The following is a 113,574-nucleotide window of genomic DNA, read 5'->3' as shown; positions in this document are numbered from 1 at the left end:
AGCACTTCATAAGGGTCCAGCAGTTCGATTTCGCCCCGGTTCAACTGGTCGTACATCTCTGTTCCCGGCTCTACCATCAATGTCAAAAAGCCTACATATTCCGGCTTGATGGCGGAGATTACTCTGGCACTGCCCAAAGCGTGCTCCCGCCAGAGCTTTTTGCCGCCCAGACCGGAGATCACCGTCATGGACAGGATCATGCCCGCTTCTCTGACCTTGATACCCGCCTGAATCATTTCTTCCGCCGTAACGCCCTTCTTTACGTCCCGCAGCACCTCGTCGGCGCCGCTTTCCAGACCCATATAGACCATATCCAGCCCCGCGTCCTTTAAACGTTTCAGATCCTCCGGCGTTTTCATCAAAATATCCTTGGGCGCGCCATAAACGGAGATCCGCTCCACTTCCGGGAAATACTCGTGGCACTTATCCAGAATATACAGCAGATCCTCTGTTTTTACGATGAGGGCGTCGCCGTCCGCCAGGAAGATCCGGCGTACTTTGATATGGCTGTAATATCTTCTGGCCATCTCCAGATCCTCGGCTACCTCTTCCAGAGGACGGATACGGAATTTCTTATCTTTATACATATTGCAGAATGTGCAGGTATTTCTGGCACATCCAATGGTCAGCTGTATAATCAGACTGCCGGCCTCACTGGGCGGTCTGTAAACGGTTCCTTCATATCTCATGCTCAAATCTCTCCCATTCTTTTTTGTTCATATTCTCTTTATTATACAGGGAAAGGACTATTTTTATCAATACCCATTTCTTTTCATTTGACAGGACGGGGTTTTTTGACTATAATAGGGCTTGAACTTTTTAGTTAATACGGTTTTCGTTCTGTGGGATCGGGCAGACTCAGGTGCTCTGACATATGGAAGAACAGCATCTGCGGCTGTTTTTTTATGTGCAAATTGCTTCTGCGTTTCCCCTTCCGGCAGATCCGCCGGAAATGTGAAAGCCGCTTCGGCGGCACCCACCCATTCCTTTCGCATCTTTCGGCGCGGCATCGGAAGCCTTATTAAAAGTTATTCGGCCGTCTTCGGATGACCGGAAGAGAGGAGCTTCGGCTCCTCTTTTTTTGATGCTTCAAAAAAACGGGCCTGCGGCCCTTCCTTTTTTTCGGAAGAACGCAGGCCCTTTTTATATCCATAATGCTTTTTTAATCACGGAACGCTTCAACATAGCCATCATCATCAAAGACCAGTTTGATTTCTTTGCCGTTCCAGTCTTCATCCAGATCTTCCAGTGTCACACCGGAAATATCACAGGTAGGCTTACGAAGCACATTGAATGTAAATGTATTGCCGTCCGCTGTCTGGATACGGACTGTGTGATCGCTGTCATCATATTCCTTCAGAATGCCTTCCGCCCCCTGAATTGTTACTTCGACTTCTTCCACACGGCTCTTTTCTGTCAGCTTCGCCTTGATATAAACATCAACATCCTTATCTTCGATCATTTCTTTCAGGCGATACAGCTGATCGCTGTCAAAGCTGGAGCTGGTAATGATTACACTGCTCATCCAGTCGTATACCGTATCATCACCCTTCAGCTTCAATCCATTATCCGCACTAACGGCAACGCCTGAAATGCGCTTTCCAGCACCCTGCACTGTGCTTTCATCGACTGTGATCTTAGATACATAACCACTGTTGTTAAATTCCAGTTCTACCGTAGAACCCACATATCCGGTGCTTGCAATATCTTCATAGGTATAATCATCACTTCCGGTTTTCGGTCTGGCTACCACATGGAGTTTCAGCTGTGCCCCGTCACTGGTTTCAATGGTAATATACCGCTCATCCATGGATTTATCCGGTTCATATTCCACAATTGTGCCTTTCGCATAGGTCAAATACGCCTCTTTGACCTCTGTTACCTTTTTATCGGCATCCGCCTTGATCTCTGCATACAGCGTCACATCAGGGCTGTTTGCCATTTTTTCAAATACGGTCAGGGAAGATGTGATGGCGCTGGTAATATTCAGTTCATTTTCTACACTGCCGTCCGAATTCTCGACATTATAACGGGAGAGCATCGTATATTCCGTAGAAGATGTCTTAAACTTCAATACACCATTGATCAAGGAAGCAACTGTGCCTTTTCTTTCCGTTGTATCCATGTCACTATCTGTCCAAGCGGAACTCTTATCAGAAATATAAATCTCATTGATCTTTCCGCCGCTGTTGAAATAGATCCGGCAATATACGGTTTCATCCTTCTTTTTCTCAGCATCATAGCACTTATCTTCATAATAGTCCTGTGCTGAAGCAAATTTCACATCATTCCAATCCTTGTTGTCGCTATCCCATGTATAGAAAGTAATATTTTCCAAAGGATTGGAAGAACCAAAGGTGTATTCCGTTGTCTTTCCGCCGCTGGTCACCGTCATTCTTTTCTCGCTGAGTCCCTCCAGCCGATAAGTCGTTCCTGTCTGTTTCAGATTTTCATTAAAAGTATCCTCAGACAAAACCACTTTTGTCACTTTTTCGTCCAGATCCGCAGTGATCTTCACATAAATCGTTCCTGTTTCAGCAAACTCCTTCAGCTCCTTAATGGTGGATTTTTCTTCACCCAAATAGAACTGACAGTTATTCGCAAAATTAAAGGTTCTGCTTGCACCGCCTTCACTCTGGAAGGATACATAAGAATCCCCTATTGTGGTTACTTCTCCATAGGCAGTATATGTATCAGAAATCGTCAAATAAATCTCATCTACCGTCGTTTCCTCAACATTTCCCACCTTCTCATGCTTCACAGTTTTGGTACTGATCATCAGACCTGCGTACAAATATTTGTCACTGTTATTTTCCACCGCACTGGTGAACTCAGAACGGCTGACCTTTTTGCCATCTAAATAATAAATGCAGCTGCCGCCTACCGTATAATCCTGACGCTCGCCTGTATTCTCATTCTCCAGACGCAGAAGGCTGTTCTCCAAACGCATGATATATCCCGTAATATCATATTTAGTCTGACTGTTTGCTTCCTCATCCAGAAGATAAATGGCATCCAGAGAGGTTTCTGTATAGACGATGCTGACTCTGTCGCCTTTCGAGAAACGGCTCAGGGAAATTTCCGCGCTGCCGTCTTTATTGTAAACCTTGGTGCGGTCGTTCATGGCGATAAACTTCCGCTCCTCGCCATTGTCCATCTGAATGGTCAATTCGTAATAATCCCCGCTGTTATTGACCAGTTTGGTGATTTCCCCCTGATTTCCTGTGTTATTTCCATCCAGCAGTTCATAGGTCTTGTTCATCACCACCGCCATTTCCCCACGGGTGATGGGCGCGTCGGGGTTAAAGTTTTTATTGTCGTCTCCGCTGAAAATACCCAGTCTGCTCAGCAAATCAATATAGGATGCCCCTGTATCGGAAATCTTCCACTGATCGTTGTAAATAACTGTCGGTGTTTTCAGAAGGTCATATTTCGTTTCCAGCGCTCTGCCAAAGAAGATGGCCACATCTTCTCTGGTTGCCGCGCGGGCAACTCCATCATCATAAAATTTTGTTAAATCAGAAAGATACAGCACATTGGTGCTCAGCCCATAGATGACGCTGGCCTGCGCCCACGTTGGGATTCCCATAGAGGAAAATGTGGAATAATATCCCGCCATGGCGGAAGTATCCATGGTCTGCAAGGAGTTTGTTTTGCTCAGCACGTTATAAAGCATCACCATACATTCTGTATAAGTGACATTATTCTTCGCGCGGAAGGTGCCATCCTCATATCCGCTGATTAAATTTCTGTCTGCCGCCGCCGTAATGCTGCTGGACGCCCAGGGCAGCTCATTGATATCCTTGAACGTGGCCGCCATGGCTGTCGCAGGCATGGTGCCCGCCGCCAGAATCACCGCCAGCGCAAGGGAAAGTTTCCGTTTCATATTGCCGTACCCCCTTCATCGGTCTTGTTTGCATACTCTTATGTGTTTCAGTTTACCATATCTTCACTGTTTTTGCCATAGTTTCCGTATTTAAGATTTCTTTCAATTTTTGGAAGACAGCGGTCTATCCCCGCATCCGCTTTCGCTGTTCCGCCTCAATGAGAGAAACGATGGTATCCGTCACCGTAACGGAAACATTGTCAATTCCCGTACCATAGCAAAGGGTCATATTTTCTGTCTCCTTCATGATCTGCTGGGCCTGGGACTGGGTCACGCCGTCCAGCCGCAAGCCGATGATAGCCGTATGCCCCTCCACCACCACGGCGCTGCCGGTGATACCGTAAATCTGTCCCAGAAATGACCTGATCTCCTCCGCCCGTTCCGCCGGGGATTTTCCGCCGATTTTTTCTTCGTCCTCCGCCGGCAGGGCCTTTTGCAGATGGTTCTGCACCGGCGCCGCGCCGCAGCCAGAGAAAAAACACAACGCCAGACAAATCGTCAATGCCAGTTTTTTCATTTTTGTCCGCCTCCTTTTTTCCTTTAGTATGGCGCGCAAAAAAAAGATTATGGCATGAAAAAAAGGGGATTTTTTTGAAGAAAATCAGGAATTTCCTTCCGTTTCGTCCTGTTCTTTTGCGTCGTCTGTGTTATGATAAAAAGAAAAAAAGGAGGCATGGCCATGGAACAACATCATCGCCGCGTACCTATGGAAGAAATCCGGGAAACCCCTGCCAAAGGATATTATCTCCCAAAGAACCAGCTGCGTTCCTATGCCCTTTGGGCGGCGCTGGGCGGACTGTTTTTATATTTTGCGGGATTTTTCCGGGGAAAAGGGCGGCATTAAGGCTTTTCTTGCCGCCGTCCCTTGCCATTTTGTCCGCTTTTCGCTATAATGTTACACAGTGACCAGAAAACATCAGGAAAGGAAGTACTTCAATGAAATTAGGTATCGTAGGGCTGCCTAACGTAGGCAAAAGCACCCTGTTTAATTCTATGACACTGGGGAAGGCGGAAGCGGCCAACTATCCCTTCTGCACCATCGACCCCAACGTGGGCATTGTTACCGTTCCCGACGAACGGCTGACCAAACTGACAGAAATGTATGATTCCGCCAAGACCACACCGGCGGTTATCGAATTTGTGGATATTGCCGGACTGGTAAAAGGCGCCAGCAAGGGCGAAGGTCTGGGCAACAAATTCCTCTCCCACATCCGGGAAGTAGACGCCATTGTCCATGTCGTACGCTGTTTTGAGGACACCAATGTGGTCCATGTAGACGGCTCCATCGACCCCATCCGGGATATTGAAACCATCAATCTGGAACTGGTATTCTCCGATCTGGAGATTCTGGAAAGAAGAATCGCCAAAACAGGCAAAATGGCAAAGGCGGACAAATCTCTCCAGAAGGAAATGGACGTTTTGCAGAAGCTGAAAGACGCTTTGGAGCAGGGCATCTCCGCCAGAGCCGTGGAATTTGACACACCGGAGGAAAAAGCCTTCGTCAACAGCCTGACACTGCTGACAGCGAAACCGGTCCTTTACGCCGCAAACGTAGCCGAGGAGGATCTGGCCGACGACGGCGCCAGCAACGAATATGTGGGCCGTGTACGGGAATTCGCCGAAAAAGAACACAGCGAAGTATTCGTATTATGCGCCAAAATTGAGGAAGAGATCTCCGATCTGGACGAAGCCGATAAAAAAGAATTTCTGGCGGATCTGGGTGTGGACGGCAGCGGTCTGGACCGTCTCATCGCCGCCAGCTACAAGCTGCTGGGCCTCATCAGCTATCTGACGGCAGGCCCTCAGGAGAGCCGCGCGTGGACCATCACCAAGGGCACCAAAGCACCCCAGGCGGCCGGCAAGATTCACAGCGACTTTGAGCGCGGCTTTATCCGTGCCGAGGTAGTCTCCTATGACGATCTCATGCGTCTTGGCTCCTACAACGCCGCCAAAGAACAGGGATTGGTACGCTCCGAGGGCAAGGAGTATGTCGTAAAAGACGGCGACGTAATCCTGTTCCGTTTTAATGTATAAAAAACAAATTCCCCGCCTTATGAAAAAGGCGGGGTTTTTTGAGGTGATGTTATGATGTATCAGCGTATTCGGGATTTAAGAGAGGACAGAGACCTGTCCCAGCAGGATATGGCGGTCTTTCTCCATATCGCACAAACCACCTATTCCGATTATGAGCGGGGAAAAATCAATATCCCCATTCCTGTCCTCCGACAGCTTGCTCTGTTCTTTGATACCAGCGTAGATTATCTTCCGGAACTGACAGATACCACAAAACCATATCCAAGAAAAAAAGCATGAAATTTCTGATTTACCAGTAAATTTCATGCTTTTTGTTTTCAGAATACGATTTATGCCTTCTGTTTGCACAAACGCTGTACTTCCTCAAATTCGTCGGTAATCTCCTTGGAGGGCGCCGGTGTAATAAGGCTCACAACGGCATTTACCACCAGAGCGGTCACGAAAGCGGGCAGCAGTTCATAAATGCCCCAAACACCGCCCATGGGCGCGATGAGATATTTCCAGATGAATACCATAGCGCCGCCGGCGATCATGCCAGCCAACGCGCCATATTTATTGGAGCGTTTCCAGAAGAGAGCGAATACTACCACGGGGCCAAAGGAGGCACCAAAGCCTGCCCATGCGAAGGATACGATGCCAAATACGGAGCTGTTGGGGTCTCTTGCCAGGAAAACGGCAATGGCGGAAATCACAATAACGGTAATTCTCGCGATGGTCATAGCTGTTTTCTCGGAAATCTCTACTTTAAAGAAGCCTCTCAGCAGGTTCTGGGATACGCTGGAGGAAGCCGCCAGCAGCTGGGAATCCGCCGTGGACATGGTAGCCGCCAGAATCCCCGCCAGAATGATACCAGCTACAAACGCCGCCAGAACGCCCTCCTGACTCAATACATCAGCGATTTTTACAATGATGGTCTCGGATGTACTGCCTTCCAGGAAGGGAATGGCGCCAGCCTTTGTCATAGCATAGCCCACAATACCGATGCAGACGGCAATGGCCATGGAAATGACAACCCAGATGGAAGCCACACGGCGGGACAGTTTCAGTTTTTCCTTATCTTCAATGGCCATAAAGCGCAGCAGAATATGGGGCATACCGCAGTAGCCCAGACCCCAGGCCATAACGGACACAATGGTCAACAGGCTGTAAGGCTCCGCCTCTCCTGTTACCACGCTGTAAGTTTCTGTCATATTCAAATATCCGGGCAGGGACTGCACGTCTGTCACGATAGTATCCCAGCCGCCGGCCACCTTTACACCAAAGAGCAGAATGATAATCAAAGCTACGGTCATAAAAATACTCTGGATCAGGTCGGTGGCGCTGGCCGCCAGGAAACCGCCCGTTGCCGTATATGCCACAATAACGACAGCGCTGATAATCATAGCCGCTACGTAGTTTACGCCGAAAAGGCTGCTGAAGAGCTTGCCGCAGGCCGCGAAACCGGAAGCCGTATACGGGATAAAGAACACGATAATAACCACAGCCGCGATACACATCAAAATATTTTTGTCATCCCGATATCTTCTGGAAAAGAAATCCGGTACTGTAATGGAGTTATCCGCAACATGGGAGTAGATACGGATTCTCTTGGCGATAATCAGCCAGTTAAAATACGTACCAATGGCAAGACCAATGGCCGTCCAGGCCGCGTCAGCCACACCGGTAAGGTACGCTACGCCGGGCAGACCCATCAGTAGCCAGCTGCTCATGTCAGAGGCTTCGGCGCTCATGGCCGTAACAAAGGGGCCCAGCTTTCTGCCGCCCAGATAGAAGTCGTCTACGTTGTTGTTTTTCTTGGAGCAGTAAAGGCCAACGCCGATCATCGCGATGAGGTAAACGGCAATGGCAATCATGATACATACTTTTGCAGATAGCATTTTCTCAGATCCTTTCTTTTCTTCCGGAAAAAAGCATCTTTTCGGGCAGTCTCCCTACCGTCCGAAAAAACGCTTTTTTCCTCAAATCTCTGTTATGCAGTATACCACATCTCAAATTAGACTGAAATACAGAATAAAGTATAGAATGAATTCTATACTTTATTTGCGTTATATCTCATATTTTATTGTAAAATAGCTGTTTTTGTCTATACGATTTTTTGTATTATTTCCCCGTCAGAAAATAAAATCAAATTTTTCCCGTAAAAAAACCGACCTGTTTCCAGATCGGTACCGTTTTTATTTTCGGAATCCCCCCAAAAACCGGGGCATCATTTCCGCCGCATAGCGGCTGAGGGAATACTCTCCGCTGCAAAGACACCAGTCGTAGATCAGCGCCCGTTCACAAAGGGCATAGGTCTTAACAAACTCATTGACGGAAATCTCCTCGCTCAGTTCGCCCTTTCGCTGGCCCTCGGCGATGATCTGGCGCAGCAGCTTATAATAAACCCGGTTATGGTCCATCAGGTGGCGCTCCCCCGTAGTAATCAGCTGGGAGGAATACAGTCTTGCCAGCAGGTCCACGGAAATGCTGTTGTCGATCATGCCGAACATCTCCCGGTTCAGGAACATGAGCTTATCAAAGCTGTGCATATCCTCCTGCAAAGCCGGTACCAGCTCCGTATATTTCTCGTCAAACAATTCGCTGAGGGACCCCAGCAGAGCGTCCTTGCCGTTGAAATAATGGTAAAAAGAGCCTTTGGAAGTCCCGGACTCCTCTACGATCTCTTCCACCGTCGTATCGTCATAGCCCTGCTCGTAAAAGAGTTTCCATGCCGCCGATATAATTCTGCTTTTGGTATTGCGGGTATTTTTCTTTGCCATGGTACCCTCCTATACTTTCTTCCATTTCAGGCTCACCAGATCATGCTCCCGGATGGCCTTTACCAGACGGTTCCCAAAATCCTCCGCCAGAATATCGGAGGAATCCAGCAGCTCCAGCCCCAGCTCCTGGGCACGTTTATATGTACCGCTGCCTTCCACCTTTTCCTTGCTGAAGGTCACCACAACACCCTTGGAAAACCAGCCGCCTACACGTTTTTTTGCAATAAGCAGTTCGTTGAGTGCCGCCGTATCCGCGTCTCGCAGCTTGCAGGAAATGAATACCGGCATGGAATGATCCATTAAAATCACGTCGATCTCGTTGCCCGCTACCACAACGCCGTCATAGGCGTTCCAGTCAATCATGGTGCCCAGCTTTACATCATCAAAGACACCGGCCTGTCTGGCGGCAATATACACATACAGCTCCAGCCAAACACCATAGCCAGTACAGTACTGCCTGTCCTCCACAGAGCAGTAGGAAAAGCGCACCCGCTCCCCATCCATAACCAGATTCTTCAAAAATCCCAGCCGCTGGAATTCCTTTAAAATCTCCCGGTTAGGGGACACCTTTTTCCCGTTTTTCATAAAAATCTGTTCCTTGCTCTCCATGAACACCTCATGGGGCAAATACCGGGCCGCCACCGTCTGCAAATAGCTGCATGTGGGTTTCCACTCCGACAGATGGCGGAACAGATACCGGGCCATGGCATTGATGGCCTCGTATTTTTCCGGCGCCGGCGGCCGATGGGACTCGCCGATAAAGCAGGCGCCTCTGGCGTGAATAAAATCCTCCAGAGAAAGGGTCACCGTCTCCGCCACTATCTCATCTGTGGAAAGATCCGTGATCTCGTTGCGCACCAGATCCGTATGCACCAGCCGGACTCCTTTCTCACAACCCGCTTTGAATCCGGCAATAATCATCAGCTCACTGCCGCCGGTCAGCTCCAGAAAGCACTCCCCGCCGCAGCGGTCTATGACCTGGCAGGTCTTCTGATAGATCTTCTGCACAGAATGGATATCCACGGCGTATTTTTCCACCTGAATCTTTGGCAGATGCTCCCTGAAACAGGTTTCCAGCGCACGAAAGGCCGTCATATCCGTCATGCCGCTGTCATAAAGATACACCACCCGGTCCGGACGCAGGGTCAAAGGCGCCACAATATTTTTCAAAACGTCCTTGTCATAATATTCAATCAGTGTGCGCAAGGGTATCCCCCCTTATCCTTCCTCCACAATGGTTTCTTCCTCAAACTTCACCGTTTCCTGAGGCTCTTCCTTTTTGCCTCTGCCAAAGACAGCGCCGAAATTCAGCTTATTGACCACGCCGGGCGCCATGTCGATGAGCTTGCTGACCGCATCCTGATTCTTGATATTGATTAACTGCACATTGCCGTCCTGGATAGCCAGCACTGCGGAGGGTGTGATGCGTGCGCCCATACCGCCGGCGCTGCCGCCTTTTTCCTTGCCCCCCAGACCAACGCCAACGCCTACCTCAATAAGAGGCAGCAACGTCAGATCGCCAATGACGATGGCTTCCCCCACAACGGTCTTTGTGGAGACCAGCTCGTCCACCTTGCCAAATAATACATCTAATGAAACATCAAATTCCTTCGCCATTCTTTTTTCTTCCTTTCCACAGTGTCATAAGCACACGGCGCACCGGTTTGGCCAGCACAAAGGCCGCGCCCGCGTAAACCAGATACCCCGCCACGATCTTTCCGCCGATGCGCACCGTTACATCCTCCGCCGTCCGTTTGGCGAAGTCCCCACGCACCTGTAAATTTTCTCCGAATTTTCCTTTCCATATGCCCAGGGCCGCCAGCAGATACCCCGTCCAGACAGGGTCTCCCGTGCCAAAGGTGCCCACCAGGAAAAAATCCCGGGGCAGTATCCCCTTCGCCATCCGCTTCAGCAGCTTGGCAAAGGCCTTGGCGATGCCCTTCTTATCCTCTATTTTCAGAAACAGCTTCCAGTCAAAGCCTTCCTCCGCCTCTTCCGGCTCTTTGCCTGTAAAAAAGGCTTCGTCCTCCAAAAAGTCCTCCTCCGGAAGAGGTTCCGGCGGCGGCACTTCTCGGATCTGTGACATCTTCACCCGCCGAATGCCCTCATATTTCCGCTCCGGCACCGCCTTTTTTTCGGCGCTTTTTTCCTGCGGCGTTTCCTCCGCCATAGGTTTGGGCACAGGCTCCGGCGTCTCTGTCCGGGGCGGCTCCGCCGCTTCTGTTTTCACAGGGTCCTCCTCCGGCTGTTTCTCCGGTGTCTGTTTTTCTCTGGTATATAGGATTTCCGGCTCTTTGGCCGATGTTTTCTTTCTTTTCTTTTTCTTCTTTTTCTCCGTCAGGGACCGCCCCGCCACCAGGATACGGAACCTGGGGTCCTTGCCTTCCTTCCATTTGCCTTCCGCCTTCAAAAGGCCGAACAGCCAGCTGACCTTGCCGTAACCGGAAAAGCAGCCCTTCTTCTCTCCCTCCAGCTCATAGCGCACCGGACAAAGGAGCACCACCAGCAGGATCAGCAGCAACAGCAGCAGGATGGCCAGCAGCAGGAACCCGATGATTTTTAAAATCAGCAATAAAACCGTCAGCATTCTTCTCCTCCATCCGTCTTTTGCGCCGGGAAAATCCAGCTCTGGGGGGCGGTCATATCCCTGCCCTCCGCCGCGGCCTGCTCCGCCATATAGCAAAGCAGCTCCACAGCCTCCTTCCGGCCCATGGCAACACCGGCGATGACGCCGTTTTTCTCCTGATATTTCGCTGTGAACAGTTCCCGGGAGGAGAGGATCTCCAGCCGGTTTCGGTGAGGGAAGAACACGATGCAGTACAGTCTGGGCACAGGGATGCGTCTGCGCAGGCTATATACCACCGTTCCCAGATCCTCCACTGAGGCCCCCACATATAACTCCTCTGTAAACTCCATGACCGTCACCGCCTTTCTTCCCACTATTGCCTTTCATTATACCAGATAACGGTTCAAATGGAAATATGTAAAAGGCGGCACAGCCGCCTCTCCGCCCTCACCATAAGGCCTGATCCAGCAGGTTCAGTTTCTGGGGCGGGAAATCATCCAATAGTTCCCGGTACTGCTCCTGGCTCAGGCCACAGGTGGTGGTATACAAAGAGATCTTTTCGTCCAGCCCCGCCTGGGCAAAGCGTTTTTTCAGCTTCTGAAACTCCTGATATTCCATAACAAAGACCTCCTTAGTTCATGTTTTTGGCTGTGGTCCCGTCCATGGCGTCACGAACCGCGTCACTGACCGGGTTGTCCTTTACCATATCCTTCATATCCTGGGTCATGTTTTCCATATCCTGCCCCAGCTCGGATTTGTCCTCCTCGACGGTATCTCTGCCGGCGTTGATGCCGTAGCCGTCCCAGTAAATATTGCTGCCGTACACATCTCCGTCTCCGGCGGCGCCGCCCAGATGGTTGGCCGTGGAGTCGCAGCCTGTCAGCATTCCCGCCGTCAAAACAAAGGCCAGTAAGGCTTTTTCATACTTCACAAAGGCCAGTAAGGCTTTTTCATACTTCATATCCATTCCTCCTTTATGCGCTTGCAGACTTCTGCCCTTCTATTGTTCACCGCCTATGACAGAAAAATCCTCGCTTTTTGTTGGAACATAGCCTAAAATTTGGCAGTTCTGCGGATAGTATCTCTTTGGGAAAGCTGTTAAAATGATGGAATATTCATATATTTACCATTATTTGAAAAAATATGCGTCCTTTTGAGACGCCATTGATACAAAGGAGGGAAACAGATTCCTATGTTTACCAAAAGAAAAAGCGGCGTACTGCTGCATCCCACGTCTCTGCCCTCGCCTTACGGCATCGGCGATCTGGGCGACAACGCGTTTTTATTTGTGGACCAGCTGAAAAAAGGCGGTCAGAGTCTGTGGCAGATTCTGCCTCTGTGCCCCATCGGCTACGGCAACTCCCCTTACCAGAGCATTTCCGCCTTTGCGGGAAATATACTGCTCATCAGCCCCGACGAGCTGGTAAAGGCAGGGCTTCTGACAGAGGAGGACCTGGCGCCTGTGCCGGACTTCGGCGGTCCCGACACAGACTATGACGCCGTAAAGGCTTACAAACTGCCTTTGCTGCGCAAGGCTTACCAGAACTTCCAGAACGACCCCGAGGAAAGCACGCTGGCGGATTTTGAAGCCTTCTGCCAGAAAAACCAGTACTGGCTGGAGGACTACGCGCTGTTTCTGGCCTTAAAGGCATACTTTACCGCCCGCAGAAATCAGGGCAAGGAAGCGGAGGAATTCCGCCTCTTCCAGCAGGAGACCGTAGACTTCCTGACAGCGGAGGAGCAGACGGCTTATTTTGAATCGGCCGCATGGTGTACCTGGCCCAAGGCCATCCGCCGCCATAACGCCCAGACCGTGAAAAAATGGACCCGACTGCTGGCGGCACGAATCCGGGAAGAAGAATTCTATCAGTATCTGTTCTCCGCCCAGTGGCAGGCGGTGAAAGAATACGCCAACGAAAACGATATTCAGATCATCGGCGACGCGCCCATTTTCGTGGCCTATGACAGCGCCGATGTCTGGGCCAACCAGAAGCTGTTCCAGCTGGATTCCAAGGGCTTCCCTACGGTGGTATCCGGCGTGCCCCCCGATTATTTCTGTGTGGAAGGCCAGCTTTGGGGCAACCCTCTCTATGACTGGAAGGCCCATAAGAAAACAGACTACCAGTGGTGGACCGACCGCATCAGAAAATCCCTGGAGGATGTGGATATCCTGCGCATCGACCATTTCCGGGCCTTCGAAAGCTACTGGGAGGTAGCCTTCGGCGCGCCCAACGCCATTCAGGGCGTCTGGAAGAAAGGCCCCGGCATGGACTTCTTCCGGACACTGGAAAAAGAACTAGGGAAACTTCCTCTTATTGCGGAGGATCTGGGCATCATTACCGACGAAGTCCGGGCTCTGCGCAAAGAAGCCGGTTTCCCCGGCATGCGTGTGCTGCAGTTTGCTTTCGGCAACGACCGCAACAACGCTTATCTGCCCCACAGCTGTGATTTCAACAGCATCATGTACACCGGCACCCACGACAACAACACCTCCCGGGGCTGGTACGCCGAAGCCACGGAAGAAGAAAAGGACCACTACCGCCGCTATCTGAACGTAGACGGCAGCAACGTGGCCTGGGATCTGATCCGTCTGGCTTTCGCCTCTCCCGCCGTATTCGCCATTGTGCCTTTGCAGGATGTGTTGAATCTGGACGGGAACAGCCGCATGAATACCCCCGGCATCGCCGGCGGCAACTGGGGCTTCCGTTTTGACTGGAGCCAGTGGGACGAGGGCTTTACCCAGGGATTATATTACCTGGCGACCCTCTTCGGCAGATGCGCCGGCATCTGAGAATGCCGCATAAGACAGGGCAAAACGGCGCAGAATAAACAGAAGAAACACCGCAAAGGGTATTTTCCGCAGGCACTCCTACGGAAATACCCTTTGCTTTTTCCGTATTTTATGCTAAAGTAGAATCGGAAACTTATGGGGCATTGGCCCTTTTGGGATATGTTAAAGGAGGAACAGCAATTATGTGCGGTATCTGCGGTTTTACGGGGCATCTGATGACTTCCGAGGAAATTCTGGAAAACATGATGAATAAAATCATCCATCGCGGCCCCGACAGCGGCGGCAAATATATGGATGACGGCGTTTCCATGGGCTTTCGCCGTCTGAGCATCATCGACCTGGAGGGCGGTCATCAGCCCATTTACAACGAAACAAAGGATATGGTCATCACCTTCAACGGCGAGATCTACAACCATCAGGAGATCCGGGCGGACCTCATCGCCAAGGGCCATGTCATGAGCAGCAACGCGGACACGGAGGTCCTGCTCCACGGCTATGAGGAATACGGCGAGGACCTTCTGCCCAAGCTGCGGGGGATGTTTGCCTTTGTCATCTGGGACAGCAAAAAGGAAACGCTCTTCGGCGCCAGAGACTTTTTCGGCATCAAACCCTTCTATTACTCCATCCAGAACGGGCAGCTGGTCTATGGCTCTGAAATCAAAAGTATTCTGGAATACCCCGGCTTCCATCGAGAAGTCAATAAGGAGGCATTGGAGAATTATCTCACCTTCCAGTACAGCGTACTGCCGGAGACCTTCTTCAAAGGTGTATTCAAACTGCCCCCGGCCCACTGCTTCACCTTCTGCCACGGCAAAATGAACATCAAGCGGTATTGGGAGCCTGTATTCGAGCCGGACCACAGCAAGAGCCTGGAACAGTTTGTGGATGAAATCGACAACGCCATGCAGGACTCTATCCAGAAGCATAAAATCAGCGACGTAGAAGTCGGCTCCTTCCTTTCCAGCGGCGTGGACAGCTCCTATGTGGCGGCCTGCTTCCATGGGGACAAGACCTTCACCGTAGGCTTTGACTACGAAAAATACAACGAAATCGACTATGCCAAAGCATTGTCCGAAAAAATCGAAATCGACAACTACAATAAACTCATTTCCAAGGACGAATACTGGGACATCATCGGCAAGGTACAGTACCAGATGGACGAGCCTCTGGCGGACCCTTCCGCCATCGCCCTGTATTTTGTCAGCCAGACAGCGGCAAAGCATGTCAAGGTATCCCTTTCCGGGGAAGGCGCCGACGAATTTTTCGGCGGCTACAACATTTACCGGGAGCCCCATGACCTGCTGCCCCTGACCAGACTGCCCCGCCCCGTCCGCAAGGCCATGGGCGCTGTGGCAAAGAAAATGCCCAAAGTAAAGGGCCGCAACTATATCATTCGAGGCAGTAAGGACTTACAGGAGCGCTTCATCGGCAACGCCTTCATGTTCCCCGAGGAGGAACGGGAAAAGATCCTGAAATCCCCCACAGGGAAATACCATCATACAGTGCTGACCCGTCCCTACTATGACAAAGTAAAACACCTGGACGACGTCACAAAAATGCAGTATATCGACATGCATTTCTGGCTCATCGGCGACATTCTGCTGAAAGCGGACAAAATGAGCATGGCCCACTCTCTGGAGGTACGCGTACCCTTCCTGGACAGAGTGGTATTCGATGTGGCAAGGAAAGTACCCACAGAATACAAGGTCACCAAGGAAAATACCAAATTCGCCATGCGGCAGGCGGCCCACCGTTATCTGCCCGATATGGTGGCGGAGAAAAAGAAACTGGGCTTCCCCGTTCCCATCCGTATCTGGCTGAAAGAGGACGCCTACTATGAAAAAGTAAAGGCGGCCTTTGAAAGCCCCGCCGCAAGAGAATTTTTCAAACCTGAGGAAATCGTCAGATATCTGGACGAGCACAGAGCGGGCAAAGCGGACAACAGCCGCAAGATCTGGACCATCTATATGTTCCTGGTATGGCACCAGCAGTATTTTGAACAGACCGCGTAACATAAAAAAACAGGACAGTCCTTCGTCTCATCGAAACTGTCCTGTTTCTTTTTTTGCCAGTTGATCCATAAAATCCAGCACCGTCCGGCGTTCCCACGGGGACAGGAGCCGCCAGCGGAAGTCTTCCGCCGTTTCTTCCCAGTGCCTGCCTACCAGAGCGTCTAAAGACACCTGAAAAAAATCCGCGATGCGTGCCAAATCCCCAATAGAAGGCTCATTCCTGCCGGATTCATAGTTGGCGATGGCCGTATAGCCGTAGCCCAGAGCCTTCGCTAGTTCCGCCTGGGTCACACGACGGGAAAGACGAAGGGCACGCAGGTTTTTAGCAAAATCTGTCGGCATCCGTATTCCTCCTTTTATTATAACATCTCATGATATTTATTATTCAATCATAATATAAATTATTCGATCTTGCAATACAACCACTCAAATATGTCAATTATACTAAAAACACGAAAGGAAGGATCGACATATGCGCGGTGATTATGCAGATTATTACAAGCAGATCGGCCTGAAGGTATCCTATTACCGGAAGCTGAAGGGCTACACACAGGAGGGACTGGCGGAACTTCTTGATGTGGATACCAGTTTTATCGGGCAGATCGAGGCGCCCAATATCTACAAGCCCATTTCTCTCTACACCTTGTTCCGTATTGCGGAGGCTCTGGAAATCCCGCCTTACAAATTTCTGTTTTTTGACTGAAAAAACAGGTCCCGGAAAACAAAGAAAAGCTGAACTCTTTTTTCCAAAAGAATTCAGCTTTTTTATTTCGTCTGTGAAAGACCAGCCTCCTATTTTCCCCGTGTTTTTACAGCCCCGGCACATTCAGTCTGGCATCGGAAACATATATCCCTTCCACATCGGGATGCTCCAGAATCTTCGCAAGCTCCGATGGCGTACCATAGTAGAGAAATCCGTAGGTCATTACGCCGTTTTCCCCCACATATTCCTGCACCATCTGGCAAATGGCGCCATGGCTGCCCGACTGATTCAGTCTTGCGTAAAAATCCCCATGGTCAACGCTGTATTGCAGCAGGGCAAGAAAATGGTTCTCCCATGCCTCCGCCAGCGGCACCTCCTCATGCATAGACAATTCATAAAAAGGATAGGCCTCATCCACCTGATCGAATACATAGCCGCTGCCTCCGGCGTCAAATCCCATCAAGGGCAACATCTGCCGCTCTTCCGGAGACGTCCGTACACCGACCCAGCCAATATCATAGCCCTCCGGATCATATTCCCGCTGAAACGCCTCCAGCTCTTCCATGGTCCAGTCTTTCCCCAGAGAAACATAGGCTTCCATCCGCACGTATTCCGGCAAATCCGCCAAAGCCGCTTTTGCCTCCTGGGGGGTACGGATAACGCTGTGTTCCCCCTCCACATCTACAAAAGGCATGGTCCCTCTGGAAAAAACATTCATACTGCTGTACCGGTACGCATTTCGATTCAGTTCGATGCTCCCTCTGGTGACCGTGCCGCTCAGCCAGGTATATCCTCCCGTAGACCAGTCCCGCTGCTGTATCTGCAAATCGTACTTCCCCCATCCCTGCTCCGTCGGCAGAACGGATTCTATCTGTACCTCCGGCATGGTCAATTCTGTCAAAACCGCCAGATGGCAGTCGATGTCATAAGCAAACTCCTGCATACTCCGTTCCGTGGGGTCATACCAGATCCATTTGCTGATGACCGGCTGGAAGGCAAAGACCAGCCCCATAATAACGCAGGCCAGCACTGCTGCCGCCGCAACAATCCTCCGATTCCGCCGTTTTATGGAACGGTCGATTTTCTTCCATTCCTCCGGCGGCGTCTGTTCCTCCGTCAAGGGCGTGAAATCCTCCTCCAGAAAATAGCCCGTCAAAGCTTCATATTTTTCCAGTTCCTTCTCCACATAGTCCCGTTCCTCCGGCGTAACGTCCCCCGCCTTATATTTTTCCAGCAATTCCTGAAATCTCATTCTCTTTCACCTCCCAGTTTTTGTTTCAGCCGGCGTCTGGCCCGAAACAGCGCCGTTTTTACCGCCGTTTCCGAGCAGCCCCGCAGGGATGCCATCTGCCGGATGGGCAGACCGCCGAAATAGTGCCAGATCAAAAGCTCCCGGTCCTTTGGCGGCAGCGCGTTCATGGCGGCATACAGCCGGATATTTTCCTCCTTTTGGAGAATCCCCGCCAGAGCGTCCTCCGCCACAGGAATCTCCGCAATCTCCGCGCCGTCCTGCCGCTTCTGTTTTTTCAGCTGATCCAGCCAGAGATTTCTGCATACCCGCATGAGCCACCACAAAAACCCCTCATTTTCCTTTTCCAGCGTCAGACAGGCTTTCAAAAACCCTTCATTTACAATATCCTCCGCCCATTCCTTTTTTCTGCACAAAGAGAGGACATACAGATACGCCGCCTGATAATATCTTTCGTACAGTTCCTTTAACACGTCATGTTCCATAGCCCCCTCCTTTCCTGCCCTTTCACTGAGAAAACGATTTCCTACGAAAAAGGTTACATGGTTTTTTCCTGCCGGAAAAGGTTTTTTTCGTATTTTTTCCCGAACAAAATTGGCCGGGGAACGATTTCCTTTTTTGTCCATTTGTGGTATACTCTTCTGAGACTTGAAAGGAGGAATTTCCCATGAAATTTGAATACTACATCCCTTCCCGCGTGCTGTTCGGCAGCGGTCAGCTGGACCGGCTCCACAAACAGGCCCTGCCCGGCAAAAAGGCCCTGATCGTTATTTCCTGCGGTACTTCCGTTCGCAAATACGGCTATCTGGCACGGCTGGAAGAACAGCTGGACATGGCAGGCGTAGGCCATGTGGTCTTTGACAAAATCCAGCCCAATCCCACAGAACATCATGTCATGGAAGGGGCGGCACTGGCAAAGGCAGAAGGCTGTGACTTCGTGATCGGTCTGGGCGGTGGCTCCATCATTGACTCCGCCAAGGCTATTGCTGTGATGGCTGTCAATGACGGCGAATTCTGGCAGTATGTTTCCGGCGGTACCGGCGGCGGCAAAGCCGTTCCCGTACATCCCCTGCCCATCGTTGCCATCACCACCACAGCGGGCACCGGTACAGAGGCGGACCCCTGGGCTGTTATCACCAACAAAAACGGCGAAAAGATCGGCTTCGGCTATGACGGTACCTTCCCCGTGCTCTCCATCGTTGACCCCGATCTGATGATGAGCGTTCCCGAAAAGCTGACAGCTTATCAGGGCTTTGACGCTCTCTTCCACAGCACAGAAGGCTATATCAACCGTTATACCAACCCCATCAATGACCTGTACGCTTTAAAGGCCATTGAGCTGATCGGCAAGAGCCTGGTAAAGGCAGTCAATGACGGCAGCGACAAGGAGGCAAGAGAAGACGTGGCACTGGCCAATACCCTTTCCGGCATGAGCGAAAGCATTGGCGGCTGCACCTCCGAACATGCTATGGAGCATCCTCTCAGCGGCGTAAATCCCAAACTGGAGCATGGCGCAGGTCTGATTATGCTCTGTGAGGAATACTACACCTACTGGGCAGAACGCGGCGTTGTGGACGACCGCATGATTGCCATGGCAAAGGCACTGGGCAAAACAGACGCCACCAAACCCATGGATTTCGTAGACGCGCTCCATGAACTGAAGGTAGCCTGCCATGTGGACGATCTGAAAATGTCCGATTACGGCATCAAGGAAGAAGATCTGGAAATGTACACCAAAATGGCTTATGACACCATGGGCGGCCTGTTCCAGGTAGACCCTGCCGATATGCCTTTTGAGGACTGTCTGGCAATCTATAAAAAAGCCTATAAATAATCCTTTTCCCACAAAACATCCGGCATCCCGGAAGGCGGAAAACATGAAATTTTCTTCCCTGGGAGCGCTGTATTTTTCAGGAAAAATCCCAACAAGGAAAAATCGCTGGAACCCCTGCAAAGCGCAGGGAATTCCAGCGATTTTTTATTTTCTGAATCAAATGGTTCCGAAAGGAAATCCTCGGATTTGATTGTCCTTTATACAGCGGCTACCTTCGCGTCGATATCGGCTTCCACAGCGGCGATCTTCGCCTGAGCGTCTGCCAGAGAGGTGCCTTTTACGCCGATATAGAATTTCAGCTTGGGTTCTGTGCCGGAAGGACGTACACAGATCCAGGAACCATCCTCCAGTGTGTAATATACTACATCGGAAACAGGCAGAGGGCTGCCGGTCTCTTCCCCTGTTTTCAGGTTTTTGAAGGCCTGTGTCTTATAGTCTTTCGCCCAAACCACATCAACACCGCCAAAGGATGCCGGTGTTTCCGCACGGAAAGCGGCCATGATCTTCTGGATTTTTTCCACGCCGTCCAGACCCTTCATGGTCAGGGATTTTACGCCTTCCCGGAAATAGCCGTATTTTTCATAAAGGGCCATGAGGCCATCATAGAGGGTCATACCCTGTTTCTTGTAATATGCCGCCATTTCACAGATCAGCAGTGTTGCCACAACGGCGTCTTTGTCTCTGGCATAGGTACCGGCCAGACAGCCGTAGCTTTCCTCAAAGCCGAATACGTAGCTATGGCTTCCTGTTTCCTCAAAGCCTTTGATCTTTTCGCCGATGAATTTAAAGCCCGTCAGCACATCCATCAGTTCCACGCCATAGGCTTCACACATGGGACGGATCATTTCCGTACTTACGATGGTCTTGATGACAGCGCCGTTGGCGGGCAGTGTGCCCTTCGCCTTCTTCTGGGAAAGGATGTACTCTGTCAGCAGCGCGCCAGTCATGTTGCCGGTCAGCACCACATATTCGCCTTTGTCGTTGCGGACCATAGCGCCTACACGGTCACAGTCGGGGTCTGTGCCTACGATAATATCCGCGCCTTTTTCCTCCGCCAGCTTCTGGGCCAGAACGAATACCTTGGGGTCTTCGGGGTTGGGATAGCCAACGGTCGTAAAATCGGAATCAGGCAGTTCCTGTTCTTTGACCACATATACCTGATGGAATCCGGCTTTTTCCAGCGCTCTGCGCACCGGCAGGTTGCCGGAGCCATGGATGGGGGTATACACAATCTTCAGATCGTCCGCCATTTCCTGGATGATCTCGGGAGACTGACGCTGTGCCAGCACATTGGCATCGTAAGCGTCATCCACCGCCTGAGAAGTATACTGGAACAGGCCCTTTGCCTGCGCTTCGTCCATGGCCATTTCCTTGATTTCGCCGAAGCTTGCCACAGCGTTTACTTCCGCGATGATGTCCTTATCTCTGGGAGCTACCACCTGCGCGCCGTCTGCCCAGTAAACCTTATAGCCGTTGTATTCCGGCGGGTTATGGCTGGCGGTAATCACGATACCGGCGGTGCAGCCCAGTTCCCGTACCGCAAAACTCAGCATAGGAGTAGGGCGCAGGGAAGGATATACATAAGCCTTGATGCCGTTGCCTGCCAGTACCAGACCAGCGATCTGGGCGAATTCCGGAGACATATGACGGGAGTCATAGGCAATGGCAACGCCTTTGTCCTGTGTGCCTTCTTTCAGGATGTAATTCGCCAGGCCCTGGGTCGCCCGGCCTACGGTATAGCGGTTCAGACGGTTACTGCCGGCCCCAATAATCCCACGCAGACCGCCCGTGCCAAATTCCAGTTCCTTGTAAAAGCGTTCCTTGATTTCCTTGTCGTCTGCGGCAATGCTGCGCAGATCCTCTTTTGTTGCTTCGTCAATAGCGGGATCAGCCAGCCACTGATGATATCTTTCCATATAATCCAATTTCCATTCCTCCCTTTGTATAGTTTATCTGCGCCGGCAAAAAGACCCCAGCAGTCTCTTTGCCGGTGATTCTCTTTCTGTTTTGTCGCTACATGGTGGCGTTCAGATGGAGCACCGGCGTCTCTACGGACACATTATGCTCATAATCGGGATAGCCTTCCTTGCGCAGGACGATCATATGCTCGCCGTAAGTCAGGGTCGTCTGCAAAGGCGCAATGCCAATCTCCTGCCCATCCACATATACCACCGTACCCTCTACATCCGAGGCAATAACCACGGTACCGTACTGGACCTCACGCTCCAGATTCGCCGTCACGCTGACGGTATCCTTGTCCAAAACCACTTTCTGGTTCCAGTCCTGATATCCGTTTTTCAAAATCACCACATCATACTCGCCCAAAGGCAGCACCGCCGGAACAGAGCTGTCGGTCTGCGCGCCGTTGATATAGAGCTTGTAGTCCGTCACATTTGCGTTGATAACCAGTACGCCTACTTTTTCCTGGGCCTTGGAAAGGTCATAGACATATTCCTCTCCCGCTTCCACAAAAACCGTATCCTTTCTGGTCTCAATATTGTCGCCTTCCACCGTAATGGTATGACTGCCCTCACTGACTGCGATGCGTTCCACCTCATCCAGCGGCTGCTCGTCCTCCTCATCCAGCCGGAAGGTGCCGTTTTTCACGGCAGTCTTATTGTCTACCTTAATGTATCCATGATATTCCAGCACGTTCACGCTCCAGACCGTGTCCTGGATACCGGAAAGCTCCAGCACATCGCAGGGCTCCAGATCCTCAGGAGAGATGGACTCCCCGTCGTAAAGGAACATGGTGCGTTCGTCATAGTCATATTTTTCCTTTTCTCCTGTCAGGCGGTGTTTTTCTGTATCCGCTTCCAGCCCCGTGACCTCTTCCCGGAAGATGCCGCCGCCATAGGTGGCCTGGATCACCACTTCACCGGTCTGGTCCAGCTGCATGACAAGCAGATCGCCTTCCGCCACTTCATCTGCGGAGATCTCCGCCTCCATGCGGTCCGTTAGGATAGTTTCCGCCGTCATGGTCACCGTTTTCTGCTCGCCTGCGGTAATATCATAGACCAGCAGTTCGCCGTCCGCCAGAACGGACTCCACCAGCATCGGCCATTCCCCCTCCGCCGTCACCGGCGCATCGGAACGGAACCCGCCGAAAAAAATCACCTTTACCAGCAAAAAAACAATGAGCATCAGCAGCACACCGCCGCCGGTCAAAAGGCCGATGGTTTTTTTATTCCAAAAATCATCAGGGCCGCCGCCGGCGTTTTCCGGCTGCCGGGGCCGCTGTCTGGTATCCTCTAAGGTCTCCTCCCGCCGCTGCGGCTGACGCCGGGGCATATCATCAAACTTTTCCGATTCAAAGGCATTTAAAAAATCATCTTTATCCCCCAGCTCGTCCTCCATGGAGGGCAGCTCGTTTTCCAGATCTTTCAGCTTTTCATTGATATGATCTAACCGTATGGTGGTATCAAATTCATCCCGTTTATTTTCAAAATGATAGTCCTTCATTTCCAATTCCTCCTTTGGGAATATTTCAGACTTTCTCATTTTTATTTTATACGTTTCTTCCCCAAGTTGCAAGAAAATTTCGCTTTCGGGCCCCTCTGCCGAAAACAGAGCCGGCAGACCGCAAAGGACCCGCCGACTCTGAAAAAACCACGGTTTTATAAAATCTCATCCAGCATTTTCCGCAGGGCCAGACAGCCCTCCTCCTCCCGCAGGACTTCCGCCGCCTTTTCCTCCATAGCCGGCGAAACGCAGACCTGCCGTTTATTATAGGTTTCGTTCATGAGCCGCATAAAACGGTCAGGGAATACCGCCATAGCCGTCAGCAGCATCTTCTCCCCAACGGAAAGCGGTCGTTCCTGCTGATAGGCGTCCAGAATCCCCGCCAAATCCGCCGCCGTTCCTGTGGATTTTCGCATAAACCGGCGCAGATAGGCCGCCAGATCCAGCAGAGGCACATCGGCGCTGCATCCCTCAAAACCGCCTACAAAGATCCTGCCGTCCTCCCGCCGCCGCAGATGATCCCCCTTAAAGCTGTTATGGCAGAAATAGCCGCCGGCTCTGGCCTCCGCCGCCAAAGCGGCATAGTCCGCCTTTCGCAGCAGTTCCTCTCCCTGGGCCGCCTGCTCCATAAAACGGGCATACTGGCGCAGAACCACCAGATCCATGGCGGTATAAGCGGACTTTTTATCTATCCTGCGCTTGATCTTTGCCAGCTCCGCCCGGCGTTTGCGAAAATGCTCCGGCAGCCGGTTTTCCTCCCAGAGGCCGTAGGGACTATGGCACCCTTTGGACAGACGGTGCATCCGTCCCAGCACCGCCGCGCCCCGTCTGAAGGTCTCTGGCTCCTCTTCCTCCAGATTCTGGGAAGGCATTGGCTCCTCCAGCAAATATACAGTTCCCTCCCGGACAAAAAAGGGCTGTCCGTCCACAGCGGTATAAAACAGGCAGAGTTCCGAAAAGCCGTTTCGATACAGATTCTTTTTCACATCATGGGCAAACAGGATCTCCCGCTGGGACACTCTCGCCTTTTTCAGCTCCCGCAGTCCCATGTCCGTTTTGCAGACCAGCCCCGTGCGGGTACGGCTGCCCCCGTAATATTTCAGTCCGTAGCCTTCCCACAGTATTTTTCCATAGATATCCTCCATACTTCCTCCCCCGTTCCTGTACCAGCGAAAAAATTCTCTGTACCAGTCTATGGCGGAAAAGGGGAAAATATGAAAACAACCGGTTCAGGGAAACCATCGCCTGGCAATACCGAAAACAGACGCCCTATGCAGCCACGCAAAAAGGCAGGTCCATACCAGCACCCTGTATGCTATGCCAGCCGCACTTTCCGAGCGGTGCAACTGGCGCCCTATAAAAAAGGACATTCTGTCCAAATACATTTGTCCTCCAAAATGCATCTCTGTAAGCCCTGCCAGCCGCACTTTCCGTGCGGCTGGGGCTGACGCCCTATGCAGCCATACAAAAAGGCAGGTCCATACAAGTATGGACCTGCCTTTTCCTCTGTCTGCGCATGGCTTACAGAGATGCAAAAAAACAACGCCCCCCGACCTGATGCCGAAAAGCGCTGCCTTTTATGATGCGCCCTCAGGGACTCGAACCCTGGACCCACTGATTAAGAGTCAGTTGCTCTACCAACTGAGCTAAGGGCGCGCATCTTTTTTTCTGCAAGAAATATATTACCACGGGACCTAATGCTTGTCAACACTTTTTTCCAAAACTTTTTGCAAAAAAAATTTTACCCTTTTCCGGGTCTATGATATACTTTCTTTATATCAAAACAAGCTGAGGTGTGACATGGAAAACAACATCGTTCTGCCGGAGGATGTCATTTATCTTCTGGACACATTAAATAAAAACGGATACGAAGCCTACATCGTGGGGGGCTGTGTACGGGACTCCATTCTGGGACGACAGCCCCAGGACTGGGACATCACCACCTCCGCTCTGCCGGAGGAAACGAAATCCCTCTTCCCCCACACCTTTGACACAGGCATCCAGCACGGCACCATTACGGTGGTACGGAACAAAGTCAATTACGAAATCACCACCTACCGTTTAGACGGGGAATACCACGACGGACGCCATCCGGACGCCGTCCAATTTACACCGGATCTGAAGGAGGACCTGCTGCGGCGGGACTTTACCATGAACGCCATCGCCTACCATCCCAAAGAAGGCTTTCAGGACCCTTTTTCCGGCCGGGAAGACATTGCCCGGGAACTGATCCGCGGGGTAGGCGTCCCCGCCAAGCGGTTTCAGGAGGACGCTCTGCGGATGCTGCGGTGTGTCCGTTTCGCGGCCCAGCTGGGCTTTGCCGTAGAGGAAGAAACCCGGACGGCTATGGCGGAAAACGCCGCTTTGATCGAAAAAATCAGCGCCGAACGCATCCACGAGGAGTTAGACAAGCTCTGGCGCTCACCTTACCCGGAAAAGCTGCCTCTTCTGCTGGAGAGCGGTCTGCTGCCCCATATCGACCATCTTTGGGCAGAGCAGATGGGGCGTCTGGGCGAGGGTCTGATTCCCCAGCTCAAGGCAGCGCCCAATACTTCCGCCTGCCGCTGGACGCTGGTGCTGCAAAATTACAGGGAGGCAGAAGCAAAAGCCTTCTGCAAAAAGCTGAAATTCGATAACAGTACCATGAAGGAAATCGTTCTTTATCTGCGCCATTTCCACGAAGAAACGCCCCAAACGGCCTACGGCGTGCGGAAGCTGGCGGGCACACTGGGAGAGGACATCACAAGGCGCCTCTTCCGTATGCAGGCCATTCTTCATGATAAAACAGCCGCCCAAAAGGCAGAAAACCTTCTGGATCAGGTACTGGCGGCGGGGGATTGTCTGAATCTGAAAGGGCTGGCGGTCAATGGGGAAGAGCTGATGGCGGCGGGCATCCCCAAAGGAAAACACCTGGGGGCTGTTTTAAACGCCCTGCTGGAGGATGTCCTCCGGGAGCCTGCCCACAACGAAAAAAACTATCTGTTACAGGAAGCACAAAAGAGAAAGGATGAGGTTTAATGGAAAAAACATTTACATTATCTAACGGCGTTACCATTCCCAGCGTGGGATACGGCACCTATAAAGTTATCGACGCCAGCGCGGCGGACATTGTGCGCACCGCTCTGGAATGTGGCTACCGCCATCTGGATACGGCCCGTATCTACGGCAACGAAAAGGAAGTGGGCGAAGGCATGCAGATGTCCTCCGTTCCCAGAAACGAAATCTTCCTGACCAGCAAGGTATGGAAGACCCATCTGTCCTATGACGACGCTCTGCGCAGCGTAGAGGAATCCTTAAAAGACCTCCAGACAGACTATCTGGATCTGTGTCTGCTCCACTGGCCCATGCCCGAAGGCGACCATGCCCACTGGCAGCAGCGGGATCTGGCGGCATGGCAGGCGCTGGAACGGCTCTATGAGGAAAAGGTGGTCCATGCCATCGGCGTCAGCAACTTCCTGCCCCACCATCTGATGCCCCTGCTGGCAAAGGCCAACATCAAGCCTATGGTAGACCAGCTGGAGATCCATCCCGGCTACTGCCAGCCCTATGCTATGTCCTTCTGCCAGAAGGAAGGCATTCAGGTAGAGGCATGGAGCCCGCTGGGCCGCACCCGTGTACTGGAAGAGCCGCTTCTGCTGGAACTGGCGGAAAAATACGGCAAATCCCCGGCGCAGATCTGTCTGCGCTTCGCTCTGGACAACGGCGTACTGCCTCTGCCCAAATCCGCTTCCCTGGAACGGATGAAGGCCAATCTGGATGTTTTCGACTTCCGGCTTTCCCCGGAGGATATTTCCCGGATCTTTACTATGGCACAGACCGGCTGGAGCAACCAGCACCCCGATACCTTCTGAGAAATCAAAACAGGGAGGCGGGAATCCAAAGGATTCCTGTCTCCCTGTTCTTTTTTGTCATTCCGCCTCGGAGGGGGGAGTGTTCGTTTTTTTCCTTGCTTCATAGCCCCGATGGCACAGAATAAAGACCATAAACAACAGCATCGTAAAATCCGACTCCACAAAAATAAGGTAAAACCCGTCAACGCCATTTCGGATCAGCAGCGCCGCTACCAGTACCAGCAAATTGACCGCCGCCATCTTCCAGTCACAGATCTGCGTAAAGAGATACAGCACCAGAAAATACAATGCCATCAGCCCAAAGGCCGCATATGCCCACTTAATGTCAAAGGTTTTTCCTCGCATTTGATTGCAGTACTCCGTCATGTTGGAAAACATCAGCGCATACACCATACAAATGATATCCATTACTTTTTTTCGATGGGTGTAAATCGTCAACATACAAATCCGCCCCTTTCCTCTGAAAAAGTCCCTTATTTCCGTTCATAAAGATCAAAAGAGAATTTCACACCCTTTTCTTCCTGCATTTCCCCTTTTTGTGTCAATGTCCATTCCGGTTTTTCATCCAGATTGGGAAAATAAGTATCCGCGGGAAATTTATCGTAAATTTTGGTGATATACGCCTTTTTGCACTGTGGCAGAAGCTGCTCATAAATACTGCCGCCGCCGATGACAAAAATATCCTCGTCCGCGTAATCCGCCAGCGCCTTCGGCAGTTCCTCCAGGCTGTGGCAAAGGGTCACGCCCTCCGCCTCATAGGCCCGGTTGGCCGTCAGCACAATATGGGTACGTTTGGGCAGGGGCTTTTTGCCGGGAAAGGACTCCAGCGTCTTTCTGCCCAGCACCAGCACACGGCCTGTGGTCACAGACCGGAAATATTTCATATCGGCGGAAATGCGGCAAAGCAAATCTCCGTCTTTGCCAATGCCCCAGTTTTCATCTACCGCAACAATCAGGTTCATGGGCCTTCCTCCTTAAATGGCAATAGACACTCTGCCCACAGGCTTGCCATGCTGATAGTCTTCCACAATGAAATCGTCTACGTTAAAGTCATAGAAATCCTTGATTTCCGGATTCAGACGCACCTTCGGCGCCGGGAAGGTCTCCCGTTCGATGAGCTCTTTGATGATAGGCACATGGCGGTCGTAAATATGCATATCGCTGATGACATGGACCAGTTCTCCGGGCTCCAGACCGCTGACCTGAGCGAACATCATCAGCAGGGCGGAATATTGCACCACGTTCCAGTTGTTGGCCGCCAGGGTATCCTGAGAGCGCTGGTTCAAAATGGCGTTGAGCTTATTGCCCGTTACGTTGAAGGTCATGCTGTAAGCGCAGGGTTCCAGCCCCATTTCCGTCAGATCGGCGAAATTATAAATATTGGTCATGATCCGGCGGGAAGCGGGAGCGTTTTTCAGCTGCCACAGCACATTATCCACCTGATCCATTTCCCCATGCTTGAATTTGTATTTCACGCCCAGCTGGTAGCCGTAGGCCTTGCCAATGGAGCCGGTCTCGTCGGCCCAGGAATCCCAGATTTTACTGTTCAGATCGTGGATGTTATTGGATTTTTTCTGCCAGATCCACAAAATCTCGTCAATGGCCGCCTTCCAGTTGGTGGCCCGCAGGGTCAGCAAAGGGAACTCTTTGCTTAAATCGTAGCGGTTCACCACGCCAAAGGTCTTGATGGTATAGGCGGGGGTACCGTCCTCCCAATGGGGACGTACCTTCTCATGTTCCGTGGAAAACCCATGTTCTAAAATCTCTTTGCAATTCTGAATAAAAATATCGTCTGCTCTGCTCAAGCGCTCTCCTCCTTTTTTGTCATATCTTTTTCCAATTATACTAAAAAAAAAGCGGCTGGTATAGTCTCAATCCAATCGCTTTTTTGAAATTCCGTTCTTTTACAGATACAAAGACAGGGCGCAGTACACCAGCAGCAGGGCCATAACCGCGTTGAGGATCTTCCGGTACCGATCGAAAAAGTTCCGGAACACAGAGCCGAACAGCGCCCAGCAGTTGCAGGAAATGGCCACCACCACCCAGTTGAAGGCCAGCACCGCCGCCAGTACCCCCGCGGACTGGTAATAAGGAAAGACGAAATTGGAAATGACCGTCAATCCGTACAAAAGGCCTTTGGGATTGACAAACTGGAGCACAATGGCCGTGGAAAAGGCCGTAGTATCCAGATCAATCTTCCGCTTTTTTTCCTCCTTTGGCTTGTCCCGGTAAACGGCCCAGGCCAGCCAGAGGATGTAGATGGAACCGAACACCGTCATGATCTGCTCGATTCTGGGGATATAATGGTACAAAAACATATTGCACAAAATACTGCACAAAAGGATCAGCAAAAAGCCAGTGGCTACGCCGAAGCAGAATTTTACGCTTTTGCGGTAGCCGTATTTGGCCGCGTTGGACATGCTCATGATATTATTGGGCCCCGGCGTGATGCAGGAAACCACCACATAGGAAATAAACGCGGAAAGACTGAACATTTTCTCCCCCTCCTTATTTTGCGGACAAAAAAACCGGCGTCTTTTTGACGCCGGTTTCCTCTTTTTTTCACCAGATAAGCTGTCAGCGGATCACTCGCCCTCTTCCTCCTGGATCGGCTTGATGGGCAGCCCGTTGGAGAGATGATGCAGGTCATTCTCCTCGCTGTACATTTCATTGATCTTATAAAGCAGCGTCATCAAACTGTCTGTCAGATGTACGTTTTCCACCAAAACATCCTTGGGAACCTGCAGATCTACATGGCTGAAATTCCACATCCCTTTTACGCCCCATTTTGCCAGATCATTGGCAACTTTCACAGCCTGAGAACGGGGAAGGGTCAAAATGGCTACGTCTACGTGATTGTTTTTTACGTAATCCTTCATTTTATCCACATCATATACCTCCACGCCGCGGATGGTCATACCCACCAGACGGGGATTGATGTCAAATACGGCTTTAATGACAAAACCGCGCTTTTCAAAGTTGGTGTAGTTTACCAGCGCCTGTCCAATGTTGCCGCCGCCAATGACGATCATATTGTACATTCTGTCCAGCCCAAGTATTTTCTTGATTTCATTGTAAAGATATTCTACATTATAGCCGTATCCCTGCTGGCCAAAACCGCCGAAATTGTTCAGATCCTGCCGAATCTGAGAGGCTGTAATATTCATCTTTGCACTCAGTTCCTTGGAAGAAATTCTGGTGATGTCGCTTTCCAGCAAATCGCCCAAATACCGATAATATCTGGGTAATCTGTTTATTACCGCCGGTGAAATCTTTTTTTCACTATCCATATTATCCAAATCCTCTCCTGCTCAAGTTAAATCAAGTATATCATGCCTGTTATTTTATTGTCAACAATAACTCTTTCTTTCAGGGATATTTTCTGTTATCATAAAAAAAGACAAAGGCGTATAAACGGAGGGTTTTAAAATGATACTGTCATTGAAACAGATCCAGAAATCCTATGGCATAGATACCATTCTGGAAAACATCTCATTTCATATCGAAGAACGGGAAAAAGCCGCAATCGTAGGGGTTAACGGCGCAGGTAAGACAACGCTGTTCCGCATCCTTACCGGGGAGACTTCCGCTGACGGGGGACAGGTCTATCTGAAAAAAGAGACCTCTGTGGGCTATATGGCCCAAAACCAACAAATAGAAGGAAATCGTACAATTTATGAAGAAATGCTATCGGTCTTTGAGGATATTTTAACGGCCGAGAGTCAGCTTCGTGAAATGGAAAACGAAATGGGCCGTCTCAGCGGGCAGGCGTTGTCTGACAAGATGGAGGAATATGCCGCTCTCCAGCATTTTTTTGAGCAAAATGACGGTTATGGCTATAAAAGTCATATGAAGGGCGTCCTGAAAGGTCTGGGCTTTTCCGAAGAGGAATTCGACAAGCCCCTCTCCCAGCTGTCCGGCGGCCAGAAAACCAGAGTCTATCTGGGCCGGCTTCTGTTGTCCCGTCCGGACCTGCTGCTGCTGGACGAGCCCACCAACCATCTGGATATCGCCTCCATACAGTGGCTGGAGGACTTTTTAAAGACCTATGCCGGTTCTGTCCTCATCATTTCCCATGACCGATACTTTCTGGACAGGATCGTCACCAAAGTCATTGAGATCGAAAACAGAAAATCCACCGTATACAACGGCAATTATACCAATTATATGTCCCAGAAGGCCGTCAACCGGGAAGTCCAGCAGAAGGCCTATGATATGCAGCAGCGGGAGATCCGCCGTCAGGAGGAAGTCATCCGCACTTTGAAGGCCTTCAACCGGGAAAAATCCATCAAGCGGGCGGAAAGCCGGGAAAAGGCGCTGGAAAAAATGGAACGAATCGACCGCCCAGACGCCCTGCCCGACCAGATGCGCCTGACTCTGACGCCTCAGATTACCAGCGGCAGCAACGTCCTTCACGCCGAAGCCCTGTCCAAATCCTACGGCGGGCAGACCATCTTTCGCCATGTGAATTTTGACGTAAAACGAGGGGAAAAGGTGGCCATTATCGGCCCCAACGGCGTAGGCAAATCCACATTATTCAAAATGGTGCTGGGGGAAGTCTCCAATGATACGGGTATGATCCGTTTCGGCACCAACGTCCATGTGGGCTATTACGATCAGGAGCAGCAGAAGCTGGACGAAAGAAAAACCATTTTCGACGAAATTTCCGACACCTACCCCAACCTGACGGCGGGGCAGATCAGAAATGTACTGGCCGCCTTCGTGTTTACCGGCGATGATGTATTTAAGCCCATTTCCGCCCTCAGCGGCGGCGAAAAAGGCCGTGTTTCCCTGGCAAAGATCATGCTCTCCAAGGCAAATCTGCTGATGCTGGACGAGCCCACCAACCATCTGGATATGTTCTCCAAGGAAATTCTGGAGGACGCCCTGAACCGCTACGAGGGCACGGTGGTCTATATTTCCCACGACCGTTATTTCATCAATAAAACGGCGGAAAAAATACTGGAGCTGTCTCCTGACGGCGTCACCCAGTACGCCGGGAATTATGACTATTATCTGGAGAAAAAGGCGGAACAGGAACGCAAGGCCTTGGAGCAGGCCAAGGACAATCCGGTTCCCACAGCGCCCCAGACCATCAGCGATACCAAAAGCGACTGGCTGAAGCAGAAGGAACAGCAGGCGGCAGAACGAAAGCTGGCGGCAAAGATCGCCCGGGTAGAAAAAGCCATTGAGGAGGCGGAGGCCGCCATGGCCAAAGCTGATGAGGATATGGCCGCCGTAGGCACAGACTACGCCAAGGCACAGGAGATCTATGAGGAAAAACAGAAGATCGAAGCACAGCTGGAAACTCTTTATGAGGAATGGGAATCTTTGCAGTAACCAGAAAAATTTCCACAGAAAAACAAAAATCGCCGGAATCCTTGTCCATCACAATGGATTCCAGCGATTTTGCTTTTTGAAAAACCGTTTTCTTATACGGACAGCCACAGCGGCTCCTCCGGGAAAAAATATTCTTTCTTCAGGGGAGACCATCTTTGCCATATCCTTTTTTATTTGCTTGCCAGATATTCGTTGATGTCCTTCATCAGCTTGTCGATATCCATGCCGTGTACCATGCTTGCTTCCTCCAGTGTTTCACCGGCAGCGGAAGGGCAGCCTACACAATGCATACCGTTCTGCATCAGGATCATGCCTGCGCCTCTGTCCATCATCAGCAGTTCGCCGATGGTCATGTCTTTTGTTGCCTGCATCTGAATTTCCTCCTTTTATTTGAAAGTTACCTTCCTATTCTTTTCTTCCCCATTATATCCTAAAGCAGTCATAAAAAAAAGAGGAAAGACAAAATATTCTTTTAAGAAAATTTGTCCCGTTCCTCTTTCAGCAGCGCATAGGCCCTTTCCAGACGGCTCCGCTCTGTTTCCCCCTCTTCTTCCAGAATCTCCCGCAGTTCCGCCAGCAGCCCCGCGCATTTGGCCCGCCGCAGCAGCTCCGGGTCCCAGGAAAACTCCCTTCCGCCGCCTTCCCGCAGCAAACAGTTCAGTATCTCCACCAGCCGATCCATGCTCCTCGCCTCCCATTTTTATATTAGGTCAAATACACCCTATTGTCAATAGGTCAATTTGCCATAATAATAAGGGTGATAACATGAACAGACTGCGGGAACTGAGAATCGAAAAAGGCTATACGCAAATCAAGATGCAGATGCTGACCGGCATCGACCAAAGCGATTATTCCAAGCTGGAACGGGGCAAGCGGTACTATACCTTTGAACAGCTGAAAAAAATTGCCCTGGTGCTGGATACCAGCATGGACTATCTGGCGGGACTGACCGATGAAAAGAAACCCTATCCCCGCCGAAATCCCTGACATCCCACAGAACGAGCAAAAAGGGAGGTTGATTTTATGGAAAACACATTACAGCAAAAATTGAAAGCGGGCCAAAAGCCCATCGGCACCTTCTTTGAACTGGGCAACCCTATGGCCGCCGAGGCCCTGGGCAAGACCGGCCTGGATTTTATCATCATTGACAACGAACACGGCCCTTTTGAGGCGGAGACCACCATGGAGGTCATCCGGGCGGCAGAGCTGGGCGGCGTATGCCCTCTGGCCAGAGTCCGGGAAACCAGCCGTCCCGCCGTTTTGAAGCTGCTGGATGTGGGCGCCAAGGGGCTCATCGTTCCCGATGTCCATACCGTAGAACAGGTAAAAGAGCTGGTAGAATACGCCAAGTATGCCCCCATCGGCAAACGCGGCTTCTGCCCTTCCCGCAAGGATGGATGGGGCTATGACTATCCAGGCACAGAAAGTGTGGCCTTCCAGATGGGTTACCACAACGACCATACCCTGCTGATTCCCCAGTGTGAGACGGTGGGATGTCTGGAAAACATTGAGACCATCACTGCCATAGAAGGGGTAGACGGCATTTTTGTGGGCCCCTTTGACCTTTCCATCTCCATGGGCATTCCGGGACAGTTCGACCACCCGGATTTCCTGGCGGCACTGACACGCATTATCACAGCCTGCCATAACAACGGCAAATTCTGCATTTATTTCACCGTCAATCCCAAGGCCATTGCCGACGGCTTCGCCAAAGGCTTCGACGCCATGGCCTACGGTCTGGATGTGGCTGTCATGATACAGGCCTATCGGGATATTCTGGAGGCAGTAAAAAAATAAAACTGTTTTAATCAAATTCAAATTGCCGGAATCCTCTTTGTTTTATAAGGATTCCGGCAATCTTTGCTTTCTGATCGGTCTCCCGGAACAGAATCGCCCGCTTTTTTTCTTACAAAATTCTGTCTTTTCCGACCTCCGCATTGACAGACCGCGTTGTCCTGCTATACTGGAAAAAAGTATTTTTCTATGGAGGTGCATGTTTATGTGGTTATTTTTCGGAGCGGCCAGTATTCTCTTTACTCTGCTTCATGCCTATACGGTCTTTGACAGAAAAAAAGGAGGCCGCCTTATGGCTTTCGCCGCTTTTGGCTGTACCATCCTGACGTTATTTTCGGAATATCGGCTCATCAGCCAATGGGTGGCCGCAGAGGACTGGACAGCGCTGATGGATGTTGTGCCCTACACATCTACTCATGTAACGACCTATACCGTCCTTCTGCTTCTGGCCAATGGCCTGATCCTTCTGTTCGGCAGCAAAAAAGCCGCGCAGGCATAACAATGCCACCAATGCCATCCCGGCAGGCGGAGTCCTCCGCCTGCCGGGATAGTTTTTATGCGGGAACAAAAAGAGGCGGTCCGTTTTCTCAACGAACCGCCTCTTTTCTTATCTTCTGGGGCTGTCCTCTACCAGAGGAATATCCACCACGATCTTTCTGCAATAGGGGCAGAGGAATCCATCCATTTTGGCATCGCCCATAAAGCTCTTTGCCACCAGATAATCCTCCCCTTTTTTGCCGTCCCGCATTTCCTGGAACTGCACATATCTTCCGGCCTTTAAATAGCCTTCCATCATTTCCTCACCGCAAAAGGGACATTTCATACTGCCTCGCTCCTTTCCCTTACTCCATGGTGATGAGTGTATCCACCGGCGCGTTCGGGTCCACAGGCTCCTCTTCCACCGCTTCTTCTGTTTCCGGCTGTGCCGCCGCCGCGTCCAGATAGGGCTGCAAGTTAGATTCCGTTACATTTTCCAACTGCTCTACCACACCGTCGGCAAAGGTAAATACCAGGTATTCCGCTTCCTCGCCCTTGGCGAACAGCCCCTGGGGCACACCGACATAATAGATCCAGACAGTTTCTCCCGCCGTATCCGCCTTGCCCAGGGTTGCCTGTACCTCGTCCTTGGTCATGCCTGTCACCGTATTTTTATTGACAAAATCATCCAGGATCAGCTGACGGCTATCCCCGGTATAATTCACCCATTTGTCCGTGGAGAAGGCCTCCTTTTCGTTCTTCGCCAATCCGCCGACAAAGATTACGATGATGGCCGCGATCAATATTCCCATGATCGCCTTATCTCTTGTTTTCATAGAACGACCTCCTTTTGTCCATCTCAGGAAATGAGTTTCACACCTTTATAATACCGCAGCACTACCTTGCCCAGAATCTGGTCCTCCGGAACGAATTTATTGGTCCAGAACCGGGAATCCAAAGAGCGGTTGCGGTTATCGCCCATCATAAAATAACTGTCCTCCGGCACCGTATAGGGCCCAAAGTTTCCCTCCGTCACTTCTTTGATGTAGGGTTCCTCCAGCGCTTCGCCGTTGACCAGCACTTCGCCTCCCCGTACTTCCACCGTGTCTCCCGGAAGACCGATGATCCGCTTTACATACAGCGTCTCGCCGGTAGGATCATCAGGATAGCGGAATACCACCACGTCGCCCCGTTCCGGCTCGCCGAACCAGTAGCTGGTCCGCAGCGCCAGAATCCGGTCCCCGGTCATAATGGTATTTTCCATAGAGCCTGTGGGCACAGTGGCGTTCACAATCAGAAAGGAATCCACCAGCGCCGCCAGGATCACCGCGAACACAATGGTCTTGATCCAGCTCCAAATTTCTTTTTTTATGGTCTGACTCAATTCTACTCCAGCTCCTCGGGGTTATTTCCCATTATTTTCTTTTTCCGTCTCCTTATTTCAGGAAACCATTGATGATCTGCGCTTCCGCTTCTTTTTCCGTCAGGCCCAGGGTCATCAGCTTCACCAGCTGGTCGCCGGCGATCTTGCCGATGGCCGCCTCATGGATCAGAGTAGCGTCTACGTTATTTGCCACGATTTCAGGCTCCGCCGCCACAACGCCGTCGTCCATGATGATGGCGTCACATTCGGAATGACCGTAACATTCTGTATTGCCGATGATCTTGGAACGGAACAGCTGACGGGAACGATCTCTGGCTACGGAACGGGAAATCAGCTTCGCGGAGCTGCCGGTACCGTTCAGCTCTACGTCAAAAGATGTCTCCGCATACTGATCGCCGTGAGTCATGATCTTTTCCTTAATCACTACCGTAGCGCCTTCCGCCAGTTTGGCGCTGGAAACACGGTTTGTGGAGTCTACACCCTTGAGCTGTACCGTATCCATTTCCACATAGCTGTTTTCCTCCGCCTCGATATGGGTCTGGGGATTGATGACACGCTTGCCGTTGCCATCGCCTTCTCCTACGTGCTTTTCGATATATTTGATTTTGGCGTTCTTGCCTACAAAAAATCTGTGAATACCTTCGTGAAGAGATTCCTCGCTGCCGCAGTTATGGATGCCGCAGCCGGCCACAATGGTTACGTCGGCGCCTTCACCGATATGGAAATCATTATATACCACATCATGGACCCCAGCCTCTGTAATGAGGGCGGGAATATGAACGCTTTCGTCCTTTGTACCGGGCTTGATATAAATATCAATGCCGGAGTTATTTTCCTTAGGTACGATCTGGATATTTTCCGTTGAGTTTCTGCCTTCGCTGTGGCCGTTGCTCCGGATATTAAACGCGCCGTCCAGAGGCAGTTCCGTCAGATCCGCCACCTGAGAAAGCAGTTTCTTTAACACATCATCAAACATTATGCTTTACCTCCCTGAAAATATCTGCATCCGGTATCCACACCAAACAGACCGGGCAGGACTTCTTCCTTGGTGCCGATCTGGGCGATTTCCCCGCCGGAGATGACCACTACCTGGTCGGCAATATTCAAAATACGCTCCTGATGGGAAATAATCAGGATAGACGCCTGAATTTCCTCGTGCATTTTCTCAAACACGTCGATCAGATTTTTAAAGCTCCACAGGTCGATGCCCGCTTCCGGTTCATCGAACAGTGTCAGCTTTGTTTTTCTGGCCATGACTGTGGCAATCTCAATCCGCTTCAGCTCACCGCCCGAAAGGCTGGCGTTGACCTCACGGTTGATATAGTCCTTGGCGCAAAGGCCCACTTCCGCCAGGTATTCGCAGGCAGCCGCCGTAGACAGATCCTTGCCGCTGGCAAGCGTAATCAGGTCCTTTACGGTTACGCCTTTAAAGCGCACCGGCTGCTGGAAGGCGAAGCTGATGCCGGCATTGGCGCGTTCTGTGATGCCCCAGTCGGTAATATCCACACCATCCAGCAGAATCTGTCCGCTGTCCGGCTTGATGATCCCGGCGATGACCTTAGCCAGTGTAGACTTGCCGCCGCCGTTGGGACCTGTGATAACAACGAATTTGGCATCGTCGATCACCAGATTGATATTTTTCAAAATTTCCTTATCCTCTGCGGCAAAAGAAATATTCCTTAATTCCAACATATTCCTATCCTCCTGTGATTATCAGGTTTTTCCCTTTTCCTCCGCGGAAAATCTCCCGCAAAGCTAACTTAAATTATACCAATTCCTGTCATAAAGTGTCAACTGATTTCCCCATAAACCGACAAAAACGATTCCCTTTGCGGGGATTGTTCCCCATTCCTGTTTCCTGAGCAAAACTTTCCTCCTTCTGTTTCCTTTTTCGCCGTTCTGTATTACAATAAAGACAGCATTTTTTCTAATAAGGAGGATACCCCCATGCTTGGTTTTCATTCTGACGGCATCCGTCTTTTTGGCGCGTCCGACACTTTAAAGGCACAATTAAAAAAAAGAAAGCTCCCTTTGACAGGCGAGATTACCGGAAATACGCTGGTGTTTTCCATCAATGACGACGCCATTGTGCAGAAACGTCCCTACAACATCTCCTTTGCCGCTGACAGCACCCCCTGGTTCGTCTGCGCGCTGGGAGACCATGCGGCCCTTTCTCCGCTGACGCTGCGGTTCGAAACAGAGGCGGCTCTGGTGGAATTCATCACCGCCGTATATTACGCCTCTCAGGAATTCCTTCATCTGGACATCGAACTGTCTGTCCTGAAACAGACCCTTTGCCGCGGCATTGTCCGGGCTTACGAAAAAGAGCGGTTCCACAAAATCCCCAAGGATTGCCCTGTCATCTGCTTCTATTTCGGAAACGGCGGCTTTCTGGAAACAGACAGCCTGTTTTCCCAGCTGACCACCACAGAAGGTATTTCCATCGAACAGCTGACCCTGGCAGGCTCCTTCGCCTCCCGCCGCAGCTTTTTATGGGCTTTTGCCGCCGAAAACATGGACTGATGTCTTTACTTTTATCCCGGCCCATGCTACAATGAAGCCGCAGGGAAAGCCCCTGCGGCAAATACAGAGTAGGATCTTGTGCGTTAAGTGTCCTGTGAACGGGGAGTTGTCACGGGAACGAAAAGAACACTCTTGCGATACAACATCCGCATCCCGCTGTTTCATAATGAAGAATTGAGCACTCTTTGTTATCGCAGCCTACCCCGCCCAGCCGGGGGTATTTGCTATGGCGTAATTTTTTTGGATAACAAGGAGGTTTTTTATGTCCGCAAACAGAAAAATAACAACCAAAGACCTGGCGGTCATGGCCATGCTGGTGGCGCTGAATATCATCCTGTCCCGGTTCCTGTCCATCTCCGCCTGGAACATCAAAATCGGCTTTGCCTTTTTGCCGGTGGTATTCGCGGCCCTCTATCTGGGTACCTGGCAGGCGGCTCTGGTGGGCGCTCTGGGCGACTTCATCGGCGCCAACCTGTTCCCCATCGGTGCGTATTTCCCCGGCTTTACGCTGACGGCGGCCCTGATAGGCATGACCTACGGTCTGTGCCTGCACAAAAAGCAGAACCTGCCCCGGATTCTGGCGGCTGTCCTCATCACGGAGATCTGCGGCTCTTTGCTGCTGAACACCCTCTGGATCAGCGTACTCTACGGTTCTCCCTTCCTGCCGCTGATGGCGACCCGTGCCTTCCAGTGCCTGCTGATGGGCATTGTGGAAGTGGTCATCATCCGTATTCTGGCGGGCCTGGTGCCCCGGATGGTCCACACCGTATAATAAACACAAAAGCGTTCCCTGCCGCCGCTCAACGGCATGGGAGCGCTTTTTTTGATTTATTCCTGTTCCATATGTTTCTGTTCCAGCTCCAGTAAGGCCTGCTTGATCTCCAGACCGCCGGCATAGCCCGTCAGTTTTCCGTTGGCGCCCACTACCCGGTGGCAGGGCACCAGTATGGCGATGGGGTTGTCATGGTTGGCCCGGCCCACAGCCCGGCCGCCCCTTGGGGACCCGGCCGCCGCGGCAATCTGGCCGTAGGCAGCTGTTTTGCCGTAAGGGATCTCCAGCAGGGCCTGCCAGACCTTTTTCTGAAACGCCGTGCCTTTCATTTCCAGCGGCACATCAAAGGTCTTCCGTTTCCCCTCCAGATATTCGCCGATCTCCACCGCCGTCAGCTTTACCAGCGGCGTCTCTACCATTTCAAAATCCGCCGGCAGCCCGCCCATATCCCGGCCAAAGGTCACCCGGACAATGGCGCCGTTTTCTTCTCCAATACCGATCTCACCGATCTTCGTCTGATAAAACCAAATTTTCTCCATCACTCAATCAGCCTTTCTCAATTCCTTCAGCCAAGCGATTTCCTTTGCATAGCCCTCCAGCTCGTTGGGAGTCTCCAGCAGAAAAGGTACCTCCCGCAAAGCCGGGTGGTTGATAACCTTCTCCAGCGCGGCGATGCCGATTTCTCCCTCGTCCAGACAGGCATGGCGGTCCTTATGGGAGCCCAGAGGATTTTTGCTGTCATTCAGATGAACCGCCCGCAGCCGTTCCAGACCGATAACCCGGTCAAATTCCTCTAGGACCCCGTCCAGATTTCCCACAATGTCATATCCGCCGTCAAAAACGTGGCAGGTATCCAGGCAAACGCCCATTTTTTCCTGTAATTCCACCCGGTCTATGATCTGGCGCAGTTCCTGAAAGCTGCGGCCCACCTCGGTGCCCTTGCCCGCCATGGTTTCCAGCAGTACCGGTGTTTTGACCTCCGGCGTCAGCACCCGGTTCAGCAGAGCGGCGATCTTTTCGATGCCCACATCCGCCCCCTGCTTCACATGGCTGCCGGGATGGAAATTATACAACGCCTCCGGCAGATAGGCCAGCCGTTCCAGATCCTCCCGCATGACCTTTTCCGCGAACCGGATCAGGTTTTCATCGGCGGCGCAGGCGTTCAGCGTATAGGGCGCGTGGGCCAGAATGGGGCCGATGCCGTTTTCCCGGGCAAAGGCCAGATAGGCCTCCACATCCGCCACATCCAAAGCCTTGGCGTTTCCGCCCCGGGGGTTGCGGGTAAAAAACTGAAAGCTGTTGGCCCCGATCTTTACCGCTGTTTTCCCCATGGCCAGATAGCCCTTTGACGCCGACAGATGACATCCAACAAAAAACATCCGTGTTTCCTCCCTATCAAACATAATATACCAGATTGGTAAATTCTGTGGTTTCTTCTCTTTTGTTCCGGTAGGTGTGGGGACAGGAGCAGTCAAAGTGGATATAATCCCCCTTCTGGAGCACATATTCCTCCCCCTGATACTCCAGCACCATCTCCCCCGCCGTCACCAGCAGGTATTCATGGGTATTGGCGCCATGGCCCTCAGAGGTGAATTCCTTTCCTCCCGCCAGAACGCTGTTGAAAAACTCAAAGCTGCGCTTTTCCCCTTCCGTCCTGCCGCTGTAATGATAAACCAGATAGCCGTCCTTATTGTCAATGAGGGCGCTTTCCTCCTGCCGCACCACCAGCGGCGCGTCCGTCTGTCGGTCGATGAGACGGGTATAGGATACCTGCAGGCCCGTAGCGATCTTCCACAGGGTATTGATGGTGGGGTTGGACTCTCCCCGCTCGATCTGGGAGAGCATTACCTTGCTGACGCCGGACAGCTCCGCCAGCCGCCCCAGACTCAGGTTCCGCTCCGTCCGCAGACGTTTTAAATTTTCCGCAATGATCTCATTCAGGTTCATGGCCGTCCTCCCCTCTGTATTCCCTTTATTTTACCCCAAAGTCCCTGCCAAACGCAACCGCAAACCGCCCCTGCCCGGAAAAAAATACCCTCTTTGCGCCCATCCCCAAAAAACATTTTTCCGCCATAAAAAAACCAGATGAAAAACTCCATTTTCCCCTTGATTTTCAAGGGTTTCGGCAGTATAATAAGTTACCGTTGAAAGGAAAATACTGACAGGGAAGAAAGGAACATTTTCATGGCTGAAAAAATCGCTGCGTTTTTCAAAAAAGAAACCATTTTGTGCGTATCCGGCATACTGGCGCTGGTATCTGTCTTTTTGATCCATCCGGACAAGGAATATCTGTCCTATATCAATACACAGGTGCTGGTGCTTTTATTCTGTCTGATGGCCGTCATGGGCGGATTTCAAAAACTGGGCGTTTTCCGCAAAGTGGCCTTCGTTCTGCTGCACCACGCCGGCAGTGTTCGTCAGCTGGCGCTGATTCTGGTGCTGCTGTGCTTCTTTTCTGCCATGCTGGTCACCAATGACGTGGCACTTATCACCTTTGTTCCCTTTACCATTATGCTGCTGCAAATGGCGGGGCTGGAAAAAAGCATGGTTCCCATCATCGTGCTGCAAACCATTGCCGCCAATCTGGGCAGCATGCTGACCCCCATCGGCAATCCTCAGAACCTGTATCTGTATACCATTTCCGGCATGAGTCTGGGCAGTTTTCTTTTGACCATGCTGCCTTTGACTGTCATTTCTCTGGTACTGCTGTTAGGCTGCTGTCTGGGGCAGAAAAACACCAGCCTCACCAGCCAGCTGCCGGAGGAAAACACCGGTGTTTTCGGCAAAAAGGAGAAAATCGCCTTTTTCGTATTCCTGGCGCTGTTTCTGGTCTGCCTGATGAATGTGTTCCATCTGGTTTCCTATGAGATTCCTCTGGTGCTGACACTGTTCTATTTCTGGTTCTTCCAGAGAGACGTACTGGTCAAGGTAGATTTCAGCCTGCTGCTGACTTTTATTTTCTTCTTTATCTTTATCGGCAATATCGGCCGTATGCCTGCCATGCAGGACGGCATCCGCTCCATGCTGGGCGGCAGAGAGCTGTTCGTTTCCTTCTTCAGTTCTCAGCTCATCAGCAACGTACCGGCGGCAGTACTGCTGTCCGGCTTCACAGACCACTGGGCAACCCTGCTTATGGGCGTCAATATCGGCGGTCTGGGCACACTCATCGCCTCCATGGCCAGCCTGATCTCCTACAAATATTTTGTACAGGCGGAGGCCAGCGCCAAAGGGGCCTATCTGAAATACTTCACCGGCATGAACGTGGCTTTTGCCGTCGTTTTGCTGGCTGTGGCTTTCTTCAGTATCTGAAATCGAAACACTCTTCTCTTTTTTGGGGAAGGGTGTTTTTTTGCATTGACATTATCGATATTCGATCATATACTGAAAGTAAGATTATCGATATTCGATTATAAGGCGGTGAGACCATGGCAAGAGAAAAATTTCAGACCCTGACGGAGCAGATGTTTTATATCCTTCTCTGTCTTCAGGAAGAATGCTATGGCATGGATATTATGGAAAAGGTGCGCCTGATGACAAAGGAACGGGTCACCGTAGGCCCCGGCACACTTTACAACCTGCTGGAGAGCTTTCAGCAGGCCGGCATGATCCGGGAAACAAAGGTAGAAGGCAGAAAACGCTCCTACCTCATCACCTCCACCGGGCTGGAAACGCTGGAAAGGGAATATCAGCGGCTGCTGACACAAATAGAGGACTATACCCGCTGGAAAGGAGGCCATTGACATGAAGAAAAAAGTCCGACTGGAAAATTTCGTTTTTTATGACACGGAAGGCATTACGGCCCATCTGGAAAAAATGGCGCGGGAAGGCTGGGCCCTGGAGGATGTTACCCGCTCCTTCTGGACCTACGCCCAGATCCCGCCGGAACAGCGGACCTATGCCGTTGCTTTTTATCCCGGCAATCTCACCTACGGACCAGAGGCCATCGACAAAAACGAGGAATACCTCGCCTACTGCCGGGAGGCCGGCTGGGAATATGTGACCCACTGGCAGAAAATGATGATTTTCTATACCACGGCAAAAAATCCTGTCCCTTTGGAAACAGACGAAAGCCTGCGGCTGGACACCACCTGGGAGACCATGAAACGTTCCTCTCTGGCAGCGGATCTGGGGCTGTCCGCAATCTTTCTGGCGAATATCTGCCTGTACATCTCCTTCCTGCTACACCATCCGCTGACGTATCTGGCCGATGGTATTTCCTTTGCCCAGAATCTTCTGTTCGCTCTGCTGCTGCCCTCCTCTCTGGGGGCCAGTCTGGCCTATGTGCTGTGGCAGAACCGTTCCCGGGCGGCGGTAAAGGCCGGCGGACGATGTCTTCCTGTGGGAAAAGGCACCCGGCACTTCCAGCAATTCTTTTTCCCCATCCAGCTGGCCGCCGTTTTCTGGTGGGGCTTCGGCAGGTTCTTTCCTTCCCAGAAAATGATACCGGGCCTTCTCCTGCTGGCGGCGGTGCTGTATCTGGTCTGGAAGCTCCTGCAAAGGCTCCATCTTCCAGCAAAAGCCTGTGTCCTTGTTGTGGTCTTTCTTTTTCTGGCAGTGCCCCGTTTCGGCGCTATGGTTTCCTTAAGTCTGGATGCGGGGCAGGAATCCACCACCGTTTCTGACGCTCCGCTGACAGCGGCGGACCTGGCGGGCGTTCCAGCGGAGGAAACTCCTTCTGTTTTCTGTCGGAAGAGCGTTTCGCCTTTCGCCAAAAAGCTGGAATATGACCAGAAAGCGGCGGACGATCTCCCGGGGCTTTCCTACGAGATCATGGAGGTATCCCTCACGAGCATGCTCCCCCGCTGTCTGGCGGCCTATGAGGAACAGGCGGAAACCTACCGCCAGACTTACAAAGAAATTTCTCTGTCCGGTGCCGACGGCGCATGGCAGTTATATCAGGGCAACCAGCCTATGCCTCAGTATCTTTTTTATCAAAACAGCCGCATCGTACTGCTGCGGCTTGATGATGGGATTTCGCCGGAAGCATTGGAAACAGCGGCAAGACTGCTGCTTTCAGCATCCTCTCTTTAAACGCCAGCCAAACCCGTCCCAAAGGAGGTCTTTGTTATGAAACGAAAACGACGATTGGAACTCTTTCCTTTCTACGATACAGAAACCATTGCCGCTCATCTGAGCCGTATGGCGGAACACGGCTGGGCATTATCCGAAATCAACCAGTATTTTTGGACCTATACCCAGATCCCGCCGGAACAGCGGACCTATGGCATCGCCTTTTTCCCCGGCGCCTCCCAATTCGACCCCAAACCTACGGCACAGCAGGCGGAATATCTGGAATACTGCGAAGAAGCCCGCTGGCATTATGTGGCCCAGTGGCACCAGATGCAGATTTTTTATACCACGGCGGAACACCCTACGCCGCTGGAAACAGACGAGGCCCTAAAGCTGGAGGTCATCCACCGGTCCATGAAAAAATCTTTTCTGCCGGGTACCTGGGCACTTCTGGCGCTGTTTGCCGCACAGTTGTTCTTTCAGCGGAATACCTGGGAAAGCCCCCTGGAATTTTTGGCCAACGGAACCACCCAGATGGGGATGCTTACCAGCCTGATGATCTGTCTTTTGTGCGTCTGCCAGCTGTTCTCCTACTATCGCTGGCACAGGAAATCCCGGGCGGCCACCGAGGCGGGCGGCCCCTGCCAAAGAGCAGGAATCGCCCTCTCCCGCATCAGTCTTTTGACACTAGTTTGTGTCTGCTGGTTTCTCCTCTGCCAGTTTTATTTCATGGCGGGGCAAAGCCTTCTGGGCATTTCCATTTTTGTCTTTCTGCTGTTTCTGGGGATGTTCTGGCTTTTGTTCCAGCTTCAAAAGGTGCTGAAAAAAAGAGGCGTCTGCCGGGAAACCCATCTTTTGCTGACCATCCTGGTTTCCATCCTGCTGACTGTGGGGATCACCGCCGCTATTTTCGCCGCAGTCGCGTCAGACCTTTTCGCCCCCAAAAAAGAAGCGGAAATCTATACCCGCACCCTGTCCGACGGGGAGGAATATTCCATAGAGCTGGAGCAGGATACCCTGCCATTGACGGCGACAGATCTGGCGGAGATTCCAAACGACGCTCCTTATTCCAGTTCCTGCCGGAGAAGCTCCTCCTTCCTGGCTTCTGCCACGGAATGCAGTCAGCTTTGTTTTGACCCGGCGCTGGATGTGCCCGAACTGGAATATGAGATCTACGATCTGCGTATTTCCGCTCTGGCAGACTGGGCCCTGCCCGCCCAGATGGAATATATCCTAGAGCGGCGCAATCGCTACCATACGCCGGCATCCACCTATGCGCCCGTCTCCTTTGCCGACGGAATTCAGGCATGGCAGCTCTATGACGGAGACGAGCCACAGCCCAGCTTTATCTGGGCAAAAGACAGCCGCATTATCCGTATCCATATCAGCGGCACGGAAGTGACCGCCGAACAATGGGAACAGGCGGCGGACATTCTCTTTGATTCCTGAAAAAAAACAGCCGGCATCCTTTCTGACATAAGGGTTCCGGCTGTCTTTGTTTTCTTCCGCGGGTTCCGCTTTTTTAATTTTTTATTTCAGGAAATCCTCCCGGATGGGGGTGAACACATCCAGACCCACCAGCGGCACATCCTCCGTATTGATGACCATATGCTCCACATTAGAAGGGAAGAAGGCCATGCCGCCCTCCTCCAGATGCATCTTTTCCTCGCCTGTCACCACGTCGCAGGCACCGGAAAGCACCAGCAGCATCTGTTCCTGGGGATGGCTGTGCATGGGCAGTACCGCACGGGGATGGATCTCGTTACGCGCCAGCATAATATCCTTTCCATAGAAGAGTTTTCGCTCCATATCCGGCAGCTGGATCTGGGGCAGGTCATTCCAATGGGCAAACAATTTCATGGCAATTCCTCCTTTTTCTTTTAAATCAGTTTTTCAAACGCGATCTTCTCACTATTATCAAAACATACCGTACCGCAGTAAGTAAAGCCAAATTTTTTCAACACCTGCTGCATCATTTTGTTGTCGGCGTCTGTATCCACCTTCATGCTGCGGATCTGCCGTTCTTCGCAAAGGCTCTTTGCAAAGCCGAAAAAGGCCCCCGCAGCCCCCTTGCCTTTGCAGTCATTGCTGATGGCCATACGATGGATCACCACATAAGGCTGCAAACTCAGCCATTCTCCCTGCAGATCCGCGTAACAGGGCTCCCCATCAAAGGAAATGCAGGCATAGCCGTCTACGCCCCGTTCTGTTTCCATGACATAGCCGGTGCCTTCCGCCAGATCGCCCTGAACCGCCTCCCCATTGGGGTATCCGTTCTGCCACTGATCCACCCCTTGGGCACGCAAAAAGGCCTTTGCCTCGTCAATCAGTTCCATGATCCTCTGAAAATCCCCTGTTGTCGCTTTCCGAAAGTGATACTTGTCCATTGGTTCCACGTCCTTTCTTCTTTTTCGTGTATCTACACGCTTTTGGGTAAATGAAACTTATTCCTGCTGCAGCTGCTGCAAAAGATACAGCCCCTCCAGCAATTCCTTCGCTTTTTCCTGGCCCAGATAGTCCTGTATCCGCTTCTGCATCTCTTCCCAGAGAAGATCTGTTTCCTCCAGTTTTTCCATGCCCTTTTGGGTCACCGAATATTTATGGTTCCGTCGGCCCGCCCCGGCTCTGTCCTCAATCCAGCCCTGCGCCAGCAGCGCTTTCAGATTTCTCGTCACCGTAGACCGCTCCAGATTCACATAGTCCGCCAGTTCTACTGTACTGGCCTCTCCCAGACGGGACAGATGGATCAGCAGGGAAAACTGCTTTGTGGTAATGCCTGCCGGTTTCAATCCCTCGTCATAAAAAGACGTGATGGCGTTGGCCGCCCGGCACATGGTAATGCAGTAGCATTTGCTTTTATTGATCTGACGGTATTTCATAGCACCCCTCTTTTCGTGTATATACACAATAGCATAGTCCCGTTTCTTTGTCAATGAGAAAAAAAATCGCCGGAATCCTTAACAAAGGATTCTGGCGATTTTTGTTTTCTGATGAAGGTGACATTCATCGTCTTAATGTTTTTATTTTATTTTGGGTTTGTATACCTTGCTCAAAATTACGATTACCAGCACCATGGAAACGATGGCGATGGGCAGGTTGATGATCCAGTTCTGGATCACTGCCGCCAGAAGATAGTTGACTGCCGCCACGATGGCTACCATGATAGCATAGGGCAGCTGGGTGGAGACATGGTTAATATGATCGCACTGAGCGCCGGTAGAAGCCATGATGGTAGTATCGGAAATAGGAGAGCAGTGGTCCCCGGCTACGGCGCCGGCCAGTGTTGCCGCTACGGTAATTACCATCAGTTCGCTGGAAGGGTCCAGAATGGGTACAACGATGGGCAGCAGGATACCAAAGGTGCCCCAGGAAGTACCGGTGGAGAATGCCAGGAAAATGGCGATAGCAAATACAATGACAGGCAGCAGCAGATGGACCATGCCTTTGCTGCTTTCCAGCAGGCCCGCTACGAATACGTCCGCTCCCAAAAGACCGGTGATGCCGCTCAGTGTCCACGCAAAAGTCAGGATCAGGATCGCGGGTACCATGGCACGGAAGCCTTCCGGCAGACATTCCATAAATTCACTGAATTTCAGCACACGGCGGGGGATATACAGCACAAAGGTCAGCAGCAGCGCCGCTACGGAACCCAATGCCAGAGCGATAGAAGCATCACAGCCGGCAAAAGCGTCTACAAAGGAAACCCCATCAAAGAAACCGCCAGTATAGATCATGCCGATGATACAGCAAACAATCAGAATGATAACAGGCAATACCAGGTCAATGACACCGCCTTTTCCGGTCACAGCCACATCCGCCGCATTCTCAAAGGGTCTGGCATCGGTGGTGTACAGGTCATTGTTTACCTGGGCGTTATGCTCATGCAAATACATAGGGCCAAAGTCAAAATTCAGCAGTGTCAGCGTAATCATGGCCACAATAGTCAGTAGTGCGTAGAAATTATAGGGGATGGCCCGGATAAACAGCTCCAGACCGTTATAGCCTTCTACGACACCGGATACGGCAGCGGCCCAGGAAGAAATGGGCGCGATAATGCAGACAGGCGCCGCTGTGGCGTCAATGATATAAGCTAACTTTGCTCTGGAAACATTATGCGTATCCGTAACGGGACGCATTACGCTGCCTACGGTCAGGCAGTTGAAATAGTCGTCTACAAATACCACAACACCCAAAAGGAATGTGGAAAGCAGAGCACCTTTTCTTGTTTTGATTACGGAAGAAGCCCATCTTCCGTATGCGGCGGAACCGCCGGCCTTGTTCATCAAAGCCACCAGTACGCCCAGCACAACTAGGAAAATCAAAATCCCGCCGTTGTAACTGTCTGCCACATTAGACAATAAACCGCCTTCTGTCTGATTTGTAACCATAACCAGAAAGGCTTCTTTTACATTAAAGTTGGTGTAGAACAGTGCCCCAGTGACAATCCCTACAAACAGGGAGGAAAAAACCTCCTTTGTAATCAGCGCCAGAATAATGGCAACCAGCGGGGGTACCAGAGACCAGATGGTTGCGTACATGTTGCTCACATGTTCCACCGCTTCCTCCTCAGCGCCAAGGGCTGTGAAGGTAAACAGCAGCAGGACCGCGGAGAATACCATCAGGAACTTCACCCAGTTTGTTTTCTTTTGAAACATACCCTTTGCTCCTCTCTGAAACTATTACATGATGACGACATGGTCCTTCCGGCGAAATTCCCCTTTTCCTGACACCGGCGGAACCAGATTGACAAAAACAGCCGCTTTCACGCAAAAAAAAGATTCTGTGTCAAACGCCCACAGAATCCTGCTTTTTTTCACAAAAACCACGGCAAAAAAGCCGTTTTCAAGATTTTGATAGCGCTCCACAAACGTGACAGTACGCCGCATCTTCTCCGGCGTCCCAGTCCCCCGGCCATCGGGCCTGCCAAAGGACTTCGGCGGCAGCACCTTTCGCCCCTCTGCCGCCCGGCATTTCTTCCAAGGGGGTACTGATTGCTTCCGCGCCTCTATCTGTTTTGTCTGTCCGAAAAATGTCGGACATGATTACTTTCATTCATACCATATCACTTGTCTAAAGTCAAGTCTTTCCGCCAAAATACACCGGAAATCCGGCCTTTTCTCCCGTTTTTTTACAGTTTTTTCCTCTTTTTTGTCCCATGTCTGTTTCCTTTCGAAAACATTTCTGCCAATGAAAATTCATTCTTTTTTCTTTTCATTTCGCAAAAAAACTGGTATGATAATAACAGCAACAAAATAAGAATGGAACTTAAGAAAGGTGGAGATTCCAATGGCAACTGCTCATATTGCGGCCGAAAAAGGCGCATTCGCAAAAACCGTACTGATGCCCGGCGATCCGCTGCGCTCAAAATTCATCGCGGAGACTTTCCTGGAAAACCCTGTGCTGGTCAATAACGTACGCGGCGTTCAGGGGTACACAGGAACGTATCAGGGCGTACCTGTTTCCGTTATGGCAAGCGGCATGGGCATCCCTTCTATCGGTATATACAGCTACGAACTTTACAGCTTCTTTGGCGTGGAAAACATCATCCGTATCGGCTCTGCCGGCGCCATCAATGAAAATCTGAAAATGCGTGACATTGTGGCAGGCATGTCCTCCCACACCAATTCCAACTTTGCCGCACAGTACAACCTGCCCGGCACATTCGCACCTACCGCAGATTACACACTGCTTTCCACAGCCGTAGAAGCGGCAAAGGATCTGGGTCTGGATCTGAAAGTAGGCTCTCTGCTTTCCGCAGACACATTCTATGATGACGATGCGGATGCTTTGCGCAAATGGCAGAAAATGGGCGCAATGGCAGCTGAAATGGAATCCGCGGGTCTGTATATGACCGCTGCTCGTCTGGGCAAACGTGCGCTGGCACTGGTAACCATTTCCGACATGCCCTTCACTGGCGAAGAAACCACACCGGAAGAACGTCAGATGAGCTTCACACAGATGATGGAAATCGCACTGGCAACCGCTGTGCGCATGGACAAGCTGTAAAAAGCAACAGCAAAGCCGTCGGGGCTTCCGGCGGCTTTTTTAACGCAAAAAAGACACCTCTTCCCGGAAAGAAGAAGTGTCTTTTTTCTCTGGTCACAGCAGGATCTGTTCTCCGGCCCGCAGCTGACGCAGCGCTGTCATCGCCAGCCCTTGAGAACCGTCCTTTTTCACATAATAGGAAAAGGTTTCTCTCTGTACCCAACAGAAGAACAGATACCCCAGAACCGCACCCATGGTATTCATCAGCAGATCATCCACATCGGTAGTCCTGCCGCAGAACATTTGCAAAATCTCAATCAGCGCGGATACACCGAATCCCAGCAGCATCACTTTTCTCTCCTGCCGCCAGGAGGCCCACAGCAGCGGCGCCAGAAATCCCAGGGGCAGGAATAAAATGATGTTGAGTACATACTGCTCCGGGCAGAGGAACAGATCCGCCAGAAGGATGCCGTTCCAGTAGGGCGCGAACACAGGCGCCTGAAACAGCAGCGCCGCCACTCCCGTCGCCGCCGCCAGCCCTATCAGGTAAAAGCAGAATACCCACACACCGACCCGATACAGCAAAGGAGAAAACTGATGATCTCCCCGGCACTGCCACAGCCACAGCCAGGGCACCGCCGCTAAAAACAATATGACACTGGATAACATGACAGAACCGAACCATCCGATCATCGCTTCTCCTCCTTTCTCTTCTCTAAAAACTATGTTCCCTTTTATTTCCTGCTTCCGACCCACATCAGGACCTTTTTGCAGTCCGGACAGTGCCACGCCGCCTGTTCCTCCATCCGCAGGGGAACGGTCACCGTATGGCGGAAAAAGCCCTGGATGCCTGTTTTGGCCTTCTCCCGTTCAGAAGTAAAGATATTCCACGTTTCCACACTGGGGACCAGGGCCTCCACTGTGCCCCGCTCCATTTCCTTTCCGCAGTCCATACACCGCACATCCGTCACCTTCTCCTGTTTTGATCTTATGGACCATTTTACAGGATAAATTTTAATAATTTATGTAGAAAAACCTGCAAATTTCCGACGAAAGGTATAAAAAGTCCTTAAATCACGGCAATTTTTCTGCATTTTCCCCTGTTTCCCGTATTGACAAGACCGCGCTGTTCTTGGTAAAATAACTTGTCGGTGATTGAAAATCGCTTCACCCACCAAGATACATCAAAGGTTTCCTTCAATCCCGTCACTGGGATTTCTGCAGGCAAAATTTGATGTTTTTTTATTGCCAAAAATCAGGTGATCCTGTTTTTTACTATTTTACAGTTATTATTGAGGAGGTTTTTTCATTATGGCAGGTACAATTTCCAGAGGTATCAAAGCACCCATCATCCGGGAAGGCGATGATATCGTGAAAATCGTTGTGGATTCCGTTCTTAGCGCGGCAAAAGAGGATGGCTTCCAGCTGAAGGAAAAAGACGTTGTCTGTGTTACAGAGGCTGTTGTTGCCAGAGCAGACGGTAACTACGCTTCCACAGAGGATATCGCCGCAGACGTAAAAGCAAAACTGGGCGGTGAAACCATCGGTGTTGTATTCCCTATCCTCAGCAGAAACCGTTTCGCCATCTGCCTGCGCGGTATCGCAAAGGGCGCGAAAAAGGTTGTTCTGATGCTGAGCTACCCTTCCGATGAGGTAGGCAACCATCTGTTTGATATGGACGTACTGGATGACAGCGGCGTAAACCCTTACACAGATGTGCTGTCTCTGGAAGAATACCGCAAAGCCTTTGGTTATATCAAACATCCTTTCACCGGCGTGGACTATGTGGACTACTACGCTTCCCTGATTAAAGAAGAAGGCGCGGAGGCGGAAATCGTATTCGCAAACCATCCCGAAGCTATCGTAAAATTCACAAAGAACGTTCTGTGCTGCGACATCCACTCCAGAGAACGCTCCAAACGCCGCATCCTGGCAGCAGGCGGTGAAAAGGTATTTACACTGAGCGAAATCCTGACAGAATCCGTAAACGGCAGCGGCTTCAACCCCGAATACGGTCTGCTGGGCTCCAATAAAGCAACAGAAACTACGGTAAAGCTGTTCCCTAAAAACGCCCAGGAAGTAGCAGAAAACATCCAGAAAGAAATTCTGGCACAGACTGGCGTGCGTGTAGAAGCCATGATCTACGGCGACGGTGCTTTCAAAGATCCCGTCGGCAAGATCTGGGAGCTGGCTGACCCCGTTGTCGGCGCAGGCTACACAGACGGCCTGATCGGTCTGCCCAACGAAGTAAAACTGAAATATCTGGCAGACAACGACTTTGCTGATCTGTCCGGCGAAGCTCTGGCAGACGCCATCCGTCAGCGCATCAGAGAAAAAGACAAAGATCTGAAAGGCAGCATGGTATCCGAAGGTACCACACCCCGCCGTCTGACAGACCTGATCGGTTCCCTCTGCGACCTGACCAGCGGCAGCGGCGACAAGGGCACACCTATCGTTCTGGTACAGAACTACTTCAACAACTACGCAAACTAAGCGACGGAGTACATACAAAAAGCCTGATTTCGCGAAAAATCAGGCTTTTTTCTTCCTCAAGAAAGGAGTTTTACCATGTCCTATCCTTCCGTTACCCTGAAAAAAGGCGAAGGCCGCGCCCTGAAGGCAGGCGGTCTGTGGGTATTCGACAACGAAATCGCCGCTGTTTCCCCCGAGGTCCAGAACGGCCAGATGATCTCCCTTCTGGATTTTGACGGCTACCCCATGGGCATCGGCTTTTATAACAATCATTCCAAAATCACCGTCCGCATGATGAGCCGTCACGCCGACGCCGTTGTAGACGAGGCGTTCCTCCGACGCCGGGTGCAGGCGGCCTGGGATTACCGGAAAAAAACCGTGGATACCGCTTCCTGCCGCGTCATTTTCGGCGAGGCGGATTTCCTGCCGGGATTGGTGGTAGATAAATTTTCCGATATTCTGGTAGTACAGTCCCTGGCTCTGGGCATCGACCAAATGAAGGAGACCATCCTTCGTCTGCTGACAGAGGTACTGGCGGCTGACGGCATCACCATCCGCGGCATCTACGAGCGCAGCGATGCCAAGGTACGCCTCCAGGAAGGCATGGAGCGGACCAAGGGCTTTCTCTCCGCCCCCTTCGATACCAAAGTGGAGATTGTGGAAAACGGCGTCCGTTACATCGTCGATGTCCAGGACGGACAGAAAACCGGCTTTTTCCTGGACCAGAAATACAACCGTCTGGCCATCCAGAAGCTGTGCAAAGGCGCAAAGGTGCTGGACTGCTTTACCCACACCGGCTCTTTTGCCCTGAACGCGGGTATCGCCGGGGCCAAAAGCGTTGTGGGGGTAGACGCCTCCCAGCTGGCAGTGGATCAGGCCACGGAAAATGCCAGACTCAATGGGTTGGAAAACACCGTCCGCTTCCAGTGCTGCGATGTATTTTCCCTGCTGCCGGAACTGGAACAGGCAGGCGAGAAATTCGACGTCATCATTTTGGACCCGCCCGCCTTTACCAAATCCCGCAGTTCCATGAAAAACGCCGTCAAAGGCTATCGGGAAATCAATCTGCGGGCCATGAAGCTGTTAAAGGACGGTGGCTATCTGGCTACCTGCTCCTGTTCCCACTTCATGAATTATGAACTCTTTACCCAGACCATTGGTCAGGCCGCCAAAAACGTCCATAAGCGTCTGCGGCAGGTGGAATACCGCACCCAGTCCCCGGATCATCCCATCCTCTGGGCGGCAGATGAGTCTTATTATCTGAAATTCTATATTTTTCAGGTCTGCGACCAGTATTAAGAAAACGTGCCATTTCCGGCATCCTAAAAAAATAACGCTGGAATCCTTTGGGCCACAAAGGATTCCAGCGTTTCTTATTTCCTTATTTTAAAGAGCTGCCTTACGCTTCTTCGTCTTTCTTTTCCTCAGCAGGAACGTCTTCCTTCTTTTCGCCTTCGTCTTCCAGATCTTCCAGATCCACATCGCCAAAGGCTGCCTTCAGAAAGTCCTCACACTCGTCAATCTGCTCCATCTGCAGCTGTACAGAGCTCATAACCGCTTCCACGTTTTTGGCGTACTTCTCCATTTCCGGATCCGTTTCTTCCGCTGCGGGGGTTTCCGCCTGCTCCGCCAGTTCCGCTTCCGCCGCGTCCATCTGGTCCAGATCCTCATCGTCCCAGTCTTCTTCCTCATCGCGGTATTTTTTCGCCCGAAGCTTTTCCTTATAGTTGCGGGCGTCCTCTTTCAGCTCCTGGGCCTTTTCCGTCATGCGGAAAGCGACACTTCTTACGGTAGGCTGCATCTCGTCGGCTTTATCCGCCACCTTTGTGGCTACCTCCCGTACCCGGGGCTGCAGCTGTTCCGCTTTTTCGCCTACGGTCTTGGCCACACTGCCCAGCATAGCGCCCGCCTTTTCCAATGCGCCGCCTACAGCCTTGCCGATACCGTCCTTATCCATGCCCATGCCGTTTTGCAGCACGATCAGCAGGCGTTCCGCCTCGTCTACGGTAATCAGACCCTTTTCCAGCATATTCAGGATTGCCATACGTTCTTCTTTCATATCGTTTCCCTCCTTGCGGTGATTCTGTTCTGTATTCCAATAGTCCGCAGGACGTTCCTGCGTTCTGCCGAATGCGTATAAAATCGCGTCTCGAATCCGTTTTGACGCGTTCCCGTCGCCAAAGGGATTCTTCGCCTGCGCCATGGCCTCATAGACCTCTTTGTCCGTCAGCAGCTCCTTCGCCATGGCATAGACCGTTTCTTCCTCTGTACCCGCCAGCTTCAAGGTACCGGCCTCTACGCCCTCCGGACGTTCCGTCACATTGCGCAGCACCAGCACCGGCTTGCCCATGGAAGGCACTTCCTCCTGGAGTCCGCCGCTGTCCGTCATGACAAAGAAGGAACGGCACATCAAATTATGCATATCCTTCAAATCCAGAGGGTCCGTCAGATGGATACGGTCATGACTGCCCAAAATTTCTCTGGCTACTTCCTGTACCGCGGGATTTTTGTGTACCGCATAAACCACTTCCACATCCGGGAATTCCTCCACGATCCGTTTTACGGCATGGCAGATATTGCGCAGAGGTTCCCCCAGATTTTCCCGGCGGTGGGCCGTCATGGCGATGACCCGTTTTCCTTTGAAATCAATGGAATTGAGTACCTCCTCATGGAAGGTATAGTCTTCCTCGATGGTATGGGCCAGGGCGTCAATGACAGTATTCCCCGTAATGAAAATTCCATCCTCCGCCACATTTTCCTTCAGAAGATGTTCTTTGGCCAGTCTGGTGGGCGCGAAATGGAGATCTGTCAGCGCCCCCGTCAGACGGCGGTTCATTTCCTCGGGGAAGGGCTGGTATTTGTCATAGGTACGCAGGCCCGCTTCCACATGGCCCACCTTTACCTGATTGTAATACGCGGCCAATGCCCCGGCGAAGGTGGTGGAGGTGTCCCCATGCACCAGCACGATATCCGGTTTTTCCTCCGCCATGACTTCCTCCAGTCCTGTCAGGGCACGGGTAGTGATACCTGCCAGACTTTGGCGGCTCTGCATGATATCCAGATCGTATTTGGGATGGAGGTCAAAGATCTCCAGCACCTGATCCAGCATTTCTCTGTGCTGCGCCGTCACACAGACCACGCTTTCGATTTCCTCCGATGCTTCCAGCACCTTTACCAGCGGCGCCATTTTGATGGCCTCGGGACGGGTGCCGAATACACTCATGACTTTTATTTTCTCCATCTGGGTCCTTTTCTCCTTTTTTCTATACTCCAATAATTATTTGATTTCGTTAGTCAGTTTCCCGATGCCCTCAATCTCGCAGGTCACCACGTCGCCCGCCTTCAGGAATTTAGGCGGTTCAAAGCCCATGCCTACCCCGGCAGGAGTTCCCATAGCGATGATGGTGCCGGTCTGTAAGGTCATGCCCTGAGAAAGCTGGCTGATGACTTTGGCTACGCCGTTAATCATCAGGGAAGTATTGCTGTCCTGGCGCAGTTCTCCGTTGACATAGGAACGGATGGCCAGCGCGGGAGGATTTTCAAACTCGTTTTTGGTCACAATCCAGGGGCCAATGGGTGTGAAATCGTCCAGACTCTTGCCGAAATACCACTGCTTATGCAGTGTCTGTAAATTTCTGGCGCTGATGTCGTTCAAAATCGTATAACCGAAAACATAATCAAAGGCGTCTTCCTCGGAAACATTTTTGGCGTCCTTGCCGATGATAACCGCCAGCTCCGCCTCATAATCCAGACTGTCCACAATATCGAAATGGCCGTCTACCGGTTCCCCGTCCCCCACAGCCCGGTTAACTCTCTTGGAGAAATAAATGGGCTGAGGACGTTCGCCGCCAAAGGCTTCCTTATGGAATCTGGCGGATTCCTCCGCGTGTGCGAAATAGTTGATGCCCAGGCAAATCACGTCCTGTCTGGGATATAAAATAGGAGAGACCATCTTCACACTCTCCAGCGGAATGCCGTCCATCAATTCTGTATTCTTTTCCAGTTTTTCCTGTTTTTCCGGTGTCATGGCTTCCAAAAAGCCCGCCATATCCTGTGCCTCACAGCCCAGATAATTCACAGGCACCACTTCCGTGCCGTTGGCTTTCAGAATCCCGACATTGGTGCTTCCGCCCTGGATATATGTTAATACCTTCATCTTTTGTTTCCTCCTTTTTCAGCCGCCCCACAGCGGCCCCTGTTGATTCTATCCTTAATATGATACCATAAATCCCGCCTTTCGCAAAGGGAAATTGATGTCCGCGGCGTGTATACATTTTTTCCGTTCCCCCTTCATGCACCTATGCACCCGATAATGCATATTTATTCGACCTTTCCTTGAATAATCCCCAAAAACGACGGATTCTTTTGCAATCTTTTAATATATATACACAAAAATGCGGATTTTTCCCGTTTGCTATTGCTTTTTTATGGAAGCCTATGTATAATAGTCTCATAATTATTCAGAAGACAAACGATTCCATCGTATAACAAAAGGAGGACAAACATCATGAAAGAAAAAATCGTACTGGCTTATTCCGGCGGTCTGGATACATCCGTTATCATCCCCTGGCTGAAAGAACATTATGACGCGGAAGTTATCGCTGTCTGCGGCGACGTTGGTCAAGGCAAGGAAACAGAAGGTCTGGAAGAAAAGGCCCTGAAAACAGGCGCAAGCAAGCTCTACATCGCTGATCTGACAGAAGAATTCATCACAGATGCTATTTACCCCTGCATCAAGGCAAACGCCGTATACGAAGGCAAATACCTGCTGGGCACATCCATGGCTCGTCCCATCATCGCAAAGAAGCTGGTAGAAATCGCTAAAAAAGAAGGCGCTACCGCTATCTGCCACGGCGCGACAGGCAAAGGCAACGACCAGGTACGTTTTGAGCTGACCATCAAAGCGCTGGCTCCCGATCTGAAGATCATCGCTCCCTGGCGTCTGGATACATGGGGCATGGAAAGCCGTGAAGACGAACTGGCTTATCTGGAAGCACACGGCATCCCCTTTGAAGCGGGCCATGACAACTCCTACAGCCGTGACCGCAACATCTGGCACCTGAGCCACGAAGGTCTGGAACTGGAAGACCCCGCAAACGAACCTAACTACAAACATCTCTTACAGCTGGGCGTATCCCCCGAGGACGCTCCCGACGTACCCGAATACATCACACTGGACTTTGAAGCAGGCGTACCCGTTGCTGTCAACGGCGAAAAACTGGGTCCTGTGGAAATGCTGAAAAAGCTGAACGAAATCGGCGGCAAAAATGGTATCGGTATCGCGGACATCTGCGAAAACCGTGTCGTAGGCATGAAATCCCGCGGCGTATACGAAACACCCGGCGGTACCATCCTGTACTACGCACACCGTGAACTGGAATACCTGTGCACAGACAAAAAGACACAGGCTTTCAACGAAGTGGCAAGCAACAAATTCACAGAACTGGTATACAGCGGCGAATGGTATACCCCTCTGCGTGAGGCTCTGAGCGCTTACTTCGACAAAGTAAACGAAACCGTAACAGGTACTGTAAAACTGAAACTGTACAAAGGCAACATCATCCCTGCCGGCAGCACATCCCCTTACAGCCTGTACAACGAATCCATGGCAAGCTTCACCACAGGCGAACTGTACAACCATAAGGACGCAGACGGCTTCATCAATCTGTTCGGCCTGCCTCTGAAGGTTCGCGCTATGATGATGGAAAACCAGAAAAACAAATAATCACAACGAAATCACAACATTGAAATAACGGAAAAAATGGATAAAACCTCTGGATTCTCCACATTTTATCCATTTTTTCTTATGTACAGAAACTTCGTTCTTTCACCCACAGCACAGAAAGGAAGATACCTATGCAGAAACTTTGGGGCGGACGCTTCACCAAATCCACAGACAGCTTTACAGACCATTTCCATTCCTCCATCGGCTTTGACAGCCGCATGTACCACGAGGACATCACCGGCAGCATGGCCCACGCCGCTATGCTGGGCAAACAGGGAATCATTCCCCAGGCCGACGCCGACCTCATCGTAAAAACACTGGGCGAAATCCTTGCGGACATCGAGGCGGGCAAGGTGACCTTTGACGAAAAGGCGGAGGATATCCATATGAACATGGAAACCATCCTCATCAGCCGCATCGGCGACGTAGGCAAAAAACTCCACACGGGCCGCAGCCGCAACGACCAGGTGGCGCTGGATACCCGGATGTATACCAAAAAAGAAATCACCGAAATCAAGGCGCTGGTAAAAGAACTGATGGAAGAGCTGAACGCGCTGGCGGAACAGCATACCCAAACCATCATGCCCGGCTATACCCATCTCCAGCGGGCGCAGCCGGTAACACTGGCCCACCATCTGCTGGCCTACATGGAAATGTTCAAGCGGGACTACGACCGCCTTTGCGATACTTACCGCCGCACCAATGTACTGCCTTTGGGCAGCGGCGCTCTGGCTACCACCACCTATCCTCTGGACCGTTATTTTGTGGCGGAACAGCTGGGCTTTGACGCCGTTTCCGCCAACAGCATGGACGGCGTTTCCGACCGGGATTTCTGTGTAGAGCTGATTTCCGATCTTTCCATGCTGATGATGCACCTGAGCCGCTTCTGCGAGGAAATCATCCTCTGGAGCAGCCATGAGTTCCGCTTTATCGAGCTGGATGACGCTTACTCTACCGGCTCCAGCATCATGCCCCAGAAAAAGAATCCCGATATGGCAGAGCTGATCCGCGGCAAGACCGGCCGTGTTTACGGTCATCTCATGGGGATGCTCACCACCATGAAAGGTCTGCCGCTGGCCTATAACAAAGATATGCAGGAGGATAAGGAAGGTCTTTTTGACGCCATCGACACCGTAAAAATGTGCCTGCCCGTCTTTACCAAAATGATCGCCACCATGACCGTACGGAAAGAAAATATGCTCCAGGCCACCAAAGGCGGCTTCACCAACGCCACCGACGCGGCGGACTGGCTGGTAAAACAGGGCGTGCCCTTCCGTGATGCCCACAGCACCATCGGCCATCTGGTACTGTACTGCATCGAGCACAACACCAATCTGGACGATCTTTCTCTGGAAGAATACCAGGCCATTTCTCCCGTATTCAACGAAAGCGTATACGACGCCATCAGCGTGAAGCAGTGCGTAGAGGCGAGAAATGTCATCGGCGGCCCTTCCAAAGCCATGACCACAAGGGCCATTGAAGACAACAAGGCATATCTGGCAAAGCTGAACTAAAGGACTTTATGAAACAGCGTGGAAAAAGCAGGCTCCCCTTAAGAAAACATAGAGTTTCCTTTTCTTTGATTTCTTAAGGCAACTGCGACAGCTGTCTTCAGAAGAAAACAGGTCTGATAAAACCCTGAAAAAAAGAAAGCTGAAATCCTGATGGGATACATCGGATTCCAGCTTTTTACTTTTTCAGATGTGATCTGTTCTGTTTTTTAAGGGGAAATTGCGTTCCCGTTCTTATTTTTAGCGGAACAAATCCGCTACTTCTTTCGGTGTTTTTACGATATAATCCGCACCGTGGTCCTCAAATTCCTCCCGGTCGCCGTAACCGAACTCCACGGCGATGGCAGGCAGTCCCAAAGCGTGGGCACCGTCAATATCGAACATTCTGTCTCCCACCATAATGGCATCGCCTTCTTTGGCTTCCATTCTTTTAAGCACATAGTCCATGACCATGGTTTTATTGGTACGGGAAGACTCCGGGCTGTCGCCGCCGATAACCTCGAAATATTTCGCCAGACCGAAATGCTCCAGAATCCGCACTGCCGTAGACTCATGCTTGGAGGTAGCTACCCCCAGACGCTTGCCCATGGCCACCAGTTCCTTCAGCATTTCCTCAATGCCGGGGAATACCTTGTTCTCGAAAAGGCCCACGGTAAAATACCGTTCCCGGAAATAGAGGATGGCCTGCTCCACCTCCTCGGGATTCATATGGAACACATCCCGGAAGGTATCCCGCAGGGGAGGCCCTACCATGAACCGAAGCTCTTCCTCACTCCAAACACGCATGCCCATTTTTTCCTGCATATGCTGGGCGGAACGCAGAACGCCCTCCGCCGAATCTGTCAATGTACCGTCTAAATCAAAGAGTATGATGGTCTGTTTCAATCTTTCCATGCTTTTTTCTCCATTCTATTTTGATCTCGTCCCATTTTACACCAAAACGGAATGGACTGCAATTCTTTTGCGAAAACTTCGTTCCAGCCTCCTCTCATCCAGAAACAGACGCCTTCAAAAACACTCCCCACCAGCACCCACAAAGGGGCGTAATCCAGCCGGATCAGGCCGTATACCGACAAAGGATGGCCGCCGTAGTCCCAGGGGCAGACGCCCGTCAGGGCCCGCAGAAGGCTTCCCGCCGTAAATTCCAGAGCGAAAATCCCCAGAGGATACAGCAGGCACCGCAGCCAGAAGGGACGCCCGGCCAGAGCCAGAAATACCGGCTCCAGCCAAAGGGTCATGCCGTAGATGGGGAACATCCATAAATATGTTTTTGCCGTCAGTGCCGGGTCCCCCGCCAGAAAGGAACAGAACCCCGTCCAGATCACTTCTAAAATCCAGCCGGTCAGGCCATATACAATAAATTTTTTACCCATGGCATTAGGCTGTGCAAAGGAAGAAATATTATGCGTCCTCCCGCAGCAAAACGGAAGCAAGAATATCCGCCAGCGGTTCCATGGCGTTGAAGGCTTCTTCTTTTGTATTGGTCTGCGCGCCTACTTCAATCAAGGTAGAGCGGGGCAGCATATGTAAACTAAAACGATAGGCATTCAAATAAATTTTTCGGTTGAAACCACTGTATTTCATCATGGACTGGACCTGCATCTGTAAACTGAAGGCCAGATTTTCCTTTAAATAATCATTGGACAACCCCGGTGTGGGCTGGGCTTCCCCGTTTTGGTTCAGCCGGCACAGGCCGTTGAAAAACATAACCTGGGCGCAGGTCTTGCCATTAACCTCCGTCACCAGCCGGGTGCCCTCCGCTACGCCGTCCCGGTGCATATCAATGCAGACCTGTATGGAAGGGTTTTCCGCCAGAATCTGCCGGATGGGCGGCTCCATGCGCTCATAAGCCCCAGTAATCTGGCCCTTGCCGTCTACCACGTCATACCGCCCTGTATCATGGAGGACACGGATACCGTATTCCTGTTCCAGAATCTCCTTCAGCCGCTCTCCCACGCCCCAGATGCCTTCCTCTATGCCTTTGGACATATCGCTGTCGGCAAAACCTTCAGAGGAATGGGTATGGAAGATCAGCACCTGCGGGCCGTCTGTATCCCGGTCAATGGAAAAATCCATGGACAGCGCCTCTTCCACGTCAATATCCGACGGAAACAGGGTCGTTCTGGAATCCACAATATAGAAATTCTTTTTCAGATAGTCAAAATCCCGCATCTTTTCCAGCAGATCCGAAGGCACCTCCATGGGCGTTCCGTCGGAAAAATCCTCCGGCGTTTCCTCGAAATGGACATCCTCAATGCCGAAGAGTTCCTGTTCCGCCGCAGCTGACACAGAAATGGGCGTATCCGCCGCCGGTACTTGTCCCGGCAGGCTTTCCCGCAGGGCAAAGTCCGCCCCGCCCATCTGCCACAGCGCCGGCAGGGCCAGCACAAACACACACAGTCCCAATATGCTGCGGCGAAAATTCTGCCTGTCCTTTTCTCCCTTGCCCATGGCGTCCGCCTCCTTTCGCTCTCCATCATTTCTATGCGAAAAACAGCAGACATAGAACCGAAAGAAACCGCCGCCAAAGAACAGAAAGCCGTCCGATACCGGAAAAACAGAAAAGCTGAAATCTTTGTTATAAAGATTTCAGCTTTCTTTGTTCTCTCGGAAAGACGTCTCAAAAAACGCCTGTCTTTGGGAATTGTTTAAATTTCCTTTCGGTTGACAATACTCAGATATTCCCCCATGCAGCAGCCCATGACCACCACATTGCAGGTATAATACTGCCAGCCTTCCGGGGTATATTCCACTACTGCGCCGGAAAGAAAGCCATTGACTTTCTTCTTGCTTTCCTCGGCGTTTGATTTGGGAAAGAGGGATACAAACTCTTCCAGTGTACCGGAAAAAGCCACTTCCGGCGGAAGCTGCGCGCCGCCTGTCATCAGCCAGCTTTCCACCTGACGGGGCGAGAGCAGATGTCCCGCCGTACCGCCCTTTTGAAGCCATTCTTCCCGGGCCTGTTCACTGCCGGAAAGACAGACCAGAATCTCCCGACCCGACTCCCGCAGTTCTTTCATCTTTTCCGAAAACATTTCCATCCCTCCGGTATAGTTTATTTTACTTTGTTGCTTTTACTTTGATCCAAAGTTCTGCCAGCTTCTGTTTCAGCACCTGGTTGTCTACGAATACTTCGTCCTTTTCATAGCCGGAACGAGGCAGGTACGCTTCGTTGTCCGCGAACAGGCCGCCTTCGCCGCTGAGTTCATCCAGAACTTCCTGGTTGGAGGAAGCATAGCCTACATACTCGGAGTTGCCCATAGAAGCTTCATAGGTCAACACATAGTTGATAAATTCATGGGCCAGCAGAGGATTTTCCGCATTGGCAGGAATTACCATAGCGTCGCTCCACAGGTTTGTGCCTTCCGCGGGCATCCAGAAACTCATATCAGGATTTTCTGCCAGAATGGTTGTAGCATCGCCGCTGTAAACAACAGCAATGTCTTTCGTGCCGTTGATCATACCATCAATCACTTCATCTGTTACATAAACAGGGTCCATGGTGTTGTTCATTTCCAGCAGCCACTGATATGCTTCTTCAATCTGCGCTTCGTCATCTGTATTCATGGAATAGCCCAACGCTTTAAACGCCATCATAAAGGAATCGCGTTCGGAATCATACACATAAATTTTGCCTTTATAGTCTGTGTTGCGCAGGATGTTATAGCCCTCAGCTTCCACAACGGCAGGATCTACATTATTATGGTTGTAAACAATGCCTACACTGCCCCAGAAATAAGGCACGGAATAGGTGTTTTCTGGATCATAAGGCAGATTCTGTACGCCTTCGGCCAGGTTGGACAGATTGGGAATCAGGGAATGATCCAGTTCCTGGAGCATGCCTTCCGCCATCAGTCTTTCGATCATGTAATCGGAGGGAACCAGCACATCATAAGAATCGCCAGCCTGTAATTTGGTGTACATCATTTCGTTGGAATCGAAATATTCCACAATTACCTTTACGCCAAATTGCTCCTCAAAATCGGAGATCAGGTTCTCACCCATGTATTCGCCCCAGTTGTAGAGCTTCAATGTATCGGAACCGTATTTTTCCACAGCGCTTTCAGAGGACGCGCCGTCACTTGTGCCGCCGCCGCAGCCAGCCAGAAGCAGTACGCTCGCAAGAGCCATCGCAATTACTTTTTTCATACCTTTTTTCTCCTTTTTTCTTTCATAATGGGTACTACGTTGACTACAAGCAGTGCTACCGTAATCAGAAGGATCACCAACGTTGACAGGGAGTTGATGGACGGATTGACACGCTTGCTCATGGTATAAACCAAAATGGAAATATTGTTCACACCATTGCCTGTGACGAAATAGGAAATGATAAAATCGTCAAAGCTCATGGTGAAAGCAATCAACGCGCCGGAAACAATCCCCGGCATAATCTGCGGCACGATGACTTTCGTCAGGGCCTGCAGAGGCGTGGCTCCCAGATCCAGTGCCGCGTCCGCCAGATTCGGGTCCAGAGACCGCAGTTTCGGCGAAACCGACAGGATCACATAAGGGATACAGAACATGATATGGGCCAGCAGCAGGGTCATGAAGCCCTTTGTGATGCCGATGGCGCTGAAGAACATCAACAGCCCGATGGCTGTTACAATCTCCGGGTTCATAATGGGCAGGTTATTGACCTGTTCCACTACGTTTTTCAAGGCCTTTCGGGAACGGGACAGGCCGATGGCCGCCAGTGTGCCCGCAATGGTGGAAATTACCGTAGCCAGCGCGGCGATGATAATGGTATAGACCACCGCCTCCATCATGGTGCGGTCGGAAAACATCTTTTCATACCACCGCAGGGAAAACCCGCTGAATTTCGTCAGGGAGCGGGAGTCGTTAAAGGAAAACACGATGATATACAATATGGGCAGATAGAAAAACAATGCGGTGATGCCCAAAATCACCTTGGAACCGATACGGTGTCCTTTCTTTTCCATGGCTTACTCCCTCCTTCCTTCCGCCGCCGGGTCGGTGTCTACTTTTCTGGTCAGATACATGGAGATCATAATGATAACCGCCATAATCAAAGAGATGGCACTGCCAAAGTTCCAGTCGCCGCTGGTCAGGAACTGTGTCTCGATGACATTCCCGATGAGGACATACTGTCCGCCGCCCAGCAGCTTGGGAATAAAGAAGCTGGATACCGCAGGCAGGAACACCAGCGTGATGCCGCTGAGGACACCGGGCAGACTCAGAGGCAGGGTCACCCGCAGGAAGCTCTGCACTTTGTTTGCCCCCAGATCGCTGGCCGCCTCCAGATAGCTTTTATCCATTTTTGCCAGAGAGGTATGGATCTGCAAAATCATAAAGGGAATGAAGTTATAGACCATGCCCAGCACCACGGCGAAGGTGGTATACATCATTTTGAATGGGCCGATGCCCAACAGGCCAAACAGGCTGTTCAGCAGACCGTCGTCCTGCAAAATCCCTACCCAGGCATAGGTACGCACCAGCATATTGATCCAGGTGGGCAGGGTAATCATTAAAATCCAGAACATTTTGCTTTTTTCCGGGCCGGAAGCGATGACATAGGCAATGGGATAGCCCAGAAGCACACAGATCACTGTCGTCACAATGGCAATCACCAGGGAACGCTTCAATACGTCCAGAAATACAGCGTCGCTGAAAAACCGGGCGAAATTTTCCAATGAAAAGCGGAAGGTGGTTACATCGTTTCCTTCCTTGGTAAAGGCATAGAGCAGGATCATCAGCATAGGTACCACAACCATCACTGCCAGCCATACCACATAGGGATAGATCATACTGCGAAACTGCCGCATGGCAATCCTCCTCCTTCCTTACTGCTCCTTGCTCATAATATGGATATCCTCCGGCTCAAAGACCAGACCGACTTCCTCGCCCACCTCATGCTTATCGGTAGTATCCACTTTATACTCATAGCCTTTTGTGGCGAATGTCACATCATACACACCGGGCGTAATATGCTCCGGATCGAAGTCATACTTCACGTCCGTGATCTCCACAGGTTCGCCTTCCAGGCTCCAGGCGGAGGCGTTGGCCCATGTTTTCAGGTCTGTCTCCAAGGCGATGGATTCCTGGATCTCGTCGGCTTTCTTGTAGAAGTTCACAGCAAAGATTTCTTCCTCGTTCTCCTCGCTGGTAACGCGGTTCTCGTCCTTTACGATCATATTTACCGTAACGGAAGTGCCTGCCGCCGTGGAGAAGGTTACGGGATAGGTGCCGTTTTCCTTTTTGATGTTATACTGCACCTCTTTAATGGAAATCAGCTCGTCCTCGTCGGGATTCCATGCCTGGGCATCGGCACGGGCGATGATGGTAGCCTCGTCCAGCTCTTCCACGTCCTCCACATCCAGATAGAAGTCGTTGGCGGACATTTTTTCGTTGGCCGCCGCGTTGAATACGGGCTGGTCATCGGAAACCTGCATTTTTACGGTAATCTCCGTACCGACTTTTGTCTCTACCATAGTCTCGTAATGGACGCCCTTGAAAAGGACGGATTTTACCACGCCTTTCAGCTTACCCTGCTCTCTGGGCACAATATCCAGGTCCTCGGGGCGGATGACAACGTCTACCACTTCGTTTTTCTCAAAGCCGAAATCCACGCAGTCAAACTTGCGGCCCTCAAACATGACCTTGTAATCCTCCAGCATAACGCCTTCGATGATATTGCTTTCGCCGATAAAGTTGGCAACAAACTCATTGACGGGCTCATTGTAAATATCTGTGGGGGTGCCGATCTGCTGGATCTCGCCGTCTCTCATAACGACGATTTTATCGGACATGGTCAGAGCCTCTTCCTGGTCGTGGGTCACATAAATAAAGGTAATGCCTACCTCCTGCTGGATCTTTTTCAGTTCATGCTGCATTTCCTGACGCAGTTTCAGATCCAGCGCTCCCAGCGGCTCGTCCAGAAGCAATACGCTGGGCTCGTTGACCAGTGCTCTGGCAATAGCTACACGCTGCTGCTGACCGCCGGACATCTCCGTCACGCTTCTGTCGGCGTATTCCTCCAGATTTACCAGCTTCAGCATACGCTTTACCTTCTGCTCGATAATATCCTTGGGCTCTTTTTTGATCTTCAGACCAAAGGCAATATTGTTATATACATTCATATGGGGGAAGAGGGCGTATTTCTGGAACACCGTATTGATCTCCCGTTTATAGGGCGGCACCTTGCTGATTTCCTCCCCGTCAAAGAGGACCCGCCCCTCGTTCTGGGTCAAAAACCCGCCCAGTATTCTTAATAATGTGGTCTTGCCGCAGCCGCTGGGGCCCAGCAGTGTCACAAACTCATTTTCGTAAATATCCAGACTGACACCCTTCAATACCAGCTTGCCGTCAAACTCCTTGACAATATTCTTAAACTGGATCAGCTTTTTCATAACGGCGCGCTCCTCCTTCTGAAACAAAAATTCTCCGTTTTTTCCTGGGTTTCTCAGAACAGCGGCGGCGTGGAGATCCACAGGACCTTCGCCGTCGTCTTTTTCTCATTTTTTAAATAATGCCCGTTTTTGCCGGACAGATAAAAGGTTTCTCCCTTATGGACCACATAGGACGCCTCGCCGCAGACCAGCGTCACACAGCCCTCGGCCACATAGCCGAATTCCTCGCCGCTGTGGGGCCCCATCTCAAAGGAGGATACTCCCTGGGGCAGCTCCAGCAGAATGGGCTCCATTTCGTTTTTCTGGGTATTGGGCACAATCCAGTGGATGGTATAGGCTTCCCGCTCATCCACAAAGAAATCTTTTTTGCCAAAAACAATCTTTTCTTCCTTTTCCTCCCGGAAAAATTCCGAAAGACTGCTGCCCAAAGCCTCCACAATATCATCCAGCGTAGCGATGGAGGGAGAGGTCAGATTCCGCTCCAGCTGGGACAAGAACCCCTTGGTCAGCTCGCTGCGGCTGGCCAGCTCCTCCAGCGTCAGGCCCTTCTGTATCCGAAGCTGTTTGATCTTATGGCCGATATCCATAAACAACACCTCGCTGTGTAGCAATACTAAACTTTTCTATTACTTTTATCAAACCTCAATCATTATATCGTATTTTCTCCGAAAAGCAATAGAAAATAAACAAAAAATTCGATTTATTAAACTTTTTTACATTCTGCGGCAAAAACAGACAGATTTTACCAAAAAAATTGTATCCTTCGCCGGAAAATAGGAAATTCCTGCGTTGTGCGGTTTTTTCCTCTTTTTCCCTTTTCTGTTCCGATCCATACAGTTTAGTAATAAAAAACTTTGCGGCACGCTATGCTAAACCTATTCCTACTGTTTTTATCGTCTTTTGCTTCATCCCGCTTCCGGACCCGATTTTTCAAAAAAAATCATGAAATTTCATGGCAAAATTCCCATGACTTTTTCCACATCCCCAAAAAGCCCGCCCCTTCTTCCGTCAGATGTTCTTGTTTTTGATTTCAAAACAAAAATTTTCCGTAGGAATCTCACAAAAAACAGGGAGATTTAATTGTATTTAATGGGATACATTCCACCACCGGCGGACGATTGACAAACTGCGTCCCTTTGTGGTTTTATGATAAGAAAACGCTACAAAAGAAAACGAAAAAATACAAAAGGAGGACGAACATTATGGTGCGTTACGCGAAAAGAATGGAACAGTTGACAAATTCAGATATCGGTGATCTGCTGAAGCTGATTGCCAGACCTGACATTATTTCCTTTGCCGGCGGCCTGCCCGCTCCCGATCTGTTCCCCGTAGAACAGCTGAAAGCGGCTTGTAACGCGGTCATGGATGAATGCGGCAAGGTTGCCTGCCAGTATTCTTCCACAGAGGGCTTCCCCGCTCTGCGTGAAAAGATCGCCGCTCGTATGAAGGCAAAAAACAATATCGAAACGGATGCGGACCATATTCTGGTGACCAGCGGTTCTCAGCAGGGTCTGGATTTCTCCGCACGTGTATTTGTAGATAAAGGCGATGTTGTACTGATGGAAAGCCCTTCCTATCTGGGCGCTATCAACGCCTTCAAGGCATGTGAGCCCACCTTCATGGAAGTACCCACAGACGATGGCGGCATGATTATGGAAGAGCTGGAAAAAATTCTGGCTACCACAGAAAACGTAAAAATGATCTACGTTATCCCCGATTTCCAGAATCCTACCGGCAGAACATGGTCCCTGGAAAGACGTCATAAATTCATGGAGATCATCAATAAATATGAGATCCCCGTTATCGAGGACAACCCCTACGGCGAGCTGCGTTTTGAAAACGAAAACATGCCCGCGCTGAAATCTCTGGATACCAAAGGTCTGGTTATCTTCCTGGGCACCTTCTCCAAGATTCTGGTTCCCGGTTACAGACTGGGCTGGGTATGCGCTTCCGAAGAGATCCTGTCCATGTTCAACTTCATCAAACAGGGTGCTGACCTGCAGACCCCTACCATCACACAGCTGGAAGCAAACAAATACATGGAAATGTTTGACCTGGACGCTCACGTTGACACCATCCGTGAACTGTACAAGCACAGAAGAGATGTCATGATGGAAGCTATGGAAACTTACCTGCCCAAGGAAGCGAAATTCACTCATCCCGATGGCGGTCTGTTCACATGGGTTGAACTGCCTGATTATATCGACACCAGAAAAATGGCGCTGCAGTGCCTGGAAAAGAAAGTCGCTTATGTACCCGGCGGCTCCTTCTTCCCCAACGGCGGCAAAGAAAACTGCTTCCGCATGAACTACTCCTGCATGCCGGACGATAAGATCGTAGAAGGCGTAAAGGCCATCGCGGAAGTTATCAAAGCAAACCTGAAATAAATCACGATACTCGAAGGTAGACTGCCGCGTCTACTCCGGTGGTTTGCTTTTTGCAGTATAAGAAACAGTCGGATTCCTTTTCCCCTTTGGGGTCCGGCTGTTTTTTTTTTGCGCTTTTTTGCCCCATTTTTTTCCGTTCTTTCCCCCATTGTTGTCTATTTCTTAACAGTTGAAACCGCAAAATATCCCGTTCCCGCCCAAAGCCGGCTTTCTTTTTTTGCGGAATTGTACGAAAATAAGTACAATCTGTCCAAAAACACTTCTCTATTTCCCGGTTTTTCTCTGCAAAACTATCTATGTATCAAGTTTTTCTATCGAACTTTTAAGCAAAATTCGATAGCTTTCTTTTTAATTTGCCCATTGACTTTGTATAATTTTTGTGTTTTAATTAAGAAAAGGGGTTGTTTTTCATCCATTTGTCTGATAACTCGACTCCCCCGGAGGGTAATCAGACAAATCCAAGTTAAACATTTATTAAACTATCTATTACATAAGGAGGAATTTCCATGGTACAGTACGCGAACAGAATGAAACTCTTAAAAGGTTCCGAAATCAGAGAATTGCTGGCACTGACATCCAAACCCGACATCATCTCCTTTGCAGGCGGTATGCCCGCGCCCGAACTGTTCCCTTGTGAAGGCGTTAAACAGGCTTGTATCAAAGTTATGGACGAAGTTGGTCAGGTTGCTCTGCAGTATACATCCACAGAAGGTCTGCCTTCTCTGCGCGAAAAAATCGTTGCCAGAATGAAAGCGAAAAACAACATCGATACAGATATCGATCATGTGCTGATTACCAGCGGCTCTCAGCAGGGCCTGGATTTCTCCGCACGTATTTTCCTGAATCCCGGCGATGTTGTTCTGCTGGAAAGCCCTTCCTATCTGGGTGCTGTAAACGCCTTCAAAGCTTGCGAACCTACCTTCATTGAGGTTCCCACAGACGACGACGGTATGATTACAGAAGAGCTGGAAAAAATCCTGGCTACCACAGAAAACGTAAAGATGATCTATGTAATCCCCGACTTCCAGAACCCTACCGGCAAAACATGGTCTCTGGAAAGACGTCATAAATTCATGGATATCATCAACAAATATGAAATCCCCGTTATCGAGGATAACCCTTATGGCGAACTGCGTTTCGAAGGCGAAAACATGCCTTCCCTGAAATCCCTGGATACCAAAGAACTGGTTGTATTCCTGGGCACATGCTCCAAGATCCTGGCGCCTGGTCTGCGTATCGGCTGGATCTGCGCATCCAAAGAAAACCTGGTAAAATACAACTTTATCAAACAGGGTGCTGACCTGCAGTCCTCCACCATCGACCAGCTCATCGCTGACAGATTCCTGGATATGTATGATCTGGACGAACATGTAGAAAAGATCAAAGACGTATACCGCAAGAGACGCGACGTTATGCTGAAGACCATGGAAGAAACCTTCCCGAAGGAAGTTAAATTCACACATCCCGAAGGTGGTCTGTTCACATGGTGCGTCCTGCCCGACTACATGGACGCAAAAGTTCTGGCTACACAGTGCCTGGAAAAGAAAGTTGCTTATGTACCCGGCGGCTCCTTCTTCCCTAACGGCGGCAAAGAAAACCACTTCCGTCTGAACTATTCCTGCATGCCGGAAGACAAGATCAAAGAAGGTATCACAAGAATCGCGGAAGTTCTGAAAGCAAACCTGAAATAAGACCAAGGGAAACAGAGTTTCTGAATAAAACAAAAAACGGCAGGCATCCTCTTAGAGGATGCCTGCTTTTTTCATGCATATTGGATGTTGTCCTGTATTCTCATCTCGTCTGTGAAAAAAACGTGTTTCTCTTCTCGTCTTGTCTACTCTTTTTTCTCTTCTCATCTGTTCCGGCCCATTCAGACGGCGCTAATGCCGCTGACCGCTTCAGGGATCTCAAAGCTGACTACGCCCATAAAACCGGGCGCTACCTGATACTCCCCAAAGACGATGACCAGATTCCCCTTTTCATTAAAATAAAAATTCTCCTCGCCAGTCAGGGACTGGAAGGCGTCCGGCGTGTCTCCGATAAAATATATCCTGCCGTTGTCTTCCGCCATCTGCGCCTCCATCTGCTCCAGAATATTCCGGCTCACCGCCTCCAGCCTCTTGCCGTCCTTCAGCATAGAAGCCAGAGAAACCGCCTCTCCCGTATTCAAATCTACTGTAAAGATCTTGATATATTCCGCCCCGCTGGCTCTCGTCTCCACTGTGTTAATCTGTATACTGATATAGTTCTCGCTTTCTCCTACCACCTGATAGGTGGATTCCAGAGAATACATGCCCTGATCCGCCGCCAGCTCCGCCTCGTACTGGCGGATCAGACTGCCGGCATACGCCATGATCTCCTCATTGACCGCGGCATTTTTCCCCAGCTGCGGAATCTCGATCTCCGCCCGTGTATTCTCCCGCTCATCGGCATATGTGCGAAAGGTCACGACTCGGGCGATGCTGCCAATCACCGGAATTCCTTCCATGGCATTGGCTGCCGCGGCGCTGAGATTGACCACGGCTCCAAAGATCAGTACCGCGCCGGCTGCCGCGATCCCCGTTCGTTTGCAGTATACTTTATATCCTCTTCTCTTCTTCTCTGCTCTCGCCTGCCGTATGCCCTCCAGCACACGCGCTCTCGTCTCTTCAGGCACCGGAATTCCTTCGAATTCCTCTTTCCATATACGCACGACCTCATTTCCGCTTCTGTTGCTTCCTGCTTCGCGCATATCGTCATCTCCCATTCTTTTCTCCCATTCCCGTCCGCATCTTGCGCAGAGCGCGGTACAGTCTGGCCTTGACGGTGTTGAGATTTTCCCCGGTGATCTGGGCGATCTCCTCCAGACGGCAATCCTCGAAAAAACGCAGCATCACTACGCTTTTCTCTTTGGGACTGAGTTTTTCCAGTACATCCCGCAGCGTCCAGCGGCTGAAAATCATCTCCAGCTCTTCTTTGCCGTCACCGGAGGGCGGATGCAGCTCTATCACCTCCTCCGTCAGGTCCTCCCGCTTCTGTTTGCGCAGAAACTCCAGAGACGTATTGACCACAATACGGTAGACCCACGTTTCCATGTATTCCGTATTGCGCACCTTTCCACATTCCCGGATGGCGCGGCAGGCGCTTTCCTGCACGATGTCCAAAGCGTCCTGCTGGTTTTTCACGTAACCAAAAGCCAAACGGTAGTACCTGTCATACCGACGAAGAAGGATTTCCTCTATCTGCTGTTCTTTCCTGCTTTTCATGGTAAATCCTCCCGCAGTTCCGTTTTTCCGTTACTATATCAATTAGATTGATTTTACCATGAAAAAGTTGCATAAAAAATTAAGATTTTCTTTATTATGAAAAAATGTCTCTTTTTGTCGTCCTCGGTACCCTCTTTTTTATGTTTTGTTCCCTTTACCCCGCAGGAAAAATATGCTATACTTTTGGAAATATGGAGGTGGCATAGGTTATGAAAGGACGCACGCAAAACATCTGGGTTCTGATCCTGCTGCTTTTGGCAGGCGTGGTACTGGGCGGTTTTATCTCGCAGGCTCTGGGCGGAATTCCCGCGCTGCGCTGGCTCTCCTATGGCAGCACCTTCGGCATTTCCTCGCCGCTGGTTTTGGATCTGGGGGTTCTGACACTGCAGTTTGGTCTGACCATCCGTTTTACCATCGCCGGCATACTGGGGATCATTCTGGCGTTTTTCATCTACCGCAGACTGTAAACGCCGCCATACCCGAAACAATCAGACACAGGATAGAACACGGGGAAAACGATGTTTTATCCTGTGTTTTCTTTGGCGTACAGAAATCGAAAGATGTCGTTTTTTCAAAGAAAAAACTTCTTCTTTTTCCCGGCAAGCGCGGGTTTTCTGTTGAAAAGTCAAATAAAAAAAGGTATGATAAAATATAAGGGTCTTTTCAGGGCCAACCACAAATAACGATCTGAACTGCTGCGGCAGTGTCCAAATAGAAAGGGGTTACAAGTATGTTTTCCAAAGATATGGGTATCGACCTGGGTACCGCGAACACACTGGTTTATATGAAAGAAAAAGGCATCATTGTCAATGAGCCTTCCGTTGTGGCCATCAACACACAGACAAAAGAGGTGCTGGCCGTAGGCAACGAGGCCAAGGATATGATCGGGCGTACTCCCGGCAACATTGTTGCCATCCGCCCCATGAAAGACGGCGTTATCGCCGACTTCGACGTAACACAGGCTATGCTGCGCTACTTCATCAACAAGGCTTATGTACGTTCCATGTTCGGTCCGAAGCCCCGCATTGTCATCTGTGTTCCCTCCGGCGTAACGGAAGTGGAAAAAAGAGCCGTACTGGAGGCTGCCATCGCCGCCGGCTCCAAGGAAAAAGACACCTATCTCATTGAGGAACCCATGGCCGCATCCATCGGCGCCGGCCTGCCTGTGGCGGACCCTGCCGGCAGCATGGTTGTAGATATCGGCGGCGGCACCAGCGAGGTAGCGGTGATCTCTCTGGGCGGCATCGTTACCAGCACCTCCCTGCGGGTAGCCGGGGACGCCCTGGACAACGCCATCGTTGGTTATATCAAGAAAGAATTCAATCTGGCCGTAGGCGATCGTACCGCCGAAGAAATCAAAATCACCATCGGTTCCGCCTACCCTCTGGAACGGGAGGAAAAAATGGAGATCCGCGGACGCGATCTGGTCAGCGGTCTGCCCAAAACCATCGACATCAATTCCGTTCATATCCGGGAAGCACTGAAAGAGCCCGTAGATTCCATTATCGAGACCATCAAGCAGACTCTGGAGGCAACCCCTCCCGAACTGGCGGCGGATATTATGGAATATGGCATTACTCTGACGGGCGGCGGCGCGCTGCTGCGGGGTCTGGACGCTCTTATCACGGCGGAGACCGGTATGCCCGTTCATATCGCCAATGAGCCTTTGAACTGTGTCGCCATGGGCACAGGCCTGGTGCTGGAGCATATCGACACACTGAAAAACGTGCTGATCTCCCCCAGAAAAGCGCTGTTCTGATCTCTATTTCAGATCAGTCTCACTATCGTAGAAAAAGTCTGTAACCAAGGGGCCTTTCCCCTTTGAAGGAGCGGTCGATTTGTTTTCATTTTTTGAAAAATACAGAAAAATCATTATTACCGGCGCCATCCTGCTTCTGGCCGTGCTGGCTCTGGTGACCAATGGAAAAAAACTCAACGCCACCGTGGTGGAAAGCGCCATCGGTTTTGTTGTGACGCCCTTCCAGGACTTGACCACCGGCATCGGCAGCTGGGTGGAAAACACCCTCTCCAGCAACAGAGAAAAACAGGATCTGCTGGACGAAAACGAAAAGCTGCGGGAAGAACTGGCGGCTTTGCAGTCGGACAACCAACGGCTTTCCCTCTATGAGACGGAAAACGAAAAGCTGTCCTCCCTGCTGAAAATCGCCCAGAAATATCCCCAGTACGCTTCCTTCGGCACCAGCATCATCGCCAAGAACGCCGGCAGCTGGTACGATGTATTCACCATCGACAAGGGTACTTCCGACGGCGTGGAAGCCAACATGGTACTGGTGGCGCCGGAGGGTCTGGTAGGGAAGGTGCTGGAAAGCGGCGCTACCTACGCCAAAGGCCAGTCCATTCTGGACAGCCGCAGTTCCGTGCCGGCCATGAGCCTGCGTACGGAGGATCTGGGCGTTGTCAAGGGGGAATACTCTCTCATGAGCGATGGCCTGTGCAAGATGGAATATATCGATGCCGAGGCGGAAATCATGGTGGGCGACGAGATCGTCACCTCCCACCTGAGCGACATCTATCCGCCGGGGCTGACCATCGGCAAAGTCAAGGAAGTACAGACCGATACCAACGGTCTGACAAAATACGCCATCATTGAACCAGCGGTAGATCTGAAACATCTGGACAGCCTGCTGGTACTGGATAAGGACAGCACCGTCCAGACCATCACACCGGAGGAAACCACTTCCGCCGAGGATGAGGCTGCGGAGGAAACCGCTGTCACCACTGAGGAGGACGAAAACTCTTGAGGATCTTATTGACAAGCATCATCGTATTTGTCAATTTCATATTGCAGACCACACTGCTGCATTATCTGTCCATCGGCGGCATTATGCCCAATACGGCGCTGATTATTGTGGTATCCTACGCCCTTTTGCGGGGATACAGAGAAGGGGCCGTGGTGGGCTTTTTCTCCGGTCTGCTCCATGATATCTTTTTTGGCACGTCCATCGGATATTATGCCCTTCTGTATCTTTTGGCGGGGCTTCTGGCAGGACGCAACCAGAAAGACTTTTATCGTGAAAACTATATCCTGCCCGTCATCATCTGTTCTTTGGCGGCAGTTGTTTTTGAATTCATTATTTTCCTGATCGGCTTTTTGCTGCAGGGGGAAACCAACGTATTCTATTTCCTCTTCCGTCTGGCGCTGCCGGAGGCTGTTTATACGGCTATTTTCACCATTCCCATTTACCGTCTGCTTTTCGGCGTCAACGAATGGCTGGAATTAAAGGAAAAATACAAATACCGCCTGTTCTGAATCTGGGAACAGCCGGGAGCAAATTCCGTTTTTTTGCTGGAGGTAAGCAATGAGACAATACTGGGAACATTTTCTGGATCTTTGCAAAAGCAGGATCTTTGTCCTGCTGTGCGGGATCTGTCTGCTTTTTTTCATATTGGTAGCCCGTCTGTTCTATCTTCAGATCATCCACGGCGATACTTACGAAGCCTCCCTGACCGCCAACGTATCCAAACAGGTCAATGTGCCCGCGGCCCGGGGCGGCATCTATGACCGCTACGGCCGTCCTCTGGCGGCGAATACGGCGGCCTATTCCGTTGACATCGACGACAGCGTCACTCTGGATCTTTCCGATTCCCGTCTGGAGCTGGTACAGGATCTGATGGAGGATTTTCTGGCGGAGGACTTCCTGGTAGGGGATGCTCTGCCCATTACAAAGACCGCCCCCTATACCTTCCAGTTTGAGGGTACGGAAAAAGAACAGAAGGACGCGGAGGAAGCATGGAAGGAATCCATCGGTCTGGACAAAAAACAGATGGAGTATACCGCGGAGGAATGTCTCGATTACCTCTTTGCGCTTTATGAAGCGCCGGACAGCTATTCCCTGACGGAAAAACGGGCCTATGTATATTACATTCTGGAGCTGGGGAAAAACGACAAAAACCTGATGGCGCTGACACTGGCTCAGAAACTGACGGAATACGGCGAAACTCTCATCGACGATATCCCCATGGATATGGAATACCCCTATTCCTTCCAATTCAACGGCAATCAGACCAGAGAGGAACAGTGGAAGGCCACCATGACCATGAAGGATGAGGAGCTTTCCTACAATTCCTTGGAAACTCTGGACTTCCTGCGGGATTTCTTCGGTCTGCCGGAATATCTGCCCACAGATCTGGTGCGAAAAGCCGTAGGCATCCGCAATTCCCTTTACGCGGTGCGCTATTCCAAATATCAGTCTGTGACCATCGCGGCGGAAATCAGTGACAAAACACTGGCCTATGTGGAAGAAAACCAGGATGTTTTCCCCTGCGTAATTGTCGGCACCACCTCTCTGCGGGAATACCCCGACGGGGAATGTTTCTCCCATATCGTGGGCTATATCCGCCAGATGACAGAATCCGACTACGCTTTGTACAAGGATGATCTGGACGCGGAGGGCAATCCCATTTACAGCGCCACGGACGTAGTGGGCCAGTCCGGTATCGAAAAACTCTATGAGCGGGAACTGAACGGCACCGACGGCACCATCCTGATGGAAGTAGACAATCAGGGACGGCGCATGAACGTCATCGACACCACAGAGCCTATCCCCGGCAAGGATGTTTACCTGACCATCGACAGTGAGCTGCAAAAAACAGCATATTATACTTTGGAGGAGGCCCTGACAGACTCTGTCATCAGCCGTCTTTCCTCCGGCGGAAAATACAGCGTATCCACCACGGAACTGTTTGCTTCCATGGTCAGCGCCAACCATATTTCCGCCTCTTTGATCCTTTCCTCCAAGGAATCGGATACGGCGCAGCAGGCATTGCTGGCAAAAATGAAAACAGCCAACCCCCTCTTTGACACAGAGGCGGAGGACGCGGCGGAAACCTTGCAGACCTTCCTGCTGGACGGTCTGAACAACGGCGGCGTATCCGCTCAAGAACTGCTGTTGGCCATGATCGAGCAGGGCCGTGCCCCCACAACCCCGGAGGAAATCGACCAGATCCAATCCGGTTCCCTTTCTCCCGCCGGATTCATCATCCGGAAACTGGAAAGCGGAGAAATGAACGCGGCGGATACAGCTTTGGACCCCTGCACCGGTTCCGTGGTCGTTTCGCAAGTAGACAGCGGGCAGGTACTGGCGCTGGTGACTTATCCGTCTTATGACAACAACGAACTGGTCAATACCTTCAACAACAGCTATTACAATATGCTGTTGGAAGATACCAACACACCGTTGGTCAACCGGCCTTTGAAGCAGAAAAAAGCACCCGGGTCCACCTTTAAAATGATTCCCGCGCTGGCAGGGCTGGAAACAGGCACCATTACGCCTACCACCACCATCCGGGATCAGGGGATCTTCAAGGATGCCGGCACGCCTTACGCCCGCTGCTGGATTTACAGCAACAGCGGCTCTACCCATGGCCTTGTGAACGTATCCCACGCTCTGGAGGTATCCTGTAACTACTTCTTCTATGAGCTGGCATACCGCATGGGCAACGCGGAAGAAGGCACCACCGAGCAGGCCATCACCACACTGAACGAATATATGGCGGCCTTCGGCCTCAATTCCACCACCGGCATTGAGCTGGAGGAATACGAGCCTACCATGGCTTCGCCTTATTATAAAGAACGCACCATCAAAACATATAATCCCGACGCGTCCACCAGCCAGACCCGCTGGACCGACGGCGACACCATCCGTGCCTTCATCGGCCAGTCCGTCAACAGCTACGCGCCGGTACAGATGAACCGCTACATCGCCACACTGGCCAACGGCGGCACGCTCTATACCTACCATCTCATTGATAAGGTGACCAATCCCGACGGCTCCGTCCACGAACAGACGGTAGAAAATATTGAGCACGTTATGGATTTCCAGGAGGAAAATCTACAGGCCGTATACGAAGGCATGTATCTGGTTGCCAACGGCTCCAAGGGTACTCTGCGCAACGCCTTTACGGATCTTCCCGTGGAAGTGGCGGCAAAGAGCGGCACGGCCCAGGAAGACCTTTCCAGAAGCTCTCATACCTGGCTGGTCTGCTTCGCGCCCTATGACGATCCGCAGATCGCCATTACCGTTATGATCCCCTTTGGCGAGAATTACGGTTCTCCCGCGCAGGTGGTAGCAAAGGCGATCATTCGGGAATATCTGGGGCTGGACTATGAACCGTCCAACACGAATATGGAAACTGTTTTCGCACAGTAAGGAAATACAGGAGGGGAATTATGAACCAGGAAAACTATGTTATCTTTAAAGGCACAAAAGACGGGGTCACCATCCTCTTTCAGCAGGATGCCCCCTTTGACGTCATCTGTGAACAGCTGACGCAGAAGGTAGAGGAAGCCGGAAAATTCTTCGACAAAGTAAAGACCTCTCTGGCCTTCAAGGGCCGGGTCTTCAGCGAGGAGGAAGAGGAACAGCTCTTAAAGATCATCGCTGAAAAAACCAATATGGACATCACCTTTGTCAAAACAGAAAACAACGAGCTGAAACAGCTTTCCGAACTGCTGGAAAAGGAGATGCATCCCCATAACCTGACCAAGTTCCATAAAGGCTCCCTGCGCAACGGCCAGAAGATCGAATTCGACGGCAGTGTTGTGGTCATCGGCGACGTCAATCCCGGCGCCGAAATCAAAGCCACCGGCAACATCATCGTACTGGGACAGCTCAAAGGCATGGCCCACGCCGGCTGCAAGGGCATGACAGACGCCTTTGTCTCCGCCGTTTATATGGCACCGGTACAGCTGCGCATCGCCGACATCATCACCCGTTTCCCGGAGGAAAACAAACGCGGCCCCAAGCCGCCGGAATACGCCTTCGTACAGAACGGCCAGATCTTTGTGATGGCTTTGTCGTAAAAGGGAAAAAGTTTTCCATTTTTGCTTAAAAAAATGGATGCAAAAACAGAATATTTTTGTTAAAATACAAATATATAAAATTTTTTGTATGAGAGAACACCACGTTTTTCCGTGGTCAAATAATCATCAATCTTCGACGACTAGGGGGAACACACATGAGCGAAGTAATCGTAATTACCAGCGGTAAGGGCGGCGTCGGCAAAACAACTACCAGCGCCAACCTTGGCTGTGGTCTGGCCATACTGGGCAAAAAAGTAGCTTTGGTAGACGCGGATATCGGCCTGAGAAATCTGGACGTAGTCATGGGGCTGGAAAACCGCATCGTATACGATCTGGTAGACGTTGTGGAAGGCAACTGCCGTCTGAAACAGGCACTGATTAAGGACAAACGCTTTGAGGGTCTGTTCCTGCTGCCCGCGGCGCAGACAAGAGACAAAGACGCCGTTTCTCCTGAACAGATGCAGAAGCTTTGCGAAAATCTGAAAGAAGAAGGCTTCGACTATATCATCATCGACTGCCCCGCCGGTATCGAGCAGGGCTTCAAAAACGCCATTGCCGGCGCGGACCGCGCCATCGTTGTCACCACACCGGAGGTTTCCGCAGTGCGTGACGCCGACCGGATCATCGGCCTGCTGGAGGCCAACGGTCTGAATAACCCCACCCTGATCCTGAACCGTCTGCGGATCGATCTGGTGAACCGGGGCGAAATGATGAACATTGAGGATGTCACAGAGATTCTGGCGGTAGATATTCTGGGCGTTGTGCCCGATGACGAAAGCATCGTCATCGCCACCAATAAAGGCGAGCCTGCTGTCAGCAATCAGGAATCCCGGGCCGGACAGGCTTACCGCAACATCGTACAGCGCATCATGGGCGAGGAAGTGCCTCTGATGACCTTCGAAGAGGAACCGGAAAGCTTTATGGACAAGCTCAAAAAGCTGTTCCGCCGCTAATTACCATCAGGGGAAAGGAGTGTCATCATGGATTTCTTTAGTTTCTTCAAGAAAAAAAGCACGCCGCCTTCGGGTACAGTGGCAAAAGACAGATTAAAGCTGGTTCTGGTCCATGACCGGGTCAACTGTTCTTCTCAGGTGCTGGAAATGCTGAAAACCGACATCATTAAAGTCATCTCCAATTACATGGAAATCGACGAGGAAGAACTGGACATCCAGATCACCCAGACAGAGTCCGACGACAAGAGCGGAACCGTACCCGTACTTTACGCCAATATTCCCATCAAGAGTATGCGGAAAGTAAACCAGGATTAAAAGACATACAAAGCCGGGGAACCTGTGCATACTGCGCCTGTGTTACCGGCTTTCCTGTATTTCTCCCCCGGGGAGAGCCATAAATTTTATCAACACCGGAGGTGTATCTGCCTCATGCAGATTCGTAAATGGTTCCAAAATCTGGACTATACACTCATTGGCGTCGTCTGCGTCCTGTGCGTATTCGGCATCCTCTGTATCGCCAGCGCCCTGCACTTTAATCAGGGAGCGGAGGCGTCGGAGGTCTATAAGCAGATCTTTTTCTTCTTATTCGGTCTGGGACTGATGGTCGCCGCCGCCAATGTAGATTATGAATATTTCTCACAATTTTATATCCCGATCTATATCGTCAACCTGCTGCTGCTTTTGGCGGTACTTCTGATCGGCTCCAACGCCGGCGGCGCCACACGATGGATCGCCATTGGCCCCATTACCATACAGCCTTCCGAATTCGCCAAGATCATGATGATCTTTTTCATGGCGAAGGTCATGTCCATGCATATGGATCAGATGAACCGCTTGTCCTATGTGCTGAAGCTGTGTGTTATCATGGTCATCCCCATTCTGCTGGTGCAGAAGCAACCGGCACTGTCCGCCAGCCTGGTTCTGGTGGCCATCTTCTGTATCCTGCTTTTTGTGGCAGGCATTGAGTATACCTGGATCCGAAATGTATGTATCGTGGTGCTGCCGCTGATTATTTTTATCTGCTGGGACGTATCCCGGGAGAACCCGCTGATTACGGATAAAATCTTCCAGACCCACCAGTTCAACCGTATCCTTTCCTTTGTGGACCCTTCGGCGGACCCCACCCTTTACTACCAGACAGAACAGTCCATCAACGCCATCGGCTCCGGCCAGCTTATGGGCAAGGGCCTCTTTCAGGGGACCCTGAATCAGCTCAGCTACCTGCCGGAACCCCATAATGACTTTATTTTTTCCGTCATTGGGGAGGAATTTGGATTTTTAGGCTGTATATTTACCTTAGGGCTCTTGCTCTTTGTGGTATTTCGTTGTATAGTAATAGCATTATCTACCAGAGATACATTTTCACAGCTGGTGGCCGTCGGCATCGCCGGAATGTTTGCTTTCCAGACATTCGTCAACGCCGGTGTCGCCACAGGCATCATGCCCAATACGGGTATGTCCCTGCCCTTCGTCAGCTACGGAGGCAGTTCCATGTGGACAAATATGATCGCCTTAGGGCTGATCTTAAATATCAGAAAAAAAGAAACCAGGTCATTATTTGAGGGGGGTCTGTTATGAACATCGCTTTAGTTGCCGATGATACAAAAAAGAAACTGATGGAAAACCTGTGCATCGCCTACCGCCATATTCTGTGCAAGCACGAGCTTTATGCCACCGCTACCACAGGCCGTCTGGTGGAAGAGGCTGCCAATCTGAATATCCACAAATATCTGGCCGGACAGCTGGGGGGCGCCGAACAGATCGGCGCGCAGATCATGAATAACGGCATTGACGCCATGATCTTCCTGCGCAATCCTTCTTCCCCGCAGCATTTTGACGAGTTCAACTCTCTGTTCCGCCTTTGCGATGCCCACAATATCCCGCTGGCTACCAATCTGGCCACTGCGGAGATCCTGCTGCTGGCACTGGACAGAGGCGACTTAGACTGGAGAAATGTGGTGAGATAATGGAAAGCACAACAATCACTTTTAATTTAACGGCTTTATGGATCATCCTGGCCTATTACATCATCATCAATCTGGCGCTTTACGGCGCCATGACACTGGACAAAAAAAGAGCCATCAAAAACCGCCGGCGGATTCCCGAGAAAAATCTGTTCCTGCTGTCCATTCTGGGCGGAGGCGCAGGCGGTCTCTTTGGTATGGTCATCAACCGCCATAAAACACATCATCTGGATTTCGTTATGGCCTTTACCATTACGTCCATCCTGCATCTGCTGGTGGCACTGCTGCTTATCAGCAAGTTCGTAGTCATTGGCTAAAAAAATCGGAAAACGAAAACGCGGAAACACAGATTTATGGGTCTGTATCTCCGCGTTTTTTATTTCACGCCAAAAACGTGCCTGCCAATGGAAACCGTAATGGGCACGCTCCAGATCCACCGGCTGGTGGCTGTAACAGGATTCCAATAATACAGAGCACCATTGGTAGGGTCCCAGCCGTTGAGGGCGTCCTGCGCCGCCTGAAAGGCCGTTTCGTTGGGCGTCAGATAAAACTGGTTGTCATCCACAGCGTCAAAGGCACCCGGCTGGAAAATAACACCGGCAATAGTATCGGGAAAATCCGGGCTGGCTACTCGGTTCAACACCACCGCTCCCACGGCCACCTGCCCCTCATAGGGTTCGCCGCGGGCTTCCCCATGGATAATGGAGGCCAGCAGATACAGATCCTCATCCCAATCACTGCCGCTGGTCTCCCCTACGCCGCTGGTGCCGCTGCCGACGGCAATCCCCAGCCGCTCCAGCGTGGCGTCTCCCGCGATACCGTCTACCTTTAGTCCATTGTCCTGCTGGAACTGCCGGATGGCCTCGTAGGTCCGGACGCCGAAAATACCGTCCGGATTCCCTACGTCGTACCCCAGCTGTGCCAGACGTTCCTGGGTCTGGCGTACCAGAGCGCCGCTGGTGCCCCAGGAAACCAGACTGGAAGTCGACACCGCCGTTGGACCTGATGTTAGCGAAAGGCAGTACAGCCCCAGCAGCAGGACCCCCAGCAGGATTCCATATCTTTTTTTCCACCCCATACTTCTGCCCCCTCCAGTTATCTGTTCTGCCACAGCTCCACAATTTTCAGCTTGAACTTCGGCATCGTTTTGTCGCTTTCCATGGCGGATACCACCGTATACTCCTCTTGTGCCAGCGTCCGGCACAGGCGGTCATGGCCTTCCTCCGTAGGCTCGGAAAAGGCCGCGTCCACATAGCACATCTGGGGATACAAAACGCACCACCAGTTATGGCCGGCCCCCTGACCGATCTCAATACGCAGGCTGTCATAGACCCCGGCGGGGAATACCAGCTGCCCATACTGTTTTTCCGGAAAATCTTCCCGAACCAGCCATACCCGAACCGGATAAGTATACCCCTGCGCCGCCACTTCCCCGGCGGCGATCCGGCAAATCTCTTCCCGGCTGCGTTCCAGCAAATCCAGCGTTTCCGTCTTACTGGTACAATCCTCCAGCCGTTCCCCAAATTCCGCCAGCACACGATCCCGCACCGCCAGCTTTAACGCCTGATCGGCGGCGCTGTCACTATTGGCCAGCACATGAAAACGAACCACCTTCCCGGAAATGCCGGAAATGATCTCCTCCGCATATCCCTTGGCAACATATCCGGCAAAGACCACCGTAAAAACCACCGCCAGCAGACCGGCGCCCAAAAACAGACGTCCTTCTTTTTTCCAAAGGCTTTTCAGCCGTTCCTTCCAAAACAGTAACTGTTCCATAGCCACCCTTCCTTCTCTCGTTGGTACAGAAAGGATGCCCCGATTTTTTCCAGTTTATACCTAGCGTGTGCGTCCCGTATCCACAATGGAAATCTCCGGCTCTACCAAAATCTCCATCCGCGTCCAGTCAAAGTCCGGCGTTTCCGGCAGATGGCGGGCGTATTCCGCCGCCAGACCCAATACATCTCCCGTCGTCTGGGACTGCACTACTTTTATTGTATTTTCCAAATGAGATTTTATGCTCTCCTGAAAGAGATTTTCCAGCTGCTCCAGGGTTTCGGCGGAAAGCACGGCATTGCCGCCGCTGCCCCCCAGACTGCCCGACAGACGCAGGCATACCCGACAGACAACTTCTCCGTCTTCCTGCCAGAATTCATAGTCCGCCCGATTCTGTCGCACTGTAAAGGGCAGGACCGCTCCCTCATAGGTCTGCTGGAACACCGCGCCCTTTCCTTCTCCCATCAAAAGCAGACGGTCCTGCTCCTGCTCCGGCGTCAGCGCAAAGGCATACGCCCCCTCCGCCACCACCAGACTGCCGCCCAGGGTCAAAGTGCCGTCCTCCGCTTCGATTCGGGGCAAAACGCCGCTGCCCTCCTGCTCCCGCAGTTCCGTCAGCCAGATATCCAGATCCAGACCTCTGGTCACCGCTACAGTCTCCGCCGTATTTTTGTAAAAATCCCAGAGAAACAGCCCTGTGGCCTGATCCTGCTCGCCTATGGCCGTCACACATTGGGCGGCACTGCCGCTGGTTCCCAGAATCATCACTTTTTCCGAAATGGACGACCCCCGTTCCAGTTCATCCAGCACGGAGGAAAAGGCCGCCAGATCAGAAAGCAGGCTCTTCCCAAAAATAATATTTCGCAGCTGCCCCAGATAGACCTCACGAGATCTAGTCCAGGCTGCCTTGGCCGCCGCTTCCGTCAATGTCCGCGCCTCCACAGAAAACACCTCCCCCTTTTGGCTGGAAGTCCCTGGCGCAAAGGTAAACAGAAGCCCGTCCTCCCCTTTTTCAATGCCCAGCGTAATGACATAAGCCCGATCCTCCGGATCTCTGCCATCCCAGCAGCCACTGAGCAGGCACAGGCAGAGAATCAGGAAACACAGTCTGATTTTAGCCATGACGCCGCCCCCTTTCCGCTGCCCAGCTTTTTATGAGAAATATCACCGGAAACAGCGCCAGATAAACACCGCTGAACACAGGCTGTACCCTGTTGCGGAACGTATAGGCCCATTCCAGATCCGGCGGCAGAAGGGCCAGAGCCAGCAACGCCAGACCAAAGGCCCAGAATCCAATCCTGCGGCCCTTTTCCCCTTTTCCTGTCAGACGCTGCAAAAAAACACCGCCGAAAAAAAGGCTGCCCGTCAAAAAAAGAAATACCGCCGCCGCCCAGAACCATAATAAAAACAGGTCCTGCCTCGTCAGAAAAATGCCGTTCATGCTAACCCGCTCCATAGCCTGCAAAGAAGCGAAGGCCTTCTGGGACAGGGACAGGGGGCCATACACCGCCAGACAGAGGAAGGTGATCCCTGTAAACAGCGCTCCGGCACAAACCATGGTCTTCCATACACTGCGCCCCGCCTTCTTTGGCTCTGCCAGAAAGGGTCCCAAAAACAGCAGAAAGCTCATGGGCTGGTACAAAGGCTGGGTGACCGCCAGCCCCTGCCACAGTGCCTTTGCAGAAGGCAGCGCCAGCGGCAGGAAATAGGGCTGATCCACGGATACAGCCGCCGCCAGCAGAAGTGCCAACAGCGGCACCCAGACCAGCACCAGCAGGATCTCCGCCGCTCTGCCGCTGCATTCCACACCACGTCTTGCCGCCAGAAAAGACAGCAGGAACAGACTGCCCAAAAGCAGGGGCAAAGGCGTATAGGGCAGCATGGCCCGGCGGATGACCTCCGCGAAGATGCGCAGCTCAAAAGCGCCATCCACCAACAGCTTCCAGCCCAGACCCAAAGACAGCAAGCCCCCCAGACCATAGCCAAAAACAGAACGGAACCATTCCACCGCCGTCCAGCCCGGCTCCCGTTTCCACAGGCAGGTCAAAACCGGCGTCACCGCCAGAGCCGCCAGAGCGCCCACCGCCATGATCTGCCAGCACTGTCTGCCGCCGATCTGGGCCAGTCGGGCAGGCAGAAACAGCAGCGGTGTTCCCAGAAACGCCATCAGCAGCAAGGCCGACGCCTGTCGGGGAGATATTTTTTGATTTTCGGAAAACATCAGCTTTCCCCTCCTTTCCTCCGCCGGAAAATGGACAGCCGCCGCAGATACCGCAAAGGCAGGCGGATGAGACTGTCCTCCCAATCCCGGTCCTCATTGGCGGAAGAAGAGCAGAAGGGATAGAGAAAAGGAATACCGTAAGACGATAACCCCGCCAGATGCAGCAGCAGAAACAGCATCCCCAGCCAGAAACCGTACAGCCCCAGCACCGCCGCCAGTGCCAGCACCAGATATTTGCTCAGGCGCAGGCCGGATACAATGGCGGGATTGGGAATCACAAAGGTACAGATCCCCGTCAGGGCGGAAATAATGACTACCGCCGGGCTCACCAGTCCCGCTTCCACGGCGGCGGAACCGATGATGATGCCGCCCACAATGCCTACGGTGGAGCTGACAGGAGACGGCAGACGAATGCCCGCTTCCCGCAGCACTTCAAAGGCCAGTTCCATGACCACCACTTCCGGAACAACGGAAAAAGGAATACTGCTCCTTGTCTCCGCAATTTTCAGGGCCAGCGCCGTAGGCAGAAGCTGGGGATGGTACACCGTCAGCGCCACATACAACCCCGGCAGGGCCACCGCCAAAAAGGCCGCCCCATAGCGCAGCAGCCGCAGAAAGCTCATGATCTCCCACCGGTCATAATAATCCTCCGCCGCCTGAAAAAATACATTCAAAGTGGCCGGAATCAGGATGACAAAGGGGGTATTATCCACCACAACCACCACACGCCCCTCTAAAATGGCGGCAGCAGCCTTATCGGGCCGCTCCGTCATCTGTAATTGGGGAAAAGGAGACATGACCCGCTGTTCCAGCAGCTGTTCCACCGCACCGCTGTCCAGTATCCCATCAGCATGGATCTGGTCCAGATGCTTTTCGATTCTGGCCAGCACTTCCGGCCTGACCAGTTCCTCTTCATAGAGCAGCGCCAGATCACAATTTGTCATGGCACCCAGCTTTTTTCGCTTCACCTTTAATCCCGTATGCCGGATTCGACGGCGAATCAGTACAATATTGAAGGCCAGCAGTTCCGTAAAGGCATCTTTCGGGCCCTGTACCACCACCTCCGTCTCTGCTGTGCCTACGCCTCGATTGGGAAAGGCCTTGGTAGACGCCTGAAGGGCAAAGCCACTGCCCTCCATAAATATTACGGTATCCCCGGAAAGTACCGCGTCCGCCGCCTCCTCTAAGGCAGAAAGGCGGATCACGTCACGAATGGAGATGACGCTTTCCGTTAAGTGGCGCAGCAGGCCCTCCGCTTCCACAGCCTGACAACGGTTCATTACATTGGTCAGGATAGACTCCTCAATGGCAGTAGTGCTGACCATATTATCCACATACACCAGAAACAGATGGCCCCGCCCCTCCGCCGCGGCAAAGTCACGAAAGACAATATCCCCGCAGTCACGAAAGATCTCCTGCAACGCCGCTTTGTTTTCGGCCAGATTCTCAGAAATCTGCATTCTGTTTTTTCACCTCTCTTTTTGCCTTAGTCTGGCAAAAAAACAGGAAAAATATGCGCGCAAAAAAAGCGCCTGCCTCAAAAGAGAAGCAAGCGCTCTCATATTCTTTATTCCGCTTCCACCGTCATATTAAAATATGCGGTCTGTGTTTCCGCGTCCCAGGAAAGGTCTGTCACGCCCAAAGCCGTTGCCAGATCCCGCAGGCCTAAGAAAGTTCTGTCGTCCCGAATGGTGACGGAAGATGTGGTGGGAATCTTCGTGCCGTTGATAGACATATATTTTTCCCCTTCCGTCATGGAGATGATGCGGTTATTATACAGTATGGTCACCGTCCGTGTGGGCGCATCCCAGAGCACACGCTCATTATCCAGCCCCATGGCCACAGATACGGCACGAACAGGAAGCATTACATAGCCGGCATCGCTGATATAGGCCGATGTGTCTGTCTCCATCTGCCGCTCCCCGGTCATTACATAGTTCTCGCCTACCGGCACACGCACCTCTGTGGTATACAGTCTGGGGGATTCCGTACCAATGGTCAGGGTAATAAAGCTGTCCACCCCCTGTTTTTTCTCATCGGCTACGTTGCCCAGCACTTCGCCGCCAAAAAGCGGTGTATTATAAAAATTTTCACTGATAGAAGTCTCTACCTCCAGACGGTAATCTCCCGCCGGCAGATTTCTGGACAAAAACAGCTTCAAATCCTCGGCCCGGATCACCGCCGCTTCATCGCTGGTACTTTCCACTGTAAAAGTAAGCACACCATCCTCACATTCCCAGCGGATCTTCATGCCGCTTTCTTCGTCCACCCAAAGGGTACTGCCCTGCTCAAAGGGAATATAGCCCTTCTCCATCCGCAGAGTGAAGGTAACGCCTTTTTCCCACAGGCCGTCCGCGCCTTCCGTAATGACAACGTCTGTTTCCGCCGGTGTATATCTGCTGCCGGTTTCCACCTCCGCCGCCTGTACCGCCGGCGCGCATCCCAAAAGCAGCAATGCCGTCATCATACCAATCCATCTTTTTTTCATCTATATCCCTCGTTTCTTTTTCAATTGCCCCGTTTTCCCCTTCCTCTGTATTGTAACAGGACAAAGAAAAAATAACAAGACGGCAGCGGCCTTTTCCCAGCAAAAACCAGAAAGCCCAAAGAAACCGTTTTTTATGAAAACGCCTTGAAGGCATAAGCCCTTTTTACAGGACTTATGCCTTCTTATGGTCTATGTTTCTCTTCTGCGTACTGCGCCCGCAAAGGAAACGATTTTTCTGTTATGCTTCGCCGCCGTTCAGTGTGGCTGTCTTCGTGGTGTCATCCCATGTAATGTCTGTGATGCCCAAAGCCGTTGCCAGATCTCTCATAGGCAGGAACGCTCTGTCGTCGGTAATTTCTACCGCGGAGCTGGTGGCGATGGCCTGACCGTTGACATACATCACTTTCTGGCCATATGTCATGGAAATGATTCTCTGGCCATACAGAATGGTGACTGTCTTAGAATCCTGATCCCACAAAACAGAGTTGTTATCAATACCCAGCGCTGTGGATACAGCTCTGACAGGCAGCATAGTGTAACCATCCGCATTGATGTAAGCGGGTACATCCAGTTCGATCTGTGTATCACCGGAAATCAGGTAATTTTCACCTACGGGTACAACCACCTTTGTGGTAAACATCGCGCCGTCTGTAGTACCTGTGATGACATTAATGAAGCTGTCTTTTACGACGTTGCTGTAATCTGTGATATCGCCTACAAAGTTGTCACCGTCCAAATCGTCGCCGTAATCAGCTGTTGCTGCGTCTGTATCGTCATAAGCGTACAGCAGCTGTGCTTCGTATGCGTCAGACATGGTAGTGTACAGTTCCAGAGCGTAAGCGCCCGTAGGGATGTTACGATCCATATACAGTTCCATATCGGAAATGGTTACGGATGCAGCTTCATCGCTGGTGGATTTTACTTCAAATGTCAGTGTGCCGCCGCTCTGAGTTGTTTTCAGCTCCATATCGCTGTCTTCATCCGCTGTAAATGTTGCGTCATCCTCGAAGGAAATCAGTTCCTTCTCGATCTGGAACGTAAATTCCGCGCCTTTCTCCCACAGGCCGTCTGCCGCTTCTGTTACAACGATATCTGTGGGGATCTCTGTATATCTGGAATCAATCTTCAGGTCATTCTGTTCCGCTGTAACGGTATAAGGAGATACGAATGTTGCCGCAACAACAGACTGAGATTCTACCAGACTGCCTTCAAAGCCAATTTCTACATCACCTTCAAAGCCGGGGTCTGCTACCAGCGTCAGAACGAAGGTCAAAGATGCGGGATCTTCGTTCAGATCTGTGTCTACATCATCAAATACTCTTTTTGCAAATTCAAAATTCAGATGGTCGCCATCCTGATAAGCTTCTTCAAAAGCCTCTTCCCATTCAGCGTCTGTCATGTCATCGCCATCCTGGAAGAAGTTTTCCTGATTTACGATCTCAACGTCCGTTACATACACGCCTTCAGGAATGGTGATGGTAAAGCCCTGTCTGGAGCTCCATGCGCCGGGGAAAGATTCTTCCAGTGTAATCTCCAGTGTTTCATGGTCGGAATCATCTGTAATGCCTGTGTTGTCTGCGTCAACACCGCTGTAAATCACAGGTACATCCTCGTCCTCGTCTACGGACATCACCACTTCATAATCCACAACTTCCGCAACTTCTACTTTTACCTTATCCATGGTTCCAGCTTTTACAGTAATCGTGGCAATGTCACCAGTGCTTGCGGAAGTTGCCTCGATTTCAATACCTTTGACGGTAATCTTTCCATCTACGATGGTATTGGCGGACAAATCGGTAATCACCAATGTATCATCGTCTTCCAGATCTACATCTACATTCAGCTCTGTACTTCCAGACTCTACTGTAACACCGTTTGCCGTTGTAAACTCAAAGCCTTTGTTCAGTTCCAGCGTGATTTCATCCACTCCATCCAACGAACCGTCTACGGCTTCTTTAATTACCAAACCTCCGCTGTACAGGTCAACCATTTCCTCTTCCGCCACATTGACTGTCTTTTTGATAGATGCTTCAACTGCCTGTTCTTTGATAGAAACAAAAACCAGGTCATCGGCATCTACCAGATCCGACTCAATACTTACAGTTGCTGTTTTATTTACGGATGTTTTCGTCATCACTGTGTCCATGTTCACAGCAATTACATCACCTACAGAAAATTTGCCATGGATCGTCACTTCAATGACATCATCATCGATTTTATCCACTGTGATATCACCTACACGACCATTGGCATTGCCGCCGGTATAAGCGCCTTTGGCTGCTGTCTGAGAAGTCAGTGTACGAACACCGTAATCGTAAGATGTGGTTACCGAAGTGTCTAATGCACTATCCAGTGCTGTTTCTACATCTTCCGCTGTATAAACAGCTGCTTTCAGTTCGGAAAAATTCTGTACATTTGCAGGCAGGCCCGAAGTTGTATCTTCCGTATTCGTGCCTGTTAAGGCTTTAAATTCGCCAGCAGAGCCGTAGGTTCCGTCATTCTCCGCACAGACCCAACCGTCTTTGCCTGTATTATTCCAATTTGTTACTTCCAGCCATTTGCTGTAATCAGCGGAAGCATCTACTGTCTGATAAAAAAGCGCTTCTTTCTGTTCATCCACGCCTTTTCCGGTAATTTCTTCGCCTTCCTGAACAGCCAATCCCTCTACTACAGAATCAATAGAGACGAAATTTGTTCCTTCTGTTCCTATCTCCCAATAACCGTATGTCTGATTTGAAGCTGTTGTACTCTTCCAGTTGGCTACGATAGTCGCGCCGCTGGAAGAACCGTCGCCTGTACCATCTGTTGTATAAGAATATGTTTCTGTCGCAGCTGTGGCATTGGGGTTCCATGTACCAATAATATCGTAATGATCCTCATCCTCAATGGAGATGCTATCAGCGATCTCTTTCTCTGTGCCCAGCCATTCCGCATTGTCCAGTGTCAGCGTAAACTTTGCCTCGATTTGATCTGCGGAAACGGAAGTCTGTTTATAATCCGCGCTTGTAATCTTCAGCTGCAGTTCCGGTGCATCCTCTCCGCTGATTTCACCATCATTTCCTACTTCCGATACGGACCAGGCATTGATGATACTTGCCGTTGCTTTCACTTCGCCGTTATTGGAAACAGCAAAAGCCGTTGCAGGCGCCAATGATGCCACCATAGCCGCAGCCATAACAAATGAAATAAACTTTTTCACTGTTATCTTCCTCCTTTTTGTTTTTCTCTTCGTTGTGTAGTTACAAAACGAACCGAACCCTCCCTGGACAAGACCCATTCCAAACTGCCCCAGAGCGTGCATCTTTTGCAGTTCTGTTTTGCAGGCTCAGTATACAAAAGGAGTTTTTTTCTGGCAATAGCAAAGGCTTTTTTTTCATGGGAGTGTAACAAAGTCGTAACATATAAAAAGGAAACCCTGAAAAATCAAGGGTTTCCTAATATTAGAAAATGGTTTGTTTCTTATTTTAAATCAGCGTTGCTTCATTTTTCTCTCATGATTCTCTCATATTCCTCTCATCCCTCTTTAGGATGCACTGCCAAGGAGACTGGTATTTTCAAACAAATAGATCTGCATATCGTGATTATAAACGACCTGATTTAATTCATTCTGTGCTTTTGCCACAGCCAGTGCCGCCTGATCCACACTTAACTGTGTCACATTGCCCGCCTGCAGATTGATCTGTGCAACACGATAATCCGCCTGTGCCTGAGTCAAAGAAGCCTGTGCGTTATCGTAATTTGTTTCCAGCTGCAGGATAGTGCTGTATGCATTTCGGATCGCCAACTCTTTATTCTCTTTTGTCGTTTTAAGATCACGATTGGCATTATCCAGATTCAGCTGCAGCTGCTTTGCCTCTGAACCATCAGAGGATGCGGGCAAATAATTATTTTTAAACTCCGCGTCCTTGACAGCCTGCTCCTTCAACAAAACGGTGTAATCACTGTTCAGCTTATTATTGATATGCTGTTCCATAGTTCCATGCAGTTCATAAGGGGCGTATTCCACATCATAAACCAGATCAAAGCGAGCCTCGCTGTCTTCCCCCATCAAACTGTTAAATTTCTGATATTCCTGTTCCAGGGTATATTCCAGCAAAGCAACACTGTTATTGGCCTGTTCCGTCTGAATCCGCAGCTGCTCTAACTGGTAATCGCTCATTAGCCCCAGTTCATTCTTCAATTTTCCTTGTTCATAAGAAGTGTCCTGTACCTTCGCGGCTTCTTTCGCCGCTTCCAAATTGCTTTCATCACTTAAAATCGTAGTAAAATAATTCTTTACTGTAGATTCCAATGCCAATTTTGTCATGGATGTATTGATAGCATTCTGCTTCATGCCGCTGTCTGTGGACTGAGAAGCGGAATAATACGAATATACATAATCACTGATCCACTGACGATAGGAAGCATCCGGCACAGAGAAAAATCCAGTTTTGTCCCACAAATCTTCTTTCGTTGCCTGTAAAAACTCCCCATAATCCGCTAACGAGCGGAGATCCGGGCTTTTCTTTTCCGCTTTTTCCAAGGCCTGCTCAAACGTCAGTTCCGGCAAAGGCTCCGCGGTTTCCTCTGGAGAGGGGGAATAAATCACCTTGATCCCTGCCATGGGGTCTTCCGCCGCAAAGGCCGTTGCTGGCAGGCAAAGAACCGCGGCCAAAGCCAAAGCAACTGTTTTTCCTTTATGTAAACTATATTTCATCGTCATTCCTCCTGTATCTTAAGAAATTTTTATATTAAAACTATTATACCATATCCATAAGAAAAATTCACATGGTTAATGATTTCTTAAAGAAAAAACAACGAAATCTGTACATACGGCTCCGGCATAAAAAAGAGCCGAAAATTTCATCTCTGAAATCTTCGGCTCTTTATTTATTTCATGCGGGAGAATTCCCTCCCGCACATTCTGCTATATCATGTAAATGAGGTCATGTTTTACACGGCAGCTTTTTCACCATAGTTCAGGAACGCTGTCTTTGTAGCCCCATCCCAAGTGATGTCTTTTACATTGACTGCTGTACCAAGGTCTCTCAGGCTCAGGAAGGTTCTGTCGTTGGTGATTTCAACGCCAGCCTTTGTTGCCACTGCCTGACCATTGATGTACATGGTGCTTGCGCCAGCCTGCATGGAAACAACTCTGTTGCCGTACAGGATGGTAGCTGTTCTGGTATTCTGATCCCACAGCACGCTGTTGTTATCAATACCCAGAGCAACCGCTACTGCTCTCAAAGGCAGCATGGTGTAACCCTTATCGTTGATGTAAGCGGGAGTATCAATTTCGATCTTCTTCTCACCTGCAACGATGTATTTTTCACCAACAGGTACAGTGATCTTTGTTGTAAAGCCATCCTCATCTCTGGGCGCTGTTACAACATTGATAAAGCTGTCTTTTACAGTCTTTTTGTATTTTGTTACATCGCTGATGTAGTTGTCTCTGTTGCTGTTTCCTTTATAGTCTCTGCCATCCGCAGGTACTTTATTGCCATCTTCGTTCGCGTACAGTTTCTGCGCGTCATAGCCAGCTGTCATAGTAGAAGCCATTTCCAGAGCATATTTGCCGGCGGGAATGTTTCTATCCATAAACAGGGACATATCGGAAATCGTTACTGTTGCAGCCTTATCGGAAACAGTTTTTACGCTGAATGTCAGCTCTTTCTGGTTCTGTGTATCTGTTACTGCCAGACCACTGTCCTTATCAGCTGTAAATTTCGCGTCATCCTCAAAACGGATCAGGTTCTTTTCGATGTTGAAAGTAAATTTTGCTTTCTTATCCCACAGACCATCTGCTGTTTCTTTTACAATGATGTTTGTAGGGATCTTTGTGTTTCTGGTATCGATCTTCAGATCGTTCTGCTGTGCTTCTACCTTGTAAGGTACAGCAAATTTCGCTGCGGATACGCTCTGTTTGTCTACCAGTGCACCTTCAAAACCAACCTTTACATCGCCTTCGAAGCCGGGGTCAGCAACCAGAACCAGTACGAATGTTACTTTCGCGGGGTTCTTTGCCAGAGTTACATTAACATCATCAAATGTTCTCTTGCCAAATTCGAAGTTTTTGTACTTACCATCTTTGTATGCTTTTTCGAAAGCATCCTGCCAAGCCTGTTTCGCGTCTGTGCTGCCCAGCTCTTTGCCGTTCCGGAAGAAGTTTTCTGCGTCTTTTACTTCCACGTCAGCTACATAAACGCCGTCAGGCAGAGTGATGTTGAAGCCCTGTCTCATGCTCCATGCGCCGGGGAATGTTTCCTCCAGTGTAATTTCCACTGTTTTGTGGTTGGAGCTATTTGTAATACCTTCGTTGTTTACGTTAGTACCGCTGTAAATTACGGGCAGGTCTTTGTCCTTATCTGTGGACATCACTACTTTGTAGTCTACAACTTCCGCAACTTCAACGGAAACTTTGTCCAGCTTGCCAACCTGCGCGGTAATCGTTGCTTTCGCACCGGTTTTCGCGCCATCAGCCTCAATTTTCAGGCCATCATCTTTGCCGCCGATTTTGCTCTTGATCGTCAAAGTCACCAGTTCACCGCTGTCCAGTGCGCCTTTTGCTTTCAGCATGGCATCTGTCACTTCAAAGGTCATTTCGTTGCCATCGAAAGCAACATCTGCTTTTTCTCCATTTACATATACATCTGTTTTGGAGAATTTAAAGCCTTTGTTCAGCTTCAGAGTTACTTTATCTTTCGCCTGGAAGGAATCCTTTACAGACTCTTTCAGTTTCAGGCCATTTTCGTGCAGGAAAACAACTTCATCCTGCGCAACCTTTACGGTCTTTTTCACGGACGCTGTAAAGCCTTTATCCGCAACGCTGACATAAACCAGGTCATTTGCCTTTTCTACCATTTTGGAATCTACAGATACAGTAGCGTTTTTGGAAGTCTTCTTCATTGTGGAGTAGAGATCTACAGAGATCACGTCACCTTCATACAGGAAGCCTTCTACATCGAAGGTCAGCTCGTTGTTCTTTACCTCGATATTTTTCGCTACTACCTTTCTGTCCGCGGAAGGAGTACCAACCACTTCATCTGTCGCTACAGTCACAACAACATCTGTGCCCATAACTGCCGCACTGTTTGTACCCCACCATGTTGTCATATCAGCGGGAGTATAAGTTTCCACATACTCCTTGCCGCCGTTGAGCACCAGCAGGATCTGGTCTTTCGCAATAGACACAGGGCCAGTCTTTGCTGTCACCTTGAAATAAGTGTTGTTGCTGCCCAGAGCGTAGTCTTCAAATTTTGCTGTATCGCTCTGTTTGAAGCCCAGCGCCTGACCTTTTTCCTTGTTTGCGCCGCTGTCATTGGACGCGTCTGTCGCTGCCGCGTCAAAGTCCGCTTTCATGTTTTCTTCCGCGGTTTTCTTTGTTACCTTATTACCGGTATCATCTACCGCTTTTTTCAGTGTTTTCTTGATATCTGTCTGGTTATCGTACCATTTTGTCAGATCCATTGTGTTTTCAACCATCTGGTAACCTTCCAGCGCATTTGTATCACCAATGAGGTATTTCCAAATAGCATCTTTGTAGGTATCCTCAGCTACCGCTACGTATTTGTAGCGCGCTGTTACACCTGTGGAAGTGCCTTTTGTCAAATCAGCACCATCTTTATCCACAATTGTAATACCATTGGCCGCTTTTGCGTCAAAATCCGCGTTATCCAGTGTTACTGTTACGCTATTGACCGGCAGCTTGCCGCCTGTCATTTTATTAGACGCACTTGTTACTTTTAACTGCAGTTCCGGCACATCACCGGAAATCACGCCATTTCCCAGGGCGTCTTTGTTTCTTGTCCATGCGCCGATTACCTTTGCTGTCGCCTTGATATCATCTCCAGCGGCAAAAGCCGTAGCGGGGACCAGGGATGCCGCGATTGCCGCGGTCAGAACCAATGAAAGTACTCTTTTCATTGTGATCGTCCTCCTTCTTATCTCGTCTTTCTCGTCTTTCAGTTTCGTTCCATAATTATACAACGAAGCGCAACTATGCTTTTTGTTTCTCCCGCTTTGTATCGCCTGATTTCCGCCGTCCAAGTCCCTTCCATGATCGCCACCCATTCCAAAAGACCATTTCCGTTTCTTTTTCCGCTTCCGCCATTTGATCCGCCGCCAGCAGAAAACATGAAAGCATGATTGCAGGAACATTATAACTGCATTAGAAATCCATGGCAATAGGTTTTCATAAAGTATAAAGATTTCGTTAAGACATGTTCGTCTTTTTTCCAAAGAATCCCGGAAAATCAAGGTTCTCTGATGCGAACAGAAACGAATATCATGCCGCAAACATAAAAAAGCCTGATTTATCAAGCAGAATCAGACAAAAAAACGACTTTTTCAAAACAGCTTTCGTTAAGAAAAAGTATAGAATATGTTAATAATTAAAACGCAACTTTCTGCATGGGTTTTCCATCAAAAAAGTAGGATGATTTTTTACACAAAAAAAGAGCCCTACGGCAGTCCCCCGAAGGGGACTGCTTTCGGACTCTCCTTAAAAATTATCCTTGATTCAGTTTAATCCAGAGATTAAGCTTCTGCAACGCCTGCGTTCAGGTAAGCTGTTCTTGTAGCAGCATCCCAAGAGATGTCTGTTACGTTCATAGCTGTGCCCAGATCTCTCAGGCTCAGGAATGTTCTGTCGTTTGTGATTTCAACGCCAGCCTTTGTAGCTACTGCCTGGCCGTTGATGTACATAACGCTTGCACCATTCTGCATGGATACAACTCTGTTGCCATACAGGATAGTAGCTGTTCTTGTGGACTGATCCCACAGAACGGAGTTGTTGTCGATACCCAGAGCTACTGCTACTGCTCTCAGAGGCAGCATTGTGTAGCCGTTTGCATTGATGTATGCGGGTGTGTCGATTTCAACTTTTACTTCACCAGCGATGATGTAGGATTCGCCAACGGGAACTGTGATCTTTGTTGTGAAACCGTCTTCATCTCTAGGAGCTGTGATAACGTTGATGAATTTGTCTCTTACAACGTTGCTGTAGTCCTGTACGCTATCAACCCAGTTGTCGTTATCCAGCTGAGCGTTTGTAGCTGTAGCCATAGCAGGAGCAGCTGTTGTGATAACACCATTGTCGTTCATAACAGCGTCTTCAGCTGCGAACAGAGTCTGTGCCAGGTAGCCATCGGACATGGATGTTTCCAGTTCCAGAGCATATGCGCCAGCGGGGATGTTTCTTTCCATGAACAGTTCCATATCGGAGATTGTAACTGTTGCAGCCTTGTCGGAAACATCTGTTACTGTGAAGCTCAGACCAGCGTCTCTGTTGCCATCAACATTGAATGTATCGTTGTCGATATCCAGTTCGCTGTCGTTGTCTACTGTGAATGTAGCGTCATCTTCGAAGGAGATGAGACCTTTTTCAATGTTGAATCTGAATTCAGCTGCATCAGCACCGTCATCCCACAGACCGTCTGCTGTTTCTGTTACAACGATGTCAGTAGGGATAGTTGTGTATCTGGAGTCGATCTTCAGATCGTTCTGTTCAGCTTTTACTGTGTAAGGAGCTACAAATTTAGCAGCTACTACGGACTGTGTATCAACCAGAGCGCCTTCGAAGCCAACTTCTACATCGCCTTCAAAGCCGGGGTCTGCTACCAGTGTCAGAATGAATGTCAGAGATGCGGGATCTTCTGCCAGGTCAACGTCTACGTCGTCGAATACTCTCTTACCGAATTCGAAGTTCTTGTAGTCGCCGTCACGGTATGCATCCCAGAATGCTTTTGTCCAGTTGCCTTCGTCAAATGCGTTGCCGTTCCGGCCGCCCTGACCATTGATGAAGAAGTTATCTGCTTCTACAACTTCAACGTCTGTTACATATACGCCATCGGGCAGAGTGATATCAAAGCCCTGTCTGGAGCTCCAAGCGCCGGGGAATGTTTCTTCCAGTGTGATCTCCAGTGTTTCGTGATCGGAACTGTCTGTGATACCGTCGTTGTTTACGTTAACGCCGCTGTAGATTACGGGAACATCCAGATCTTCGTCAACGGACATAACTACTTTGTAATCAACAACCTTAGCAACTTCTACTGTAACTTTGGACATATCGCCAGCTGTTACTGTGATTGTAGCTGTTGCGCCGGATTTAGCGGATGTAGCTTCGATTTCCATACCTTTTACTGTGATCTTGCCATCTACAACGTTGTTGCGCAGGCCTGTGATCACCAGTTTGTCGTCGCCATCCAGACGAACGGCAGCACCAATATTAGCATTGCCGGATTCTACTGTTACGCCGTTAGCTGTTGTAAATTCGAAACCTTTGTTCAGTTTCAGTTCTACTATGTTAACGTTTGTCCAGGAACCGTCAACTGCTTCTTTGATTACCAGACCGCCGTCATACAGATCAACAACTTCTTCTTCAGCAACGTTTACTGTCTTTCTGATGGAAGCTTCGATGCCTGCTTTCTTAACGGAAACGTATACCAGGTCGTCAGCGTTTACCAAATCAGATTCAACAGATACTGTAGCTGTTTTGTTTGTGTTGAAGCTGTCCATTACGGAAACCAGGTTTACAGCGATAACGTCGTCAACAGCGAATTTACCGTGGATAGTAACTTCTACTGTGTTGTCGTCGATAACGTCAACTTCGATGTCACCAACACGTGCGCCAGCAGGTGTATAAGCGCCTTCAGCTGCTGTGGATGCTCTCAGAACGCGGTAACCATAGTCATAAGAAGCAGTTACAGCTGTATCCAGATCATCGCCCAGAGCTGTTTCTGCTTCAGCAGCTGTGTATGTGCCAGCTACCAGATCAGCGAAGCTCTGTACGTTTTCAGGCAGACCTGTGGTTGCATCTGCAGCGTTTGTGCCCAGAGCCTTGAATGTACCGGGTGTGCCATATGTGCTATCTGTCTCTGTGCAAACCCAGCCTTCTTTGCCTGTACCCAGATAGTCTGTTGTTTCCATCCACTTTGCAGGAGTTGCGGATGCATTTACAACCAATTCGAACAGTTTTGCTTTCTGTGCGGCAACAGATTTTGCGGGGTTAACATTGCCTTCTTTTTCAGCCATAGCTTCGTATACGGAGTAGATGGATACGAAGTGGTCACCCTGTGTATCTTTATCCCAGTAGCCGTATTCCTGATTAGCTGCTGCTGCTTTCCAAGCCGCTACGATAGCATCACCATTACCACCGTTACCTGTACCAGATTTGGTGTAGGCATAGGTTGTTGTTGCTGCTGTAGCATTGGGATCCCATGTACCAACGATATTGTCGTGGTCTTTGTCTTCCACTGTGATCGCGTTCAGAACGTTCTGTTCGATCTGTGCGTCAGTGTTGCCCAGCCATTCTGCGCCGTCCAGTGTCAGTGTGAATTTCGCTTCGATCTCATTTGCGTCTACTGTTGTCTGTTTGTAGTCCGCTTTTGTGATCTTCAGCTGCAGTTCGGGAGCATCTGTACCCTCGATTCTACCCTGGCTCTGGTCTGCTTTTGTTACACTCCAAGCGTTGATGATGCTTGCTGTCGCGCTTACTTCACCATTGTTGGATTTCGCAAAAGCTGTAGCGGGCACCAGGGATGCTACCATAGCCGCAGCCATAACAAATGAAATAAACTTTTTCATTGTTATCGTCCTCCTTTTTCATTTTTAAATGTTCGTGTTCGTTTTATAATTATACAACGAAGCGCATTTGGATTTTGCCGTCCTCCGCCCCATCCCTTTCCGTTGGGCTTCGGCAGTCCGCGTTCCTTTGGCGTCCTCACCCATTCCTATGGCCGCCGCCGCAGCGCGTCCTCCCTTGGCTTACCGTTCCGTTCCGGATGAGAGAACATTAAAATTTACTTTGCATTGTCATTATATCCGGGTGAGAGCGAAATGGCAAGGGATTTGGGGCAACTGTAACATAACTGTAATTTTGGTGCAACTTTCAGGGATTTTTTGTAACATTGGACGGAGTTATCCACAGAAAAGAGTGGATAACTCCCGGTTATCCACAGCAGAGAGACAGTTCTTTCTTTCTGTTTTTTTAGAATCCATGGCGCCCATGTTCTTATTTTCTCATTTTTCTTATGGTTTTCCAAGAAAAGGAGCCGTCCTCCAATCGAAAAGAGGGCGGCTTTTTTCCGCGGAAAAATCTTTCCTCAACTTGAGACTATTTGAGACTTTTCCTCCGCTATGCTGAAAGCAGAAAGGAGGTGAGCGTCCATGTCCACATTTACAGAGCATTATAATCTCATTATACCTTCCTCGGAGGATTATTACGACGTACAGGATTTCAACGAAAACACGGAGGCCATAGACGGACTGCTTTACGAACAGGAAAACGCCATTGCCCATGTGGGAGAAAAGGCGGATGAGATCCTGGAACGGATCGGAACCCCGGAGGATACGGGGACAGAGACTCTCTTTGGCCGTACAAAGGAGCTTTTTTACTTCCCCAATCAGGAAAAGGTGGTACAGCACATGGAAAATGTCACTGTTCCCACGCAGAACGCGGCGGATGGAACTATGTTTCTGGGGTATTTTTTCGCGGAATATGACGGGGTGATCTTTTTCAGCGCCAGAGTCAGCTATGACGGCGGGAGTTCCTCGGATTACAGTGTTTATCTTTACACCGATAAAATGACTTCCTACTATCCGAACACAGTTCCCGGTTCCTATATGGGCACCAATCCCTCGGTGCCGGATATCATCCTGCCCAGAGCAAAGATGGTGAACCAGCTGTTCCATGTGGAAAAGGGGCGGCCCTATGCCTTTTCCCTGTATTTTAAAAACATGAACAGCATGACACTGGATGAATTTAAGATCTGCTATGAAATAAGAACAGCGGAATAAAAAATGGAAAGGAGAACGGGAAATGCTGGTTAATTTTGACGAAACGGGACGGGTGCGCTGGTACAATCTGTATCTGTCCAGGGAGTCGGCCCAAAGCTGTCTGGCGGAGGACACCATATGGCTGGAAGGCGGTCTGCCGGAATATCCCCAGGCACAGGAAGGTTATACGCCTTTTCTGCGTCTGACAGAGGGCCGACTGGTCTATGAATATGAACAAAGCCCCCTGCCCGTCTATACGGATACAGAGCTTTTGATGCAGCGGATGACCGATCTGGAACTGCTGCTTTTGACATTACAGACAGGAGGCGGCGTAAATGTTTGAGACACTGAAAAAACGATATGAGCAGAGATATGTCCGCAAGGACCAACTGCAACAGTATGTGGCGCTGGGACTGCTGACGGAGGAAGAGTTTTTGAAAATCGTCACCATGGCATAAGTATGTGCATACATAACACAAGATACAGAAAAATTACCTATTATAATCAAGCAAAGGGCCGGAATCTCAAAAAAGATTCCGGCCCTTTGCGTTTTGAAGCCCCCGGGGACTGTTCTTACTTGATGGGGATTTCCCCATGCTCCTTTTCGTATTTCTGGATGCAGTCCCGCACCAGAATATTGATCTGGCTGTTGGCGGAACGCCCTTCATAATCCGCGATAAAATGCAGCTTGTGCAGCATGGTCTCGTCAATGCGGATGGATAAATGTTTTATACCCACACATATCACCTCTATCTTTAAACATAAATTCATGTTAATTTGATTTCAATATGAATGTATTTTATGTCCTTTTTGTGGTAATATGATTAAAATGAGTCCTATTTAAATTTTATTCGAATTTAAAATGAACCTATTTTATATCAATAAGGGGTGAATCTTATGGAAAAGGAAAACATCTGCTGTTTTTTCGGCCATCGGGACGCGCCGGAGGCTTTGCTGCCCGCCATTGCCGCCGCTGCCCGGGCATTGATCGAGACGGAGGAGGTTTCTGTTTTTCTGGTGGGGGGCCACGGGAACTTTGACCGGCTGGCGGCGGAGGCCGTGGCTTCTTTGCGGCAGGAATATCCCCATATTCGCCTTTTGCTGGCGGCGGCCTATGGCACCGCTTTGCGAAAGGCCGAAGAAGGGCCCTATGACGGGGCTTTCGTGCCACGGGCGCTCAAAGGTGTACCCACAAAGGCCGCCATTCCCCGCCGGAACCGCTGGATGGCCGCAAAAAGCCAGTATGTCATCGCCTTTCTGGAACGGGAGACAGGCGGCGCTTACACCGCCGTGGCCTACGCCCGGCGGAAGGGGAAGAAGATCCTGCTGCTGTAAAGGGCAGGAAAACGAAAAAGCGAACCGCTTTGGGATTTCACCCGAAAGCGGTCCGCTTTTTTTATTTTTCCGGTCTTCCCCGGGACGAGCCCGGATTTTTTACGCCGCGAAGAATTTGGAATAATAGCCCATGACGAAAATGAACAGCACTACCAGAGGCAGAATCCACTGGATATAGAAACGGATGCCTTTGGGGAATTTGATGCCGTTGCCGCTGTTGGCCTCCGCCAGGAAGTTATCCCAGCCCCAGCCCATTTTCCAGCTGCAGAACATGACGAAGATCAGGCTGCCCAGAGGCAGGATGTTCTGGCTGACCAGGAAGTCCTCCAGATCCAGTACGGCGGAGCCTTCGCCGAAGGGCATGAAGCCGCTCCATACGTTGTAGCCCAGTACACAGGGCAGAGACAGCAGGAAAACAACGATAATATTGATGATAACGATTTTCTTCCGGCTGGCGTTAGTCAGGTCCTCCGCGAAGGAAATGATATTCTGGAACACGGCGATAACCGTGGAGAAGGACGCGAAGCACATGAACAGGAAGAACAGAGAACCCCACAGTCTGCCGCCGGGCATATTATTGAATACGTTGGGCAGTGTAACGAAGATCAGGGAAGGACCCTGTCCGGGGTTGACGTTGTACGCGAAGCAGGCAGGGAAGATAATCATGCCCGCCATGAGCGCAACAAAGGTATCCAGCACTGTGATAAGGATGGCTTCCCCTGTCAGAGAGCGGGATTTGTCGATGTAGCTGCCGAAGATGGCAATGGCGCCGATACCGATACTCAATGTAAAGAAGGCCTGGCCCAGTGCCGCGAAAAGCACTTCCAGAAGGCCGTATTCCTTCAGAGCGCCGAAATCAGGTTTCAGATAGAATTCCAAACCTGCCTCGCCGCCTTCCAGCAGAGCGGAGCGTACCGCCAGCACAATCATCAGCGCCAGCAGGCAGAGCATCATCACTTTTGTGATTTTTTCCACGCCGGCCTGCAAGCCCTGGGCGCAGATACCAAAGCACAGCAGAACAACCACCAGCATGAAGCCGGTCATCAAACCGGGTCTGGACAGCATGGTATTGAAAGCGGTACCAACGCCTTCGGCGTCCAATCCCTCAAAGCCGCCTGCCGCCATTTTAAAGAAGTAATACAGCATCCAGCCGGCGACGGTGGTGTAGAACATCATCAGGATGTAGTTGCCGGCCATACCGAAATATTTATACCAATGCCATTTGGTTCCCTTGGGCTCCAGCACATCCATAGCTCTGGCGATGGATTTCTGGCTGCCGCGCCCAACGGCCAATTCCGCTACCAGAATGGGAATCCCCATGAGGATCAGAAAGGCGATGTAAATCAGCACAAATGCCGCGCCGCCGTACTGCCCTGTGATGTAGGGAAATTTCCACACATTCCCCAGCCCGATGGCACAGCCTGCGGAAATGAGCAGAAAGCCCAGACGGGAGGAGAACCGTTCTCTTTTTTGTTCCATAAACAAACCCTCCTAATTGTGTTGCAAATGATGATAAATAAGCAGTCTGTTTTCCCCGGGATTTTTACAGTTCCCGGAGAAACAGCATGGTTATTATAGGATATTCCCGCGAAAAAAACAACGAAGTCAGACAAAATGCACGATATATTATTTCCCAAAAGGGGGATTTGTCCATTTTTTGGAAGAACCATAGTTTTTTTGCCCGGGATATGGTATCCTTTGTACAGAAAGGGGTGCAAGATTATGAGAGAGGAACTGACAAATTTATTAAAAAGTGAAATGAAACCCGCTCTGGGCGTAACAGAAGTGGGCGCCATCGCTTTGGCGGCGGCAAAAGCCAGAGAGGCGGCAGGCGGCAAGGCGAAAAAAGTGACCATGGTCATGAACGGCGGTATGTATAAAAACGCCTTTGCCTGCGCCATCCCCGGCACGGAGGAAAGCGGCTGCGAAATGGCGGCGCTGTTAGGCGTGCTCTGCGGCGAAAGCGCCCTGGGGTTGGAATGTCTGAAGGGCGTTACGGCGGAGGCGGTGGCCGAAGCCAAGAAAGGCACCATTGAAACAGATCTTTCCGTAGACCCGGAAAAAGAGGAAATCTATATTCTGGCGGAAGTGGAAACGGATCAGGGCACCGGCAAAGCGCTGATCGAAACGCTCCACAGCAATATCACAAAGGTGTGGAAAGACGGCAAGGTGATTTTCGAGGCAGAACTGAAAGCGGCGGAGGCGGCAAAGCCTTTTCCCTTTGATACGGTGGAAATCGCGGATTTTGTATCCTATGCCAAAGAGGTTCCGGCGGAGGAAATCGCCTTTGTGCAGGATATGATCGACATGAACTGCGCTCTGGCGGCGGAAGGCGCCAAAGGCGCGGGACTGAAAATCGGCGCCGCGTTGGATCTGTTCCATGAAAAAGGCGTGCTGGGAGACGATATGATCTACAAAGCACAGCATCTGACCACAGCGGCCATGGACGCCAGACTGGCAGGCCTGCCCTTCCCTGCCATGAGCATTGTCGGCAGCGGCTCCCACGGCATCCTCTGCTCCATGCCCGTGGTCTCCTACGGCAGAAGCATGGGCGCCAGTGACGAGGACATCCGCCGAGCGGTGGCCCTCAGCGGTCTGGTGACCATTTACAGCAAGCATTACACCGGCAGACTTTCCCCTCTGTGCGGCTGCGTACTGGGCGGCGGCAGCGGCGCGGCGGCGGGCATCGTCCTGCTCATGGGCGGCGGCGCGAAGGAAGTGGCGGCGGCCATGGATCATATGGCGGCCAATCTGTCCGGGATGATCTGTGACGGCGGCAGCACCGGATGCGCCTTAAAGGCCTCCGCCGGGGTATACTCCGCTTTCCTGTCAGCGATGCTGGCTATGGCGGGAACGGCTATGCCGCCTCATTTTGGCGTGCTGGGCTCCCGGGCGGAACAGACAGCCAAAAATCTGGGCAGAGTCAGCACGGAAGGCATGGCAACCATGGACGCCACCATTCTGGATATTATGCAGAAAGGCGAATAAATTTCTTTCGGGGACAGGCGGCACATCCGCCTGTCCTCTGAAAAAAAAGAAAAACTTTTCCGAAAAATGTTGTTGACAAGCATACAGGAATACGGTATAATAGCCAAGTATCAAGTTTTGATGTGCCCAGATAGCTCAGTTGGTAGAGCAGAGGACTGAAAATCCTCGTGTCACTGGTTCGATTCCGGTTCTGGGCATTTTTTATTGTACTACAAATTAAATCCTACTACTTTTGAAGAGGGGGCAGATGGCCTCCTTTTTTCCTATGTAAAAGGAGGAGAAAAAGACATGAAACGGATGGATTTGATTCTGGTTTTCGTGGTGCTGGCCATTGCCGGGGCCATATACTTCTTTTATACGGGAACGGCGGAAACGGGAGCGGAGGCAGTCATTACCGTGGACGGCGAGGTCTACGCCACCATGCCCCTTTCCAAGGACGACAGTCTCCGGGTGGAAACGGAAACGGGATATAATATTGTAGAAATTCAGGACGGCTATGCCATGGTAACGGAAGCGGACTGCCGGGACGGCATCTGTGAAAACCACAGAAAGATTTCTAAAAACGGGGAGAACATCGTGTGTCTGCCCCATAAAATGGTAGTGGAAATAACCGGCGGGGAGGACCCGGCGGCGGATATGGTGGTGGGATAAGGCATGAACAGTAAAAAAATCGCCCTCTGCGGCCTGCTGACGGCACTGGCTATATTGATGGGATATGTGGAAATGCTGATTCCCATGCCCATGGTGGTGCCGGGCATCAAGCTGGGCCTGGCCAATGTGATTGTGGTCATCGCCATGTATTCCCTGGGGCCCAAAACGGCATTATTCATCTCTTTGATACGTGTCATTCTCTGCGGCCTGCTCTTTGCCGGCTTCGCGGGACTGCTCTATTCCCTGGCGGGGGCTGTGTGCAGCTTTGCCGTCATGGCACTGCTCTATAAAACGGAAAAAATGAGTATTACCGGCGTCAGCATTGCCGGCGGCGTATTCCATAATGTGGGGCAGATCATTGTGGCGGCACTGGTGGTGGAAAATATCAAAATGGCCTACTACCTGCCCTTCCTTCTGGTATCCGGCGTTGTGACCGGTTTTCTGATCGGGACCATCTCCCGGCTCTGTCTGCCCTATGTGCGCGGAAGATAGACAGTATCGGCATCATGGGCAGAAAATCAAAAGAAACGCCCTGTTTTGACAGGAAAAAGCAACGAATTTCACAAAAACAAAAAAAATAGCCAAGCCCCCTTGAACAGGGGGCTTTTTAGTGCTAAAATCGTATGCAATACAAGGACAGTGGGAATGTTGTATACAAAGGAAAAGAAACAGGCAAAGCATTTTCCCCATAAGAAACCGTATGTTTCGGGGATACTCTTCAGGCACTTTTCCTTTTTTTATTTCCGGTCCTTACAGTGGCTTCACAGTGGATCAACAGTATTTTTTACAGGAGGAGAAAAAGCATATGGCAATTTATTTCACGGAACCTTCCAGAACCTTCAGCGAATTTCTTTTGGTACCCGGCTACACCACAAAGGAATGTATGGTGGAAAACGTCAGTCTGAAAACACCCATCGTTAAGTTTAAAAAAGGGGAAAAACCCGCGCTGGAAATGAACATCCCTCTGGTATCCGCAGTTATGCAGGCGGTATCCGATGATAAAATGGCGGTGGCACTGGCAAAGGAAGGCGGCATCTCCTTCATCTTTGGTTCTCAGTCCATTGAAAGCCAGGCGGCTATGGTAGCCAGAGCAAAGGCTTACAAGGCAGGCTTTGTTATGAGTGATTCCAACATCAGCCCCGAAAGCACCTTGCAGGATATTCTGGATCTGAAAGCAAGAACAGGCCATTCCACTGTGGCAGTTACCACAGACGGCACCGCCCAGGGCAAGCTGGTAGGTATGGTCACCAGCAGAGACTACCGCATCAGCCGTATGGAACGGGACGTAAAAGTAAAAGAATTCATGACTCCACTGGATCAGCTGATCTACGCGCCGGAAGGCACGACACTGAAAGAAGCCAATGACATCATCTGGGACAACAAGATCAACCAGCTGCCTATCGTAGACAAGGAAGGCAGACTGCAGTATCTGGTATTCCGCAAAGACTATGACAGCCATAAAGAAAACGCCAACGAACTGCTGGACGCACAGAAGCGTTATGTAGTAGGCGCCGGCATCAATACCCGTGATTATCAGCAGAGAGTACCCGCTCTGGTAGAGGCAGGCGTAGACATCCTGTGCATCGACTCCTCCGAGGGCTATTCCGAATGGCAGAAGGATACGCTGGCATGGGTAAGAGAAGCCTATGGCGACAGCGTAAAGATCGGCGCCGGCAACGTTGTAGACGCGGAGGGCTTCCGTTTCCTGGCGGACTGCGGCGCGGACTTCGTTAAAGTCGGTATCGGCGGCGGCTCCATCTGCATCACCAGAGAACAGAAGGGCATCGGCCGTGGTCAGGCTTCCGCAGTCATCGAGGTAGCAAAGGCCAGAGACGAATACTTCAAGGAAACCGGCGTATACGTTCCCATCTGCTCCGACGGCGGTATCGTATACGATTACCATATGACATTGGCCCTGGCTATGGGCGCGGATTTCATTATGCTGGGCAGATACTTCGCCCGTTTCGATGAAAGCCCTACCAACAAGGTCAACATCAACGGCAGCTACATGAAGGAATACTGGGGCGAAGGCTCCGCCAGAGCGAGAAACTGGCAGCGCTACGACATGGGCGGCGACGCGAAGCTGTCCTTCGAGGAAGGCGTAGACTCCTACGTTCCTTATGCCGGCAGCCTGCATGACAACGTAGGTCTGTCTCTGAAGAAAGTGAAATCCACTATGTGCAACTGCGGCGTACTGTCTATTCCCGAACTGCAGGAAAAGGCAAAGATTACCGTTATCTCCACCACCAGCCTGGTAGAGGGCGGCGCCCACGATGTACTGCTGAAGGATTCCAACAAAAACTACAAATAAGATATTTTGGGGCGGGAATTTCCCGCCCTTATTTTTATGGATTTTTCCAAAAAAAACAGCATCGCCGGGAACTCTGCGGCGCAAAGTTCCCGGCGATGCTGTTTTGACTGGGCTTTGTATCTTACCATGTTTTTCCCATCATCATGGCAATATCCATCAGCTCTGTGACCATGGCATAGGTTTCGTCCTCATCCTTGAGCCGTTCCCTGGTTTCCTCGTCGCTGTCAAAAGAAACCACCAGCTCGCCGTAGATGTTGCAGAAATCTACCTGCCAGTCCTCTTTGATGTTTTTGTATTTGCGCAGGTGATAGCACACCTCGCTCAAATCCTGAAAGGTATAGGTATCATGTATCATAAGGCTCGCTCCTTTCCTGGTGGGGATATTATACCAGAAAACCAGGCGAAAGAAAAGCGCGGAGGATGTTTCCGCGCTTTGATTGTGTTTTTCTTACATCTTTCTTGCCAGGTCTACCATTTCAATAGCGGAGCAGGCCACGTCATAGCCTTTGTTGCCCGCTTTTGTGCCGGCACGCTCGATGGCCTGTTCAATGGTGTCTGTGGTCAGTACACCGAACATCACAGGTACGCCGGTTTCCAGGGCGATATGGGCTGTGCCTTTGGATACCTCGTTGCAAACGTAGTCATAATGGCTGGTGGCCCCGCGGATCACAGCACCCAGACAAAGGATGGCGTCATACTTACCGCTCTTTGCCATTTTCTGAGCGATGGTGGGGATCTCGAACGCCCCGGGCACCCAGGCCAGTGTGATGTCATCTCCGTCTACGCCGTGGCGCAGCAGAGCGTCCTCCGCGCCGCCGATGAGCTTGCTGACGATAAATTCATTAAATCTCGCGGCAACAATGCCGATCTTCATACCTTTTCCGCTTAAATATCCTTCCATTACCTGCATGGTATGTTCCTCCTTTGATTTCCTCAAAAATAATTGTTTGTGCTATTGATTAAAGCAGATGGGAGAAAATATGACCCATTTTCTGCTGTTTTGTCTGCAAATAGAATTCGTCGTCCTCCTGGGGTTCGATCTCGATGGGCACCCGTTCCACAATGGAAACGCCGAAGCCGTCCAGACCGTAGACCTTGGTGGGGTTATTGGTCAAAAGCCGCAGTTCTTTCGCGCCCAAATCCTGCAAAATCTGCGCGCCGATCCAGTATTCCCGCAGGTCGGGGGCAAAGCCCAGTTCCAGATTGGCCTCTACGGTATCCCGGCCCCGTTCCTGCAATTCGTAGGCTTTCAGCTTATTGATGAGGCCGATGCCTCTGCCTTCCTGGCGCATATACAGCAGGATGCCTCTGCCTTCTTTTTCGATCTGAGCCATGGCCGCTGCCAGCTGCTGGCCGCAGTCGCACCGGCGGGAACCGAATACGTCGCCGGTGAGACATTCGGAATGGACACGGCAAAGCAGATTCTTGCCATCGCCGATCTCACCTTTTACCAGTGCTACATGATGCTCGCCCGTCAGGTCATTGATATAGCCGAAAATGCGGAATTCCCCGAAACGAGTAGGCATTTTTGCTTCTGCCTCCCGCACTACGTGTTTTTCATGACGGCGGCAGTAATTTTGCAGGTCGTGGATAGTGATAAATTTCAGATTATATTTCTCCGCGAATTCCCACAGGGCCGCTGTCCGCATCATGGTACCGTTTTCCGCCATGATCTCGCAGCACAGGCCGCAGGGCTTCAATCCAGCCAGACGCATCAGATCCACAGTAGCCTCTGTATGGCCTTCTCTGGTCAACACGCCGCCTCTGCGGGCGATAAGAGGGAACATATGTCCGGGGCGACGGAAATCCTGGGGCTTTGCGTCGGCGTCCACACATTTTCTGGCAGTCAGGGCGCGTTCCTCGGCGGAAATGCCGGTGGTGGTGTCCACATGGTCGATGGATACGGTAAAGGCGGTGCAGTGGTTGTCCGTATTTTCCGTTACCATCTGAGGCAGCATCAGCTTCTTGCCCAGCTCCTCATCCATGGGCATGCAAATCAGTCCTTTGGCATGGGTAGCCATAAAATTCACATTTTCTGTGGTAGCGAACTGTGCCGCGCAGATCAGGTCGCCCTCGTTTTCTCTTTCGGGGTCGTCTGTTACCAGAATCATTCTTCCCTGGCGCAGTTCTTCCAACGCTTCCTCAATGGTGTTGTATTCTCGCATAGCTGTAACCTCCTATGATATCAAAATCCGTTCTCCCGCAGAAAATCCAGCGTCAATGTGGATTTTTTGGGAGCGGCCTCCGTTTTTTTCAAAAAGCTCTGGACATATTTTCCAATGACGTCTGTTTCCAGATTGAACGCATAGCCTACCGGCCGGTCCAGTATGGTGGTATGTCCGCCGGTATGGGGGATAATGCCCACCCGGAAATGGTCCTTGTCTACGTCAATAACCGTCAGACTGGTGCCGTCAATGGCAATGGAGCCTTTTTCCACAATGCCGGAGAGAATTTCCTCATCGGCGCCGATGGAAAGAAGAATGGCCTGTCCTTCCGGTATCTTGGATAGGAGCACACCCCGTCCGTCAATATGGCCGCTGACCATATGGCCGCCGAATCTGCCGTCCGCCGCCATGGCCCGTTCCAGATGAACCCGGCTGCCCCGTTTCAGCTCGCCCAGATTGGTGCGGCGCAGGCTCTCCGCCATAACGAAGGCCGTAAACCCGTCTTTTTCCAGCTTTGTCACCGTCAGACAGGTACCGTTGACGGCAATGCTGTCTCCCAGCTTGGTGCCTTCCAGTACGGTGCTGGCCTGGATCTGAAGATCACCGCCTTCCTTCGTCAGGGAAAGGCCGCGGATAGTGCCGATTTCCTCAATAATGCCTGTAAACATTTACTGCGCCTCCTTTTCCGGGAGAACATCATACACACAAAGCACGTCGTCCCCAAAAATTTCTGTCTGGGCCAGCCGCAGGGCCGGAGACTGTGCCGGCAGGTCAATGCCCCTGCCGCTGACGGGGGTTTTGGCGGTTTTTCCGCCGAAGATCTTCGCGCCCACATAGGCGTATACCCGCTGTACCAGTCCCGCTTCCAGCATGGAGGCGTTCAGTTCGCCGCCGCCTTCCAGCAGAATACTGCCGATTTTCAATTCGCCCAGTTTGTCCATCAATTCAGGCAGAGGGATCTTTTGGCCCTCGAATACAAAGACCAGCACCCCTTTTTCCTCCAGCGCCGCCTTTTTCTCGGCATCTTTGGCACAGGTGGCGATAAAAAGCGGGATCTCTTTTGCCGACTGCACCAGCTTGCTTTCCAGGGGGATGCGCAGGCGACTGTCGCAGATGACGCGGACAGGATTTCTGCCCCCGTCTCCCAGCCGACAGCTGAGCATAGGATCGTCGGCCAGTACGGTGCCGATGCCCGCCATGATGCCCTGATATTTCCGCCGCAGCAGATGCACATGACGGCGGCTTTCCTCGTTGGTGATCCACTGAGAGGCCCCCGTTTCGGTAGCGATCTTTCCGTCTGCCGTCATGGCGTATTTCATGGCTACATAGGGCCGCTGTCTGGTGATGTAATAAAAGAAGGGTGCATTAAGGGTGTCACATTCCTCCCGGAGGAAGTCCTCAATGACATTGATCCCGGCCTGCCGCAGGATGGCGGCGCCCTTGCCCGCTACCTTCGGGTTCGGGTCCCGGGAACCGATATAGACCGTCTGAATCCCCGCTTCCAGAATGGCCTCCGTACAGGGCGGCGTTTTTCCGTAGTGACAACAGGGCTCCAGGGTAACGTACAGGGTGGCGCCCATGGGAGATTCTTTGCAGGAAGCCAGGGCGTTGCGCTCCGCGTGGAGTCCGCCGTAGCGGGCATGATAGCCCTCGCCGATGATCCGGCCGTCCTTTACGATGACGGCGCCCACCAGCGGGTTGGGGTCTACGGCGCCTGTGCCGTTTTTCGCCAGTTCTATGGCCCGGCGCATCATATCCTGATGATCCATGTATTCCACATCCTTTCCAAAAAAAATAACCCTGAAGGACTTTTGGTCCATTCAGGGCGTTTGTGCTCGTGAAAAAGTGTGTACGCAAAAGAAACAGGCACATTCCACCTTCTTTTTTCATACACAAGAGGACAGGACGGTTTTTCCGTACTGCCGTTATCTTCTTCCATCCAGACTATACTGTCGGTTTTGGAATTTCACCAAATCCTGCGCCATGCGCTCGCGGACTTTACCGCCGATC

At 50.9% G+C, this 113,574-nt stretch carries 113 protein-coding genes, 2 tRNA genes, 1 pseudogene and 3 riboswitches (2 of these 119 running past the window's edge); of the genes and pseudogenes, 46 read left to right on the top strand and 70 right to left on the bottom strand.

Annotation, left to right across the window (positions count from 1 at the left end; all coding sequences use genetic code 11):
- The 3 genes from H9X84_RS05845 to H9X84_RS05835 all read right to left on the bottom strand — a co-directional run.
- On the bottom strand, positions 1-689 hold the 5' portion of the coding sequence (locus tag H9X84_RS05845) for a radical SAM protein (RefSeq protein ID WP_205133246.1). It extends 184 nt beyond the left edge of the window; the window shows 689 of its 873 coding nt (coding positions 1-689); it begins with the start codon at positions 687-689; its stop codon lies off the left edge, out of view.
- A 473-nt stretch (positions 690-1,162) separates the two neighbouring features.
- Complete coding sequence (locus H9X84_RS05840; protein ID WP_205133247.1) at positions 1,163-3,886, bottom strand: S-layer homology domain-containing protein; 2,724 nt, start codon at positions 3,884-3,886, stop codon at positions 1,163-1,165.
- A 124-nt stretch (positions 3,887-4,010) separates the two neighbouring features.
- A complete protein-coding gene (locus H9X84_RS05835) occupies positions 4,011-4,403 on the bottom strand; it encodes a hypothetical protein (RefSeq protein ID WP_205133248.1) in 393 nt (130 codons plus the stop codon).
- Between the two features lie 162 nt (positions 4,404-4,565).
- On the opposite strand from H9X84_RS05835, the gene H9X84_RS05830 reads away from it, so the two are divergent.
- The 3 genes from H9X84_RS05830 to H9X84_RS05820 all read left to right on the top strand — a co-directional run bounded on the left by H9X84_RS05830 (position 4,566) and on the right by H9X84_RS05820 (position 6,199).
- Positions 4,566-4,730, top strand: coding sequence for a hypothetical protein (locus H9X84_RS05830; protein ID WP_205133249.1), 165 nt, complete (start codon positions 4,566-4,568; stop codon positions 4,728-4,730).
- Positions 4,731-4,822: 92 nt separating this feature from the next.
- On the top strand, positions 4,823-5,920 hold the full coding sequence (gene ychF, locus H9X84_RS05825) for a redox-regulated ATPase YchF (protein ID WP_205133250.1): 1,098 nt from the start codon (positions 4,823-4,825) through the stop codon (positions 5,918-5,920).
- A gap of 54 nt (positions 5,921-5,974) precedes the next feature.
- Positions 5,975-6,199, top strand: a complete 225-nt coding sequence (locus H9X84_RS05820) for a helix-turn-helix domain-containing protein (RefSeq protein ID WP_205133251.1) — start codon at positions 5,975-5,977, stop codon at positions 6,197-6,199.
- Positions 6,200-6,249: 50 nt separating this feature from the next.
- Here H9X84_RS05820 and putP read toward each other — a convergent pair whose 3' ends face one another.
- From putP to H9X84_RS05780, 8 genes are all read right to left on the bottom strand, one after another.
- The gene (putP, locus tag H9X84_RS05815; protein WP_205133252.1) at positions 6,250-7,797 is read right to left on the bottom strand and encodes a sodium/proline symporter PutP; all 1,548 of its coding nucleotides are present in this window, start codon (positions 7,795-7,797) and stop codon (positions 6,250-6,252) included.
- A 297-nt stretch (positions 7,798-8,094) separates the two neighbouring features.
- Positions 8,095-8,679 carry a TetR/AcrR family transcriptional regulator gene (locus H9X84_RS05810; RefSeq protein WP_205133253.1) on the bottom strand — a complete coding sequence of 195 codons (585 nt, stop codon included), beginning with the start codon at positions 8,677-8,679 and terminating at the stop codon, positions 8,095-8,097.
- 9 nt (positions 8,680-8,688) lie between these two features.
- On the bottom strand, positions 8,689-9,885 hold the full coding sequence (locus tag H9X84_RS05805) for a Card1-like endonuclease domain-containing protein (protein ID WP_205133254.1): 1,197 nt from the start codon (positions 9,883-9,885) through the stop codon (positions 8,689-8,691).
- Between the two features lie 12 nt (positions 9,886-9,897).
- Positions 9,898-10,296 carry a GerW family sporulation protein gene (locus tag H9X84_RS05800; RefSeq protein WP_205133255.1) on the bottom strand — a complete coding sequence of 133 codons (399 nt, stop codon included), beginning with the start codon at positions 10,294-10,296 and terminating at the stop codon, positions 9,898-9,900.
- Positions 10,280-11,266, bottom strand: a complete 987-nt coding sequence (locus H9X84_RS05795; protein WP_205133256.1) for a hypothetical protein — start codon at positions 11,264-11,266, stop codon at positions 10,280-10,282. Before H9X84_RS05795 ends, H9X84_RS05800 begins: the two co-directional genes overlap by 17 nt.
- Positions 11,260-11,595: a hypothetical protein gene (locus H9X84_RS05790; protein WP_205133257.1), complete on the bottom strand. Its 336-nt coding sequence runs from the start codon at positions 11,593-11,595 to the stop codon at positions 11,260-11,262. Before H9X84_RS05790 ends, H9X84_RS05795 begins: the two co-directional genes overlap by 7 nt.
- Positions 11,596-11,692: 97 nt before the next feature.
- The gene (locus H9X84_RS05785; RefSeq protein ID WP_205133258.1) at positions 11,693-11,863 is read right to left on the bottom strand and encodes a hypothetical protein; all 171 of its coding nucleotides are present in this window, start codon (positions 11,861-11,863) and stop codon (positions 11,693-11,695) included.
- A 13-nt stretch (positions 11,864-11,876) separates the two neighbouring features.
- Positions 11,877-12,206, bottom strand: a complete 330-nt coding sequence (locus tag H9X84_RS05780) for a hypothetical protein (protein ID WP_205133259.1) — start codon at positions 12,204-12,206, stop codon at positions 11,877-11,879.
- Positions 12,207-12,437: 231 nt separating this feature from the next.
- Between H9X84_RS05780 and malQ the strand changes: the two genes are divergently transcribed.
- The gene (gene malQ, locus H9X84_RS05775; RefSeq protein WP_205133260.1) at positions 12,438-14,036 is read left to right on the top strand and encodes a 4-alpha-glucanotransferase; all 1,599 of its coding nucleotides are present in this window, start codon (positions 12,438-12,440) and stop codon (positions 14,034-14,036) included.
- A 182-nt stretch (positions 14,037-14,218) separates the two neighbouring features.
- Positions 14,219-16,048, top strand: a complete 1,830-nt coding sequence (gene asnB, locus H9X84_RS05770; RefSeq protein WP_205133261.1) for an asparagine synthase (glutamine-hydrolyzing) — start codon at positions 14,219-14,221, stop codon at positions 16,046-16,048.
- Positions 16,049-16,075: 27 nt separating this feature from the next.
- Here the strand turns inward: asnB and H9X84_RS05765 are convergent, their stop codons facing one another.
- A complete protein-coding gene (locus H9X84_RS05765; protein WP_205133262.1) occupies positions 16,076-16,390 on the bottom strand; it encodes a helix-turn-helix domain-containing protein in 315 nt (104 codons plus the stop codon).
- A 130-nt stretch (positions 16,391-16,520) separates the two neighbouring features.
- Here H9X84_RS05765 and H9X84_RS05760 point away from each other — a divergent pair, with 130 nt between their 5' ends.
- Positions 16,521-16,751, top strand: coding sequence for a helix-turn-helix transcriptional regulator (locus H9X84_RS05760; RefSeq protein ID WP_205133263.1), 231 nt, complete (start codon positions 16,521-16,523; stop codon positions 16,749-16,751).
- A gap of 106 nt (positions 16,752-16,857) precedes the next feature.
- Here the strand turns inward: H9X84_RS05760 and H9X84_RS05755 are convergent, their stop codons facing one another.
- Together H9X84_RS05755 and H9X84_RS05750 are read right to left on the bottom strand one after the other, a co-directional pair.
- The gene (locus H9X84_RS05755; protein WP_205133264.1) at positions 16,858-18,003 is read right to left on the bottom strand and encodes an anti-sigma factor C-terminal domain-containing protein; all 1,146 of its coding nucleotides are present in this window, start codon (positions 18,001-18,003) and stop codon (positions 16,858-16,860) included.
- A complete protein-coding gene (locus tag H9X84_RS05750; RefSeq protein ID WP_205133265.1) occupies positions 18,000-18,485 on the bottom strand; it encodes an RNA polymerase sigma factor in 486 nt (161 codons plus the stop codon). Before H9X84_RS05750 ends, H9X84_RS05755 begins: the two co-directional genes overlap by 4 nt.
- A gap of 182 nt (positions 18,486-18,667) precedes the next feature.
- Between H9X84_RS05750 and H9X84_RS05745 the strand changes: the two genes are divergently transcribed.
- On the top strand, positions 18,668-19,834 hold the full coding sequence (locus H9X84_RS05745) for an iron-containing alcohol dehydrogenase (protein ID WP_205133266.1): 1,167 nt from the start codon (positions 18,668-18,670) through the stop codon (positions 19,832-19,834).
- A 197-nt stretch (positions 19,835-20,031) separates the two neighbouring features.
- Here H9X84_RS05745 and H9X84_RS05740 read toward each other — a convergent pair whose 3' ends face one another.
- From H9X84_RS05740 to H9X84_RS05725, 4 genes are all read right to left on the bottom strand, one after another.
- Positions 20,032-21,750 carry a phospho-sugar mutase gene (locus H9X84_RS05740; RefSeq protein WP_205133400.1) on the bottom strand — a complete coding sequence of 573 codons (1,719 nt, stop codon included), beginning with the start codon at positions 21,748-21,750 and terminating at the stop codon, positions 20,032-20,034.
- 97 nt (positions 21,751-21,847) lie between these two features.
- Positions 21,848-23,296: a PEGA domain-containing protein gene (locus H9X84_RS05735; RefSeq protein WP_205133267.1), complete on the bottom strand. Its 1,449-nt coding sequence runs from the start codon at positions 23,294-23,296 to the stop codon at positions 21,848-21,850.
- A gap of 155 nt (positions 23,297-23,451) precedes the next feature.
- On the bottom strand, positions 23,452-24,441 hold the full coding sequence (locus tag H9X84_RS05730) for a phosphotransferase (RefSeq protein ID WP_205133268.1): 990 nt from the start codon (positions 24,439-24,441) through the stop codon (positions 23,452-23,454).
- Positions 24,442-24,879: 438 nt separating this feature from the next.
- Positions 24,880-24,952: transfer RNA gene (locus tag H9X84_RS05725), tRNA-Lys, on the bottom strand.
- A 144-nt stretch (positions 24,953-25,096) separates the two neighbouring features.
- Between H9X84_RS05725 and H9X84_RS05720 the strand changes: the two genes are divergently transcribed.
- Positions 25,097-26,314 (top strand): CCA tRNA nucleotidyltransferase, encoded by a 1,218-nt coding sequence (locus tag H9X84_RS05720; RefSeq protein ID WP_205133269.1) that lies wholly within the window; start codon positions 25,097-25,099, stop codon positions 26,312-26,314.
- Positions 26,314-27,147 (top strand): aldo/keto reductase, encoded by an 834-nt coding sequence (locus H9X84_RS05715; RefSeq protein WP_205133270.1) that lies wholly within the window; start codon positions 26,314-26,316, stop codon positions 27,145-27,147. Before H9X84_RS05720 ends, H9X84_RS05715 begins: the two co-directional genes overlap by 1 nt.
- Before the next feature lie 57 nt (positions 27,148-27,204).
- On the opposite strand, the gene H9X84_RS05710 is transcribed toward H9X84_RS05715, so the two are convergent.
- From H9X84_RS05710 to H9X84_RS05690, 5 genes are all read right to left on the bottom strand, one after another.
- Entirely contained in the window at positions 27,205-27,588 is a 384-nt protein-coding gene (locus H9X84_RS05710) for a hypothetical protein (RefSeq protein WP_205133271.1), read from the bottom strand.
- Between the two features lie 32 nt (positions 27,589-27,620).
- Positions 27,621-28,109 (bottom strand): dihydrofolate reductase, encoded by a 489-nt coding sequence (locus H9X84_RS05705; RefSeq protein WP_205133272.1) that lies wholly within the window; start codon positions 28,107-28,109, stop codon positions 27,621-27,623.
- A gap of 12 nt (positions 28,110-28,121) precedes the next feature.
- A complete protein-coding gene (gene thyA / locus H9X84_RS05700; RefSeq protein WP_205133273.1) occupies positions 28,122-28,952 on the bottom strand; it encodes a thymidylate synthase in 831 nt (276 codons plus the stop codon).
- A gap of 99 nt (positions 28,953-29,051) precedes the next feature.
- Positions 29,052-29,642: a LysE family transporter gene (locus H9X84_RS05695; protein WP_205133274.1), complete on the bottom strand. Its 591-nt coding sequence runs from the start codon at positions 29,640-29,642 to the stop codon at positions 29,052-29,054.
- A 90-nt stretch (positions 29,643-29,732) separates the two neighbouring features.
- Positions 29,733-30,437, bottom strand: coding sequence for a redox-sensing transcriptional repressor Rex (locus tag H9X84_RS05690; protein WP_205133275.1), 705 nt, complete (start codon positions 30,435-30,437; stop codon positions 29,733-29,735).
- A 139-nt stretch (positions 30,438-30,576) separates the two neighbouring features.
- Between H9X84_RS05690 and abc-f the strand changes: the two genes are divergently transcribed.
- The gene (abc-f, locus tag H9X84_RS05685; RefSeq protein WP_205133276.1) at positions 30,577-32,487 is read left to right on the top strand and encodes a ribosomal protection-like ABC-F family protein; all 1,911 of its coding nucleotides are present in this window, start codon (positions 30,577-30,579) and stop codon (positions 32,485-32,487) included.
- Between the two features lie 170 nt (positions 32,488-32,657).
- On the opposite strand, the gene H9X84_RS05680 is transcribed toward abc-f, so the two are convergent.
- A complete protein-coding gene (locus H9X84_RS05680; protein ID WP_205133277.1) occupies positions 32,658-32,858 on the bottom strand; it encodes a DUF1858 domain-containing protein in 201 nt (66 codons plus the stop codon).
- 101 nt (positions 32,859-32,959) lie between these two features.
- On the bottom strand, positions 32,960-33,169 hold the full coding sequence (locus tag H9X84_RS05675; RefSeq protein ID WP_205133278.1) for a hypothetical protein: 210 nt from the start codon (positions 33,167-33,169) through the stop codon (positions 32,960-32,962).
- 83 nt (positions 33,170-33,252) lie between these two features.
- On the opposite strand from H9X84_RS05675, the gene H9X84_RS05670 reads away from it, so the two are divergent.
- The 3 genes from H9X84_RS05670 to H9X84_RS05660 all read left to right on the top strand — a co-directional run bounded on the left by H9X84_RS05670 (position 33,253) and on the right by H9X84_RS05660 (position 34,780).
- A complete protein-coding gene (locus H9X84_RS05670; RefSeq protein ID WP_205133279.1) occupies positions 33,253-33,474 on the top strand; it encodes a helix-turn-helix domain-containing protein in 222 nt (73 codons plus the stop codon).
- A 36-nt stretch (positions 33,475-33,510) separates the two neighbouring features.
- Positions 33,511-34,284 carry an HpcH/HpaI aldolase family protein gene (locus H9X84_RS05665; protein WP_205133280.1) on the top strand — a complete coding sequence of 258 codons (774 nt, stop codon included), beginning with the start codon at positions 33,511-33,513 and terminating at the stop codon, positions 34,282-34,284.
- Positions 34,285-34,486: 202 nt separating this feature from the next.
- A complete protein-coding gene (locus H9X84_RS05660; RefSeq protein WP_205133281.1) occupies positions 34,487-34,780 on the top strand; it encodes a hypothetical protein in 294 nt (97 codons plus the stop codon).
- Between the two features lie 108 nt (positions 34,781-34,888).
- Here H9X84_RS05660 and H9X84_RS05655 read toward each other — a convergent pair whose 3' ends face one another.
- The 5 genes from H9X84_RS05655 to H9X84_RS05635 are packed head-to-tail and all read right to left on the bottom strand — an operon-like array spanning position 34,889 to position 37,834.
- The gene (locus H9X84_RS05655) at positions 34,889-35,104 is read right to left on the bottom strand and encodes a PF20097 family protein (protein ID WP_205133282.1); all 216 of its coding nucleotides are present in this window, start codon (positions 35,102-35,104) and stop codon (positions 34,889-34,891) included.
- A 19-nt stretch (positions 35,105-35,123) separates the two neighbouring features.
- Complete coding sequence (locus tag H9X84_RS05650; protein WP_205133283.1) at positions 35,124-35,594, bottom strand: hypothetical protein; 471 nt, start codon at positions 35,592-35,594, stop codon at positions 35,124-35,126.
- Between the two features lie 23 nt (positions 35,595-35,617).
- Positions 35,618-36,142: a signal peptidase I gene (gene lepB, locus H9X84_RS05645; RefSeq protein WP_205133284.1), complete on the bottom strand. Its 525-nt coding sequence runs from the start codon at positions 36,140-36,142 to the stop codon at positions 35,618-35,620.
- 52 nt (positions 36,143-36,194) lie between these two features.
- A complete protein-coding gene (locus H9X84_RS05640; protein ID WP_205133285.1) occupies positions 36,195-37,118 on the bottom strand; it encodes a SufB/SufD family protein in 924 nt (307 codons plus the stop codon).
- Complete coding sequence (locus H9X84_RS05635; protein WP_205133286.1) at positions 37,118-37,834, bottom strand: ABC transporter ATP-binding protein; 717 nt, start codon at positions 37,832-37,834, stop codon at positions 37,118-37,120. The genes H9X84_RS05640 and H9X84_RS05635 overlap by 1 nt, the downstream gene beginning before the upstream one ends.
- Positions 37,835-38,089: 255 nt before the next feature.
- On the opposite strand from H9X84_RS05635, the gene H9X84_RS05630 reads away from it, so the two are divergent.
- Both H9X84_RS05630 and H9X84_RS05625 read left to right on the top strand, forming a co-directional pair.
- Positions 38,090-38,665, top strand: a complete 576-nt coding sequence (locus H9X84_RS05630) for a hypothetical protein (protein WP_205133287.1) — start codon at positions 38,090-38,092, stop codon at positions 38,663-38,665.
- 62 nt (positions 38,666-38,727) lie between these two features.
- Positions 38,728-38,826, top strand: a riboswitch (THF riboswitch).
- Between the two features lie 101 nt (positions 38,827-38,927).
- The gene (locus tag H9X84_RS05625; RefSeq protein ID WP_205133288.1) at positions 38,928-39,437 is read left to right on the top strand and encodes a folate family ECF transporter S component; all 510 of its coding nucleotides are present in this window, start codon (positions 38,928-38,930) and stop codon (positions 39,435-39,437) included.
- A 56-nt stretch (positions 39,438-39,493) separates the two neighbouring features.
- On the opposite strand, the gene H9X84_RS05620 is transcribed toward H9X84_RS05625, so the two are convergent.
- The 3 genes from H9X84_RS05620 to H9X84_RS05610 are packed head-to-tail and all read right to left on the bottom strand — an operon-like array spanning position 39,494 to position 41,384.
- A complete protein-coding gene (locus H9X84_RS05620) occupies positions 39,494-39,976 on the bottom strand; it encodes a methylated-DNA--[protein]-cysteine S-methyltransferase (protein ID WP_205133289.1) in 483 nt (160 codons plus the stop codon).
- A gap of 3 nt (positions 39,977-39,979) precedes the next feature.
- On the bottom strand, positions 39,980-40,816 hold the full coding sequence (locus H9X84_RS05615; RefSeq protein WP_205133290.1) for a deoxyribonuclease IV: 837 nt from the start codon (positions 40,814-40,816) through the stop codon (positions 39,980-39,982).
- A gap of 16 nt (positions 40,817-40,832) precedes the next feature.
- Entirely contained in the window at positions 40,833-41,384 is a 552-nt protein-coding gene (locus H9X84_RS05610; protein ID WP_205133291.1) for a helix-turn-helix domain-containing protein, read from the bottom strand.
- Between the two features lie 237 nt (positions 41,385-41,621).
- On the opposite strand from H9X84_RS05610, the gene H9X84_RS05605 reads away from it, so the two are divergent.
- From H9X84_RS05605 to H9X84_RS05590, 4 genes are all read left to right on the top strand, one after another.
- Positions 41,622-42,746, top strand: coding sequence for an SLC13 family permease (locus tag H9X84_RS05605; RefSeq protein ID WP_205133292.1), 1,125 nt, complete (start codon positions 41,622-41,624; stop codon positions 42,744-42,746).
- 116 nt (positions 42,747-42,862) lie between these two features.
- On the top strand, positions 42,863-43,177 hold the full coding sequence (locus tag H9X84_RS05600; protein ID WP_205133293.1) for a PadR family transcriptional regulator: 315 nt from the start codon (positions 42,863-42,865) through the stop codon (positions 43,175-43,177).
- Position 43,178: 1 nt separating this feature from the next.
- Entirely contained in the window at positions 43,179-44,468 is a 1,290-nt protein-coding gene (locus H9X84_RS05595; RefSeq protein ID WP_205133294.1) for a DUF2812 domain-containing protein, read from the top strand.
- Between the two features lie 36 nt (positions 44,469-44,504).
- Complete coding sequence (locus H9X84_RS05590; protein WP_205133295.1) at positions 44,505-45,896, top strand: DUF2812 domain-containing protein; 1,392 nt, start codon at positions 44,505-44,507, stop codon at positions 45,894-45,896.
- A gap of 81 nt (positions 45,897-45,977) precedes the next feature.
- Here the strand turns inward: H9X84_RS05590 and H9X84_RS05585 are convergent, their stop codons facing one another.
- The 4 genes from H9X84_RS05585 to H9X84_RS05570 form a co-directional block, all read right to left on the bottom strand.
- On the bottom strand, positions 45,978-46,307 hold the full coding sequence (locus H9X84_RS05585; RefSeq protein ID WP_205133296.1) for a cupin domain-containing protein: 330 nt from the start codon (positions 46,305-46,307) through the stop codon (positions 45,978-45,980).
- A 20-nt stretch (positions 46,308-46,327) separates the two neighbouring features.
- On the bottom strand, positions 46,328-46,834 hold the full coding sequence (locus H9X84_RS05580) for a GNAT family N-acetyltransferase (RefSeq protein ID WP_205133297.1): 507 nt from the start codon (positions 46,832-46,834) through the stop codon (positions 46,328-46,330).
- Between the two features lie 57 nt (positions 46,835-46,891).
- Positions 46,892-47,326, bottom strand: coding sequence for a MarR family winged helix-turn-helix transcriptional regulator (locus tag H9X84_RS05575; RefSeq protein WP_205133298.1), 435 nt, complete (start codon positions 47,324-47,326; stop codon positions 46,892-46,894).
- A 141-nt stretch (positions 47,327-47,467) separates the two neighbouring features.
- Entirely contained in the window at positions 47,468-49,102 is a 1,635-nt protein-coding gene (locus tag H9X84_RS05570) for a Na+/H+ antiporter NhaC family protein (protein ID WP_205133299.1), read from the bottom strand.
- Positions 49,103-49,293: 191 nt separating this feature from the next.
- Positions 49,294-49,463: riboswitch (Lysine riboswitch) on the bottom strand.
- Between the two features lie 270 nt (positions 49,464-49,733).
- On the opposite strand from H9X84_RS05570, the gene deoD reads away from it, so the two are divergent.
- The gene (deoD, locus tag H9X84_RS05560) at positions 49,734-50,453 is read left to right on the top strand and encodes a purine-nucleoside phosphorylase (RefSeq protein WP_205133301.1); all 720 of its coding nucleotides are present in this window, start codon (positions 49,734-49,736) and stop codon (positions 50,451-50,453) included.
- A gap of 93 nt (positions 50,454-50,546) precedes the next feature.
- Here the strand turns inward: deoD and H9X84_RS05555 are convergent, their stop codons facing one another.
- From H9X84_RS05555 to H9X84_RS05545, 3 genes are all read right to left on the bottom strand, one after another.
- Positions 50,547-51,125, bottom strand: coding sequence for a VanZ family protein (locus H9X84_RS05555; RefSeq protein WP_243423566.1), 579 nt, complete (start codon positions 51,123-51,125; stop codon positions 50,547-50,549).
- Positions 51,126-51,166: 41 nt separating this feature from the next.
- On the bottom strand, positions 51,167-51,385 hold the full coding sequence (locus H9X84_RS05550; protein ID WP_207750530.1) for a PF20097 family protein: 219 nt from the start codon (positions 51,383-51,385) through the stop codon (positions 51,167-51,169).
- Positions 51,386-51,501: 116 nt separating this feature from the next.
- On the bottom strand, positions 51,502-51,684 hold the full coding sequence (locus H9X84_RS05545; protein WP_205133303.1) for a hypothetical protein: 183 nt from the start codon (positions 51,682-51,684) through the stop codon (positions 51,502-51,504).
- A gap of 59 nt (positions 51,685-51,743) precedes the next feature.
- On the opposite strand from H9X84_RS05545, the gene H9X84_RS05540 reads away from it, so the two are divergent.
- The gene (locus H9X84_RS05540) at positions 51,744-52,925 is read left to right on the top strand and encodes a coenzyme F420-0:L-glutamate ligase (RefSeq protein ID WP_205133304.1); all 1,182 of its coding nucleotides are present in this window, start codon (positions 51,744-51,746) and stop codon (positions 52,923-52,925) included.
- Between the two features lie 75 nt (positions 52,926-53,000).
- Positions 53,001-54,203 carry a class I SAM-dependent rRNA methyltransferase gene (locus tag H9X84_RS05535; protein ID WP_205133305.1) on the top strand — a complete coding sequence of 401 codons (1,203 nt, stop codon included), beginning with the start codon at positions 53,001-53,003 and terminating at the stop codon, positions 54,201-54,203.
- Between the two features lie 100 nt (positions 54,204-54,303).
- Here H9X84_RS05535 and wecB read toward each other — a convergent pair whose 3' ends face one another.
- Both wecB and H9X84_RS05525 read right to left on the bottom strand, forming a co-directional pair.
- Entirely contained in the window at positions 54,304-56,145 is a 1,842-nt protein-coding gene (gene wecB, locus H9X84_RS13450; protein ID WP_205133306.1) for a non-hydrolyzing UDP-N-acetylglucosamine 2-epimerase, read from the bottom strand.
- A 36-nt stretch (positions 56,146-56,181) separates the two neighbouring features.
- Positions 56,182-57,060: a fumarylacetoacetate hydrolase family protein gene (locus tag H9X84_RS05525; protein WP_205133307.1), complete on the bottom strand. Its 879-nt coding sequence runs from the start codon at positions 57,058-57,060 to the stop codon at positions 56,182-56,184.
- Between the two features lie 351 nt (positions 57,061-57,411).
- Here H9X84_RS05525 and H9X84_RS05520 point away from each other — a divergent pair, with 351 nt between their 5' ends.
- Both H9X84_RS05520 and argH read left to right on the top strand, forming a co-directional pair.
- Positions 57,412-58,629, top strand: coding sequence for an argininosuccinate synthase (locus tag H9X84_RS05520; protein WP_205133308.1), 1,218 nt, complete (start codon positions 57,412-57,414; stop codon positions 58,627-58,629).
- A 131-nt stretch (positions 58,630-58,760) separates the two neighbouring features.
- Positions 58,761-60,143, top strand: coding sequence for an argininosuccinate lyase (gene argH / locus H9X84_RS05515; protein WP_205133309.1), 1,383 nt, complete (start codon positions 58,761-58,763; stop codon positions 60,141-60,143).
- Positions 60,144-60,380: 237 nt separating this feature from the next.
- Here the strand turns inward: argH and H9X84_RS05510 are convergent, their stop codons facing one another.
- The 9 genes and pseudogenes from H9X84_RS05510 to H9X84_RS05470 form a co-directional block, all read right to left on the bottom strand.
- Positions 60,381-61,034 carry an HAD hydrolase-like protein gene (locus tag H9X84_RS05510; RefSeq protein WP_205133310.1) on the bottom strand — a complete coding sequence of 218 codons (654 nt, stop codon included), beginning with the start codon at positions 61,032-61,034 and terminating at the stop codon, positions 60,381-60,383.
- Positions 61,022-61,513, bottom strand: coding sequence for a putative ABC transporter permease (locus tag H9X84_RS05505; protein ID WP_205133311.1), 492 nt, complete (start codon positions 61,511-61,513; stop codon positions 61,022-61,024). The genes H9X84_RS05510 and H9X84_RS05505 overlap by 13 nt, the downstream gene beginning before the upstream one ends.
- Before the next feature lie 28 nt (positions 61,514-61,541).
- A complete protein-coding gene (locus H9X84_RS05500) occupies positions 61,542-62,591 on the bottom strand; it encodes a stage II sporulation protein P (RefSeq protein WP_205133312.1) in 1,050 nt (349 codons plus the stop codon).
- Positions 62,592-62,788: 197 nt separating this feature from the next.
- Positions 62,789-63,175: a hypothetical protein gene (locus tag H9X84_RS05495; protein WP_205133313.1), complete on the bottom strand. Its 387-nt coding sequence runs from the start codon at positions 63,173-63,175 to the stop codon at positions 62,789-62,791.
- A gap of 25 nt (positions 63,176-63,200) precedes the next feature.
- Positions 63,201-64,289, bottom strand: a complete 1,089-nt coding sequence (locus H9X84_RS05490) for an ABC transporter substrate-binding protein (RefSeq protein WP_205133314.1) — start codon at positions 64,287-64,289, stop codon at positions 63,201-63,203.
- On the bottom strand, positions 64,286-65,080 hold the full coding sequence (locus tag H9X84_RS05485; protein WP_205133315.1) for an ABC transporter permease: 795 nt from the start codon (positions 65,078-65,080) through the stop codon (positions 64,286-64,288). Before H9X84_RS05485 ends, H9X84_RS05490 begins: the two co-directional genes overlap by 4 nt.
- Positions 65,081-65,083: 3 nt before the next feature.
- Positions 65,084-65,923, bottom strand: a complete 840-nt coding sequence (locus H9X84_RS05480; RefSeq protein WP_205133316.1) for an ABC transporter permease — start codon at positions 65,921-65,923, stop codon at positions 65,084-65,086.
- A 567-nt stretch (positions 65,924-66,490) separates the two neighbouring features.
- Positions 66,491-67,507 (bottom strand): annotated as a pseudogene (locus tag H9X84_RS13380) (ABC transporter ATP-binding protein); the annotation flags it as partial.
- A gap of 53 nt (positions 67,508-67,560) precedes the next feature.
- Positions 67,561-68,094: a helix-turn-helix domain-containing protein gene (locus tag H9X84_RS05470; RefSeq protein WP_205133318.1), complete on the bottom strand. Its 534-nt coding sequence runs from the start codon at positions 68,092-68,094 to the stop codon at positions 67,561-67,563.
- 615 nt (positions 68,095-68,709) lie between these two features.
- Here H9X84_RS05470 and H9X84_RS05465 point away from each other — a divergent pair.
- Both H9X84_RS05465 and H9X84_RS05460 read left to right on the top strand, forming a co-directional pair.
- Positions 68,710-69,894, top strand: a complete 1,185-nt coding sequence (locus tag H9X84_RS05465; RefSeq protein WP_207750531.1) for a PLP-dependent aminotransferase family protein — start codon at positions 68,710-68,712, stop codon at positions 69,892-69,894.
- Between the two features lie 506 nt (positions 69,895-70,400).
- A complete protein-coding gene (locus H9X84_RS05460; protein WP_205133319.1) occupies positions 70,401-71,585 on the top strand; it encodes a PLP-dependent aminotransferase family protein in 1,185 nt (394 codons plus the stop codon).
- Between the two features lie 179 nt (positions 71,586-71,764).
- Here the strand turns inward: H9X84_RS05460 and H9X84_RS05455 are convergent, their stop codons facing one another.
- The gene (locus H9X84_RS05455; protein WP_205133320.1) at positions 71,765-72,625 is read right to left on the bottom strand and encodes a DUF3298 and DUF4163 domain-containing protein; all 861 of its coding nucleotides are present in this window, start codon (positions 72,623-72,625) and stop codon (positions 71,765-71,767) included.
- 4 nt (positions 72,626-72,629) lie between these two features.
- Positions 72,630-73,139 (bottom strand): RNA polymerase sigma factor, encoded by a 510-nt coding sequence (locus H9X84_RS05450; protein WP_205133321.1) that lies wholly within the window; start codon positions 73,137-73,139, stop codon positions 72,630-72,632.
- A 209-nt stretch (positions 73,140-73,348) separates the two neighbouring features.
- Here H9X84_RS05450 and H9X84_RS05445 point away from each other — a divergent pair, with 209 nt between their 5' ends.
- The 11 genes from H9X84_RS05445 (at position 73,349) to H9X84_RS05395 (ending at position 83,196) form a co-directional block, all read left to right on the top strand.
- Entirely contained in the window at positions 73,349-73,606 is a 258-nt protein-coding gene (locus H9X84_RS05445) for a DUF4321 domain-containing protein (RefSeq protein ID WP_205133322.1), read from the top strand.
- A 263-nt stretch (positions 73,607-73,869) separates the two neighbouring features.
- Positions 73,870-74,898 carry a rod shape-determining protein gene (locus H9X84_RS05440; protein WP_205133323.1) on the top strand — a complete coding sequence of 343 codons (1,029 nt, stop codon included), beginning with the start codon at positions 73,870-73,872 and terminating at the stop codon, positions 74,896-74,898.
- A gap of 79 nt (positions 74,899-74,977) precedes the next feature.
- A complete protein-coding gene (gene mreC / locus H9X84_RS05435; RefSeq protein ID WP_205133324.1) occupies positions 74,978-75,901 on the top strand; it encodes a rod shape-determining protein MreC in 924 nt (307 codons plus the stop codon).
- On the top strand, positions 75,898-76,410 hold the full coding sequence (gene mreD / locus H9X84_RS05430; protein ID WP_205133325.1) for a rod shape-determining protein MreD: 513 nt from the start codon (positions 75,898-75,900) through the stop codon (positions 76,408-76,410). Before mreC ends, mreD begins: the two co-directional genes overlap by 4 nt.
- Positions 76,411-76,459: 49 nt before the next feature.
- Positions 76,460-79,309: a penicillin-binding transpeptidase domain-containing protein gene (locus tag H9X84_RS05425; protein ID WP_205133326.1), complete on the top strand. Its 2,850-nt coding sequence runs from the start codon at positions 76,460-76,462 to the stop codon at positions 79,307-79,309.
- Positions 79,310-79,329: 20 nt separating this feature from the next.
- A complete protein-coding gene (gene minC / locus H9X84_RS05420; RefSeq protein WP_205133327.1) occupies positions 79,330-79,962 on the top strand; it encodes a septum site-determining protein MinC in 633 nt (210 codons plus the stop codon).
- 155 nt (positions 79,963-80,117) lie between these two features.
- Positions 80,118-80,915, top strand: a complete 798-nt coding sequence (minD, locus tag H9X84_RS05415) for a septum site-determining protein MinD (RefSeq protein ID WP_205133328.1) — start codon at positions 80,118-80,120, stop codon at positions 80,913-80,915.
- Positions 80,916-80,942: 27 nt separating this feature from the next.
- Complete coding sequence (gene minE / locus H9X84_RS05410; protein ID WP_205133329.1) at positions 80,943-81,230, top strand: cell division topological specificity factor MinE; 288 nt, start codon at positions 80,943-80,945, stop codon at positions 81,228-81,230.
- Positions 81,231-81,344: 114 nt separating this feature from the next.
- Positions 81,345-82,493 carry a rod shape-determining protein RodA gene (gene rodA, locus H9X84_RS05405; RefSeq protein ID WP_205133330.1) on the top strand — a complete coding sequence of 383 codons (1,149 nt, stop codon included), beginning with the start codon at positions 81,345-81,347 and terminating at the stop codon, positions 82,491-82,493.
- Complete coding sequence (locus tag H9X84_RS05400; protein ID WP_205133331.1) at positions 82,490-82,882, top strand: methylglyoxal synthase; 393 nt, start codon at positions 82,490-82,492, stop codon at positions 82,880-82,882. Before rodA ends, H9X84_RS05400 begins: the two co-directional genes overlap by 4 nt.
- Entirely contained in the window at positions 82,882-83,196 is a 315-nt protein-coding gene (locus tag H9X84_RS05395) for a DUF1294 domain-containing protein (protein WP_205133332.1), read from the top strand. The genes H9X84_RS05400 and H9X84_RS05395 overlap by 1 nt, the downstream gene beginning before the upstream one ends.
- A 59-nt stretch (positions 83,197-83,255) precedes the next feature.
- Here the strand turns inward: H9X84_RS05395 and sleB are convergent, their stop codons facing one another.
- From sleB to H9X84_RS05345, 10 genes are all read right to left on the bottom strand, one after another.
- Positions 83,256-83,957, bottom strand: coding sequence for a spore cortex-lytic enzyme (gene sleB / locus H9X84_RS05390; protein ID WP_205133333.1), 702 nt, complete (start codon positions 83,955-83,957; stop codon positions 83,256-83,258).
- Between the two features lie 17 nt (positions 83,958-83,974).
- Positions 83,975-84,655 (bottom strand): stage II sporulation protein R, encoded by a 681-nt coding sequence (gene spoIIR / locus H9X84_RS05385; protein WP_205133334.1) that lies wholly within the window; start codon positions 84,653-84,655, stop codon positions 83,975-83,977.
- Positions 84,656-84,715: 60 nt separating this feature from the next.
- Complete coding sequence (locus H9X84_RS05380; RefSeq protein ID WP_205133335.1) at positions 84,716-85,774, bottom strand: Ger(x)C family spore germination C-terminal domain-containing protein; 1,059 nt, start codon at positions 85,772-85,774, stop codon at positions 84,716-84,718.
- Positions 85,767-86,873, bottom strand: coding sequence for a GerAB/ArcD/ProY family transporter (locus tag H9X84_RS05375; protein ID WP_205133336.1), 1,107 nt, complete (start codon positions 86,871-86,873; stop codon positions 85,767-85,769). Before H9X84_RS05375 ends, H9X84_RS05380 begins: the two co-directional genes overlap by 8 nt.
- Positions 86,873-88,333, bottom strand: coding sequence for a spore germination protein (locus H9X84_RS05370; protein WP_205133337.1), 1,461 nt, complete (start codon positions 88,331-88,333; stop codon positions 86,873-86,875). Before H9X84_RS05370 ends, H9X84_RS05375 begins: the two co-directional genes overlap by 1 nt.
- Before the next feature lie 107 nt (positions 88,334-88,440).
- On the bottom strand, positions 88,441-89,361 hold the full coding sequence (locus tag H9X84_RS05365; protein WP_205133338.1) for a copper amine oxidase N-terminal domain-containing protein: 921 nt from the start codon (positions 89,359-89,361) through the stop codon (positions 88,441-88,443).
- Positions 89,362-89,599: 238 nt separating this feature from the next.
- Complete coding sequence (locus H9X84_RS13275; RefSeq protein ID WP_205133339.1) at positions 89,600-92,560, bottom strand: copper amine oxidase N-terminal domain-containing protein; 2,961 nt, start codon at positions 92,558-92,560, stop codon at positions 89,600-89,602.
- Positions 92,561-92,884: 324 nt separating this feature from the next.
- Positions 92,885-94,057 carry a TolC family protein gene (locus H9X84_RS05355; RefSeq protein WP_205133340.1) on the bottom strand — a complete coding sequence of 391 codons (1,173 nt, stop codon included), beginning with the start codon at positions 94,055-94,057 and terminating at the stop codon, positions 92,885-92,887.
- A 236-nt stretch (positions 94,058-94,293) separates the two neighbouring features.
- Positions 94,294-97,263: a copper amine oxidase N-terminal domain-containing protein gene (locus H9X84_RS05350; protein WP_205133341.1), complete on the bottom strand. Its 2,970-nt coding sequence runs from the start codon at positions 97,261-97,263 to the stop codon at positions 94,294-94,296.
- A gap of 612 nt (positions 97,264-97,875) precedes the next feature.
- Entirely contained in the window at positions 97,876-100,923 is a 3,048-nt protein-coding gene (locus tag H9X84_RS05345; RefSeq protein ID WP_205133342.1) for a copper amine oxidase N-terminal domain-containing protein, read from the bottom strand.
- A 582-nt stretch (positions 100,924-101,505) separates the two neighbouring features.
- On the opposite strand from H9X84_RS05345, the gene H9X84_RS05340 reads away from it, so the two are divergent.
- Genes H9X84_RS05340 through H9X84_RS05330 form a run of 3 tightly spaced genes read left to right on the top strand, consistent with a single transcriptional unit; the run spans position 101,506 to position 102,572 of the window.
- Entirely contained in the window at positions 101,506-102,135 is a 630-nt protein-coding gene (locus H9X84_RS05340; RefSeq protein ID WP_205133343.1) for a hypothetical protein, read from the top strand.
- 22 nt (positions 102,136-102,157) lie between these two features.
- Positions 102,158-102,457, top strand: coding sequence for a hypothetical protein (locus H9X84_RS05335; RefSeq protein WP_205133344.1), 300 nt, complete (start codon positions 102,158-102,160; stop codon positions 102,455-102,457).
- Complete coding sequence (locus H9X84_RS05330; RefSeq protein WP_205133345.1) at positions 102,450-102,572, top strand: XkdX family protein; 123 nt, start codon at positions 102,450-102,452, stop codon at positions 102,570-102,572. The genes H9X84_RS05335 and H9X84_RS05330 overlap by 8 nt, the downstream gene beginning before the upstream one ends.
- 115 nt (positions 102,573-102,687) lie before the next feature.
- Here H9X84_RS05330 and H9X84_RS13195 read toward each other — a convergent pair whose 3' ends face one another.
- Entirely contained in the window at positions 102,688-102,852 is a 165-nt protein-coding gene (locus tag H9X84_RS13195; protein WP_205133346.1) for an Arc family DNA-binding protein, read from the bottom strand.
- Positions 102,853-103,011: 159 nt separating this feature from the next.
- Between H9X84_RS13195 and H9X84_RS05320 the strand changes: the two genes are divergently transcribed.
- Positions 103,012-103,449 (top strand): DUF1273 domain-containing protein, encoded by a 438-nt coding sequence (locus H9X84_RS05320; RefSeq protein ID WP_205133347.1) that lies wholly within the window; start codon positions 103,012-103,014, stop codon positions 103,447-103,449.
- Between the two features lie 99 nt (positions 103,450-103,548).
- Here the strand turns inward: H9X84_RS05320 and H9X84_RS05315 are convergent, their stop codons facing one another.
- A complete protein-coding gene (locus tag H9X84_RS05315) occupies positions 103,549-104,928 on the bottom strand; it encodes a sodium-dependent transporter (RefSeq protein ID WP_205133348.1) in 1,380 nt (459 codons plus the stop codon).
- A 243-nt stretch (positions 104,929-105,171) separates the two neighbouring features.
- Between H9X84_RS05315 and H9X84_RS05310 the strand changes: the two genes are divergently transcribed.
- The 5 genes from H9X84_RS05310 to H9X84_RS05290 all read left to right on the top strand — a co-directional run bounded on the left by H9X84_RS05310 (position 105,172) and on the right by H9X84_RS05290 (position 109,399).
- Entirely contained in the window at positions 105,172-106,437 is a 1,266-nt protein-coding gene (locus tag H9X84_RS05310) for a serine dehydratase subunit alpha family protein (protein ID WP_205133349.1), read from the top strand.
- A gap of 124 nt (positions 106,438-106,561) precedes the next feature.
- Positions 106,562-106,634 (top strand) — tRNA-Phe (locus H9X84_RS05305).
- 91 nt (positions 106,635-106,725) lie between these two features.
- Positions 106,726-107,088: a NusG domain II-containing protein gene (locus H9X84_RS05300; RefSeq protein WP_205133350.1), complete on the top strand. Its 363-nt coding sequence runs from the start codon at positions 106,726-106,728 to the stop codon at positions 107,086-107,088.
- Positions 107,089-107,091: 3 nt separating this feature from the next.
- Positions 107,092-107,580 (top strand): Gx transporter family protein, encoded by a 489-nt coding sequence (locus tag H9X84_RS05295; protein WP_205133351.1) that lies wholly within the window; start codon positions 107,092-107,094, stop codon positions 107,578-107,580.
- Positions 107,581-107,893: 313 nt separating this feature from the next.
- Positions 107,894-109,399, top strand: a complete 1,506-nt coding sequence (locus H9X84_RS05290; protein WP_205133352.1) for an IMP dehydrogenase — start codon at positions 107,894-107,896, stop codon at positions 109,397-109,399.
- 121 nt (positions 109,400-109,520) lie between these two features.
- Here H9X84_RS05290 and H9X84_RS05285 read toward each other — a convergent pair whose 3' ends face one another.
- From H9X84_RS05285 to ribD, 5 genes are all read right to left on the bottom strand, one after another.
- Entirely contained in the window at positions 109,521-109,754 is a 234-nt protein-coding gene (locus H9X84_RS05285) for a hypothetical protein (protein ID WP_205133353.1), read from the bottom strand.
- Positions 109,755-109,847: 93 nt separating this feature from the next.
- Entirely contained in the window at positions 109,848-110,309 is a 462-nt protein-coding gene (gene ribE, locus H9X84_RS05280) for a 6,7-dimethyl-8-ribityllumazine synthase (protein ID WP_205133354.1), read from the bottom strand.
- Between the two features lie 49 nt (positions 110,310-110,358).
- Positions 110,359-111,564: a bifunctional 3,4-dihydroxy-2-butanone-4-phosphate synthase/GTP cyclohydrolase II gene (locus H9X84_RS05275; RefSeq protein WP_205133355.1), complete on the bottom strand. Its 1,206-nt coding sequence runs from the start codon at positions 111,562-111,564 to the stop codon at positions 110,359-110,361.
- A gap of 20 nt (positions 111,565-111,584) precedes the next feature.
- The gene (gene ribE / locus H9X84_RS05270) at positions 111,585-112,232 is read right to left on the bottom strand and encodes a riboflavin synthase (protein WP_205133356.1); all 648 of its coding nucleotides are present in this window, start codon (positions 112,230-112,232) and stop codon (positions 111,585-111,587) included.
- The gene (gene ribD, locus H9X84_RS05265) at positions 112,233-113,333 is read right to left on the bottom strand and encodes a bifunctional diaminohydroxyphosphoribosylaminopyrimidine deaminase/5-amino-6-(5-phosphoribosylamino)uracil reductase RibD (protein WP_205133357.1); all 1,101 of its coding nucleotides are present in this window, start codon (positions 113,331-113,333) and stop codon (positions 112,233-112,235) included.
- Between the two features lie 154 nt (positions 113,334-113,487).
- Positions 113,488-113,574, bottom strand: a riboswitch (FMN riboswitch); it runs 29 nt beyond the window's last position.

Source organism: Anaerotignum lactatifermentans (genome assembly GCF_016902535.1).
Taxonomy (GTDB): Bacteria; Bacillota; Clostridia; order Lachnospirales; family Anaerotignaceae; genus Anaerotignum; species Anaerotignum lactatifermentans_A.
Note: the sequence above shows the minus strand (reverse complement) of the source record. Positions and strands in the feature narration are given on the sequence as shown.

What these genes read in the sequence shown, in the direction of transcription:
- H9X84_RS05840 (WP_205133247.1), bottom strand. Translation starts at nt 3,886, where the DNA reads ATGAAACGGAAACTTTCCCTTGCGCTGGCGGTGATTCTGGCGGCGGGC.
- H9X84_RS05835 (WP_205133248.1), bottom strand. Translation starts at nt 4,403, where the DNA reads ATGAAAAAACTGGCATTGACGATTTGTCTGGCGTTGTGTTTTTTCTCT.
- H9X84_RS05830 (WP_205133249.1), top strand. Translation starts at nt 4,566, where the DNA reads ATGGAACAACATCATCGCCGCGTACCTATGGAAGAAATCCGGGAAACC.
- ychF (WP_205133250.1), top strand. Translation starts at nt 4,823, where the DNA reads ATGAAATTAGGTATCGTAGGGCTGCCTAACGTAGGCAAAAGCACCCTG.
- H9X84_RS05820 (WP_205133251.1), top strand. Translation starts at nt 5,975, where the DNA reads ATGTATCAGCGTATTCGGGATTTAAGAGAGGACAGAGACCTGTCCCAG.
- putP (WP_205133252.1), bottom strand. Translation starts at nt 7,797, where the DNA reads ATGCTATCTGCAAAAGTATGTATCATGATTGCCATTGCCGTTTACCTC.
- H9X84_RS05810 (WP_205133253.1), bottom strand. Translation starts at nt 8,679, where the DNA reads ATGGCAAAGAAAAATACCCGCAATACCAAAAGCAGAATTATATCGGCG.
- H9X84_RS05800 (WP_205133255.1), bottom strand. Translation starts at nt 10,296, where the DNA reads ATGGCGAAGGAATTTGATGTTTCATTAGATGTATTATTTGGCAAGGTG.
- H9X84_RS05795 (WP_205133256.1), bottom strand. Translation starts at nt 11,266, where the DNA reads ATGCTGACGGTTTTATTGCTGATTTTAAAAATCATCGGGTTCCTGCTG.
- H9X84_RS05790 (WP_205133257.1), bottom strand. Translation starts at nt 11,595, where the DNA reads ATGGAGTTTACAGAGGAGTTATATGTGGGGGCCTCAGTGGAGGATCTG.
- H9X84_RS05785 (WP_205133258.1), bottom strand. Translation starts at nt 11,863, where the DNA reads ATGGAATATCAGGAGTTTCAGAAGCTGAAAAAACGCTTTGCCCAGGCG.
- H9X84_RS05780 (WP_205133259.1), bottom strand. Translation starts at nt 12,206, where the DNA reads ATGAAGTATGAAAAAGCCTTACTGGCCTTTGTGAAGTATGAAAAAGCC.
- malQ (WP_205133260.1), top strand. Translation starts at nt 12,438, where the DNA reads ATGTTTACCAAAAGAAAAAGCGGCGTACTGCTGCATCCCACGTCTCTG.
- asnB (WP_205133261.1), top strand. Translation starts at nt 14,219, where the DNA reads ATGTGCGGTATCTGCGGTTTTACGGGGCATCTGATGACTTCCGAGGAA.
- H9X84_RS05765 (WP_205133262.1), bottom strand. Translation starts at nt 16,390, where the DNA reads ATGCCGACAGATTTTGCTAAAAACCTGCGTGCCCTTCGTCTTTCCCGT.
- H9X84_RS05760 (WP_205133263.1), top strand. Translation starts at nt 16,521, where the DNA reads ATGCGCGGTGATTATGCAGATTATTACAAGCAGATCGGCCTGAAGGTA.
- H9X84_RS05755 (WP_205133264.1), bottom strand. Translation starts at nt 18,003, where the DNA reads ATGAGATTTCAGGAATTGCTGGAAAAATATAAGGCGGGGGACGTTACG.
- H9X84_RS05750 (WP_205133265.1), bottom strand. Translation starts at nt 18,485, where the DNA reads ATGGAACATGACGTGTTAAAGGAACTGTACGAAAGATATTATCAGGCG.
- H9X84_RS05745 (WP_205133266.1), top strand. Translation starts at nt 18,668, where the DNA reads ATGAAATTTGAATACTACATCCCTTCCCGCGTGCTGTTCGGCAGCGGT.
- H9X84_RS05740 (WP_205133400.1), bottom strand. Translation starts at nt 21,750, where the DNA reads ATGGAAAGATATCATCAGTGGCTGGCTGATCCCGCTATTGACGAAGCA.
- H9X84_RS05735 (WP_205133267.1), bottom strand. Translation starts at nt 23,296, where the DNA reads ATGAAGGACTATCATTTTGAAAATAAACGGGATGAATTTGATACCACC.
- H9X84_RS05730 (WP_205133268.1), bottom strand. Translation starts at nt 24,441, where the DNA reads ATGGAGGATATCTATGGAAAAATACTGTGGGAAGGCTACGGACTGAAA.
- H9X84_RS05720 (WP_205133269.1), top strand. Translation starts at nt 25,097, where the DNA reads ATGGAAAACAACATCGTTCTGCCGGAGGATGTCATTTATCTTCTGGAC.
- H9X84_RS05715 (WP_205133270.1), top strand. Translation starts at nt 26,314, where the DNA reads ATGGAAAAAACATTTACATTATCTAACGGCGTTACCATTCCCAGCGTG.
- H9X84_RS05710 (WP_205133271.1), bottom strand. Translation starts at nt 27,588, where the DNA reads ATGTTGACGATTTACACCCATCGAAAAAAAGTAATGGATATCATTTGT.
- H9X84_RS05705 (WP_205133272.1), bottom strand. Translation starts at nt 28,109, where the DNA reads ATGAACCTGATTGTTGCGGTAGATGAAAACTGGGGCATTGGCAAAGAC.
- H9X84_RS05695 (WP_205133274.1), bottom strand. Translation starts at nt 29,642, where the DNA reads ATGTTCAGTCTTTCCGCGTTTATTTCCTATGTGGTGGTTTCCTGCATC.
- H9X84_RS05690 (WP_205133275.1), bottom strand. Translation starts at nt 30,437, where the DNA reads ATGGATAGTGAAAAAAAGATTTCACCGGCGGTAATAAACAGATTACCC.
- abc-f (WP_205133276.1), top strand. Translation starts at nt 30,577, where the DNA reads ATGATACTGTCATTGAAACAGATCCAGAAATCCTATGGCATAGATACC.
- H9X84_RS05680 (WP_205133277.1), bottom strand. Translation starts at nt 32,858, where the DNA reads ATGCAGGCAACAAAAGACATGACCATCGGCGAACTGCTGATGATGGAC.
- H9X84_RS05675 (WP_205133278.1), bottom strand. Translation starts at nt 33,169, where the DNA reads ATGGATCGGCTGGTGGAGATACTGAACTGTTTGCTGCGGGAAGGCGGC.
- H9X84_RS05670 (WP_205133279.1), top strand. Translation starts at nt 33,253, where the DNA reads ATGAACAGACTGCGGGAACTGAGAATCGAAAAAGGCTATACGCAAATC.
- H9X84_RS05665 (WP_205133280.1), top strand. Translation starts at nt 33,511, where the DNA reads ATGGAAAACACATTACAGCAAAAATTGAAAGCGGGCCAAAAGCCCATC.
- H9X84_RS05660 (WP_205133281.1), top strand. Translation starts at nt 34,487, where the DNA reads ATGTGGTTATTTTTCGGAGCGGCCAGTATTCTCTTTACTCTGCTTCAT.
- H9X84_RS05655 (WP_205133282.1), bottom strand. Translation starts at nt 35,104, where the DNA reads ATGAAATGTCCCTTTTGCGGTGAGGAAATGATGGAAGGCTATTTAAAG.
- H9X84_RS05650 (WP_205133283.1), bottom strand. Translation starts at nt 35,594, where the DNA reads ATGAAAACAAGAGATAAGGCGATCATGGGAATATTGATCGCGGCCATC.
- H9X84_RS05640 (WP_205133285.1), bottom strand. Translation starts at nt 37,118, where the DNA reads ATGTTTGATGATGTGTTAAAGAAACTGCTTTCTCAGGTGGCGGATCTG.
- H9X84_RS05635 (WP_205133286.1), bottom strand. Translation starts at nt 37,834, where the DNA reads ATGTTGGAATTAAGGAATATTTCTTTTGCCGCAGAGGATAAGGAAATT.
- H9X84_RS05630 (WP_205133287.1), top strand. Translation starts at nt 38,090, where the DNA reads ATGCTTGGTTTTCATTCTGACGGCATCCGTCTTTTTGGCGCGTCCGAC.
- H9X84_RS05625 (WP_205133288.1), top strand. Translation starts at nt 38,928, where the DNA reads ATGTCCGCAAACAGAAAAATAACAACCAAAGACCTGGCGGTCATGGCC.
- H9X84_RS05620 (WP_205133289.1), bottom strand. Translation starts at nt 39,976, where the DNA reads ATGGAGAAAATTTGGTTTTATCAGACGAAGATCGGTGAGATCGGTATT.
- H9X84_RS05615 (WP_205133290.1), bottom strand. Translation starts at nt 40,816, where the DNA reads ATGTTTTTTGTTGGATGTCATCTGTCGGCGTCAAAGGGCTATCTGGCC.
- H9X84_RS05610 (WP_205133291.1), bottom strand. Translation starts at nt 41,384, where the DNA reads ATGAACCTGAATGAGATCATTGCGGAAAATTTAAAACGTCTGCGGACG.
- H9X84_RS05605 (WP_205133292.1), top strand. Translation starts at nt 41,622, where the DNA reads ATGGCTGAAAAAATCGCTGCGTTTTTCAAAAAAGAAACCATTTTGTGC.
- H9X84_RS05600 (WP_205133293.1), top strand. Translation starts at nt 42,863, where the DNA reads ATGGCAAGAGAAAAATTTCAGACCCTGACGGAGCAGATGTTTTATATC.
- H9X84_RS05595 (WP_205133294.1), top strand. Translation starts at nt 43,179, where the DNA reads ATGAAGAAAAAAGTCCGACTGGAAAATTTCGTTTTTTATGACACGGAA.
- H9X84_RS05590 (WP_205133295.1), top strand. Translation starts at nt 44,505, where the DNA reads ATGAAACGAAAACGACGATTGGAACTCTTTCCTTTCTACGATACAGAA.
- H9X84_RS05585 (WP_205133296.1), bottom strand. Translation starts at nt 46,307, where the DNA reads ATGAAATTGTTTGCCCATTGGAATGACCTGCCCCAGATCCAGCTGCCG.
- H9X84_RS05580 (WP_205133297.1), bottom strand. Translation starts at nt 46,834, where the DNA reads ATGGACAAGTATCACTTTCGGAAAGCGACAACAGGGGATTTTCAGAGG.
- H9X84_RS05575 (WP_205133298.1), bottom strand. Translation starts at nt 47,326, where the DNA reads ATGAAATACCGTCAGATCAATAAAAGCAAATGCTACTGCATTACCATG.
- H9X84_RS05570 (WP_205133299.1), bottom strand. Translation starts at nt 49,102, where the DNA reads ATGTTTCAAAAGAAAACAAACTGGGTGAAGTTCCTGATGGTATTCTCC.
- deoD (WP_205133301.1), top strand. Translation starts at nt 49,734, where the DNA reads ATGGCAACTGCTCATATTGCGGCCGAAAAAGGCGCATTCGCAAAAACC.
- H9X84_RS05555 (WP_243423566.1), bottom strand. Translation starts at nt 51,125, where the DNA reads ATGATCGGATGGTTCGGTTCTGTCATGTTATCCAGTGTCATATTGTTT.
- H9X84_RS05550 (WP_207750530.1), bottom strand. Translation starts at nt 51,385, where the DNA reads ATGGACTGCGGAAAGGAAATGGAGCGGGGCACAGTGGAGGCCCTGGTC.
- H9X84_RS05540 (WP_205133304.1), top strand. Translation starts at nt 51,744, where the DNA reads ATGGCAGGTACAATTTCCAGAGGTATCAAAGCACCCATCATCCGGGAA.
- H9X84_RS05535 (WP_205133305.1), top strand. Translation starts at nt 53,001, where the DNA reads ATGTCCTATCCTTCCGTTACCCTGAAAAAAGGCGAAGGCCGCGCCCTG.
- wecB (WP_205133306.1), bottom strand. Translation starts at nt 56,145, where the DNA reads ATGGAGAAAATAAAAGTCATGAGTGTATTCGGCACCCGTCCCGAGGCC.
- H9X84_RS05525 (WP_205133307.1), bottom strand. Translation starts at nt 57,060, where the DNA reads ATGAAGGTATTAACATATATCCAGGGCGGAAGCACCAATGTCGGGATT.
- H9X84_RS05520 (WP_205133308.1), top strand. Translation starts at nt 57,412, where the DNA reads ATGAAAGAAAAAATCGTACTGGCTTATTCCGGCGGTCTGGATACATCC.
- argH (WP_205133309.1), top strand. Translation starts at nt 58,761, where the DNA reads ATGCAGAAACTTTGGGGCGGACGCTTCACCAAATCCACAGACAGCTTT.
- H9X84_RS05510 (WP_205133310.1), bottom strand. Translation starts at nt 61,034, where the DNA reads ATGGAAAGATTGAAACAGACCATCATACTCTTTGATTTAGACGGTACA.
- H9X84_RS05505 (WP_205133311.1), bottom strand. Translation starts at nt 61,513, where the DNA reads ATGGGTAAAAAATTTATTGTATATGGCCTGACCGGCTGGATTTTAGAA.
- H9X84_RS05500 (WP_205133312.1), bottom strand. Translation starts at nt 62,591, where the DNA reads ATGGGCAAGGGAGAAAAGGACAGGCAGAATTTTCGCCGCAGCATATTG.
- H9X84_RS05495 (WP_205133313.1), bottom strand. Translation starts at nt 63,175, where the DNA reads ATGTTTTCGGAAAAGATGAAAGAACTGCGGGAGTCGGGTCGGGAGATT.
- H9X84_RS05490 (WP_205133314.1), bottom strand. Translation starts at nt 64,289, where the DNA reads ATGAAAAAAGTAATTGCGATGGCTCTTGCGAGCGTACTGCTTCTGGCT.
- H9X84_RS05485 (WP_205133315.1), bottom strand. Translation starts at nt 65,080, where the DNA reads ATGGAAAAGAAAGGACACCGTATCGGTTCCAAGGTGATTTTGGGCATC.
- H9X84_RS05480 (WP_205133316.1), bottom strand. Translation starts at nt 65,923, where the DNA reads ATGCGGCAGTTTCGCAGTATGATCTATCCCTATGTGGTATGGCTGGCA.
- H9X84_RS05470 (WP_205133318.1), bottom strand. Translation starts at nt 68,094, where the DNA reads ATGGATATCGGCCATAAGATCAAACAGCTTCGGATACAGAAGGGCCTG.
- H9X84_RS05465 (WP_207750531.1), top strand. Translation starts at nt 68,710, where the DNA reads ATGGTGCGTTACGCGAAAAGAATGGAACAGTTGACAAATTCAGATATC.
- H9X84_RS05460 (WP_205133319.1), top strand. Translation starts at nt 70,401, where the DNA reads ATGGTACAGTACGCGAACAGAATGAAACTCTTAAAAGGTTCCGAAATC.
- H9X84_RS05455 (WP_205133320.1), bottom strand. Translation starts at nt 72,625, where the DNA reads ATGCGCGAAGCAGGAAGCAACAGAAGCGGAAATGAGGTCGTGCGTATA.
- H9X84_RS05450 (WP_205133321.1), bottom strand. Translation starts at nt 73,139, where the DNA reads ATGAAAAGCAGGAAAGAACAGCAGATAGAGGAAATCCTTCTTCGTCGG.
- H9X84_RS05445 (WP_205133322.1), top strand. Translation starts at nt 73,349, where the DNA reads ATGAAAGGACGCACGCAAAACATCTGGGTTCTGATCCTGCTGCTTTTG.
- H9X84_RS05440 (WP_205133323.1), top strand. Translation starts at nt 73,870, where the DNA reads ATGTTTTCCAAAGATATGGGTATCGACCTGGGTACCGCGAACACACTG.
- H9X84_RS05425 (WP_205133326.1), top strand. Translation starts at nt 76,460, where the DNA reads ATGAGACAATACTGGGAACATTTTCTGGATCTTTGCAAAAGCAGGATC.
- minC (WP_205133327.1), top strand. Translation starts at nt 79,330, where the DNA reads ATGAACCAGGAAAACTATGTTATCTTTAAAGGCACAAAAGACGGGGTC.
- minD (WP_205133328.1), top strand. Translation starts at nt 80,118, where the DNA reads ATGAGCGAAGTAATCGTAATTACCAGCGGTAAGGGCGGCGTCGGCAAA.
- minE (WP_205133329.1), top strand. Translation starts at nt 80,943, where the DNA reads ATGGATTTCTTTAGTTTCTTCAAGAAAAAAAGCACGCCGCCTTCGGGT.
- rodA (WP_205133330.1), top strand. Translation starts at nt 81,345, where the DNA reads ATGCAGATTCGTAAATGGTTCCAAAATCTGGACTATACACTCATTGGC.
- H9X84_RS05400 (WP_205133331.1), top strand. Translation starts at nt 82,490, where the DNA reads ATGAACATCGCTTTAGTTGCCGATGATACAAAAAAGAAACTGATGGAA.
- H9X84_RS05395 (WP_205133332.1), top strand. Translation starts at nt 82,882, where the DNA reads ATGGAAAGCACAACAATCACTTTTAATTTAACGGCTTTATGGATCATC.
- sleB (WP_205133333.1), bottom strand. Translation starts at nt 83,957, where the DNA reads ATGGGGTGGAAAAAAAGATATGGAATCCTGCTGGGGGTCCTGCTGCTG.
- spoIIR (WP_205133334.1), bottom strand. Translation starts at nt 84,655, where the DNA reads ATGGAACAGTTACTGTTTTGGAAGGAACGGCTGAAAAGCCTTTGGAAA.
- H9X84_RS05380 (WP_205133335.1), bottom strand. Translation starts at nt 85,774, where the DNA reads ATGGCTAAAATCAGACTGTGTTTCCTGATTCTCTGCCTGTGCCTGCTC.
- H9X84_RS05375 (WP_205133336.1), bottom strand. Translation starts at nt 86,873, where the DNA reads ATGTTTTCCGAAAATCAAAAAATATCTCCCCGACAGGCGTCGGCCTTG.
- H9X84_RS05370 (WP_205133337.1), bottom strand. Translation starts at nt 88,333, where the DNA reads ATGCAGATTTCTGAGAATCTGGCCGAAAACAAAGCGGCGTTGCAGGAG.
- H9X84_RS05365 (WP_205133338.1), bottom strand. Translation starts at nt 89,361, where the DNA reads ATGAAAAAAAGATGGATTGGTATGATGACGGCATTGCTGCTTTTGGGA.
- H9X84_RS05355 (WP_205133340.1), bottom strand. Translation starts at nt 94,057, where the DNA reads ATGAAATATAGTTTACATAAAGGAAAAACAGTTGCTTTGGCTTTGGCC.
- H9X84_RS05350 (WP_205133341.1), bottom strand. Translation starts at nt 97,263, where the DNA reads ATGAAAAGAGTACTTTCATTGGTTCTGACCGCGGCAATCGCGGCATCC.
- H9X84_RS05345 (WP_205133342.1), bottom strand. Translation starts at nt 100,923, where the DNA reads ATGAAAAAGTTTATTTCATTTGTTATGGCTGCGGCTATGGTAGCATCC.
- H9X84_RS05340 (WP_205133343.1), top strand. Translation starts at nt 101,506, where the DNA reads ATGTCCACATTTACAGAGCATTATAATCTCATTATACCTTCCTCGGAG.
- H9X84_RS05335 (WP_205133344.1), top strand. Translation starts at nt 102,158, where the DNA reads ATGCTGGTTAATTTTGACGAAACGGGACGGGTGCGCTGGTACAATCTG.
- H9X84_RS05330 (WP_205133345.1), top strand. Translation starts at nt 102,450, where the DNA reads ATGTTTGAGACACTGAAAAAACGATATGAGCAGAGATATGTCCGCAAG.
- H9X84_RS05320 (WP_205133347.1), top strand. Translation starts at nt 103,012, where the DNA reads ATGGAAAAGGAAAACATCTGCTGTTTTTTCGGCCATCGGGACGCGCCG.
- H9X84_RS05315 (WP_205133348.1), bottom strand. Translation starts at nt 104,928, where the DNA reads ATGGAACAAAAAAGAGAACGGTTCTCCTCCCGTCTGGGCTTTCTGCTC.
- H9X84_RS05310 (WP_205133349.1), top strand. Translation starts at nt 105,172, where the DNA reads ATGAGAGAGGAACTGACAAATTTATTAAAAAGTGAAATGAAACCCGCT.
- H9X84_RS05300 (WP_205133350.1), top strand. Translation starts at nt 106,726, where the DNA reads ATGAAACGGATGGATTTGATTCTGGTTTTCGTGGTGCTGGCCATTGCC.
- H9X84_RS05295 (WP_205133351.1), top strand. Translation starts at nt 107,092, where the DNA reads ATGAACAGTAAAAAAATCGCCCTCTGCGGCCTGCTGACGGCACTGGCT.
- H9X84_RS05290 (WP_205133352.1), top strand. Translation starts at nt 107,894, where the DNA reads ATGGCAATTTATTTCACGGAACCTTCCAGAACCTTCAGCGAATTTCTT.
- H9X84_RS05285 (WP_205133353.1), bottom strand. Translation starts at nt 109,754, where the DNA reads ATGATACATGATACCTATACCTTTCAGGATTTGAGCGAGGTGTGCTAT.
- ribE (WP_205133354.1), bottom strand. Translation starts at nt 110,309, where the DNA reads ATGCAGGTAATGGAAGGATATTTAAGCGGAAAAGGTATGAAGATCGGC.
- H9X84_RS05275 (WP_205133355.1), bottom strand. Translation starts at nt 111,564, where the DNA reads ATGCGAGAATACAACACCATTGAGGAAGCGTTGGAAGAACTGCGCCAG.
- ribE (WP_205133356.1), bottom strand. Translation starts at nt 112,232, where the DNA reads ATGTTTACAGGCATTATTGAGGAAATCGGCACTATCCGCGGCCTTTCC.
- ribD (WP_205133357.1), bottom strand. Translation starts at nt 113,333, where the DNA reads ATGGATCATCAGGATATGATGCGCCGGGCCATAGAACTGGCGAAAAAC.